The 87,175-nt window shown below is 61.3% G+C and carries 70 protein-coding genes, 1 tRNA gene, 1 rRNA gene and 6 pseudogenes; 36 read left to right on the top strand and 42 right to left on the bottom strand.

Annotated features, from left to right (window positions below; translation table 11 throughout):
• The 5 genes from rrf to EFR00_RS29630 form a co-directional block, all read left to right on the top strand.
• Positions 1-85: ribosomal RNA gene (rrf, locus tag EFR00_RS34330) — 5S ribosomal RNA — on the top strand; the annotation flags it as partial.
• 120 nt (positions 86-205) lie between these two features.
• Positions 206-282 (top strand) — tRNA-Met (locus EFR00_RS29645).
• Positions 283-652: 370 nt separating this feature from the next.
• Positions 653-1,654, top strand: coding sequence for an NADH-quinone oxidoreductase subunit NuoH (gene nuoH / locus EFR00_RS29640; RefSeq protein ID WP_077994905.1), 1,002 nt, complete (start codon positions 653-655; stop codon positions 1,652-1,654).
• Positions 1,655-1,664: 10 nt separating this feature from the next.
• Positions 1,665-2,231, top strand: coding sequence for an NADH-quinone oxidoreductase subunit I (locus tag EFR00_RS29635; RefSeq protein WP_077994904.1), 567 nt, complete (start codon positions 1,665-1,667; stop codon positions 2,229-2,231).
• Positions 2,232-2,276: 45 nt separating this feature from the next.
• The gene (locus EFR00_RS29630; protein WP_009987535.1) at positions 2,277-2,717 is read left to right on the top strand and encodes a CBS domain-containing protein; all 441 of its coding nucleotides are present in this window, start codon (positions 2,277-2,279) and stop codon (positions 2,715-2,717) included.
• Between the two features lie 176 nt (positions 2,718-2,893).
• Here EFR00_RS29630 and nuoG read toward each other — a convergent pair whose 3' ends face one another.
• From nuoG to EFR00_RS29555, 15 genes and pseudogenes are all read right to left on the bottom strand, one after another.
• Complete coding sequence (gene nuoG, locus EFR00_RS29625; RefSeq protein ID WP_077994903.1) at positions 2,894-5,473, bottom strand: NADH-quinone oxidoreductase subunit NuoG; 2,580 nt, start codon at positions 5,471-5,473, stop codon at positions 2,894-2,896.
• Between the two features lie 31 nt (positions 5,474-5,504).
• Entirely contained in the window at positions 5,505-6,770 is a 1,266-nt protein-coding gene (gene nuoF / locus EFR00_RS29620; protein WP_077994902.1) for an NADH-quinone oxidoreductase subunit NuoF, read from the bottom strand.
• A gap of 4 nt (positions 6,771-6,774) precedes the next feature.
• Entirely contained in the window at positions 6,775-7,287 is a 513-nt protein-coding gene (nuoE, locus tag EFR00_RS29615) for an NADH-quinone oxidoreductase subunit NuoE (protein WP_010056746.1), read from the bottom strand.
• Positions 7,288-7,305: 18 nt separating this feature from the next.
• Positions 7,306-8,520: an NADH dehydrogenase (quinone) subunit D gene (gene nuoD, locus EFR00_RS29610; protein WP_077994901.1), complete on the bottom strand. Its 1,215-nt coding sequence runs from the start codon at positions 8,518-8,520 to the stop codon at positions 7,306-7,308.
• A 29-nt stretch (positions 8,521-8,549) separates the two neighbouring features.
• Complete coding sequence (locus EFR00_RS29605) at positions 8,550-9,086, bottom strand: NADH-quinone oxidoreductase subunit C (RefSeq protein WP_009989232.1); 537 nt, start codon at positions 9,084-9,086, stop codon at positions 8,550-8,552.
• Positions 9,083-9,586, bottom strand: coding sequence for a NuoB/complex I 20 kDa subunit family protein (locus EFR00_RS29600; RefSeq protein WP_003582024.1), 504 nt, complete (start codon positions 9,584-9,586; stop codon positions 9,083-9,085). Before EFR00_RS29600 ends, EFR00_RS29605 begins: the two co-directional genes overlap by 4 nt.
• On the bottom strand, positions 9,574-9,939 hold the full coding sequence (locus EFR00_RS29595) for an NADH-quinone oxidoreductase subunit A (protein WP_038692760.1): 366 nt from the start codon (positions 9,937-9,939) through the stop codon (positions 9,574-9,576). Before EFR00_RS29595 ends, EFR00_RS29600 begins: the two co-directional genes overlap by 13 nt.
• 129 nt (positions 9,940-10,068) lie before the next feature.
• Entirely contained in the window at positions 10,069-11,508 is a 1,440-nt protein-coding gene (locus tag EFR00_RS29590; protein ID WP_077994900.1) for an NADH-quinone oxidoreductase subunit N, read from the bottom strand.
• The gene (locus tag EFR00_RS29585) at positions 11,505-12,980 is read right to left on the bottom strand and encodes an NADH-quinone oxidoreductase subunit M (RefSeq protein ID WP_077994899.1); all 1,476 of its coding nucleotides are present in this window, start codon (positions 12,978-12,980) and stop codon (positions 11,505-11,507) included. The genes EFR00_RS29590 and EFR00_RS29585 overlap by 4 nt, the downstream gene beginning before the upstream one ends.
• Positions 12,981-12,988: 8 nt before the next feature.
• Entirely contained in the window at positions 12,989-14,749 is a 1,761-nt protein-coding gene (locus EFR00_RS29580; RefSeq protein WP_077994898.1) for a Na(+)/H(+) antiporter subunit D, read from the bottom strand.
• Positions 14,742-14,996 carry a hypothetical protein gene (locus tag EFR00_RS29575; protein WP_077994897.1) on the bottom strand — a complete coding sequence of 85 codons (255 nt, stop codon included), beginning with the start codon at positions 14,994-14,996 and terminating at the stop codon, positions 14,742-14,744. The genes EFR00_RS29580 and EFR00_RS29575 overlap by 8 nt, the downstream gene beginning before the upstream one ends.
• Positions 14,993-16,456, bottom strand: a complete 1,464-nt coding sequence (locus EFR00_RS29570) for a monovalent cation/H+ antiporter subunit D family protein (RefSeq protein ID WP_077994896.1) — start codon at positions 16,454-16,456, stop codon at positions 14,993-14,995. Before EFR00_RS29570 ends, EFR00_RS29575 begins: the two co-directional genes overlap by 4 nt.
• Before the next feature lie 4 nt (positions 16,457-16,460).
• Positions 16,461-16,763 (bottom strand): NADH-quinone oxidoreductase subunit NuoK, encoded by a 303-nt coding sequence (gene nuoK / locus EFR00_RS29565; RefSeq protein WP_038690941.1) that lies wholly within the window; start codon positions 16,761-16,763, stop codon positions 16,461-16,463.
• Positions 16,763-17,263 (bottom strand): NADH-quinone oxidoreductase subunit J, encoded by a 501-nt coding sequence (locus EFR00_RS29560; RefSeq protein ID WP_009996280.1) that lies wholly within the window; start codon positions 17,261-17,263, stop codon positions 16,763-16,765. The genes nuoK and EFR00_RS29560 overlap by 1 nt, the downstream gene beginning before the upstream one ends.
• A gap of 129 nt (positions 17,264-17,392) precedes the next feature.
• Positions 17,393-17,536: pseudogene (locus EFR00_RS29555) on the bottom strand (sugar ABC transporter ATP-binding protein); the annotation flags it as partial.
• Here EFR00_RS29555 and EFR00_RS34325 point away from each other — a divergent pair.
• A pseudogene (locus tag EFR00_RS34325) lies at positions 17,503-17,685 on the top strand (hypothetical protein); the annotation flags it as partial. The pseudogenes EFR00_RS29555 and EFR00_RS34325 sit on opposite strands and share 34 nt — an antisense overlap.
• On the opposite strand, the pseudogene EFR00_RS29550 reads toward EFR00_RS34325, so the two are convergent.
• Both EFR00_RS29550 and EFR00_RS29545 read right to left on the bottom strand, forming a co-directional pair.
• Positions 17,628-17,934, bottom strand: a pseudogene (locus EFR00_RS29550) (nucleotidyl cyclase domain-containing protein); the annotation flags it as partial. The pseudogenes EFR00_RS34325 and EFR00_RS29550 overlap by 58 nt on opposite strands.
• Before the next feature lie 57 nt (positions 17,935-17,991).
• Positions 17,992-20,310: a membrane-bound PQQ-dependent dehydrogenase, glucose/quinate/shikimate family gene (locus tag EFR00_RS29545; protein ID WP_077994895.1), complete on the bottom strand. Its 2,319-nt coding sequence runs from the start codon at positions 20,308-20,310 to the stop codon at positions 17,992-17,994.
• Between the two features lie 253 nt (positions 20,311-20,563).
• On the opposite strand from EFR00_RS29545, the gene EFR00_RS29540 reads away from it, so the two are divergent.
• Positions 20,564-21,673, top strand: a complete 1,110-nt coding sequence (locus EFR00_RS29540) for an acyltransferase family protein (RefSeq protein WP_077994907.1) — start codon at positions 20,564-20,566, stop codon at positions 21,671-21,673.
• Between the two features lie 370 nt (positions 21,674-22,043).
• A complete protein-coding gene (locus EFR00_RS29535) occupies positions 22,044-22,343 on the top strand; it encodes a hypothetical protein (RefSeq protein ID WP_009996210.1) in 300 nt (99 codons plus the stop codon).
• Between the two features lie 31 nt (positions 22,344-22,374).
• On the opposite strand, the gene EFR00_RS29530 is transcribed toward EFR00_RS29535, so the two are convergent.
• Positions 22,375-23,025 (bottom strand): sugar transferase, encoded by a 651-nt coding sequence (locus tag EFR00_RS29530; RefSeq protein ID WP_009996208.1) that lies wholly within the window; start codon positions 23,023-23,025, stop codon positions 22,375-22,377.
• A gap of 337 nt (positions 23,026-23,362) precedes the next feature.
• On the opposite strand from EFR00_RS29530, the pseudogene EFR00_RS29525 reads away from it, so the two are divergent.
• Positions 23,363-24,127: pseudogene (locus EFR00_RS29525) on the top strand (Crp/Fnr family transcriptional regulator).
• Positions 24,128-24,225: 98 nt separating this feature from the next.
• Here the strand turns inward: EFR00_RS29525 and EFR00_RS29520 are convergent.
• Positions 24,226-25,248, bottom strand: coding sequence for a glycosyltransferase family 2 protein (locus EFR00_RS29520; RefSeq protein ID WP_077994894.1), 1,023 nt, complete (start codon positions 25,246-25,248; stop codon positions 24,226-24,228).
• Positions 25,249-25,378: 130 nt separating this feature from the next.
• Positions 25,379-26,290 carry a glycosyltransferase family 8 protein gene (locus tag EFR00_RS29515; protein ID WP_077994893.1) on the bottom strand — a complete coding sequence of 304 codons (912 nt, stop codon included), beginning with the start codon at positions 26,288-26,290 and terminating at the stop codon, positions 25,379-25,381.
• Positions 26,291-26,598: 308 nt separating this feature from the next.
• Between EFR00_RS29515 and EFR00_RS29505 the strand changes: the two genes are divergently transcribed.
• Entirely contained in the window at positions 26,599-26,895 is a 297-nt protein-coding gene (locus EFR00_RS29505) for a hypothetical protein (RefSeq protein ID WP_077994891.1), read from the top strand.
• 188 nt (positions 26,896-27,083) lie between these two features.
• Here the strand turns inward: EFR00_RS29505 and EFR00_RS29500 are convergent, their stop codons facing one another.
• From EFR00_RS29500 to EFR00_RS29480, 5 genes are all read right to left on the bottom strand, one after another.
• Positions 27,084-28,553 (bottom strand): hypothetical protein, encoded by a 1,470-nt coding sequence (locus tag EFR00_RS29500; protein WP_077994890.1) that lies wholly within the window; start codon positions 28,551-28,553, stop codon positions 27,084-27,086.
• 126 nt (positions 28,554-28,679) lie between these two features.
• On the bottom strand, positions 28,680-30,059 hold the full coding sequence (locus EFR00_RS29495; protein WP_077994889.1) for a polysaccharide biosynthesis/export family protein: 1,380 nt from the start codon (positions 30,057-30,059) through the stop codon (positions 28,680-28,682).
• Between the two features lie 4 nt (positions 30,060-30,063).
• Positions 30,064-31,026: a glycosyltransferase family 2 protein gene (locus EFR00_RS29490; protein ID WP_077994888.1), complete on the bottom strand. Its 963-nt coding sequence runs from the start codon at positions 31,024-31,026 to the stop codon at positions 30,064-30,066.
• Positions 31,023-32,789 (bottom strand): GumC family protein, encoded by a 1,767-nt coding sequence (locus EFR00_RS29485; protein WP_077994887.1) that lies wholly within the window; start codon positions 32,787-32,789, stop codon positions 31,023-31,025. Before EFR00_RS29485 ends, EFR00_RS29490 begins: the two co-directional genes overlap by 4 nt.
• A gap of 114 nt (positions 32,790-32,903) precedes the next feature.
• A complete protein-coding gene (locus tag EFR00_RS29480; RefSeq protein WP_009995030.1) occupies positions 32,904-33,605 on the bottom strand; it encodes a sugar transferase in 702 nt (233 codons plus the stop codon).
• Positions 33,606-34,072: 467 nt separating this feature from the next.
• Here EFR00_RS29480 and EFR00_RS29475 point away from each other — a divergent pair, with 467 nt between their 5' ends.
• The 5 genes from EFR00_RS29475 to EFR00_RS29455 all read left to right on the top strand — a co-directional run bounded on the left by EFR00_RS29475 (position 34,073) and on the right by EFR00_RS29455 (position 39,843).
• The gene (locus EFR00_RS29475; protein ID WP_406550258.1) at positions 34,073-34,816 is read left to right on the top strand and encodes a Crp/Fnr family transcriptional regulator; all 744 of its coding nucleotides are present in this window, start codon (positions 34,073-34,075) and stop codon (positions 34,814-34,816) included.
• Positions 34,816-36,162, top strand: coding sequence for a glycosyltransferase family 4 protein (locus tag EFR00_RS29470; RefSeq protein WP_077994886.1), 1,347 nt, complete (start codon positions 34,816-34,818; stop codon positions 36,160-36,162). The genes EFR00_RS29475 and EFR00_RS29470 overlap by 1 nt, the downstream gene beginning before the upstream one ends.
• The gene (locus EFR00_RS29465; RefSeq protein WP_077994885.1) at positions 36,159-37,403 is read left to right on the top strand and encodes a glycosyltransferase family 4 protein; all 1,245 of its coding nucleotides are present in this window, start codon (positions 36,159-36,161) and stop codon (positions 37,401-37,403) included. Before EFR00_RS29470 ends, EFR00_RS29465 begins: the two co-directional genes overlap by 4 nt.
• A 78-nt stretch (positions 37,404-37,481) precedes the next feature.
• The gene (locus tag EFR00_RS29460) at positions 37,482-38,963 is read left to right on the top strand and encodes a lipopolysaccharide biosynthesis protein (protein WP_077994884.1); all 1,482 of its coding nucleotides are present in this window, start codon (positions 37,482-37,484) and stop codon (positions 38,961-38,963) included.
• Positions 38,964-39,015: 52 nt separating this feature from the next.
• On the top strand, positions 39,016-39,843 hold the full coding sequence (locus tag EFR00_RS29455; protein WP_077994883.1) for a glycoside hydrolase family 16 protein: 828 nt from the start codon (positions 39,016-39,018) through the stop codon (positions 39,841-39,843).
• Positions 39,844-39,871: 28 nt separating this feature from the next.
• Here the strand turns inward: EFR00_RS29455 and EFR00_RS29450 are convergent, their stop codons facing one another.
• The 6 genes from EFR00_RS29450 to EFR00_RS29425 form a co-directional block, all read right to left on the bottom strand.
• Positions 39,872-40,951, bottom strand: coding sequence for an ABC transporter ATP-binding protein (locus EFR00_RS29450; protein ID WP_077994882.1), 1,080 nt, complete (start codon positions 40,949-40,951; stop codon positions 39,872-39,874).
• Entirely contained in the window at positions 40,948-41,877 is a 930-nt protein-coding gene (locus EFR00_RS29445) for a PfkB family carbohydrate kinase (protein WP_077994881.1), read from the bottom strand. The genes EFR00_RS29450 and EFR00_RS29445 overlap by 4 nt, the downstream gene beginning before the upstream one ends.
• Positions 41,878-42,900, bottom strand: a complete 1,023-nt coding sequence (locus tag EFR00_RS29440; RefSeq protein WP_183738581.1) for an SIS domain-containing protein — start codon at positions 42,898-42,900, stop codon at positions 41,878-41,880. It lies immediately after the preceding gene.
• Entirely contained in the window at positions 42,897-43,742 is an 846-nt protein-coding gene (locus tag EFR00_RS29435; RefSeq protein ID WP_038690932.1) for a carbohydrate ABC transporter permease, read from the bottom strand. Before EFR00_RS29435 ends, EFR00_RS29440 begins: the two co-directional genes overlap by 4 nt.
• Positions 43,742-44,626: a carbohydrate ABC transporter permease gene (locus EFR00_RS29430; protein WP_077994879.1), complete on the bottom strand. Its 885-nt coding sequence runs from the start codon at positions 44,624-44,626 to the stop codon at positions 43,742-43,744. The genes EFR00_RS29435 and EFR00_RS29430 overlap by 1 nt, the downstream gene beginning before the upstream one ends.
• A 73-nt stretch (positions 44,627-44,699) precedes the next feature.
• Positions 44,700-45,938, bottom strand: a complete 1,239-nt coding sequence (locus EFR00_RS29425; protein ID WP_077994878.1) for an extracellular solute-binding protein — start codon at positions 45,936-45,938, stop codon at positions 44,700-44,702.
• A gap of 228 nt (positions 45,939-46,166) precedes the next feature.
• Between EFR00_RS29425 and EFR00_RS29420 the strand changes: the two genes are divergently transcribed.
• The 5 genes from EFR00_RS29420 to EFR00_RS29400 all read left to right on the top strand — a co-directional run bounded on the left by EFR00_RS29420 (position 46,167) and on the right by EFR00_RS29400 (position 52,149).
• Complete coding sequence (locus EFR00_RS29420; protein ID WP_077994877.1) at positions 46,167-47,372, top strand: ROK family transcriptional regulator; 1,206 nt, start codon at positions 46,167-46,169, stop codon at positions 47,370-47,372.
• A 363-nt stretch (positions 47,373-47,735) separates the two neighbouring features.
• On the top strand, positions 47,736-49,091 hold the full coding sequence (locus tag EFR00_RS29415; RefSeq protein ID WP_038690926.1) for an extracellular solute-binding protein: 1,356 nt from the start codon (positions 47,736-47,738) through the stop codon (positions 49,089-49,091).
• 126 nt (positions 49,092-49,217) lie between these two features.
• Positions 49,218-50,102, top strand: coding sequence for a carbohydrate ABC transporter permease (locus EFR00_RS29410; protein WP_077994876.1), 885 nt, complete (start codon positions 49,218-49,220; stop codon positions 50,100-50,102).
• A gap of 10 nt (positions 50,103-50,112) precedes the next feature.
• Positions 50,113-51,027, top strand: coding sequence for an ABC transporter permease subunit (locus EFR00_RS29405; protein ID WP_077994875.1), 915 nt, complete (start codon positions 50,113-50,115; stop codon positions 51,025-51,027).
• Positions 51,028-51,039: 12 nt separating this feature from the next.
• Positions 51,040-52,149 (top strand): sn-glycerol-3-phosphate import ATP-binding protein UgpC, encoded by a 1,110-nt coding sequence (locus EFR00_RS29400; RefSeq protein WP_077994874.1) that lies wholly within the window; start codon positions 51,040-51,042, stop codon positions 52,147-52,149.
• Positions 52,150-52,170: 21 nt separating this feature from the next.
• Here EFR00_RS29400 and EFR00_RS29395 read toward each other — a convergent pair whose 3' ends face one another.
• Positions 52,171-52,644: a cupin domain-containing protein gene (locus EFR00_RS29395; RefSeq protein ID WP_009994847.1), complete on the bottom strand. Its 474-nt coding sequence runs from the start codon at positions 52,642-52,644 to the stop codon at positions 52,171-52,173.
• Positions 52,645-52,731: 87 nt separating this feature from the next.
• Here EFR00_RS29395 and EFR00_RS29390 point away from each other — a divergent pair, with 87 nt between their 5' ends.
• Entirely contained in the window at positions 52,732-53,268 is a 537-nt protein-coding gene (locus EFR00_RS29390) for a carboxymuconolactone decarboxylase family protein (protein ID WP_009994849.1), read from the top strand.
• On the opposite strand, the gene EFR00_RS29385 is transcribed toward EFR00_RS29390, so the two are convergent.
• Complete coding sequence (locus EFR00_RS29385) at positions 53,265-54,035, bottom strand: TIM barrel protein (protein WP_077994873.1); 771 nt, start codon at positions 54,033-54,035, stop codon at positions 53,265-53,267. The two genes, EFR00_RS29390 and EFR00_RS29385, sit on opposite strands and share 4 nt — an antisense overlap.
• Positions 54,036-54,163: 128 nt before the next feature.
• On the opposite strand from EFR00_RS29385, the pseudogene EFR00_RS29380 reads away from it, so the two are divergent.
• Positions 54,164-54,952: pseudogene (locus tag EFR00_RS29380) on the top strand (SDR family NAD(P)-dependent oxidoreductase).
• Between the two features lie 152 nt (positions 54,953-55,104).
• Positions 55,105-55,569, top strand: a complete 465-nt coding sequence (locus EFR00_RS29375; protein ID WP_009996604.1) for an RrF2 family transcriptional regulator — start codon at positions 55,105-55,107, stop codon at positions 55,567-55,569.
• Between the two features lie 55 nt (positions 55,570-55,624).
• Here EFR00_RS29375 and EFR00_RS29370 read toward each other — a convergent pair whose 3' ends face one another.
• The gene (locus EFR00_RS29370; RefSeq protein ID WP_077994872.1) at positions 55,625-56,749 is read right to left on the bottom strand and encodes a monooxygenase; all 1,125 of its coding nucleotides are present in this window, start codon (positions 56,747-56,749) and stop codon (positions 55,625-55,627) included.
• Between the two features lie 165 nt (positions 56,750-56,914).
• On the opposite strand from EFR00_RS29370, the gene EFR00_RS29365 reads away from it, so the two are divergent.
• Positions 56,915-57,691: a metallophosphoesterase family protein gene (locus tag EFR00_RS29365; protein ID WP_170961505.1), complete on the top strand. Its 777-nt coding sequence runs from the start codon at positions 56,915-56,917 to the stop codon at positions 57,689-57,691.
• 36 nt (positions 57,692-57,727) lie between these two features.
• Here the strand turns inward: EFR00_RS29365 and EFR00_RS29360 are convergent, their stop codons facing one another.
• The 3 genes from EFR00_RS29360 to EFR00_RS29350 all read right to left on the bottom strand — a co-directional run bounded on the left by EFR00_RS29360 (position 57,728) and on the right by EFR00_RS29350 (position 63,887).
• The gene (locus tag EFR00_RS29360) at positions 57,728-60,913 is read right to left on the bottom strand and encodes an efflux RND transporter permease subunit (protein ID WP_077994871.1); all 3,186 of its coding nucleotides are present in this window, start codon (positions 60,911-60,913) and stop codon (positions 57,728-57,730) included.
• Complete coding sequence (locus EFR00_RS29355) at positions 60,910-62,085, bottom strand: efflux RND transporter periplasmic adaptor subunit (RefSeq protein WP_077994870.1); 1,176 nt, start codon at positions 62,083-62,085, stop codon at positions 60,910-60,912. Before EFR00_RS29355 ends, EFR00_RS29360 begins: the two co-directional genes overlap by 4 nt.
• A 257-nt stretch (positions 62,086-62,342) precedes the next feature.
• Positions 62,343-63,887 carry a cation:proton antiporter gene (locus EFR00_RS29350; RefSeq protein ID WP_077994869.1) on the bottom strand — a complete coding sequence of 515 codons (1,545 nt, stop codon included), beginning with the start codon at positions 63,885-63,887 and terminating at the stop codon, positions 62,343-62,345.
• 235 nt (positions 63,888-64,122) lie between these two features.
• On the opposite strand from EFR00_RS29350, the gene EFR00_RS29345 reads away from it, so the two are divergent.
• The 3 genes from EFR00_RS29345 to EFR00_RS29335 are packed head-to-tail and all read left to right on the top strand — an operon-like array spanning position 64,123 to position 67,334.
• Complete coding sequence (locus EFR00_RS29345) at positions 64,123-64,587, top strand: MarR family winged helix-turn-helix transcriptional regulator (protein WP_077994868.1); 465 nt, start codon at positions 64,123-64,125, stop codon at positions 64,585-64,587.
• Entirely contained in the window at positions 64,580-65,800 is a 1,221-nt protein-coding gene (locus EFR00_RS29340; protein ID WP_077994867.1) for an HlyD family secretion protein, read from the top strand. The genes EFR00_RS29345 and EFR00_RS29340 overlap by 8 nt, the downstream gene beginning before the upstream one ends.
• A complete protein-coding gene (locus EFR00_RS29335) occupies positions 65,793-67,334 on the top strand; it encodes a DHA2 family efflux MFS transporter permease subunit (protein ID WP_077994866.1) in 1,542 nt (513 codons plus the stop codon). The genes EFR00_RS29340 and EFR00_RS29335 overlap by 8 nt, the downstream gene beginning before the upstream one ends.
• Here the strand turns inward: EFR00_RS29335 and EFR00_RS29330 are convergent, their stop codons facing one another.
• From EFR00_RS29330 to EFR00_RS29320, 3 genes and pseudogenes are all read right to left on the bottom strand, one after another.
• On the bottom strand, positions 67,335-67,952 hold the full coding sequence (locus EFR00_RS29330) for a DNA-3-methyladenine glycosylase (RefSeq protein WP_077994865.1): 618 nt from the start codon (positions 67,950-67,952) through the stop codon (positions 67,335-67,337). It lies immediately after the preceding gene.
• Between the two features lie 49 nt (positions 67,953-68,001).
• Positions 68,002-68,316, bottom strand: coding sequence for a hypothetical protein (locus EFR00_RS29325; RefSeq protein WP_009985783.1), 315 nt, complete (start codon positions 68,314-68,316; stop codon positions 68,002-68,004).
• A gap of 37 nt (positions 68,317-68,353) precedes the next feature.
• A pseudogene (locus EFR00_RS29320) lies at positions 68,354-69,262 on the bottom strand (LysR family transcriptional regulator).
• A gap of 118 nt (positions 69,263-69,380) precedes the next feature.
• Between EFR00_RS29320 and EFR00_RS29315 the strand changes: the two are divergent.
• Entirely contained in the window at positions 69,381-70,124 is a 744-nt protein-coding gene (locus EFR00_RS29315) for an SDR family oxidoreductase (protein WP_077994864.1), read from the top strand.
• Between the two features lie 230 nt (positions 70,125-70,354).
• Here EFR00_RS29315 and EFR00_RS29310 read toward each other — a convergent pair whose 3' ends face one another.
• On the bottom strand, positions 70,355-71,266 hold the full coding sequence (locus EFR00_RS29310; RefSeq protein WP_038690901.1) for a LysR family transcriptional regulator: 912 nt from the start codon (positions 71,264-71,266) through the stop codon (positions 70,355-70,357).
• 163 nt (positions 71,267-71,429) lie between these two features.
• On the opposite strand from EFR00_RS29310, the gene EFR00_RS29305 reads away from it, so the two are divergent.
• The 6 genes from EFR00_RS29305 (at position 71,430) to EFR00_RS29280 (ending at position 81,974) form a co-directional block, all read left to right on the top strand.
• Positions 71,430-72,245, top strand: a complete 816-nt coding sequence (locus tag EFR00_RS29305; RefSeq protein WP_077994863.1) for an alpha/beta hydrolase fold domain-containing protein — start codon at positions 71,430-71,432, stop codon at positions 72,243-72,245.
• A 46-nt stretch (positions 72,246-72,291) separates the two neighbouring features.
• Entirely contained in the window at positions 72,292-73,482 is a 1,191-nt protein-coding gene (locus EFR00_RS29300) for an efflux RND transporter periplasmic adaptor subunit (protein WP_038690899.1), read from the top strand.
• A gap of 115 nt (positions 73,483-73,597) precedes the next feature.
• Positions 73,598-76,798, top strand: coding sequence for an efflux RND transporter permease subunit (locus tag EFR00_RS29295; protein ID WP_077994862.1), 3,201 nt, complete (start codon positions 73,598-73,600; stop codon positions 76,796-76,798).
• Between the two features lie 288 nt (positions 76,799-77,086).
• A complete protein-coding gene (locus tag EFR00_RS29290) occupies positions 77,087-78,871 on the top strand; it encodes an IlvD/Edd family dehydratase (RefSeq protein WP_077994861.1) in 1,785 nt (594 codons plus the stop codon).
• Between the two features lie 159 nt (positions 78,872-79,030).
• Positions 79,031-80,821 (top strand): putative bifunctional diguanylate cyclase/phosphodiesterase, encoded by a 1,791-nt coding sequence (locus EFR00_RS29285; RefSeq protein ID WP_077994860.1) that lies wholly within the window; start codon positions 79,031-79,033, stop codon positions 80,819-80,821.
• A 304-nt stretch (positions 80,822-81,125) separates the two neighbouring features.
• Entirely contained in the window at positions 81,126-81,974 is an 849-nt protein-coding gene (locus EFR00_RS29280) for a GNAT family N-acetyltransferase (RefSeq protein ID WP_077994859.1), read from the top strand.
• Here EFR00_RS29280 and EFR00_RS29275 read toward each other — a convergent pair.
• On the bottom strand, positions 81,971-82,888 hold the full coding sequence (locus tag EFR00_RS29275) for a DMT family transporter (RefSeq protein ID WP_077994906.1): 918 nt from the start codon (positions 82,886-82,888) through the stop codon (positions 81,971-81,973). The two genes, EFR00_RS29280 and EFR00_RS29275, sit on opposite strands and share 4 nt — an antisense overlap.
• 192 nt (positions 82,889-83,080) lie before the next feature.
• On the opposite strand from EFR00_RS29275, the gene EFR00_RS29270 reads away from it, so the two are divergent.
• Positions 83,081-84,379, top strand: a complete 1,299-nt coding sequence (locus EFR00_RS29270; protein ID WP_064684793.1) for an adenylosuccinate synthase — start codon at positions 83,081-83,083, stop codon at positions 84,377-84,379.
• A 61-nt stretch (positions 84,380-84,440) separates the two neighbouring features.
• Positions 84,441-86,966, top strand: coding sequence for a hypothetical protein (locus EFR00_RS29265; protein WP_077994858.1), 2,526 nt, complete (start codon positions 84,441-84,443; stop codon positions 86,964-86,966).
• The last annotated feature ends 209 nt before the right edge of the window (positions 86,967-87,175 follow it).

Here is an 87,175-nt window from a genome sequence, read left to right as displayed (position 1 = left end):
GTTCCCTTTCCGAACACGGCCGTGAAACGCCCCTGCGCCCATGGTACTTCGTCTTAAGACGCGGGAGAGTAGGTCGCTGCCAGGTCTGCAAATCGCAACTATAATCTTCTCATCACATCCAACGGCCAACACGCCGTTAAAAGGCCGCTCATAAAGCGGCCTTTCGTGTTATAATACTGCAGCAAGTCAATCCGACTTGCGATGGCGCGGGGTGGAGCAGCCCGGTAGCTCGTCAGGCTCATAACCTGAAGGCCGCAGGTTCAAATCCTGCCCCCGCAACCAAATAAACAAAAGCCCGCCTCGTGCGGGCTTTTTGATTCCAAAACACATCTGAGAATCGTTGGGACGAAGACTTCATCTTCTCAAGGAAAGCCAGATAGATGCCGGCAATGGCCAGGTTTCAGATGGTTCACAAACAACCATCGTTCTATCCGCAAGTAGCGCAATACACACACGTGCGCATCGAACCAGTCGGCTCGAACCGTCCTGAACCCAGACACATCATCGCAGCGACCACATAACTGTAGTGGCATTGTAAGAGCTGCGTCGCCGTTATACTATGTAGCCTGACAAAGTGCTCAAGTGCTCAGCGTATAGCCGGAGCCAAAGTCCGGTTGCGCGTTTCAACCCGATGTATAAGTAGCCGCGGATCATGGAGCTTATCGTCGCCCTTGGCCTGATCGTTTTCAAGGTCGCGTTTCTGATTGCGATCTTGCTGCTGCTGCCCTTGCCGCTGACCTGGCTGGAACGCAAGATCGCAGGGCACATTCAGCAGCGGATGGGACCGATGCGCGTGGGGTGGCATGGGCTTCTGCAGCCGGTGGCGGACGGAATCAAGCTCTTGACCAAAGAGGACCACATCCCGGCCGAGGCCGATCGATTCCTGTTCAAACTGGCGCCAATACTGGCGCTCGCCCCTCCCTTTGTGGTGTTCGTCGCGATCCCCTTCGGCGAAAGCATCTCGGTCCTCGGCTCCGAGATCACGCTCTACGTCTCCAACATGAATGTGGCATTGCTCTTCGTCTTTGCGGTGATCGGGATCGAGGTCTATGGCGTCATCTTCGGTGGCTGGGCCGCTAACAGCAAATACGCGGTTCTCGGCAGCCTCAGGACCTGCGCGCAGATGATCAGCTACGAGATTCCGATGGGGTTCGCGGTGGTCGGGGTGGTCATGTTGGCGCAATCCATGAGCCTGCTCGACATCGTGCGGGCCCAAACCGATGTCTGGAACATCGTCTACCAGCCGGTCGGCTTCCTCGTGTTCTTCGTCGCCGGACTGGCCGAAGCGCAGCGTATTCCTTTCGATCTTTCGGAAGCGGAAGGCGATCTGGGCGCCGGCTTCCATACGGAATACAGCGGTATCCGCTTTGCGTTCTTCATGGTCAGCGAATATGCCATCGTGTTGCTGGTGTCGGTCCTGGTGGTGATCCTGTTTTTCGGCGGCTGGAACGGTATCCTAATCCCCTTGCCACCACTGCTCTGGTTTGTGGTCAAGGTGGCATTCTTCGTCTATGTGTTTATCTGGTTCCGCTTCACTTTCCCCCGCTACCGCTACGACCAACTGATGGCGATCGGATGGAAAGTCTTGCTTCCTCTGTCGATGGCGAACATAATTGTAACCGGTGTACTTTTAGGGGCCATGGCGGCTCCGTAGCGAGGCGGCGATGTCGCGCGCGCAGGACAAAGCTGGAAGATGGATCGGCTGGGCGTTCTTCGCCGATCTGGCGAACGGCTTGGCTCTGACCTTCGGCTACATGTTCTCCAAGCCGGTCACCATGCAATATCCGGACAAGGAAAAGTGGTTGCCCTATTCCCGCTATCGCGGGCATCACTTCCTGAAGCGTGATGAAGCAGGCGAGATCAAATGCGTGGCCTGCGAACTCTGCGCGCGGATCTGTCCCTGCGACTGTATCGAAGTCGTCCCCTACGAGGACGAGAAGGGCAACCGGCACCCGGCCAAATTCGAGATCGACACGGCTCGCTGCCTGTTCTGCGGGCTGTGCGAGGACGCCTGCCCAGCCGATGCAATCGCGCTCGGCCAGCAGTACGAATTTTCGAGTTTTTCCTCGCGTGACCTGGTGATCGGGCGCGACGACCTGCTCGCCAAGCCGGGCAAGGCGGCAACCGGCGGCGGCGTGGTTACCGCACGCCTGAACACAAAGAAGGACGTGCTCGTCGAGACGAAAGAGAAGCAGGGCTACAATTGGTGGCGGAATATCCGGCGAACGTGAACGCGCGCCATCCGTCAATCCGGAGCGCGCAGACAGGAGGCTCAGATGCTTGTCGGCGAAATCATGAAGAACAAGGGTGTCGGTGTCATCGCGGTTGCTCCCGATCAGACGATATTGGAAGTCTTGAGGCTGTTTCGCGACAGCAATATCGGCTTCGTCGTCGTCGGCCAATCGAACGACGAATACCTGGGTTCGCTATCGGAGCGGGATTGCTGCAATGCGGTGGCGGAATACGGGTCCGAGGCGGCGTTGATGCGCGTCGCGGATGTCATGAACCGCAGTGTGGCGACCTGTTCGACACGAGATTTGCTACCCGTCGTGATGGGGATCATGACCCAGCGGCGTACGCGTCATGTGCTGGTTCTGGATGGAGGCGACGTTGTCGGCGTGCTCAGTATCGGCGACGTGGTTAAACATAGGCTCGAGGAAGCGCAGCGCACAGAGCAGGAACTGCAGGATTACATCTGCGGAACCAGGTATCACTGATGCCGCCAGCTTGATGTGAGGAGGCTAAAGCGCGTCGCATCAAATTTGATCCATGCGACGCGCTTTAGCCCTTTGTTTTTTTGCATGTCGTTATCCCGGAACCGCTGCACACTTCCGGGCGACACGCATTGGGGCAGGGCAGCTTGCGGGCGGCGCGGCGCCCCGACCCCAAATCTTCAGACCCCACGCCAGATCCGGCTCGTGCGGTCGACCTCAAGCGTGGCCTGCACCTTCCGGACCTCCACCGGGCATGGGTATTCACCCCGCCGCATCAGGCCGTTGAGACGCAAGGCTCTATAGTTTTCCGGAACGAAGACGAGGCCCTTGGGAAACCGCCCGTCGACCTTGAGCTGGGCCGTCAGTTCGCCCTGGGCGGAACGCACAATGACCTGATCGCCATCCGAAAGGCCAAGCTGTGCGGTATCCTGCGCGCTCATCGCGACATAGGGATCATTGGCGACCGTGTTCAGGATGTCCGACCGTTCGGAAAGATAGCCGTTGTGGAACAGGCAGTCCCCGGTGATCAGCATGAGCCGGTCGGCTGCTGGCGGGACGGGCGGCGGCGCAAAGAACCTGGCCGCAGGTGCCGTCGGCACCGCCTTGGTGAATGCGCCGTCGGCGCCAAGTCCGTCCTGCGTCAATCCCTGGTAGGCGGGAACAAACCGCGCAATCTCGTCGAAAATTTCGCCTTGCGTCGACGGCCGCAGTGCCTGGTTGCGAAGCGCCGCGACGAAGTCGAAGATCGCCAGATTGCTCCGCGCCTCGAAGGCGGGTTCGCGGAATTTGCGGACCTTCTGGATTCGGCCCTCGTTGTTGGTGAACGTGCCGGTTTCCTCGCCGTAACCTGCCGCGGGTAGGACGACCTCGGCAAGGCCCGCCGTATCCGTGAGGAAGGCGTCCTGCACGATCAGGAGATCGGCGGCGCCAAGCGCCCGCGACACGAAATCCCTGTCGGGATAGGCAATCAGGGGGTCGGTTGCGACGATGTAGAGAGCGCCCATTCGCCCGCCGACGCAGAGCTCCAGAATGGCGTCGAGATCCGCGCCGGGTTCAGACGGGATTTCGGCGCCCCAGTTCCGCGCAAGAGTTGTGCGCGCTACCTCGTCGGTTACCGCCCGCAGCCCCGGCAGAGCCGCCGGCAGAACTCCCATGTCCCAGGCGCCCATCTGGTTGGCACGGTCGAAGAGGAACTGCATCGCCAGGTCCTTGCCGAGCAGGCGCAGAGCCTGCAGCAGATTATTGATCTGCTGCAGCGTCGCGCTCGCTTCGGGTGATCTCAGGAGGTCGACGCTGACAAGCACGGTGACGCTGCGGCCGTCCTTGAGCGCCGCGGCCAGACGATCGGGCCCGTCAATGCCGGTTTCCACCGCTGACTTGCCGATTGCCGCGCCGATGCCCGCAAGAACGGTGCCCGGCAAGGCCTCACCAACTGCCGCTACGAGACCGGTCACCACCGCCGCAAGGCACGCCGCTTCTCCGCCCGGCGGCACGCGAACCACCACCCTGGCATCGGCATCCAGACGGGATGGCCGCGCCGAGAGCATGAGCAATCCGGTCTGCCGCCGCCGCACGCCATCCCGCAGCAGGTATTCGGTGACCGGGTTCTCCTCGGTGACGTTGCCGCCGACCACGAGCACACAGTCGTTGCCGATCACTTCGTCCAGCGGTGCGCGGCTGTTGAAGGCTGCCATTAGCGGGCCGAGCGTATCGAAGGGCGTGGACCAGCGTGACGAACAATCAATGCTGTTGGTCTGGAATGCCGTCCGCATCAGCTTCTGAAACTGATAGAGTATCTCGTTGGGTAGGCGAGGCGAGGCCAGCCCGCCGGCAGCCTTGCCCTCGACGGCCGACAGCCGCTGGCGCAGATAGTCCCCCGCTTCGTCCCAGGAAACCGAAACCAGGGTACCATCACGACGGATCATCGGTCGCTTGATCCGGTCCCGGCTCTCGACGAAATCGAGGCCGAAGCGTCCCCGTACGCAGAGCACTTCGCGGTTAAGCCCCTCGTCCCACTTCGAACGCACCCGCATGAACTCGCCCTTGCGCGTGCCCACCGTCAACTGACAACCGGTGCCACAATGCGGGCAGACCGTGTCGGTCTCGACCAGATCCCAGGGCCGCGCCTTGTAGCGATAGGGAAAGCTCATCAGCGCGCCGACCGGGCAGACCTCGACGCAATTGCCGCACTGGTCGCAGCTTGCGAGACTACCCTCGAAGCCGGTGACGGCGGTATCCATGCCTTTTTCGACGGTACCCAGGGCGACCGCGCCGACGACCTCCTCACACATCCGGACACAGCGCTGGCACTGGATGCAGCGGTTGACGTTCATGATGATGACCGGGCTGAGACGGATGTCCTCGGAATGGAAGACACGTTTGGGATCGTGAAACTCGCTTTTGCGAGGCCCGTAGGCCATCACCATGTTCTGAAGCTCGCATTCGCCGCCCTTGTCGCAGATCGGACAGTCGAGGGGGTGGTTGGCGAGCAGCATATCGAGCATGGAAGCGCGCGTTTCCTCGATCAGAGCTGTCTTCGCCCGCACCACCATACCCTCGGTGACGGCGGTGGCGCAGGACGGCTGCAGCCGCCGCTGCCCCTCGATCTCCACCAGGCACATGCGGCAGGAGGCCAGCGGCGGCAGGCGCTTCAGATAGCAGAAGGTTGGGATATCGATGCCCAAACGCCGGGCGGCCTGTAGCACTGTCGAGCCAGCCTCAACTTCCAGCGTTCGTCCATCGATCGTAATGCTAACCATACTTCCTCGCAGTCCTGTCGCGGTGCAGGCTTCAGTGAAAGGGGCACCTGTGCTCCTCGATATGGGCGACGAACTCATCGCGGAAATGCGCGAGTGCCGCCCGCAATCCCATCGCTGCGCCGTCACCCAAGGCACAAAACGTATTGCCGAAAATGCCCTTGCAGAGCATCTCCAGCTGCTCCAGATCGCCGGCAGCACCTTCCCCGGTCTCAATCCGGCGCAATACTTTTACGGTCCAGTTCAATCCTTCCCGGCACGGCGTGCACTTGCCGCAGGACTCATGATGGAAAAATTCGATGATCCGGGTCGCGACCTTGACCATGCAGGTCGAGTCGTCGATCACGATAACGCCAGCCGAACCGAGCATCGAACCGGCGGCAGCCAGCGAGTCGAAATCCATCCTCACTTCCAGCCCGTGCTCCGGTATGACCGGCGCTGAGACCCCGCCCGGGATCACCGCCTTGATTCTGCGTCCCGGCAGCACGCCGCCGGCGTGGTTCTCGACCAGTTCGCGCAGCGGTATGCCCATCGGCAATTCATAGAGGCCGGGTTTGTGCACCTGCCCACTGAGGCAGTAGAGCTTCGGGCCGGGGCTCTTGTCCGGGCCGATGCCCCGAAACCAGTCCGCCCCCCGCATAACGATATGCGGCACGCAAGCGAGCGTCTCGACATTGTTGATCACTGTCGGGCTGGCGTAGAGCCCCGCCACGGCCGGAAATGGCGGCTTCAATCGCGGCTGCGCCCGTTTGCCCTCGAGCGACTCGAGCATCGCAGTCTCTTCGCCGCAGATATAGGCGCCGGCGCCGCAGTGGATGTGTACGGCGAAATTGAAATCCGAGCCCAGAATGCGTTTTCCGAGATAACCCTTTGCGTGGGCCTCGGCGATCGCCTGCTCCAACCGACGGATCGCCGTCACATATTCTCCGCGAATGTAGACATAAGCGGTTTCGGCCCCAATCGCGTATGCACTTACCGCCAACCCCTCGATCAGCTGATGCGGGTCGCGCTCCATGATGATCCGGTCCTTGAACGTGCCCGGCTCGCCCTCATCGGCGTTGCAGCACAGATATGTCGGCTTGCCGGTCCGCTTCGGTACGAAACCCCATTTCATGCCCGTTGGGAATCCGGCACCGCCGCGACCGCGCAGGTTGGACCGTTTGACGAGATCAATAACCTCGTCGGGCGTGTATTCGCGAAGTACCGTGGCCAGAGCCTGGTAGCCTCCGCCGGCCTCGAAGGTGGAGAGCAGATGGCCATCCCGAACATCGACATTCTTGAGGAGGATCGGTTCGAACATGAGGCTATTCTCCCGGCGGTGCTGCTGAGGCGAGATCGGCACCAGTCGCTTGCCCCGCCTCCGTTCGCAACCTGTCGAGAAGCGCGTCGATTCGCGCGATGTCGAGGTCGCCGTGATAGTCGTCGCCGACCTGCATCACTGGAGCCATCTCGCAGGCGCCGAGGCATTCGACGGTCGAAAGCGTGAACAGCAGGTCCGGGGTGGTCTCGCCCTTCTTGATCCCGAGGACCTCCTCCAGATGCCTCAGCAGGTCCTCGGATCTGCACAGCATGCAGGAGACGTTGTCGCAAAGCTGCAGGTGAAACATGCCCACCGGTTCGGTATGGAAGAGCGTGTAGAAGGTTGCCAGCTCGTAGACCCAGATCCGCTCGACCCCGAGAATGTTGGCGACCTCCTCCAGCACCGGACCAGGCAGATGGCCATGCTCCCGCTGCGCGATCCGAAGCGCGGGCATGATCGCCGAGCGCTGGTCGGGATACCGCGCCGCCGCCTCTTCGATCTTTTCGCGCATGGCCATCACGTTCCAAATCCTCTGCTACTTGTCCACCTCGGCCATCACGGGGTCGAGGCTGCCGAGCACGGCGATCATGTCCGCCAGATAGCGGGCGTTGGTGACCCCGAAGAGGGCCTGAAGATTGACGAACGAGGGTGCCCGCACCTTCATGCGGAACGGTTTTGGCGAGCCGTCACTGATGATGTAGAAGCCAAGCTCGCCCTTTGGCGCCTCGATTGCCGAATAGACCTCGCCCTTCGGCACCTTGAAGCCGTAGGCCGACAGGTCGAAATGCTGGATCAGCGCCTCCATCGAGCAGTGCACCCGATCCTTGTCCAGCGGGAAGGCGATTGTCGGCATATCGATCTGGAACCGCCCCTCAGGCATCTGGTCGATGCATTGTTCGATGATCCCTATGCTTTCGCGCATCTCGTCGACGCGGCATCGCCAGCGTGCATAGCAATCGCCCTCGTCACGGGTGATGACGTTGAAATCCAGCCGGTCGTAGATCTCGTAGGGCTCATCGCGCCGGATGTCCCAGTCGACACCGGACGCACGCAGGTTCGGGCCGCTGAGGCCGAGATCGACAGCATCCTCGGCGGAGATCACGCCGATCCCCTTCGTGCGATTGAGAAACACCCGGTTATCTTCGAGCAGTCGCTCATAGTCGCGGATCCGGTTCGGGAAGATGTCGCAAAACTCCCGGATCTTCGGGAAGAATTCGTCAGGCAGGTCCTCGCGCACTCCGCCGACCCGGCAGAACGAGGTGTGCATGCGCGCACCGGTGATCATTTCCAGGAGGTCCATGATCATTTCACGTTCGCGCATGACGTAAAGCAGCGCGGTCATGGCGCCGAGATCCATCGGCAAAGCGCCCGTGATCAGGAGGTGACCGGAGATCCGTGACAGCTCGGCCATCATCACGCGGATATATTGCGCCCGGATCGGTGCTTCTATGCCGAGGAGTTTCTCCACTGCCAGCGCGAACGCAAGGTTGTTCGAGGGCGGGCAGAGATAGTCGAGCCGGTCCGTCAGCGGGAAAATCTGGGTATAGGTGAAGCTCTCCGCCAGTTTTTCGGTGCCGCGATGGAGGTAGCCGATATGCGGATCGACGCGCTCGACGAATTCGCCGTCCAGTTCGAGGACGAGCCGAAGAACCCCATGGGTGCTGGGGTGCTGCGGACCGAGGTTGAGAAGCACTTCCCTGGTATTGAGCGCTTCGCCCTCAGGCCTGCTGAGTTCGGTGACTTCAGTCATCTCAACGGTCCGGCGTCGAACGGCCTCCCCTACGGAATGTCCCTGGTGGCAAGGTCGGGCTGCGTTGGCGGCGGACCTTCGGCACCGAAGGGGTTCAACTTGTCCCTAAAGCCCCTGAGGGGGAAATCCTTGCGCTGAGGAAAGCCCTCGAAGCCTTCCCACATATAGATCCGGCGCAGATCGGGATGTCCCGTGAACCGGATGCCATACATGTCCCAGGCCTCACGCTCATGCCAGTTGGCGGTGCGCCAGACTCCCGTGACCGAAGGCACTTCAGGGGGATCGCCAAGGCGGCACTTGATGCGGACCCGCCGCCTGTTGGGCAGCGAATAGAGATGGTAGACCGCCTCGAACCGCGGCATTTCGGGATAATGATCGACCCCGCAAACGTCCGAGAGGAAATTGAATTGCAGCGCCGGATGCTCTTTCAGGAACCGGCAGAACTCGACGATCCTCTCCGGCGGAACGGCAAAGGCCTCGATGCCGTGCGCAGTGCCGAGGTCCTCGATTGTTTCTCCGAAGCGCTCCATGATCGGAGCGCGATTGAGGGACGGCTCCGCACTCATGATGCTATAACCCGATCCAGAGGCGTGCCGGCGAGTGCCCGCGACCTCTTGATCTTTTCTTGAAGCAGAAGGAAGCCGTGCATCAGCGCCTCAGGCCGGGGCGGACAGCCAGGCACATGTACATCGACGGGCACGAAGGTTTCCGATCCCTGCACCACGGCGTAGGTGTTGTAGACCCCGCCCGAAATAGCGCAGGTGCCCATTGCGATCACCCAGCGTGGTTCCGGCATCTGGTCATAGAGCCGCCGCACGACGGGCGCGAATTTCCGTGTCACGGTGCCGGCGATGATCATGACGTCGGATTGTCTCGGCGAAGGGCGGAACACGACACCGAACCGGTCGAGATCGTAGCGGGCGCAACCGGCGGAGATCATCTCGATGGCGCAGCAGGCAATGCCGAAGGTCTCCGGCCACAGCGCCGATCTGCGGCTCCAACTGATGATGCTGTCAGCCGTGGTGAACAGCACGCTGTCGCGGATCGCGTTGTTTACGCCTCCCATTCCAGCGCTCCTTTCAGCCAGGCGTAGGCGAAGCCCACGAGAAGCAGCACCATGAAGACGATCATTTCGATATAGCCGACCAGCCCGATCTCTTTCAGGACGACAGCCCAGGGAAAGAGGAACATCGCTTCGACATCGAAAACGACCAGCAGGATCGCGAGAATAAAGAACGGTACCCTGAAGCGGCCCGCCGACGCCTCGCCCGCGGCGTCCATGCCGCATTCATAGGGCATGTTCTTGGCGGGATAAGGATTGGATGGGCGCAGCAGCGAGGAGACGAACAACGTCACCCCCGTCACCAGAACGACTCCGGCGACCATGAAAAGAACCGGCAAGAATTCCATTGCAGTCATGTCACTGCACCGGTCGCCCATCGACCTCATCCCGATCGGGTAAATCGGTCACGCCGCGGCGCGACTTGGGCAATCCTTCCTCTGCTTTCAAGTCTATTCCGTCGGTGTGATCATTGCAAATCCAATCGCTCACCCGCCAAATACCGAATCTTGGGCAAGCTTCAGAAACCACGACGGAAACAGGCCGATGCCGATCGTGCCGGCAGCGGTGACGGCGAGTGTCGCGCCGACCAGAGGCGTCAGTGCCGGGGCGAACGCCCTCTTAGGCTCGCGCATGTAGATCACCATCACGATGCGGATGTAGAAATAGGCGGCGACGGCGCTGAGCAGTACTGCGATAACCGCAAGCATGACGAAACCACGCTCGACAAGGGCGACCAGCACGTAAAACTTGGCGAAGAACCCGGCCGTCGGCGGAATGCCGGCCAGCGAGAAGAGATAGAGCAGCATCAGAAGCGCCAGCCCCGGATGCGACTTGGCGAAACCCGCATAGTCGTCGATGACCTCGCCCGAGAAATCGCCGTTCCGCATCATGATGACGGTGCCGAAAATGCCGAGATTCATGAACGCGTAGATCAGCAGATAGAGCATCACGCTGGCGATCCCATCGGCGCCGCCGGCGGCCACGCCGAAAATGGCGAAGCCGGCATGAGCGATGCTGGAATAGGCCAGGAGGCGCTTGAAATTATCCTGGACCAGCGCGACGAAACTGCCGAGCGCCATCGTCGCCACCGCAATGACGGCGACGATGATCCAGACGTCCGAGGCTGCGACCAGAGGGTTGAGGAACACCCGCAGGATAACCGCGAACCCTGCCGCTTTCGGGCCGACCGACATGAAGGCGGTGATCGTCGTCGGCGCGCCTTCGTAGACGTCCGGAACCCACATATGGAACGGCACCGCGCCGACCTTGAAGACCAGCCCCGCGACAATGAAGACGACCGCCAGCAGCAATCCGGGATCGAGCGGATCGCCGGTCACCGCTGCAGCCATCGCGTCCAGTTGCGTGGTGCCGGTCAGCCCGTAGACCAGCGAAACGCCGTAAAGGAAAATCCCGGTCGAGACCGCGCCAAGGATCACATATTTCAGCGCCGCTTCGTTCGATCGCCGCTCTCGCCGCAGGAAGCCGGTCAGCACATAGGTACAGAGCACCACCAGTTCGAGGCCCACATAGATCGACAGGAGATCGGTGGCCGACGCCATGATCATCATTCCCGAAAGCGCGAAGAGCAGCAGGACATAGTATTCGCTGCTGCCGATCCCTTCGACATCCGCATATTTTCGCGAGAGGAGGAATGTCAGAACCGTGGCCAAATAGAACACGAACTTGAAGAAGACCGCGAAGCGGTCGGCGACGAACATGCCCGTGTAGGCCGGCCGCACCTCGCCCGCCAGCATCAGTGTTGCCAAGGCGGCAAACAGCACGATGGCAACGGACGCCGAGACAAGGAAATATTCCTGTCTCTTTGGCACAAACTGTCCGAGGATCAGCAGGATACAGGCCCCTGTGATCACGATGATCTCGGGCAGGCTCGCAAGGACCGACTGGAGAAGCGCAGCGGCGGTCATTGGCCGCTCTCCTCACCGTGCACCTGCGCCAGCAGATGTTTCGCCGAGGCATCGATGATGTTGAGGAAAGGTTTTGGATAGAGCCCGACCCAGAGCACGAAGACGCTCAGCGACAGGATCGCAGCGAGCTCGCGGGCGTTTACGTCACGCATCTTGAACCGGGCGCTGACGCTCGCCGGACCAAGCGCGACTTTACCATACATGCCAAGCAGATAGGCCGCGCCCAGCAATGCGCCCAGAACGGCGGCCGCGCCGACGGCCGGGTTGGCTGCAAACCCGCCGGACAGCACGAGCAACTCGCCCACGAACGAATTCGTTCCCGGCAGCGCCATCGACGACAGGATGAACAAGGCAAGAAAGGCGGTATAGACCGGTGCTGCCTTCATCAGCCCGCCATAATCGGCGATGCTGCGGGTGTGGGTCCGCTCGTAGATCAGGCCGACGAACAGGAACAACGCGCCCGTTGTCACGCCATGATTGAACATTTGCAGGATACCGCCCTCGAGCCCGCGGAGGTTCAGCGCGAAAATCCCCATCGTCACGAAGCCCATGTGGCTGATGCTGGAATAGGCCACCAGCTTCTTGAGGTCGTCCTGCGCCAGCGCAAGCAACCCGCCATAGACGATCGCAAGTGCCGAAAGCGAAAGCATCAGGGTGGAATAATACACTGACGCCTCCGGCAGCATCGGCAGCGAGAATCGCAGGAAGCCGTAGGCGCCCATCTTCAGCAGTACTCCGGCGAGGATGATGCTGCCCGCTGTCGGCGCCTGCACATGGGCGTCCGGTAGCCAGGTGTGGACCGGGACCATCGGCACCTTGACCGCGAAGGCAACCAGGAAAGCGAAGAACAGCCACGACTGGACCCGGAACGGCAAATCCTGTGCTGTCAGAGCGAGAATGTCGAAGGTCTCGCCGCCGCTGAAATAGAGCACGATGACGCCGACCAGGAACAGGACGCTGCCTGCCAGCGTGTAAAGGAAGAACTTGAAAGCCGCATAGACCCGGCCGTCGCCGCCCCAGACGCCGATGATCAGGTACATCGGGATCAACATCGCTTCCCAGAAGACGTAAAACAAGAACAGGTCGAGTGCGCAGAAAACCCCCAGCATCAGCGCCTCCATGGCCAGCAGACTGACCATGAATTCCTTCACCTTGCGGTCGATCGCGACCCACGAGGCGAGCACGCAGGTCGAGCCCAGCAGCGCGGTCAAGAAAACGAAGAGCGCACTGATTCCGTCGATGCCAAGCGCATAGGTGATCCCGAGCGCAGGAACCCACGGGCGCGTCTCGGTAAACTGCATCGCGTGGGTCGTGGTGTCAAAACCGACCAACATAGCGATGCAGAGAGCAAGGTCGAGGACGGTGACACCCAGCGCCATCCACCGCACAGCAGCGTCGCTGCGCAGAAACATCAGAACCGCTGCCCCGGCGGCGGGTGTGAATATGATGAGGCTGAGTAGCGGTAACCCCATGGGACCCCCTACCGCCACGCCACGGCGAAGATGGCGGTGGCCGCGATCACACCGACGATCATCGCCAGCACGTAATGGGTCACGACGCCGGTCTGGAGTTGCCGGAGCCGCCCGCCGCCGCGCAGGATCGAGCGGGCAACGCCGTTCACGATGGCGTCTACCACGGTGAGATCGATCCGCAGTCCCGCCCGTGCCGCCCCATACAGCAGGGGTAGCGCCGCGGTTTCGGACACCCCGCTCACCGCCTTCTCGTAGCGCGCCAGCGGTCGTTCGGCGAACCACATGAAGACCCGTCCGCCCTTGCGATAGAACCAGTCGGTGTCGATGCTAATGGTGTTTTCCGGGTCGAGCGCCCGCAGGAACAAAACGAACCCGAAGGCAGCGAACATCAGCAAGCCGAGGCTCTCCGTGACATGGAGGCCAGTGTAAGGTTCGAAGTCGACCGGATAGGGCAGAAGCGCATAAAGCGGCTGCGGGAACACTCCGATCGCAATGCAAAGCACCGCCGCCATTCCCATGGCGGCCAGCATGTTGCGCGGCGGCTCCCGCGCCTCCAGTTTCCGGTCCGTGCCGAAAAACATGTAAAACGGCAGCTTCAAGCCCGTGTGCAGGAAGGTCCCCGACGATGCCATTGTCAGCGCCAGCACCACCAGCGCCCGATGATCCTGTCCGGCGGCGGCGATCACCATCGATTTGGTGACGAAGCCCGAGAAGAAGGGAAATGCCGAGATCGCGAAGGCGCCGACCATGTAGAGCGCCACCGTCAGCGGCATGGTCTTGTAGAGCCCGCCAAGCTCGGTCAGCTTGCGCCGGCCGGTGACGTAGATCACCGCCCCGGCACCCATGAACAGAAGCGCCTTGTATAGGATATGCGCAAAGGCATGGCTGGTGGCGCCGTTGACAGCCATCTCGGTCCCGATACCGACGCCCGCCACCATATAACCCACCTGGCTGACGATGTGATAGGCCAACAGGCGCCGGCAGTCGTTCTCCAGTACTGCATAGATGACGCCGTAAAGCGCCATCGCGATGCCGAGCCAAACGAGAAGCTCGGTTCCCGGAAACGCGCGCGCCAGCACATAAACGGCGGTCTTGGTGGTGAAGGCGCTCATGAATACCGCCCCGGTGACGGTTGCCTCAGGGTAAGCGTCGGTCAGCCAGGCGTTGAGCGGCGGCACGGCGGCGTTCAGAAGGAACCCGGCAAGGATCAAGTAGGCGCCGGCGCCCATCCCCCCGCCGATCGGGTCTAGGAGTAGCGAGCCTGTTGAAAGCCCGTAGAGAATGATGCCGCCAAGCAGGACGACGCCGCCGGTGATATGGACCATGAGATACCGGAACCCGGCGCTGATCGCTTGCCGGCCGCCCTGTGCGAAGACCAGATAGGCAGAGGCAAACGCCATGCCTTCCCAGAACAGGTACAGCGTCAGGTAGTCGCCGGCGAATACCACGCCGAGCGCGCTCCCGACGTAGACGAACGCAGCGACGTGCTGGCCGGGGCGAGGCAAGTGCAGCGCGTAGACCGTTCCAATCAGGGCCATGATGGTGAAAACCGTGGCGAAGACGCTGCTCAGCTTGTCGACCTTCGCGACTTGGATTTGCTGCCCGAGGAACGACGCCGCGCCGTAGTTGCCCGGCTGCATCGTAACCACGGCGAGGATCGCCAACGCCGGGATCAGCAGCAGATAAGCCTTGCGGATCGATCCTCTGAGGAATGGGATCGGCAGAGCGCCGAGAATGAAGAGCAGGGCCGGATGGATGAAGTCAGTCATAGTAATCCTCGCGCCGCATCAGCCCAGCCCGATGGCCGAGAAACTTGGAAACGAAGATGAGCAGCACGCAGGAGCCGAAGCCGTAGACGGCCGACCAGCCCGGCAGGCGGTCCCACAGGTATTCGGCGTGTTCGCGGGGAACGAGAAAGTCGGCGATCACGATAACAACGAGCGCCAGATAAAACAGCCGGCGCCGCTGATGCGCATATATTTCGGCACCAAAGAAATCGACCACGCGCTTGATCATCTGACCACTCCGTCCGCCAAGGTGAGGAAATAGCCGGGGAAGATGCCCATCAGCACCGACAGGATGGCGGTCGCGACCAGCGGGATGGTGACCATCGGAATTTCCCGAACCGTCGCGGGGCCCTCCTGTGCCTCAGTCCCGAAAAAGGCGAGATAGCTGATTGGCAGGAAATAGGCGGCGTTCAGGACCGAACTTATGAGGAGCACGATCAGGAAGGGGATTTCCCCCGCCTCCACCGAACCCCGTGCCAGATACCACTTGCTGACGAAGCCCGCGGTCAGCGGCATCCCGATCATGCTGAGCGAACCGATGAGGAACGCCCCCATCGTCCAGGGCAGCCTGCGGCCGATCCCAGCCATATCGCTGATGTTGCGCTTGCCAGACGCGCAATAGATTGAACCCGCGCAGAAAAACAGTGTGATCTTGGAGAACGCATGCGCCGCGATGTGAACGATCCCGCCGACCATCGCGACCGGCGACAACAGAACCGCGCCCAGCACGATGTAGGAGAGTTGGCTGACGGTCGAATAGGCGAGCCTCGCCTTCAGGTCGTCCCGCGTGAGGGCGTAGATCGATGCCGTGAGGATCGTGAATGAAACCAGATAGGCCGTGGCGATGCCGAGGCCCAGCTTCCCCACCAGCTCGACGCCGAAGACATGGAAGACCACGCGCAGCACGCAGAACACGCCCATCTTGACCACGGCCACCGCATGCAGGAGCGCGCTGACCGGTGTCGGAGCCACCATCGCGGCAGGCAGCCAGGCGTGCATCGGCATCACCGCGGCCTTGGCGAAGCCAAAGAGATAGCAGAAATAAACGACCGTCAGCAGCAGCGCCGAGGCATCAGCTCCCGCCAGCAGCCCGCCCCTCACAAAGTCGAGCGACCCCGCAATGTGGTAGGTCAGCGCCAGCGCGGCGAGCAGCACGCTTTTCGACGCGCCCATCAGATAGACGAGGTACTTGCGGCTGCCCGTCCATCCTTGCTCGTCCTCGTGGTGGTAGACGAGGGGATAGGTAACGAGACTGAGCACCTCGTAGAAGATCACCAGCGTAAACAGATTGGCGGCGAAGGCACCCCCGGCGGCGGCGGCCAGACTGCTGGCGAAGCAGGCGAAGAACCGGGTCTGCGCATGCTCGTTCAAGTGCCGCATGTAGCCGATGGAATAGATCGCGGCCACGATCCACAGCAGCGACGAGACGGTGGCAAACACCATGCCGAGCGCATCGACCCGGAAAGCGAAGTCAATCCCCGGCAGGATCTCGAACAGGCGCAAATCGATCGTCCCGCCAGCCAGCACGGTGGGTGCCATCGAGGCGACAATCGCGAACATGACGATTGCGGCCAAGGGCGAGACGATATCGCGGAGTTTCTCGCGGTTGTTCAGAAGGAGAATCGCAAGGGCCGCCATGCCTGCGACGGCAACGGCAAGCAGCGGCCGGATCGATATCACCGGGTCCAAACCGCTATCCTTTCATCATGGTCACGTCGTCGACCTTGAGGGTGGACTTGTTCCTCACGAGGGCGACCAGGATACCGAGGGCGACGGCAACCTCCGCCGCGGTGATTGCGATGACGAAGATCGCGAAGATCTGCCCGCGGAAATCGTCGTAGTAATGCCCGAAAGCGATGAAGTTGATGTTGACGGAGTTGAGCAAAAGCTCCAGCGACATGAGCACCACCAGAATGTTGCGCCTGATCAGTACGCCCGCTGCTCCGATCACGAACAGGACCACTCCAAGCACAATATACCACGAGAGCGGAACCATCAGTCCTGCTCCTTCCGCGCCAGCACGATGGCGCCGACCAGGGCCGCCAAAAGGATCACGGAGGCGATTTCAAACGGCAGGAGATAGTCGGCGAAAAGTGTCGTGCTGAGCTGCCTGATCTGATCGCCGCCGCGCATGGCGACAGGTTCGATGACCGAAAAGCGGTCGCTCCAGAGCACCAGCACCAGCATCTCGAGCCCAAGCACGACGACCAGCACCAGAGCCAACAGGTTGCCGCCCGGCAAGAACCGCTGCAACACCGCTTCGCGCACATCGATCATCATGATCACGAACAGGAACAGGACCATGATCGCGCCGACATAGACAAAGATCTGGATAACCGCGAGGAACGGCGCCTCGAGCAAGACGAAGATGGCCGAGATATTGAGGAAACACGCCATCAACGCCAATGCGCTGTGAACCGGATTCCGCGCCAGGACCACCGTCAGAGCGGTGACCACGGACACCGTAGCGAACAGAAGAAAGAACCCCTGATCCATCGACGCCGCCCCTCCGGCGCGAACTGTCACTCGGCGCGAGACGGCCGGCTATGAGATCGTGCCGCAACTTCAGATGCGTTCATAAATTGTGCCCTAGTATGAGCTTTTTCACAAGGTTATTGTCATCGGCGGAGCGATACCAGGCCAGCCTTCGCGGCCATTGACGGCGGCTTGGGCGAAGCGGGCCGGCAGGGGCAGGCTGGCATCGGAACCTGCAATCGCCAGCCGGCCATCGCGCACTGTCGCCTTCAGCAGGTTCATCGGCGGAGCGCCGCGCCGCCGGCGCCCTTCTCGCTACAGCGATTCTTGCTGGTCCCGCTGCCGCCGATAAGACCAAGATTGACTTCTGGTTCGGCAATTCCGGTGACATCGCAAAGGATCCCGACCCGGAACTCGATGCGATGCTCCGGAGGCACGCCGATATTGCGCTCGACCATCGCCGTCGGCACCTCGATCGCGCAGCGCACGGCGTCGACGGCGCTGCGAAACTCGATGAGGCTTCGATCGCCGGTGGGCTTGACGATACGGCCATTGTGCACGGCGATTGTCGGATCGACCAGGTCGCTGCGCAGGGTTCTCAGCCGCGCCAGGATGCGATCCTCGTCCGCACCGGCGAGACGGCTTTAGCCGACTACATCCGCGACCAGGATCGCCGCCAGTTTTCGCGTCACGCTCGTAGCCTCAGTTCCTCATCGGACCAAAATAGCACAGTGTGACCGGCAGCGGCGCTAATCTTCGTCTTTTAGAGAAAAGGCGAACACGTAATCGCCGTTGTCCTTGGAATATGGCGCTCCGCCAACCGAGATCACCACATATTGCTTGCCGGTTTTCGGCGAGACGTAGGTCATGGGCGTGGCGCTCGAGCCGACCGGTAGGGGATATTTCCAGAGCTCATCGCCGTTCTCGGCGTCGTAGGCGCGGATGTAATAATCCTGGAAGCCGGCAAAGAAGACGACGCCGCCGGCGGTCGCCGACGTGCCGGCATAACTCGGCAGGCCCATTGGCATCGGCAGATTGGTTTTGATCTTAAACGGCCCGAGCTGTTCGGCGGTCCCGGCCGGGACCTGCCATGCGATCTTGCGTGTGTTCAGATCCACGGCTGTGACGGTGCCGAAGGGCGGCTGCGTGCAGGGAACGCGGAGTCTCGAGGTCCACATTTCGGTGGCCATGCCGTAAGGCGTGCCGCGCTGCGGGGCGGAGGGGCCGTGAGCGGTCGTGGTTAGGGCAAAATCGACATACTCCCCGCGGGGAATGAGTGCGAAGAGGCTGGGCACGCGGATATCGTTCAGGAAGACCCGGTTGTTGGGCAGGTCGACCGACACGCTCCCCCAATTGAGGCCGCCAAGATTTCCCGGCTGCTGGATCGCATATTGCGGGCCGATCGGGGTGAAATCGCCGTCGTAGCGCATTTTTCGAAAGGCGATGCGGCATGCTAACTGATCGAACATCGTCAGTCCCCAAGCCGTCTGCTCCGTCACCCGTTCCGCACCGATCGTCGGCATGCCGACGGAATAGGGCTGCGTCGGAGACAGCTTCTCTTCCGGTGCGCCGCCTTCCTGCGGCACTGGTCTCTCCTGAACCTCGGCAAGGGGTACACCGCTCTGACGGTTGAGCAGGAAAAGCTGCCCGCGTTTGGTGGTCTGTAGGAGAGCCGGCACGGTGGCGCCATTGCCATCGGGCAGGTCGAGCAGAACCGGCTGGGCCGGCAGGTCATAGTCCCAGATATCGTGATGCACGGTCTGGAACTTCCATCTCTCCCGTCCCGTCGTGACATCGAGCGCCACCAAAGTGGCATTGTATTGATCGGCGAAAGCCGGGCGATTGACGCCGTAATAATCCGGGGTGGTATTGCCGAGCGGTGCATAGATGAGGCCGAGCTTGTCGTCGAATGCCGCAGTCGTCCACATGTTCGGCGTGGCCCGCGTATAGGTCTGGCCCTCCGGCGGGAGTTTGGTGATCTCGGGATTGCCGAGATCCCATGCCCATTCGAGTTCGCCGGTGACGACATTGAAGGCGCGGATGACGCCCGAGGGTTCTCCAACCTCCTGATTGTCGATGACCCAGCCTCCGACGACGATCAGATTACGGGCAATCAGCGGGGCCGATGTCTGGAAATAGTAACCTGACTTGACTTCACCCATGCCCTGGGAAAGCCGCACGGTGCCATTGTCTCCGAAGCCCTTGCAGAACGCGCCGGTCTTGCTGTCGATCTCCAGGAGGCGGGCATCGATCGTCGTCTGCACCAGACGCTCATTGCAAAGACCGTCGGCTGATTGGGCCTCCGATGGCATCTTGTAGTAACCGAGGCCGCGGCAGCGCTGCCAGTACGGCGCCGCCGCCTTCGGATCGAAGGTCCAGCGCGGTTTGCCCGTATCTGCGTCAAGCGCTGCGATCACGTCCGTCGGCGTGCAGGTGTAGATCGTGTCGCCGATCTGCAGCGGCGTGTTCTGGTCGGCGCCATCGCTTTTCCCGGTGCGATATGTCCAGGCAAGATCGAGCTTGGCAACATTGCCGCGGTTGATCTGATCGAATGGGGAGTAGCGATCCCCGGCCGTGCTGCGGCCATAGGATGTCCAGTCGGAGGGGGAGTTGTTGCCCTTGGCAGTCTTATAGGCGGGGATATCGGCGGAAGGGCGGATCAGCCCATGCGGCGTGAAAGCAAGGCTGAACCCCGCCGCGAGCAGGATCGCCGCAAGCAAAGTGCCGCCGTAAAAGAGCTTCCGGTTGGCGGTTGGCGACAGCGACGGCGCAAAGAGAAGTGCAAAGCCCGCCAGTGCGATGGGGGACATCAAACGCGCAAAGAGCGCCCAAAAATTGAAACCCGACTCCCATAGTGCCCAGGGAAGGGTGAGAGCTGCGACAAGCAGGACAATGAGGGCGCCAGACATCTGCCGGCGCCACAGCAGAAGCGCGGCAGCCAGATAGGCAACCCCGCCGATCGCGTAATAGGGCGAGCCACCGAGGCTGAGCAGCAGGGCGCCGCCTCCTATCAGGCCCAATCCGATAAAGGCGAGAACAATCAAAAACAGCCTGGCCAGAAATTTCATGGTTTCCTCATTTGAATTCGCTGCCCGATCGCCTGGTCCAACTCCAACCGTCGCATGGCGCCGCGGAAAGTGCAGGGCGATTGGGTTGTGGTCAGTTGCCTCGTCTTCGGGAGAGGGGCGCTCTCTCCTTCAATTTTTCCTAATGTAGCTCTGGTCACTGACACGCGGTCCCGACCCGGCAATCATGCCGCCGCTGCGCTGCGGCGACAGCTTGCCAATCCAAATCGAGTCAATACTTCTGAAAGGGCCACAGATGTTTCTCGGCGAAAAGCTTGATCTAGCGAAAGGGCGACCGACAGGATTCGATTATATGCGATTACTGTTAGCTTTTTCAGTACTTTGGATACATACGGCCCGCGTCACATACGGCGATGACCTGTTTCTCTGGGAGTCGCCTTTCCGTCCTGTCATCAAATCAGTGCTGCCGATGTTCTTCGTCTTGAGCGGATTCCTAGTGGCTGGCAGTCTTGAACGGTCGAAGACATTGATCTCCTTTCTCGGCAACCGATTTATCCGGATCTACCCTGCCCTTGCGGTGGAGGTATTGCTGGCAGCCTTTATACTCGGAGCGATCTATACAGAGTATGACCTAAGTGACTATTTCACCGATCCTCAGTTCTTTACTTATCTGCTGAATGTCACAGGCCACATCCACTTCAATCTCCCCGGTGTATTCCTGGATAATCCCGACGCCGCAATGGTCAATGGGCAGCTCTGGACGGTGCCCTTCGAGCTTGAGTGCTATGCCGCGATCGCCGCCCTGTTTCTGCTCGGCGTGGTCAGGCGGCGGGTGATCGCCCTTATCGCAACGCCGGCTTTGATCATCAGCTTCGGTATCGCAAGGTATTGGAAACATGAGAGCGATTGGGCAACCATGCCCACGACCGCGTCGGGCAATCTGCTCATCTGCGCGTTTCTCATGGGGGTGACCTTCTATCTCTACAAGGACAAGGTTCTCTGGGATGTGAGAATTTTCCTTGCTTCGGCCACAATCATATTATGGGCCTATTGGTTCACTTCCTTTGGAGATTTCATTGCCATTCCGGCAATCGGATATGTCACGGTCTTCCTCGGCCTGACCTCGCCCCGCAAGCTTGGCATTCTCAGTGGGGCCGACTATTCCTATGGCGTTTTTCTCTACGGCTATCCCATTCAACAGGCGTTCGTAGCGCTCGGATCTTGGGCGCATAACTGGTGGTTGAACGGCATTGTCTGTAGCATCCTTGCGACCTGCTTTGCCGCCTTCTCGTGGAGATTCATCGAAAAGCCGGCGTTGAAATTGAGGAAACAAGTTACTTGGCTTGAAAATTTCAGCCTCCAGCGCGGCGCAAAACGGCAATTGGCCGCCGCAGTCTCGAAATAGCCTTATCGATGCAGGACATCAGCAGGGCTCGCCATTCACCGGCGAGCCCTGTTTCGTTGAACCGTGGTCGATTGTCGGGGGAGGCTCATCACTCTGTCGTGGTAAGGAGGAGGCTTACTGCACATGATGACGTGCATTAATCTTGCTGCATGCCGCAAACATCTCTTGGTTTCGGACGATAGAGCGTCCCTGTCGGATGAATAGCCGAATATTCTGCGCTTGGTTCGGTCGGCTTACTGAGCGTGTTTTAGGAATATTTTAACAATAATAGATAAAATACTTTAATCGAACTTCGCTTCGACTTTGAGCTTTTGCCATGTCATTGAGGCAGCCGGCGGTTTAAAGGAGATGTGAAGAGAGGAGCGGGTTAATGCTGAAGAGCGCGCTTGTCGTGGTTGCCATCTCCATCGCTGCTGGAGCGACCATTCGCGCCTGGGCCTTTGCAACCTTTGCATTTCTGCTGGTCGTTGCCTTGGGTGCTGTGATCCTGCTGAAAGGTTCCTCCTTCTCGGATGCGATCGCCTACTGCCTCCAAGCGCTTGTCTTGATGGAAGTGAGCTATCTGGCGGGTCTATTCGCCTACTCGTTGTGGGAGCATATGCGAAAGCGCCGGAAAAGGAACTCTGTTGCCGAGCGCGATCCTATGACCGGCAAGCGCCCCCACGGATAATGCTACGAGTATGAGGGAAAACCGAACGACCCTACAGGTCCGTCTTGGGCAGTAAAGCGTGCCTGGAAAGCAGGGCCGCCATAGTCTTTGCCATTATCATGAAATCCAACGTGAGTGTCCAATTGCGCAGATACTCGACGTCGAGGAAAACTCTATTCTGATAACTGACGTGTTCGCTGATCTGCCAATGACCGGTCAGGCCAGGACGGACTGCGACGTAGGCATAGGCGTGTTCGCCGTAATGGGGCAGTTCCTCTTTGGCAATGGCGCGAGGCCCGACGAGGCTCATCTGCCCAAGCAGCACGTTGATCAGTTGCGGAAGCTTGTAGAGGCTCGATCGCGTCAGGATGTCACCGACGATAGCCGCATGCAGGCTGGGCGTTGCGTCTGATCGTGTCGTCCGAAACTTGAGGCAACCGAACTCTTTTCCCCTATAGCCGATAAGCCGATGGGATTTGAAAACGGCACCCCGATCGCTGAGCATTATAATGACTGCTCCCGACAGAAGGAGCGGCGACAGAAGAAATAAAAGAGATGCCGCAATGACAAAGTCTAACGCGCGCTTCAAAATTCTGCTGATTGTATGGGATTTTGACGAATTGAAGGGACGCCCTTCCTTCCGCACCCCGGTGCTACGCCGCCAAAGGTCAGCTGGGTTGATGCCCTGATTTTTTCCCGCCATCCGCGTCTCCGTTGGGCGAATCCCAGAAATACCATCCGAAGCTTGATTCAATACAAGTTTGACGTCTGTGACCGAGGTCATAATGGTGAATAAATTCTTTATTTCCCAAAGTTCTTCCTTTAAAGCTTTACGATACTGTTTGCTTTTTGGATATATAAACGAAATATTATTAATTAATGAAAGTGGACGATATTATTCTATAGATCCAATCTTTCGTTCAGTGATTGTCATAAATCGTATAAAAATCCGGTCTTAAAATAATCGATGAGTTAGAATTAAATTTGAATTATATTGTATATTTATGTGAGCATTAGTCACTAGTTGTATATAAATCAAGATGAATACTTTATATTATTATAATTTGACTATAAGAGATAGCGAGACTGGTGCATGCGCGGCGCGAATAGGCGAAGCGGTTACTTCAGGGCCTGCAGATATCATATACGGCGGCCGTGGTGATCTGGATCACGAGTTCCCGTTTTGCCGTTCGAGTGTTCGATAGTTTCGACGGGGTGAGGTGATTGGCTGCGCCGGGGACGCCATCGACATGTTCGCCTGCGTCCAGCGCGGAATGGTGAGCGCAAGCACGCCGCTTGCCGATGGACAGGAGTTCATCGTGGAGATGATCCCAAAAGGCGGCTTGATCGGCGAATTGAAGGTGTTGCGCAAGCAATCCCTCAGCCTGGAATATCGCGCCTCATCGGACTGCGAACTGCATTACTTCGATGGTCGTTTGCTGCGGGATTTGTGTGCGAACGATCCGCAATTTCAGGTGAAGCTCCTGTCGAAGGCGCTGGCGCGTGTTTCCGAACTCGAACTGCGGATCATTTGCAACGCTGGATCGAACCTGAGGCAGAGATTGGCCCGGACGCTGCTGCGCCTTTCTGCCGTGTACAAAGTGGATGCACAACATAGCGGCGATGAGCTGATCATCTCCCAACATGACCTGGCGGCGACGCTGCCGGCGTCGCGCGAAAAGGTCAATCAATGCCTGCGGCGTTTGCGCGAAAGCAAAGTGGTCGACGGCATGCAGGGCAAAGTCCGTATTCTCAATCGGAAGGCGCTGGAAGCCTACGCCGATGGTGTGGCGTCCATTGCTTGAGGGCGCCTCGACGAATGCGGCAGCGAAAGCCTCGACAAAACCCGCCTCGGCGGGGCTTGTGTTTGACGGCGGTTGAAGCGGCTTCCCGATAATAGTGGTTAGACGTCGCTTTCGGAGGCATTCTTCCAGTATTTCCATCCTTCACCCTGAATAAGCCCGTGATCGGAGAGATCCTTCCAGCTGCGGTAGGTGCCCGTATCGTCGTAGACGAAATCATCCTTGTCCTTGCTCGAGGAATATACCGCATATTCCTCCGTGTGCTGGGAGCGGTGCGCGGCATCGGCAACCTTGTGAACGAAGGTCGACAGGAATTTGAAATGCAGAAGGGCGCCGGATACGCCGAGCGCTCCGCGCATGTCGCCCAAATTCAGGGAGAGCGGCCAGACCTGGTGCGATGATTTGAGAAAAAGACGTTCACCTTCGATATAGACGAGAGGGATCTTGTTGAGCGCGGGACCATCCCAGAGCCGGTCATGGAAATAGACCCGGCCGCGGACGCCGCCCTTGATCCATATCGTCCAGTTGCGTTCGTCGAAATGCGCGACATAGCCGGACCGGTCGAAGAGATTGCAGACCTCGAGCGGATTGCGGCCGGGTTCGCATATGTTTTCGAGAACGGGATGCCGGCTGTACATGTCGATCATCACCGAGCGCAGCGAATGACCGCCGGTGGAATCGATATAGGCGGTCAGTTGATCGATCGGTCGTGTGTCGCAATGCGGATAAACCAGGAACTCATCGGCGTCGACATAGAGGACCCATTTCTGCTGGCAGTGCCGGTTGATGACTTCGTTGATCCAGTCGTTTCCAAATCTCGCCGCCTTGTAGGATCCGTGAGCAGAAAGAAGGGAGACATCGTCGAAGCCGGACAGCAATTCGGCTGTGCCGTCTGTCGAGCCGTTGTCGATGCAGATGAAGTGCTCGAAGCCGAGATCGCGATAATACTGGAGGAAAAATGCCAGCCGGTGCCCTTCGTCGCGCATGACGCAAATGACGACGTGACGCGCCTGCTTGAGCCCGTTGCGCAGCAGGTCGTAGCGAACCTGCCGAGCCTTGAGCGAGCGGCGCAGGCGGGCTTTTGCGTAATGCGAGATACTGGTGGCGGAAGCCCTATAACTCATATTCTGTCCTGACCATTATCCATCCTGCAATGAATAGATGAATAGTTGCGCGTCCGCCTGCAACCCAAGGGTCGACCGCGATGCCGAGATCAGTCCCGCGGCTATTCACCCCCAGGCGGACCTCAATGCATCACACGGCGTAATCGCCAACCAGCAGGCTCTGGACCCGCGGATTGGGTCCGTTCGCCTCGATTGCGTGTTTGATGCGCGCCCGCATCGACCGGTACTTATACAGGGCCTTACGATCGAAGCTTATCCCGCGATACAGCGAGTTATAAATCGGATGTGCTTTGCGCAAGTCGACATAGACTTGGCTTTCCCGATCGGTCCAGGGAAAGAAGGTGCCATGCCAAGGCTTCGGATGCGCCATATAATGGACGATCGACAGGGCGGACATGTTGACCAGATGAAGGAACTGTTTAGGAAAGTTCCAGCGGTTCGATACGAGGATGAGCGATGACCCGCAGACATAATTCAATGCGCCCTGATCATGTTTGCCCTCGCAGGCCTCGGGATTTCTAGCAAAAAGCTCAAGCGCCTCCTGCCCGATCCAGCCTTTGCGGTGGAATTTCAAGACCCCCGCGTTGAAATAGTGGCTGTTCTTTCCGGTGTCGAGGAAGTCATGGATCGCCGTGTAATCGCGCGCCGCAAAAAACCTGCCCTCGGGCACAACCGCATTTTCGAGCCCGCCGAGATCGCTGACTATCTGCGTGTCGCCATCGAGGTAGATGATCTGGGTATAGTTGGCAGGCAGGATCTCGCACAGGACCAGCTTGGCCATGGTGCTGACGCTGATACGTCCCTGGAAGTGCGATCCATCGAGCTTGCCGAGCGAGTCCTGCAGCGCTTCGGTCGCATCGATCAAGTCGACCCCGCTCGTAGCCAGTAGGGCTTTGAGTTCGTCGAAATTATCGAGATGTTCCGACATGAGGACACAGACATCGGTCGCGGGGCTCGCGAATTTGCGAGCCTGCAGCGCTGAGAGAATTGTCGGAAATGAATATTCGACATCCGTGACGTAGACGACGCACTGATTGTTCATGTCTTCACCTTTCCGATCGTTTTTAACAGCACAGAATCGCTGTCGCCCTCCAAGTCGAGGGAACAGTTGTTGATTGAGCGGAAGGGGCTGTCGTATGAAAGCCCGGTCCGGTATATATTGCCGCGACACAGCCTCGGTCGTTGGCTGGTCGGCGTCCGGCTGCTGGCGGTTTTCGTGTGTTTCATTGTTGAGATATTCACCATGAAGAATGCCCTGCCTGCGACGACGCTGCGTTTGGATATCTTCTCCCCCGGCACGACAATGGGGGCCGGGGCGCATGTCGGGCCGCAGCGAGAAAAGGTATTTGAATGCTGATTACCGCGCTCATCGCCGCCGTGATTTCGATAGCTGCCGGTGCTTGCATCCGCGCTTGGGCTTTCGCAATCTTCGCATTGCTTGTGGCAATCGGCTTCGGCGGCGTGGCCTTCGTGGATGAGTCCTCCAGTGTAGCGGCGATCGGATCCGGTATCGCGATCCTCGTGCTGATGGAGATTGGCTATCTGTCGGGCGTCTTCCTGTCGGGTGTCCTGCGGCGCAATGCCAGACTGCGGCAGAGCAATTCCCCCGACAGTGTCTCTGCCGCCAGCGAGCGTCAGCAGAGCTGATATTGGGACGGAAGCAGCGGCATATCCCTCCCTGGATCGTGGTTTGGGATCGCTTGCGAACGGCAGCCTGATTTCACCGGGAATCCCTGGAGGGTGCGGCGTCGCCGAGCGGCCCCGAACCTGTGTTCGCCCGTGTCCGGCTGCGCCAGGCCGCCATTCGGCGCAATCGCGAAAGTCCCGAGCGGGCGTCATGGCGTTAAAAACATCGGCGCTCTCAAAGGAGATGCCGATGCCTCTATAGGACGCCGGTTCGCAGGCGATGAGGGCGCCCGATGCCGCGGCACATAAGCTTCGGCCAGGCAGCCCGCGGCCAGCCCCGCCGAAGTGCTGAACAGTAAGCCGAGATCCGTGCCGCTTCCTGATATCGCTGCGGAGCCGATCTGTGCGATGGATGCCATTACGGCGGCGGTTCCGATCGCGTGGGTTTGCCGGTCGCCGGATTTGTGCCGGCCGGCTGCCCTCATCAGACTGTACACGAAGACGGCGAACAGCGCGGTGCCGGTCAATCCGACATTGGACAGCAACGCCGCGATGAAGCTGGAAGCTCGAACCGTGCCCAGTCCGGCGCCGAAAGTGGCGGTATCGACAAATGCGATCAATGCCAGGGTGTTCCAGGCGGTGCGCTCTTCGCCGGACTGCGATTGCAGTTTGTCCGATACGGTGGTGGTCAGGAGACCGGCGATGGAATTCCACGCATCGGGGACAAGGCTGAGCGCGGTGATGGCGCAGGGGATGAAAAACAGCGTGATCGCAAGGAAAGTCACGTGCGGGGTCGTGGCGGAACCGCCGATCAGTCGTTTCAGGCAGAACAACACGAACATGCAGACAAGAAAGACGCCCGCGACATAGGCGGTTGTCGAGGTGCAGAGCACGATGGTCGGGCCGATCAGAAGAGTTGCCAACCCAGTCATGCGGCTTTGGACGCGCTCCAGCCATAACATGAGTGTGAAGGCGAAATAGGCCAATGCAACGGCGCCATAAGCACTTGCTTCGGGAAAGGGGCCGACGATGCGCTTGAAACCGTGGATAGTCTCGGCCGTGTGCATCGTATAATTCGCATTCCTGATGATATCGAGCAGCTGGGCCTGGCCGATCTGGAACGTTGCGAGGTCGATCAGCGCGAAGGCAAAACACGCTATCGATGCGACGATCAGCTGCCGCGCGATGAACCGGCCATATCCCAACCGGGCAAGTCCGGCGACGACGGCGAAGCAGGCGAGGTCGCCGAGAAGATAGACGGACTGGCTGATATTGGATGAACCCGGAGCCAGTGGAGCCGCTACCGTCGACATCATCCCCGAGGGGTCTCTGGCGGAGGAGTAAACGAGGGTCGCGCCGGCAAAAATACGGGGCAGGAAGAAGGACGACACCACGGAGAACAGGATGTAGCAGGCAAACCAGAAGCCGGGGCCGGGATAGGCGATGCTGGCGAGCGTCGCTTGCATCTGAACCGGGCGCAGCAAGACCGTCATGACCAGAAAGAGCACCAGAAGATGGCTCGGCTGGATGCTGCTGCCGCCGAGCGCCGGCAACTGCAGAGCCGCTGCGGCACCGAGCAGCGTCGAAAGGCAAAGGGCGGTGACGGCAAAACGCGCGCCGTTCAGCATGCTGAGCGCGCCAAGCAGCAGAACCACGAAACCGATCGGATCTATCGACATGCTTCAGATCCCAAGCAGAAGAATGAGCGGCCGAGGCCTGGCATTTGCCGAAAAGTCGCATCCAGCTTTCGGCAGGATGTGCGAGGCGAAAGCCCGCCGGCTGTCGTCGATGATCACAATCGCCTCCTAATTCGATCCGGTCTGGGATATCCAGCCGGGAGCGGAGCGATTGTCTCGGGCCACATCGGATGACGGGACCGTCAAGCTCTGTTTCTGCGGTGCTGTCTGCGGCGATGAGGATGGCGCTTGAGGGGCCGTGTCCAGACCGACCTCGACGAGGTCATGCGGTAGCAATGCGGTTTGCTCGTCCGCCACGATGTCGTGGGAGGTTCCGTCATCATTGCGACGCACGATCCTGTAGTTCTTTTTTGCCCGGCCGAGCCCCGGCGCGTCCGTGTTGATCTGGGCGAGCTGAGCGTCGTAGCCGGCCTGTTCGCCGAGGAGCTGGGCTACCTGGATATCGATCGCCGCCCTGCCGATCGCGAGATTGACCTGGTTCAGCAGGTCTTGGTTTTCGCTGTTCTGCCTGTTGACGATGTTGATCTTGGAACGGTCGGCTTCGCTGAGGCCTTGGCGAGCCGTGGTCAGGGCGACTTCGAGATCGATCAAGGTGCCTTGCGCATCCGCCACCCAGCGGTCGACAGAGACCTGGCGGGAATTGCTGACGAGGCCTTTGCTCACCAGGCTGTTGACATTGTCCAGTTCCTTCTGGGCAAGGTCGATCTGCCGTTTTTGCGAACTGATCTTGGCCGTGAGCGATTCGACCTGTTGGCCATAGAGGCGGGTCAGGTCATTCGCCGCTTCGATCCGGCTGTCGATATCGACGCGCCGCAACCGCATTAGGTTCAATTCCTGTGCCTTCAACTTGTCGACGTCGGGCGTTCCCACCAGTTCGTCGGGGATCTCGAAACTCTGTTGGCCGGCGATCTCGGCGCGCAGCCGCGCCTGTCGCATCAGGAGATCGCGCCGGTTGATAACGGCCGTCCGGTAGGCGCCGGCAGCCTGGATCCGGTCGCGCTCGAAATAGGTGTTGTCCTCGCGTTCTCTGAGGAAGCCGCCGGCGATGCTGACGGCCTTCATCACCGTCATGTTGGGTTCAAACGGATAGCGGCCGGGGGTTTGCACGGTTCCGGTCACGAAAATCGGTGCGTGCTCGGCAATCTCCAGGGCGATATACGGCTTGCCCGGAAGTGCGGATTTTTCGGCCAGCGCGCTGGCAATGGCATCGGCAAGCTGCTCGGTCGTCTTTCCATTCGCCTGCAGGTGGCCAGCGATCGGGATCGACAGGTTGCCGGCATCGTCGATGGTATAGACGCCATCGAGGGCCTCCCAGCTGGCATAGCGGGAATCCGACGACCGCCATTCGACGACGCGCAGCCTGACCTTGTCTTCCGGCACGAGAGTGAATGTTTGCGCATGGGCGACGCTCCAGCCGGTCAGGCAGGCGAATGGCAGCAAGGCGAGTGTCGCGGAAACGAGTCGATGGAACAGGGATGCTAGCTGCATTGGTCTATCTCCGCTCCGTTGCGATCGACGGTGAAGGCATTTCGTGCGGCGAGGAAGTGCCGAATTCGAGAATGCGGGACGGAGAGGCACGACCGACGACAAGATCGGTCAGCGCCAGCAAATTGCCGTTCAAACGTCCCCACCGATCGATCAGCCGGTCCTTCAACAGGATGCCCGACATATTAGCCAGGATATTGCGGCCGATCTGCGCGATTGCACGGCCTTTCGACATCGTGCCCTTGCGGATCAGGTAGACAGGATTGGCGACCTGCGAATAGCCGAGCCTTCGGCCGGGCTGGCGTCCGGATCTGACGCCGAGATGCACGCCGCGGGCGCCTTCGACATAGACGGACCGGCCGTGGCGGGCGACGGACCTGCTGAAATCGACATCTTCGAGCCAGCCGTAAAGCGGCAACTGCTCGTCGAAGGTCAGGGCGTGCTCGACGACGGGCGCAAGGCGAACCGCCATGTTGCATCCATAGGCGTTATAGACATCCGCCACGTGCTCGGCGCCTTCGCCTGCCGTATAGAGAACCTCCAAGGCCTTCGCCATGCTGAGGCCCCCGTCGAGCACGCCGTCGGCCAGCACCTCGCCGGTGGCGATTGCCACGTCCGGCTTTGTTGCAAAGACGGCCGCCATGCGCGATAGGAAAGTCGCGGCGGGAATGAAGTCGTCATCGAGGAAGATCAGAACGTCCGTATCAGCCGCGGCGGCCTGGATGATCCTATTGCGCTGGGCGGTCAGGCCGCGGCTGCCGACGATGACGTCCACGTCGCGGCGGTCGGCAAGCCCGGCCGCATCCTCGATGACGGGCACGCAGACGATGAGCCGTTCCGCCTGGTCCGGCAGGCCGGTGAGATAATCGATGGTCTCCCGCAATATCGAAGGGCGACCCGCCGAGGCGATCCCCAAGGCAATTCGCAATGGACGGCCCTGTCCTGCTGTTCCTGTCGAAGGGGAGATCATGACTCTATTCTCTTCGGTGCATGGTTGATGACCGCGCCGAGGATCTCGGCGCCGACATTGCGCATGGTCTCGATAACGCGCACGGTATCGTCGATCGAAGTACGCCCATGCGAGGTGACGACGAGGACGCCATCCAGCTCCGGCGCGATCGCATTGGCGTCGGGGGAAGTCGAGAAGGCGGAAATATCGACGAATATGGCGTCGAATTCCTTTTTCAGGTCGGCGAAGCTCAACTGCGTGCGGCGGGAACTTAGACGAACGGCCGGCGTCACGGCTTCTACCTTCCCGAGTGGAAGGAATTTCAGGGTCGGGGTGAGGGGCAACGCCGCCGTCTGGATCAGTTCGCCATTGTCGAGAACATCGACGAGACCTTTGGAACTATGAGGCGCGATCAATTTGCTGAGCGAGGAATTCTGCGCTGCCGCATCGATGAGCAGCGTCTGCGCCCCTGACTTCGACGACAGCACCGCCAGTTGGCATGCAATGGTCGATGTCCCGCTGCCCGTATCGACGGCGACGATTCCGATGACGACGCGGCGTTTGCGCCGAAGGCCGACGACGGTTGCGCTCAATTCCGCCATGCCGGGAATAACTGGATAGGCGGCCGTATTCATGCTGCCCGCGTCGGCGGCGAGGACGCCGGCTGAGTGCCCATTCCGGTTCTGCTTCGATCTTGCCAGCACGGTGACGATGGGCACTCCGCCGGCATCCGCGATCTGCTGAGGACGGACGATCCGGCGGTCGCTGGCGTGCCTTACCATGGCGAGCGCCAGGCCGACGCCAAGGCCGACCGCCCCGGCAAAGGCAAAGATGAGCGTGCTGCGCGGCCTCGCCTTTGAAAGAGGTAGCGTGGCCCGTGAGACGATCGTGGCGTCGGATACGGGGTAGGTTATGCGCTGCTTGGCTTCGGTAAGCTGGGTCAGCGTGCTTTCATAAAGGGCGCGGCGGGCATCGGTCGCGCTCTGCAGCTCCGCAAGCTTGAACTGGTCGCGCGGGTTGCTGTTGAATGTGTTCAGGGCGCTGGAGGCATCGGCGAGCCCACGCTGTTGCTCCCTCACGAATTTCTCCAGCCAGTCGCTGTATTGGCGGGAGGAATCGGCCTTCATTGCGATATTCTTCTGGATATATTGCCTGGCGAGCGTATCAGCGATGGCGACGGCCTTCTGAGGGGTCGACGCTGCAGCTGATATCTCGATGATCGTGGAATTCCCGATCCGGCGTAAGGCCATCATGTTCTGTAGGGTGGCGATTGCCAGGTCGTGGAGCTGTTCCTGCTCCGTCCGCGGTCTGGATGGGGTATCACTCGCTCTCATGCCTGCCGCTTCCTGCCCCGTATCCATTTGAGCAGAAATTCTCAGAAGCCAGTCCTTCGACTTGTCCAGAAGCGAAGGTTTCCAATCGACAAAGTCGGGATCGCTATCAAGGTCGAGCGCTCTTACCGTTCCGTCGACGACATCGCTTGATCTGGCAATCTCCAGCTGCCCTTCGATGAATGCATCTTCCGCGAAGGCTCTTTGAGCTTCGGAGCTGTTCACCTGGGGGAAGATGACAAGTTGCGTGCTGGCAACATAAGTCGGCGCGGCGGTGAGAAGGTAGCTGCCGGCGATAACAAGGAAGGCAAAGGTCGTGGCCAGGATCCATAGCCAGCGCATTTTAAGAAAAAACAGCATGTCCCGCAGGGTCAGCGGCGAGTTCCCGCCAGCGGCTGCGGCGGCAGGCAGGGATATCGGGGAAACACCGCTGAAGATTGTGCTTGAGGTCATGTCGTCCTAATCCAAACTGGCGAGATTACGGAGTTACGAGATACTGGCAGCCTGGAGGGGACGAAGGGGGCGTGTCTTCCGACGGACATGTTCGGCAGCTTTCTCCTTCGATACTCAGTACGAGCCACGCTGCGAAAACAGAGCTGGGATCGTCTTGGCGATGATGATCAAGTCCCGGCCGAGCGACCAGTTATTGAGGTAGTGAACGTCGAGGGAAACCCGGTGTTCATAGCTGACATCGTTGCGCCCGCTGGTCTGCCAGTGACCGGTCAGTCCAGGACGGACGGCCATGTAGGCCCAGATGTGCTCGCCGTAGCGCGGCAATTCTTCGGCGGTGATCGGCCGCGGTCCGACCAGGCTCATTTCGCCACGCAGCACATTGAACAACTGGGGGAGCTCGTCGAGGCTCGACCGTCGCAGAATGTCGCCGACGGCGGTGATCCTCGGATCATCCTTCAGCTTGCGCGTCGCTTCCCATTCGCTGCGCGCAGCCGCGCTGTTTTGCAGCAATTCGGACAGCTGCGCGCTCGCATCGGTCTTCATCGTGCGAAACTTGAGGCATCCGAACGGCGCTCCGCCGAAGCCGATGCGCGTATGGGAATAGAAGACTGGGCCGCGGTCGGAGAATTTCACGATCATTGCGACGAGCAGCAGAAGCGGGGAAAGCAGGACCAGGGCGGTGATCGCCAACTGAAGGTCGAGTGCGCGCTTGACCGATCTGCCCGCTGTACGAGGCCGGGACGCATAGAGGTCGCCGTCTTTCGCAGACCGTTCGACACGCGACCATGCCTCGAAACTATGTGCATCCCATGCCATTGGGGGTCTCCAAAAACTTTCCGATTAACAACCGTTCGAAATTTGCTGCGCCGCACTCTTGTTGTCTGTTACCAAAGTCATAATCCTTAATAAATACTTTATGCTAGGAAACCGCAGAAGAGAGACCCGATCGTGGCGTCTGGCAAACTATTTTGATTCTAAATCAGGATATAAACTACCAAATCGTGGTTATGGCGCGTAGATACATCTATATTTGTGATATCGTCATTCGGATTAATGGTATTTTTTAATCATCAAGACTTGTCGATGAGCGTAAATTTCAATCAGATGCGCTTTATTTGATCTTCTCGAGGTTCTTAACGCGATATATTGATGTATTTTTGTTTTTTCGACTAATTGTAATCTCAATATGTACGTTGATTATTGGAGATGTAATTTGACTTGGATATTAAGGTAATATAAATGGTGCGGTGCAGCATTTTTGTCGTTATTCGAGTATTGGAGTTATGCGCATGGACGGGGTGACACACGCATCAGATCGCAGGGCCGGCATCGGTAAGCCGACGATATCGGCCAGCGGCGGCAGTCATCTCGGCAGCCGCATCGTGCTTGACGATGAATTTCTTTCCTGCCGGTCGAGCGTCCGGCGTTTCCGGCGCGGCGAGGTCATTGCCGGGGCCGGCGTCCTTATCGATATGTTCGCGCGCGTGCATTCCGGGGTGGTTAACGCAAGTACGATGCTGCCCGACGGCAGGGAATTCATTGTCGAGATCATTCCGAAATCAGGCCTGATCGGCGAGCTCGAGGTTCTGCGCAGGCAGACGGTAAGCCTCGAATACCGAGCCGGCTCCAACTGCGAGCTGCATTTCTTCGAAGGTCGCCTGTTGCGCGACAAATACGCCAGTGATGCCTCCTTCCGCGAAAAGGTTTTTTCCAGGGCGCTGGCGCGTATTTCGGAGCTTGAACTCCGGATCATTTCGAATGCGGCGTCGAGCCTGCAGTCGAGGCTAGCCAGCACACTGCTGAGGCTTTCGGCTGTTTATGGAAAAGACGTTGTAAACAGCGGGGACGAACTGATCATCTCCCAAAATGACCTGGCCGCGACGCTGCCGGCGTCGCGCGAGAAGGTCAATCAATCCCTTCGGCGCCTGCGGGAAGGCAAGATCATCGACGGGGGGCAGGGCAAGATCCGCATTCTCAACCGCAAGGCGCTTGAAGCCTGTGCCAACGGCGCGGTTTTGGTGAAGTAATGCGCCCGTCGCTTTCCGAGGGCCTTCGATCCACCGCAAGCATTGGCCGCCTTCCCGGCCCACGCACGGCAAAGATCGATCGCGTGGTCGTGATTGACGACTATTCGGTGGCCAAAGGCGGTGCGACAGCCCTGGCGGTACTGTCTGCCAAGCTTTTTCGCGGGCTCGACATCCCGGTGACCTATATCAGCGGGGATGATGCGGCCAATGCGGAGCTTGTCGCGCTCGGGATCTCGATGTTCGGGCTGAACAGCCGCGACCTGCTCAGCGCCGAGCGTGCGAAGGCATTCGTCACCGGCATTCACAACGGCGCTGCCGTCCGCATGGCGGCGAACTGGATTGCCGAAAAAGATACCGTCAACACCGTCTACCATGTGCATGGCTGGCACCAGATCCTGTCTCCCGCGATTTTCAAGGCACTGGCGCCGGTCGCCGGACGGTGCGTGGTTCACGCTCATGATTTCTTCACGGCCTGCCCCAATGGCGCCTTCTTCGACTATCAGTCGCAGGAAATCTGCCTACGACGCCCGCTTGGCGGAGGCTGCATTGCGACGGCTTGCGACAAGAGAAGTTATTCGCACAAATTGTGGCGGGTTGCCCGCGGCTCGAATATCCTTCGGCTGCTGAAGGGTCAGGCTGAATTCGGCCGGATCATCCTGCTGCATGAGAAGATGGCGAGTTTTCTGGTCGGCGCCGGCTATCGGCCAGAACGGCTGACGACGATCCGCAATCCCGTCGCTCCACTCTCCATCAACCGCATCGAAGCGGAAGCCAACGACGAGTTCGTGTTCATCGGACGGCTGGACGAGGAGAAAGGCGTTGAGGACGCCGTCGCCGCCACGCGCCGAGCCGGTGTCAGGCTCTGCGTGATCGGCGACGGGCCGCTGATGCCGCGGGTCGCAGCGTCGGGAGATCATGTCAGGGCAGTCGGCTGGCAGTCGCATGCGGAGATAGGGCCGATCATCCGCAAGGCGCGTGCGCTGTTGATGCCCTCGCGCTATCCCGAGCCGTTCGGTCTCGTCGCTATCGAAGCGGCAAGAAGCGGTCTGCCCGTCATCATGTCGCGGAGCGCCTTTCTCGCCGAAGAAATGGAAAGAGCCGGCATGGCACTTGCCTGCGACACCGCCGATGAAAGTGCCTTTGCCGATACTTTGACGCGGTTCAGTCAAATGCCCGCGCAAGAGGTCCGCGCCATGAGCGAGCTGGCCTTCCGGCTGTCGCCGGATCTCGCCACGACACACGAGGAATGGCGCGATGCGCTTCTTGCCGAATATTACAGCCTGATTTCGACGAATGCGGTTTCCGAGCCGGCAGACGGTGTGGCGATACAAGGAGTATTCAGTTGACCCTTAAAGCGGCGACCTCCCTTCCCGACGCGAGGCTGTTTTTGACCGATGCGCCTGTTATGGCGAAAAGACGCGTCACCGAGGCCGGAACCTCAAAAGAGAGCGGGCAACTTCGTGTCGCCATCGTACATTACTGGCTCGTTTCGATGCGCGGCGGCGAGAAGGTTCTGGAAGAGCTGTGCCGGATGTTCCCGCAGGCCGACATCTTCACCCTCGTCTGCAACCGGGATCGCATCAGCGATTTTCTGAAGACGCGCAACATTCGCACGTCCTTCCTGCAGAAGATCCCCGGCGCTCAGCGACACTACACCAAGATGCTGCCGCTGATGCCCTTTGCGCTTGAGCAGTTCGATCTGCAGGATTACGACCTTGTGCTGTCGAGCGAATCCGGCCCCGCCAAAGGCATCATCACACGCGCCGACGCCCTCCATGTCTGCTACTGCCATTCGCCGATGCGCTACATCTGGGATCAGTTCCATGTCTATCGCCATGGCCTGCCCTGGGTGGGACGTGCCCTGATGTCAATTACCGCGCCCGTGCTGCGCGCCTGGGACGTGACGACGTCCTCACGCGTCGATGTGTTCGTCGCCAACTCCGAATATGTCGCAAGCCGCATCCGACGGTTCTACGATCGGGACGCCGTCGTTATCCATCCGCCGGTTGCGACCGACGATTTTGCCGTGGGCAAGGGGAAAGGCGAATTCTACCTCTATGCGGGACAGCTAACCACCTACAAGCGGCCGGATATCGCCGTGCGCGCCTGCACCGAGGCCGGCCGGAAACTGGTGGTGATCGGCGAGGGCGAACAACTCCCTTACCTGAAGTCGATCGCCGGGCCGACCGTTCAGTTTCTCGGCCATCAGCCTTTCAACGTGCTGCGCGATCACCTGTCGCGATGCAGGGCCTTGTTGTTTCCGGGCACGGAGGATTTCGGCATCCTGCCGGTTGAAGCGATGGCATCAGGGCGGCCGGTTTTGGCCTTCGATGCGGGCGGCGCCCGGGAAACCGTATCCGCGCCGCAGGTCGGCTTTCGCTTCGCTGAGCAGACGACGGAAGCCCTTTTGGAAACGATGGCAGCATTCGAAGAGGTCGAGGACGATATCGATCCGCATGCAATCCGCGCGCATTCGCTGAAATTCTCCTCGGCCGTATTCCGCGATCGCCTGTCCGGTCTCATTGAGCAACAACTGTCCAGCCACAGAGACGGAGCAGCCGGCGTCTTCAGAAGACGGCCGGGTTGAGGGGGAAAGAACGCAGCAGCCCGCCTTGCAGCCCCGACCGCCGTCTCAACCCCTCGACGAGAAATAGATAAACCGATCATGTCAAGCGTATCTCAGAGGACGGCGACCGCGAGCATCTGGACGATCAGTGGAAAATTCCTCGCGCGGATGCTCGATTTCGTCAGCCTCCTTGTCCTGGCAAGGCTGCTGAGTCCTGCGGATTTCGGCCTGGTCGCCATCGCGACGTCGGTCCTGGTTATCGTCGAGGCAATCCTGGACCTGCCGTTGACCCAGGCGCTGATGCGTCAATCGTCGCCTTCGGACGAGATGTTCGCCACGGCCTTCACCCTCAGCCTGCTGAGAGGGCTGGCCATCAGCCTGCTGATGATGATCATCTCCTGGCCAATGGCGCTGGTCTACAACGATCCTCGGCTTTTCGCCCTTGTCGCCGTTCTCGCGATCGCGCCTGCGATGCGCAGCGTGGTCAGCCCGCGCATGGTTCTTTTCATGCAGCGGTTCGATTTCAAACGTGAGTTCGCGCTCGACCTCATCGCCAAGGGATCGACGTTGCTGTTCGGAGTGGGGGTAGCTGTGGCAACAGGCAGCTATTGGGGGCTGGCGATCGGAGCGGTCGCCGGCCCGACCGCGGCGATGATCACCTCCTATGTTCTTGCGCCGATGCGACCGACGTTCAGCCTTTCCGAATGGAAGCATTTTCAGGACATGATCAGCTGGAATACGGTGTCGCAGGTGTTGAGTTCGATCAACTGGCAACTGGACCGGCTGCTTCTGCCGCGTTTTACCGGCCTGTCGACGTTCGGCGCCTTCAGCGTCGCCGACAATATCGCCGGTATTCCGTATCAAACCTTCGTCGGACCGTTGCTGCGCCCGCTGATGGCGGCCTTCTCCACGGTCGAAGATCGCCGCAACCTGATCGCCGCCTATCTGAAGGCGACGAATGCGATCACCTTCGTCGCAGCACCCATTCTCATTGCACTTGCCCTTCTCGCCGAGCCGACCGTGCGCATCCTCGTCGGCGAGAAATGGGCATCGGCCGCGCCAATTCTGCAGTGGCTGTGCCTTGTCAGCCTGCTTGGTCTTCCGACAAACATGATGCCGCCATTGGCGATGGTCATGAACAATACCCGTTATGTCGCTCTCAGGATGTTTGTCGAGTTCGCCGTCAGGGTACCGGTCACCATTCTGGGCATCGGCTATTTTCAGGTGGCGGGGGCACTCGGCGCGCGGATCGTGGCAGTCCTCGTCGCCTATGGCGCATCGCTTGTCATCACACGGCGGCTGATCGGCGCAAGTTTTGCCACGCAACTGAATTCCTTTATCCGTCCGCTGGCCGCGAGCCTGCCGATGATCGCCTTCCTGCTCTGGGTGGGGCCGATGCTCGTCGCCATGCCTGTCGGCGTCACTCTTGTCGTCTGCGTCGCGCTTTGCGGCGGGGTGGCAGCGGGCATTTTCTGGGTTGGCGCGCTACTGCTGTGGCACATGGTCGGAAGGCCCGACGGCATTGAGGCCATCGTCGTTCAAAGGCTGATGCCGCGACGGAACGAGGTTCTCACCTCATGATCGGGGCAAATGCCCCCGACGATTTGGTTGAAGCGTTTTCAAGGGAATAACAATGCGTTACGGGATATCTGCCAAGTGGCTCGGTCTGCTCGTCGTACTCGGTCTAGGCGCGCTGCCCGGCCAGCCCAGCGTGGCCCAGGAACCGCTCAATATTGATGCATACCAGCTGACATTCGACGAGAGTTTCGACAGCCTCGACGTTTCGCCCTGGGGAGAGAAAAGCTCCCGCTGGATCGCTCATACGCCCTGGAACGGCGATTTCGGTGATGCCCGTTTCACTGATCCGGCTCCCGGCTTTCCGTTTACCACCGATCAGGGAATTCTGAAGATCGAAGCACGCAAGGAGGCCGATGGCACCTGGCGTTCAGGCTTGCTGTCGTCAGTGAACCCGAAGGGCGAAGGTTTCTCGCAGCAGTTCGGCTATTTCGAAGCACGGATGAAGCTGCCGCCGGGCAAGGGCGTCTGGCCGGCCTTCTGGCTCATCGGGCTCGACCGGTCGAAATACACAGCCGAGATCGACGTGCTGGAATATTACGGCCGCGCGCCTTACGAATTCAGCATGGGTTTTCATATCTGGCGTCAGAGCCAAGGCGGCCAGAACTCGACCGGCGGCTATTGGAAAACGGTCGAGGACGGAATTCTAAACAGCGAGTATCATACCTACGGCGTCGATATCCAAGCCGACAGGACGACCTTCTATTTGGATCGGCAATACCTTTGGAGCTTCGAAACCCCGAAGGAGTTCCACATGCCGTTCTATCCGCTGGTCAATCTGGCGCTCGGCTCGGGATGGCCGATCGATGAAACGCCGAATCCTTCCATTCTGCTCGTCGACTATATCCATGTTTACAAGCGAAAGCCCGCCGACGCGGCGAATTGAACGAGGAGCTCAGGGTGCCATGGTCGGCCTATTGCTCCTTGAGGCAGCTGAGACCGGTTTCCAGGTCGAAGAGATGCATCGCCTCCTCGTCGAAGAAGAGGGTGAGCGTTTCGTCGTCGCGGATCGGCGTGCGCGGCGGTAGGCAAGCCATCAGCCGCTGATTTCCGGCAAGGGCGGTGACGACGAGTTCTGGGCCGGTCAGCTCGGCGACCTCCAGGGTTGCCTTGAGCGACGGGCCGGCTCCGTCCGTGCGAAGGACCTCGGGGCGGATGCCGAGGACGAGTTCGCGGCCATTGACGGCGGCTTGGGCGAAGCGGGTCGGTAGGGGCAGGCTGGCATCAGAACCTGCAATCGCCAGCCGGCCATCGCGCACTGTCGCCTTCAGCAGGTTCATCGGCGGAGCGCCGACGAAGGTGGCAACATAGAGTGTTGCCGGATGGTTGTAGATTTCCTCAGGCGTGCCCAGCTGCTCGATACGGCCGTCGCGCATGACGGCGATGCGGCTTGCAAGGGTCATCGCCTCGATTTGATCATGGGTTACATAGACGACCGTGGTCTTCAGCATCTGATGCAGCCGCTTGATCTCAGTGCGCATCTCCATGCGCAGCTTGGCGTCGAGATTGGAGAGCGGCTCGTCGAAGAGAAACACTTCCGGCTTACGCACCAGCGCCCGGCCGATCGCGACGCGCTGGCGCTGGCCGCCGGAGAGCTGGCTCGGTTTGCGGTCGAGAAGGTTTTCGATCTGCAGGAGTTTCGCGGCATCGCGCACGGCCTTGTCGCGCTCGGGCGCCGGCACCTTGCGCATTTCCAGGCCGAAGCCGATGTTCCGGTGCACCGTCAGATTGGGATAGAGCGCATAGGATTGAAACACCATGGCGATGTCGCGGTCTTTCGGGTGCACGCCAAGCACCGAGCGCCCGCCGATCCTGACATCGCCGCTCGTCGCCTCGGCAAGGCCGGCAATGATGTTAAGCAGCGTGGACTTGCCGCAGCCGGAGGAGCCGAGCAGCACGAGGAACTCGCCGCTTTCCAGCGAGATGTCGATGCCCTTCAGCGTCTCCACCTCGCCATAGGTCTTGCGGATGTTTTGGATGTCGAGCGCGCTCATGACATGGGCTCCTGAGGAGACGATGGCTCGCCATAGCTGCGGGGAAGGGTGGAAATGGCGCGCGAGGCGACCTGTGTCCCAGCCGCCAGGCAGGAGGCCAGCGGCTTGCCATCTGCCAATGCCGCCAGGAAGCCGGCGTTGAAGACATCGCCGGCGCCGATCGTATCGACGACCTTGACGAGGGGCGCGGCCGCAGACGCCGGCAGACCATCCGCCCCGATGGCGATGGCGCCGTCCGGGCCGCGCTTGACGACGACGATCGCGCCCTCCGGCATATGCGACCTGGCCTCACGGGCGGCTTCGACCGGATCGGCGATGCCGGCAAGCGTCGTCGTCTCGACCTCATTCAGCAGTGCAATGCCGCTGCGCGAAAGCCAGGCGCGGGCGGCCGCGCAATTTTCTTCGGTCCAGCCGTCGAGCGGCCAGCCGGTATCGAGTGCGACGGTGATGTCGTGGCCTTCGGCCCAGTCGAAGAAGGCGTCATATTCGCTCGCCAGGTCGTCGGTTAGAAAGCCGCCGCAGAGAAGCGCGTAACCGCCGCGCAGCCTTTCGCCGTCGATGACCGCGAAGACGTCGGCGAGGCTGAAGCGCGGCAGATGGCCGGTCGTCGTGAAGAAGGTGCGCTCGCCGTCCGGATGGGTGATGCCGACGGAAAGCGTCGTTCTCTCGGGGCGCACCGGCCACTTCTCGGAACGCCGGCCGAAGGCCTCGGCAAGCCAGCGGCCGAACTGGTCGCTGCCAATATTGGCGGCGATCTCGAATTCGATGCCGAGCGCCTGCCAGGCGAGTGCGGTGTTGCCAGCGGAGCCGCCGACGCGGAGCTCGTCATGATCGACGATGATTTCCGTGCCGGCCTTCGGCCAGGGGGTGGCCGGTCCGAGGATGAGATCGACATTGACGTTGCCGATGACTGCAAGCGGCCGCATTCATTCACTCCGGGTAATCTTGGTGGACCGGACCGGCGTTCCGGCATTCTCCACGCGGGTTTCGGCAAAAGCGATCATCAGCCGCTGGGCGACAGGCAGCATGGCGAAGATCGCGGCAAGGCCTGTCGCCGGGGCAAAACCGATCGTCACCGCCCCTGTGACCGGGGCTTCGTTCGAGGCGTCGAACAGGATGACGGGCGCGCCGGTCTCAACGGCGGACACCGCCATGGCGGTGACGAGGCCGGCCGTCTCGTCGAGGCCGCGGAACAGCACGACGCCGATCTCCGGTCCCAGCATCTCCATCGGGCCATGGCGCAGCTGGCCGCCTTCGAGGGAAAAACAGGGCCATCGCGAAAGCTCGGTCAACCCGAGGGCCAATGCCTCGGCGACACCCTGCAGGCGGCGGCCCGAGGTAACGACGGTCACGACGTTTTCGAGGGCGGAAAGGGCCGCTGAGATGTCATGGTTTTCGGGCGCCTGGAGGACGGCAAATGCGGCCGCCGGATCTTCGCCGAGGGCAGCAAGAATCGCCAGATGCAGGGCGAAGGTCACGGTCAGGCTGCGGGTGGCGGCAAAGGCAAGCTCGGTGCCGCCGCTGCCGACCAGCGATGGGGCGGTTCTGGCAAGGAAGGAGCTGGCTTCGAGCGTCAGGCCGAAGGTTTCCTCCGTGCCGCCGGTCTCGTCGAACCAGCGCAGGACCTCGGCGCTTTCGCCGGATTGTGAGGTGACAAAGATCGTCCTGCCGGCGATCGGCAGCGGCTGGCCGAGCTGTTCGGAAAGCGGCAGGGCGACGGCATCGATGCCGAGCGCACGGTAGAGCGGCTCGACGGCGCGGTTGACCGCATGCGAGCCGCCCATGCCGATCAAAAGCAGCCGGCCGGTCTTCTTCAGCGAGGCGGCGGCTCTTGCCGCCATCGGTGCCGCGGCTTCATAAGAGGCGATGGCATCGGCGTGCTGGCGCGCCATTTCGCGGTCGATCGCCGCAAGTCCGGCGGGCCGGTTTGTTTCTGTTGTCATGTTCACCCCTTGACGCCGCCGCTGGTGAGCCCTGAAATCAGGGCGCGTTGCATGACGAGACCGATCAGCACCGGGGGCAGGGCGGCGAGCACGCCTGCCGTGGCGATCAGTCCGTAATCGGAAACGCGCCCGCCCGCGAGATCGGCAATGGCGACCGTCAGTGTTTTGGCGCGCTGGTCGGAGGTGAAGAGCAGCGCATAGAAGAATTCATCCCAAGCCAGCAGGAAGGCAAAGAGGCTCGACGTCGCGACCACGGGGGCAGCGAGCGGCAGCGTGATGATCCTCAGCGTCTGGAACAGGCCGGCGCCGTCGATCATCGCGGCGGATTCGATCTCGCGCGGGATGGAATCGAAGCCCGATTTCATCAGCCAGGTGGTGAAGGGCGCCAGGATGGTGAGATAAACGAGGGCGAGGCCGAAGACGTTGTTCAGCATGCCGAGATGGGAGAGACCCATATAGAGCGGTACGGCGAGCGCCACCGGCGGCAGCATGTAGGTGGCGATCACCATCGACAGCGACCAGCCGACCGAAGGCGTGCGCGACACCGCCCAGCCGGCCGGAATGGCGAGCGCGATGGCGGCGATGGTCGCCATGCCGGCCACCTCGATGCTGTTGCGCAGCGACGACGTGAAAGCGGCGCCGGCGCTGTTTTCCAATGTCGACAGCAGGAGCTGGTATCGCGAGAAATCCGCCGTCTGCGGCCACCAGCGCAGCGGCTTTGCCGCAAGGTCGGCGGCCGGCGAGATGCTCATGATGAAGAGCCAGAGGATCGGCGCCAGGATGACGGCGGCAAGCAGCAGCGCGCAAAGATGAATGAAAGCGGAAAAGAGGGGGCTTTGACGTTCCATCAGGCGGCACTCCCCGCGGTCCTGCGCACCAGGGCGGCGTAGCCGACGGCGAGCAGCGTCACCAGAAGTGTGACGATCAAGGCCAGCGACGCGCCCGAACCTGCCCGCTGGAAGGAGAAGGCTTCCTGGTAGACGAGGATTGACAGCGTGCGGGTGCTGTTGGCCGGGCCGCCGCGGGTCATTACCCAGATGATGTCGAATACCTTGAAGGCTTCGATCGTGCGCAGCACAAGCGCCACCATCAGCGGGCCGGCGAGATAGGGCAGGATGACGAAGCGGAAACGGCCAAGCGCGCCGGCGCCGTCGACGAGCGAGGCCGCGGTGATATCGCGCGGCACGGCCTGGAGTGCGGCAAGCGCGATCAGCGCCACCAGCGGAAAATTCTTCCAGCAGTCGGCGACGATGAGGGAGGCGAGCGCCGTGCCGGGCTCGCCGAGCCAGGAGCGATAGGCATCGAGCAGGCCGAGCTGCGTCAGCGCAGCGTTGAGCGCACCGTATTCCGGATTGTAGATCAGCCGCCAGAGCGTGGCGTTGACCACCGTCGGCAGCGCCCAGGGCAGGATCATCAGGGCGCGCAGCGCGGTGCGGCCGCGGAACTGCTGGTTCAGCAGGAGTGCTGCAAGCACGCCGATCACCATTTCGGCGGCGACCGAGACGATCGCGAACCATGCGGTCGTGACCAAGGTGCGCTGGAAATTCGAGCCGGAGAGCATCTTCACGTAATTATCGATGCCGACGAAATTGCCCCCGGTGCCGACGAGCTTGGCATCGGTGAAGGAGAGGCCGACGGTATCGACCAGTGGCCAGCCGATGACTGAGATCATGACCACGAGAAGCGGCAGCATCAAAAGCCACGCGCGGGTTGTCAGCCATGTGCTTGACATCGAGGCGACCCTTCTTCATTCACAGGTTTGGGAGGCGGGCGGCGACAGGCGCCGCCCGGAGTTCATGCCGGGCTCAGAGGCCGCTGTTTTCCGCGGCCGACTTCAGCGCGTCCTCGGGCGTGGACTGGCCGAGCAGTGATTCCTGGATTGCCTGCTGCAACGCCGTCGAAAGCTCCTGATATTTCGGCGTCGTCGGGCGCGGATACATGGCGGCGAGGCCGACCTTCGCGGCCGAGATCAGTTCTTCCTGGCCCTTGGTAACGGCCGGGTCCGCGTAGGAGGAGGCCCAGATCGGCAGGCTGAGCTTGGCGTAAGCGTTCTGTGTCGCCTGCGAGGTCATGAAGGTGATGTATTTCCAGGCCTCGTCGGGATGCTGGCTGGCGGAGGTGATGCCGAGGCCCATCGAGCCGTTGACGGCCGAAGCCTCGCTCTTGCCGGCGACGCCCGGCGCCGGCACGACGCCGACCTTGCCCGCGACCTTGCTGTCCTTCGGATCGTTGGCCATGTTGTACATGTAGGTCCAGTTGAGCGCGAAGGCGGCATCGCCGTTCTGGAAGACCTTGCGGACGTCCTCTTCCAGGAACTCCTTGGAGTTCGGATTGGTCAGGCCTGACGTATAGCTGGCCACCATATATTTCAGGGCATCAAGGCCGCCACCGCTCTGGAAGGCAGGTTTGCCGTCCTTCAGAAAATCGCCGCCATAGGCGCTGACCAGCGTGGTGTAGTCGCAGATTGCCGCTTCGGCCTGCGACCAGCTCCAGGCGATCGGGGTGGCAAGCAGGCCCTTGTCCTTGATCGCCTTTGCCTGCTCGGCCAGTTCGTCCCAGGTCTTCGGCGGCGCCTTGATGCCGGCCTTCTCCAGGATTTCCTTGTTGTAGAACAGATATTTGGTGTCGAGGATCCAGGGCATGCCGTAATATTTGCCGTCATACTGCACGGTGGTCCAGGCGCCCGGCAGCACGCCCTTCTTCATCTCGTCGGTGATGCGGGAGGAGACGTCCACCAGCACCTTGTTGGTGGCGTATTCGGCCGGCCAGATGACGTCGAAAAGGACGACGTCGTAACCGCCACCGGAACCTTGCGCCAGCACGGTCTTGTCGTGCAACCCCTCATAGGGAACGAATTCGAGATTGACCTTGATGTCGGGGTTCGCCTTGGCGAAAGCGTCGGTCATGGCGCGCACATCGGCCTCGCTGTAAGCGGCCTGCGCCATGAACAGCGCGTTCAGCGTCGTCTCGGCGAAAGCATGCGGGGCAAGGGATGCGCCGATCAAGGCCGCACCCAAAAGCGTCTTGTTCAAGGATTTCAGCATTGCAGCCTCCAGTTTTTGACATTTACGCATGGCCGAGGGCGGTTTTTCCGCCATCGGTTTCGAGAAGGCACGCGTGACATAAAACCGTGCCGGTCCGTTATCTCGGAGCGTCGTTGGAGGCCCTGTGCGGGCTCCTGCGTTCCCTGGGACTCTTCGGCCCCTTATTAAGTCAAATGTCTTGACTTATTACTTCGCCAACATTCTATTGGAGTCAAGAGGCAATTGCACATGAATGACGTCAGGCCGATCCGGGCCAAGAGCGGCACCAATCACGAAGGCACCAGCGCGCATAACAGGCGTGTGATGATCGATGCCTTGAGGATCAACGGTGCGCTCTCGCGCGCCGATCTGGCGCGGGCGACGCGGCTGACCAAGCAGACAGTGTCCAATATCATCGAGGAGCTGGAGCGCGACGGTCTCGTCAGTTCGCAGGAGGCGGTGCGGAAGGGCAGAGGCCAGCCCTCGACGCCTTATCGGCTTGTTCCCGAGGGCGCCTTCGCGATCGGCCTGCAGATCGACCGGCATGTGACGCGGGCGGTTGCCGTCGATCTCGTCGGCAATGTTCTCGTGCGCGATGAGGCCGGCCTCCCGGCCGGAGGCCCGTCGGAAGGGACGAAGGTCATCCTCGATCTCGTTGCCGGCGTGCGTGCAGAACTTGCCGGGATCGTCCAGCAATCGGAAAAGCGGCTGGTCGGCCTCGGCGCCGCCATGCCCGGACCCTTCGGCGTCGCCGGCAGCGGCGACGATCCCTGGATGATGGAGGCCTGGCAGAAGTTTCCGCTGCTGGAAACGCTGACCGCCGGCACCGGGCTCGATGTCGGCCTGCAGAACGATGCGGCGGCGGCCGCGACTGCCGAGCGTATGGTGGGGGCCGCCCATGGTCTCGACCATGCCGTTTGCCTGTTCGTCGGCTACGGCATCGGCGCCGGCCTCATTCTGAACGGCGAACTCTATCGCGGCGCCAACGGCAATGCCGGCGAGATCGGCATGGCGCTGCTCTTTGCCGACGGCAAATCAACGCCGCTTGAACATCGCGCTTCGCTCGCCTCGCTCTACCAGTACCTGTCGATCGATCCCGCCGATCCCGATCTGCATGCGCACATCAACGACCTCGCCTCGAGGGGCGATCCAGGCATCGATACCTGGATCGAAGCGGCGGCGGCGGACCTGCGCTGGAGCATCCATCTCGTCGAAACGGTCTTCGATCCGCAGACGGTGATCCTCTGCGGCAGCGCCCCCGAAGCGCTGGTGAACCGGTTGATTGCCGCCATCGGCCCGCTGCTGCCCTCGATCGCCGAACGGCGCGGCCGGACGCTGCCGCGCCTGCAGCCCGGCATGGCCGATCCATGGTCAGTGGCGCTCGGTGCTGCCGCCGGACCGATCAGCCGCGCATTCGACCCCCATTTTGCAGCAATTTTGAAGGATTCCCTCTAATTTAGGGGCTGAAACTGGGCGTTGCACAGCAGTGCAACGGCAAAACGAGGACGTTTTTTGCAAGTTTCGATATGACGGAGCAATGAATAGGTGAGCTATTCCAAAATATTAGTAAATATTAAATACTCTTTGAAATTGTACTCTCCAGAATATAGATGCGTGCATCTGTAAATATATTTGCAGACCGCTCGGCGCTGATCTAAATATTTCCCCTGAGAGTTGTGAACAACAACCGTGTGACGATTTTGTGACGACTGGATTTCGTTCATTTCATGTCATGTAATATTCATTGGCCGCGGCAATTTGAACCAGCTAATAGGGCGTGCGCTGAAAGTGCGCGTCCCTTTTACGTTCGAGGTTCTCATGCAAGCCAAGCTTCTCGGCGCCGTTGGCGCCCTTCTCGCTACAGCGTTTCTTGCTGGCCCCGCTGCCGCCGCCGAAAAGACCAAGATTGACTTCTGGTTCGGTAATTCCGGTGACATCGCAAAGCGTGTCCAGGAACAGTGCGATCGCTTCAACCAGTCGCAGGCCGATTACGAAGTCGTCTGCACCAGCCAGGGCAGCTACGACGCCTCCCTGCAGAACACCATTGCCGCCTTCCGCGCCGGCAAGCAGCCGACCATCGCTCAGGTTTCCGACGCCGGCACGCTCGACATCATGCTCTCCGGCGCCTACTACCCGGCAAACAAGCTGATGGCCGACATGGGCTACACCGTCGACTGGAACGATTACTTCTCGGGTATCGCAGGCTACTACGCCACGTCGAAGGGCGAGATGTATTCCTTCCCCTTCAACTCCTCGACCGCTTTGCTCTACTGGAACAAGGACGCCTTCGCCAAGATCGGCAAGGATCATGCTCCGGCGACCTGGAAGGAAGCCGGTGAGGACTTCAAGGCTCTGAAGGACGCCGGCTATGCATGCCCGCTCGCCTTCGACATCTCCAGCAACGAAGTCTGGCAGTACGTCGAGCAGTTCGAAGCCGTCAACGGTGAGCCGATCGCCACGAAGAAGAATGGCTTCGAAGGCCTCGACGCCGAGCTGGTCTTCAACAAGAACCCGCTTCTCGTCAGCTACATCAAGGATCTCAAGTCCTGGTACGACAACAAGCTCGCCGTCATCAAGAACAAGGCCGTCGGCCAGACCTTCGTTGAAGCCTTCGCCGCCGGCGACTGCCAGGTCATCCTGACCTCGGTCGGCGACCACGGGAATATCGGCCGCACCGCCAAGCAGGGCATGAACTGGGGCGTTGCCATGCTCCCGACCTATGGTGACGCAACCCGTCACAGCTCATATGTCGGCGGCGCTTCGCTCTGGGTTCTGAAGGGCCATTCGGACGCCGAGTACAAGGCAGCCGCTGCCTTCTTCAACTTCATCGCGAAGCCCGAAGAAGCTCTGACCTGGTCGACCGTTACCGGCTACATCCCGGTTCGCAACTCCGGCTTCGAATATCTGAAGAAGCAGGGCTTCTACGATAAGGCGCCTTACGCCGGCCGTGAACTCGCCATCCAGAGCCTGACCGCTTCCCCGGCTGGCGACGCAGCCGCCAAGGGCATCCGTCTCGGCGGCCTGCTGCAGGTCCGCACCGAGATCGCCAACGGCCTGCAGGCGATCTTCGTCAACAATGCCGACGTCCAGGCCTCGCTCGACTCTGCTGCCGAACGCGGCAACCAGCTCCTGCGCCGCTTCCAGCAGACCTACAAGAACGTTCAGCTCCCCTGATCGCCGAATTGAGCCGCACCCGGCCCGCCTTGTGCGTGCCGGGTGCGTCTTTGTAAGTTCTCCCAACCAGTCGCGGATGCGCTGCCGCCCGCGCCTGAAGTCAAACCAGGGCGAAAACGACCACCCATGGAAAAGCGCGTCACTTTCTCCTCGACGACGATCGGCCTTCTCTTCGCATTCCCGATGCTGCTGCTGATCTTCGTCTTCTTCTACTGGCCAAGCGCGCAGGCGCTTTATTGGGCGTTCACGCTCGAGCAGCCATGGGGCGGCGGCAATGCCTGGGTCGGCTTCGACAATTTCAAACTGCTGCTCAGCGATCCGATCTATTGGGAATCGATCACCCGCAGCATGGTTTTCGGCTTCAGCTCGACGATTATTGCCATGGGGCTAGCGCTCATCCTGGCGCTTTTGACGGATCGTGAACTGCGCGGCCACAAGATCTACCGGTCGGTTTTCATCTGGCCCTACGCGATCGCCGCGCCCGCTCTCGGGCTGGCCTTCCGCTTCATCCTGGCGCCGGAGGCCGGCCTTCTCTCGGTCATCAACCATGTCTGGCCCGGCCTCTGGAATCCCGCGCTCGACGGCAAGGACGCGATGATCGCCGTCATCGTCGCCTTCTCCTGGAAATATATCGGCTATAATTTCATCTTCTTCCTCTCGGCTCTGCAGGGTATTCCGCGCTCGCTAATCGAAGCGGCCGCCATGGATGGGTCCGGGCCGCTGCGCCGCATGTGGGACCTCCAGCTGCCGCTGCTGACGCCGACATTGTTCTTCCTGCTCGTCATCAACATCACCGAGAGCTTCCAGGATTCCTTCGGCATCGTCGATGTGATGACGCAGGGCGGCCCGGCCCGGGCGACGGAGCTCATGGTCTACAAGATCTATTTCGACGGCTTCCGGGGCCTGGATTATTCGGGCGCTGCGGCGCAATCGATCATCCTGATGCTGCTCGTCGTCATGCTCACCATCTTCCAGTTCCGCTTCATCGAGCGGCGCGTGCACTACAAGTGAGGTCGCGGACATGATCGAACGCACGCCGATATTCAACTTCATCTGCTATACGCTTTTGGCGCTTGGCATGGTCATCGCGCTACTGCCTTTCGCCATCGTCATCATCGCCTCGACGCTGGATCTGGAGACAGTCAACCGCGTGCCGCTGCCGCTGACGCCGGGCTCGCATTTCTGGGAAAACGCCCGGGAAGCCTGGGTGCGCGCCGATCTCGGCACCAAGCTGCTGCACAGCATCATCTTCGCGACGTCGGTCGCTGCCGGCAAGGTTATCCTTTCCGCCATGGCAGGCTTCTCGATCGTCTATTTCCGCTTCCGCGGCCGCTATGTGATTTTCTGGATCATCTTCATCACGCTGATGCTGCCGCTGGAAGTGCGCATCGTGCCGACCTATTCGATCGCGGCCAATGCGCTGCAGCCATTCCAGACGATCCTCGATGTCACCGGCATCAGCTGGCTCGTGGCCCAGATTACCGGCATCCAGATCAAGCTCGAATGGGGTCTGCTGAATTCCTACCCCGGCCTGGTTCTGCCGCTGGTCGCAACCGCGACCGGGACGTTCCTTTACCGGCAGTTCTATCTGACGGTTCCGGATGAACTTGCCGAGGCCTCGAAGATGGATGGGTCGGGCCCGGTTCGGTTCTTCTGGGACATTCTGGTGCCGCTGTCGCGGCCGAACATGATCGCGCTGTTCACCATCATGTTCGTCTGGGCATGGAACCAGTATCTCTGGCCGCTGCTGATCACTACCGATCCGAATTTCGGCATTGCGGTGACGCAGCTCAAGACCCTGATCCCGTCCGAATTCGGCCTGCCCGATTGGAACGTCGCGATGGCCGGTACCCTGATCATCATGTCGCCGCCGCTGGTGCTCGTCATCCTGATGCAGCGCTGGTTCGTGCGCGGCCTTATCTCCACCGAGAAGTGAAGGAACAGACCTGTGGCACCGATCTCAATCCGTGATGTGAAGAAGAGCTACGGCAAGCATCCCGTGGTTCACGGCGTCGACCTGGAGATTAAATCCGGTGAATTCGTTGTCATCCTCGGCCCGTCGGGCTGCGGCAAGTCTACGCTCTTGCGCATGATCGCCGGTCTCGAGGAAATCAGCGGCGGCGAAATCGCCATTGACCGCCGCGTTGTCAACCAGCTGGAGCCGCGCGAGCGCGGCTGCGCGATGGTGTTCCAGAACTATGCGCTCTATCCGCATATGACCGTTGCCGAGAATATCGGTTATGCGCTGAAGGTGGCCGGCGTCGCGAAGGCTGAGCGTCAGCGACGCATTACCGAGGTCGCCAAGGCGCTCAGCCTCGAACCTTTCCTCGACCGCCGCCCGGCCGCTCTTTCCGGCGGCCAGCGCCAGCGCGTCGCCATGGGCCGCGCGATGATCCGCGAGCCGAAAGTGTTCCTCTTCGACGAGCCGCTGTCCAACCTCGACGCCAAGCTGCGCATCGCCATGCGCGCCGAAATCCGTCGGCTCCACCGCCGCCTCGGCGCCACCTCGATCTTCGTCACCCATGACCAGACGGAGGCGATGACGCTGGCCGACCGGCTGGTGGTGATGAATGGCGGCAGGGTCGAGCAGGTCGGCACGCCGGAAGAGGTCTATCATCATCCGGTCTCGCGCTTCGTCGCAGGATTCGTCGGCACGCCGGCGATGAACCTGCTCGAAGGCACGATCAACGATGAAGGTGTCTTCGTCTATGACCAGAGCCGCAAGATTGCGCTGCCGCGCGAACGCGCCGCGCCGCTGAAAGGCAAACGCGTCGTGCTCGGCATGCGCGCAGAGGCCGCCCTGCTGGTGGCGCCGGATGCACCCGGCGCCTTGATCGCGACGGCCGATTTCATCGAAGAGCTCGGCGCGAGCCGCGTCGTGCATGCCGATTTCGACGGACTGACTTTTGCCGTGGCGCTGACGGATGCCGTGAGCGTGAAATCGGGCGATCCGATCGGCATCGCGATTGATCACAATGCGATCCACCTCTATGCCGCCGATACCGGCCGGATCATCGAGACCCCTGCCATGAGCAGTGCCGGCCCCGTCCACGCCTGACGAATTCATCGACGGTCGGCGTCAGCGATGGATCGGATCGATCCAGGGAACGTCTTCCGGTTTTTCCACAGGCTCGATATCGAGATTGACGACGACGGGCTCCTGGCCTGAGCGGACGAGCACGCATTCCAGCGTCTCGTCTCGGCTGGCGTTGATCTCCTGATGGGGCACGTAGGGCGGGACATAGATGAAATCGCCGGGGCCCGCCTCGGCGGTAAATTCCAGATGCTCGCCCCAGCGCATGCGGGCCTTGCCCTTGACGACATAGATGATGCTTTCGAGATCGCCGTGGTGGTGGGCGCCGGTCTTGGCATTGGCATGGATCGTCACCGTGCCGGCCCAGATCTTCTCGGCGCCGGCGCGCGCATTGTTGATCGCCGTTGCGCGGTTCATGCCCGGCGTCTGCGCCGTGTTAGGATCGAGCGAATTGCCGGGAATGACCTTGACGCCATGTTCCCGCCAGTCGATGTGAGAATGCTCGTGGTCGCCGCTCATGCCTTGCCTCCGCCTTCGATATAAACAATCTAGGTGGGCGCCGCCCGGCGGCCAAGCGGATTTATCTTCTAGGAAAGCGTTCACTTGATGAGCCACCTCCCGCAGATCGATTACGACACCGCTTCGCCAGAGGTTCGCGCGGCGCATGATGAAGAAATAAGGATGCGCGGGCGCATGACCAACATGAAGCGGACGCTCCTGCATTCGCCGGTCGCCCATCGCATCTATGCCGAGTGGTTCACGCTGCGGGCCGAACTCGATCCTGTGATCAGCGACCGGGAAATCTGGATCTTCTCCCATGCGATCTCGAAAGCGGCGAGTTCGACGATCGCCATCACCTTCTTTCGCCGGGCGCTGATCAACAAGGGTTTCGACCCCAATGCGCTGGAGCTTTCGGAAACGGAAGCACTGCTCGAGGCATTCGGCAGGGCGATCGTCGTCGATTCCAACGCCGTTCCGGCCGAGCTCTGGACGAGACTGAAAGAGCGCTACGAGACCAAGGTGCTCATCGATCTCGTCGCCTTCGCCGGCATAATGCTGGCGACAGCCATCTTCAACAATGTCGTCGGCGTCGATTTCGATCCGGAGCTTGAACCCTTTGCCGAAGACGCGGACTCGGTCTAGCCGCCAAGCGATGCGATCGCGGCCTCGACCGCTTCGGCGCCGGGCCTGCTCGGCCGGTATTCGAGGCCGACGGCGCCATCATAGCCGTTGGCGAAGATCCAGTTGAGGCGGTGGGCGAGGTCGATGCCGCCGGAACCCGGTTCGTTGCGGCCGGGATGATCGGCGACATGGACGTGGAAGACGCGGTCGAGGCGGCCGTCGAGCACCTCTTCGGTGCGTTCGTCCATCACGGCGGAATGGTAGATGTCGTAGACGATGCCGATCTCGGGACGGCTGACATCGGAGACGATATCGAGGCCTTCGCGGGTGGAATCGAGGAAATAGCCTATATGGTCGATGCGGATGTTGAGCGGCTCGACGCCGAGGCGCACGCCGCTGCCCTTGAGGATATCGGCGCCGGCCTTCAGCGTTTCGGTGAGCGCCCGGCGCTGTTCTTCGCGGCTGACGCCCGGAAGATCGTCGCCTGCCTGAGCGATCAGCACCGGCGCGCCGAGGCGTCTCGAAACGGCGACGGATTCGGCAAGGCCTTTCAGCCAGGACTGCCGGTTGGCCGCATCGGTCAGCGCGATCATCGGTTCGGCGACAAGGCTGGTGAGGGCAAGGCCGGTTTCATCAAGCGCCGCCTCAATCGCATCCAGGTCCTTGTCGCTCCAGCGCCAGAATTCGACCGCCGTCAGGCCGCCGGCACGTGCGCGGCGGATGCGATCGGCAAAGCTGCCGTCTCCTTCGGCAAACAGCCATTCTATGCAGGCTGAATAACGTCGCATGAAAACTCCTCCTAGGTGGGAGCTCAGGCTGCGACAGATCGGAGTCTGTCGCAAGGCTTGACGCCCGGATTCATTGGCGGAACACTCGCCATATCGGACGGGGCTCGCCGGCGCTTGTGGAGGAAGATATGGATCTGGGATTGAAGGGAAAGATCGCCGTGATAACAGGCGCGTCGGTCGGCATCGGGCTGGCGATCGCCGAAGGGCTGGCGGCCGAGGGCTCCAACCTCGTGCTCGCCGCGCGCGGCGGTGAGCGGTTGGAGGCGGAGGCTGCCCGTATCGCCGGAAAATACGGTGTCAGCGCCACCGCGGTTGCCGCCGACGTTGCGACGGTTGCGGGAACGGAGGCGATCATTGCTGCGGCCGCAGAGAAGGGCGGCGCCGATATCCTCATCAACAATGCCGGCACCGGATCGAACGAGACGGTGATGGAGGCGCCTGACGAGAAGTGGCAGGCTTATTGGGATCTGCATGTGATGGCTGCCGTGCGGCTTGCACGCGGGATCGCGCCGCAGATGAAGAGGCGCGGCGGCGGTGTCATCCTGCACAATGCCTCGATCTGCGCCGTCCAGCCGCTCTGGTACGAGCCGATCTACAATGTCAGTAAATCAGCGCTGATGATGTTTTCGAAGACGCTCTCGACCGAGCTCATCCCGGACAATATCCGCGTCAACTGCGTCAATGCCGGCCTGATCCTGACGCCGGACTGGATCAAGACCGCCAAGCAGCTGACCGCCGAAAGCGGCGGCAACTGGTAAGGCTACCTGCAGAGCGTCGCCAATGAGCATGCCGCCTCCAAACGTTTCGGCACGCCGGAGGAACTGGCGAATGTCTTCGTCTTCCTCAGTTCGGAACGAGCAAGCTACTGCATCGGATCGACCTATTTCGTTGACGGCGGCATGTTGAAAACGATCTGACGGATCATCAGGCCGAAGATTGGCGGCGCCTTCTGTGGACGTTGCCGAGATAAGCTATAAATAATAGCTATTTTGTTGTATCTTCACGCTTTCGACGCTATTTGCCTGCTATTGGCGGGGTGAATACTGCGTTTTCGACAGGGCAAAGACAAATGCTGACGAAAAAGGGAAAATATGGCCTGAAGGCGCTGGTCGATCTGGCGCGGCTGCCGCCGGGCGAGACCGCCTTCATCAATGACGTTGCCGCCCGCAACAATATCCCGAAGAAATTCCTCGATACGATCCTCTTGGAACTGCGCAATGTCGGCATTCTGCGTTCGAAAAAGGGGCCCGGCGGCGGTTATTCCCTCTCGCGGCCGGCCTCCGAAATCCGCATCGGCCATGTCATCCGCACGCTCGACGGGCCCTTGGCGCCGATCCGCTGCGCCAGCCGTACGGCCTATGAGGCCTGCGACGACTGCGCCGATCCGGAAACCTGTCAGGTGCGGCGTTCGATGACCGATGTTCGGGACGCGATCGCCGCCATTCTCGACAATATGACCCTCGAACAATTCGTTGCGGCGGGCGGACAGGTCGAGGGCGCGACGGAGGAATTACCGATCTCTGCCGCCAGCTGAGATCTCTTCCCTTTCATATCGTCCCCGCACAACGGCGGCGCTCTGCTGCAATCGTTCAGGTTTCGATCTTCTGCGACACATATTCGCCTGCGCTACGCAGCAATCGGTCCAGCGGCAGCGACAAGCCGTGAATGCGGGCGTTGCGCCAATGGCGATCGAGATTGAGCCCGATGGCGGCCGATGCCTGGCCTGCGAGTTCGAACAGCGCGTTGGCGGTGCTGAGCGCCGCTTCGCCGGCTATGATCGCGGCCGCCGAAGCGGAAAAATGCGCATCCGCCATCGCCGCCTCCACGGGATTGACCTGGGCAAAGTCGAGTTTTCGGCCAGCCCGTTCCAAGGCCGCCGCCGTCGCTTCGATGCTGACGGCGTGTTTGCCGATGTGAGCGAGGACGGCGGCGTGATCGCCGACCGCTGTCATCAGGTCGGCCCAGGCGGCGCGCGCGATACCGAGGCTTACCCCGGCCTTGAGCAAAAGGCCAAGCGAGACGCCGGTCGAATATCGAAACGAAGGCGCCGGCGCGATGGCATCGGCATTAACATGGAGTGCGCCGGCGATCGCCGTTGCCGACCCATTGGTACGCTGGCCGAAGCCGTCCCAATCATCGATCACCTGCAGGTCGTCGTCGCTACGGGTGAGGTACAGCGTCACCGGGCGGTTGGGCGCAAGTGTGTGCGCAGCGACAATCCAGTCGGCATAGAGAATTCCGGCCGCCTGCCGAGTGCGGCCGCTCAGGCGATAGCCAAGGCCTTCGCCGACCAGTTCGGATCCGTCAACGAACGTGGCCGCCGCGAAGCGGTCGCCGAGCAGCACACGGGCAAAGAGTGATGCCTTCAGATCTTCGGCGGTCTGAACGCGGAGTGTTTCCAGCGTGGAAAAATGATTTTCTAGGGTCTCGCCGATCGAGGCATCGGCCTCTGCAACGATCGCAACGATTTCTGCCAGCAGGGCGTTCGGCACGTCGAGCCCTTCATGGTCGGGCGGAACAGTGATTGCGGTCAGTCCTGATATCGACAGGGCGTCGAGCTCGGCAAACGGCAGAATGCGGTTGATATCCCGTTCGCTCGACTCGCGCCGGAATGCGGCGGCGAGGTCACGGGCCGTGGATATTGCCGCCTCCTCGCTTTCGATGCGCTGCGCTGGCGGTCTCAGGCGGTGATGAAACTGCGATACGGTTCCCATCGATCACTCTTTCCTCTGAGGGATAACAGGAGTGAGGGATTTCGCTCCGGATGATAAGAACGGTTTTTCTAGAAAAAACCGACGCTTCGAATTTTCTCACCAACTTGATCGCCTCGCCCTCCACGCTACTTATGGTTAACCGGGCTTCCTTGATTGAGAAACATGATGAGCGACTCTCTTGCTCGCCGCAGCGAGGTTTCGAAAATGGCACGCCAGCCGAGACCGCGTCTGACGCTGGATATTGCCGATATCCCAACCTATGCCATTGGCGACATTCACGGCCGGCGCGATCTGCTCGTCAAGGCAGAACAGGCAATCTTAAGCGATGCGGCACGGCTGCCGGGGCGCAAGCTGATCGTGACGCTCGGCGACTATATCGACCGCGGCCCGGAATCGGCACAGGTCATCGCTCACCTCATGGAGCCGGCGCCGGAGGGTTTCGATCGGATCTGCCTTGCAGGCAACCACGAGATCGCAATGCTCGACTATATCGACGGCTGGCTTTCCTATGACGACTGGATGCGGATCGGGGCGGCGCACTCGCTGAAATCCTATGGGCTCGATCCGGAGCATCTGCCGCTGGTCTTCCCCTCCGGCGCACAGCTCGACGCCTTCCTCCGTCATTCGCTGCCGCACACGCATATCGATTTCATGCGGGCTATGCCGATCATGCTGGACACGCCGAGCGTATTGTTCGTCCATGCCGGCATTGATCCGGCGCAGCCGCTCGAGGCGCAGACCGACGAGGATCTGGTCCTCATCCGCCACCGTTTTCTCGACAGCAGGATCCCGCTGCCGAAGCTCGTCGTCCACGGTCATACGCCGAATGACGAGCCGGAGATTCGCGCGAGACGGCTCAATCTCGACACACGCGCCTTTCGCAGCGGCAGGCTGACCGTTGCCCGCCTGTGGCAGGGCCAAGTGCATCTGTTTTCCACCTGACATCACGCCACCGGGAAGGCTCCGCCATCACGCCGATCAGACCGTCTCCCTTTCGGTCGGAACGGCCTCGACTGGCCTTTCGACCGAACGGTTGCGACGCCGGCCGCGCAGCACGACGTAGAAAACCGGCGTCAGGAACAGACCGAAGATCGTCACGCCCAGCATGCCCGAGAAGACCGCGGTGCCGAGCGATTGACGCATTTCGGCGCCGGGGCCGGTGGCGATGACAAGCGGCAGAACACCGAAGATGAAGGCGAATGCCGTCATCAGGATCGGGCGCAAGCGGAGATGGCTAGCCTCGATGGCCGCCTCTACCGGCGACTTGCCTTCCTCTTCCGCTTGTCTCGCGAACTCGACGATCAGAATGGCGTTCTTGGCCGCAAGGCCGATCAGAACGATCAGGCCGATCTGCGTCAGGACATTGTTGTCCATACCTCGGAGCGAAACCCCGATCAGCGCCGCCAGCACCGCGAGCGGTACGATGAGGATGATCGCGAGCGGCAGGACCCAGCTTTCATATTGCGCCGCCAGCGCCAGGAAGACGAAGATCACCGACAGGGCGAAGATGTAGATGGCGGTGTTGCCGGTATGGGTTTCCTGATAGGCGAGTTCCGTCCATTCGAACGTCGTTCCCTGCGGCAGGATTTGCGCCGCCAGCGCTTCCATCTTCTTGATGGCGTCGCCCGTCGATGTGCCTGGCGTCGGATTACCCTGAAGCGGCACCGAGACATACATATTGTAGCGTTGGACGAGCGCCGGGCCGCTGGCGTCCTGAATATCCATCAAGGTTCCAAGCGGGACCAGCGCGCCGGTCGCCGATCGAACCTTCAGGGCGAGGATATCTTCCCTATCCATGCGGTACTGCCGGTCGGCCTGGGCGCGCACCTGGTAGACACGGCCGAACGCATTGAAATCGTTGACATAAGCGACGCCTAGGTTGATCGAAAGCGCATTGAAGATATTGGGGATCGGCACATTGAGGAAGCGCGCCTTGTCGCGGTCGATCGCCAGGAAATATTGCGGACTTGCATCGGAAAATGTCGTAAAGACGCCGGTCAGCCCCTCCGTCGTCGCCGCCGCACCCATCATCTGGCGGGCGAGGGCGAGCACCCGCGTCATATCCGCGTTTTCAAGATCGGAAATCTGCATCTTGAAGCCGCCGGAATTGCCGACACCGCGCACGGACGGCGGCGGTATGGCGATGATGAAGGCTTCCTGGATGCTTTGCAGCTTGCCGAAAAGCTCGCCGATGATCTTGTTGGCGTTGTCTCCGCCTTCTTCGCGTTCGGCAAAGGATTTGAACGGGACGAAGACGACGCCGGCATTCGAGGCGTTGGTGAACGTCGCCCCGCTGAAGCCGGCAAATTGCACGGCATTGCCGACACCCGGCACGGTACGGGCGATATCACCCACCTGCTTGACGACGGCGTCGGTACGCGCGAGCGAGGCGCCGTCAGGAAGCTGTATGACGATGATCGCGTAACCTTGGTCCATGGTCGGGATGAAGCCCGAGGGAACGCGCGTGCCCATGTACCAGGTTGCTCCCAGCAGGCAAACGAAGGCGACCATTGCGGCGCTCAAGCCGACCCAACTGCTGACCAGATGCCGAACGGTCCAGGAATAGCCGGAACTCATCCGGTCAAATCCGCGATTGAAGCCATTTGCAAGGCTGCGGCCCAGGCGTGTGGCCACGTTGACGCGCCTGGTCTCGTGGTCATGGGGCTTGAGCAATATGGCTGCCAGGGCGGGCGAAAGCGTCAGCGAGTTCAAGGCTGATATCGCGGTCGTGACGGCGATGGTGACCGCGAACTGCCGGTAGAACTGTCCGGAGATGCCTGGAATGAAGGCTGTCGGCACGAAGACGGCGATCAACACCAGCGAGATGGCGACGACCGCGGTTCCGACCTCGTCCATCGTGACATGGGAAGCTTGTTTCGGCGTCATGCCGCGGGCGAGATTGCGCTCGACGTTTTCCACCACGACGATCGCGTCGTCGACGACGATGCCGATTGCCAACACCAGGCCGAACAAGGTGAGCATGTTGAGTGAGAAGCCGAACGCCAGCAGGACGGCGAAGGTGCCGATCAGCGAGACCGGGATGGCAATGATCGGAATGATCGCGGTGCGCCAGGATTGCAGGAAGACGAGAACGACGATCGCCACCAGGATCGCCGCCTCGGCGATGGTTCGATAAACTTCGGAGATCGAATCCGAGATGAATTCGGTGGTGTCGTAGACGATGCGATATTCCAGGCCCTGCGGGAAATTCTGCGACAGGTCCTTCATGATCGCCTGGACCTGATGAGCGGTGTCGAGGGCATTGGTCCCCGGTCGGGCGAAGATGCCGAGTGCGACCGCAGGGTCGTTATTGAGATAGCTGTTGGTGACGTAGTCCTGTGCGCCGAGCTCGATGCGCGCTACGTCCTGCAATTGCACGAGCCGGCCGCTCTCCGTCGATTTCACAATGACATAGCGGAACTCGCGCACGTCGGAGAAACGTCCGTCCGTCCGCACCGTGTATTCAAACGCGTTCTTGCCGGTGACCGGCGGCGCGCCGATCTTGCCGCCCGACACCTGGACGTTCTGGTCTCTGAGGGCGGCGACGACGTCATCGGATGTCATGCCGTAGGCAGACAGCTTTTCCGGGTCCAGCCAGATTCGCATCGAATACTGGCGCTCGCCGAAAAGCTGCACGTCGCCGACGCCATCGAGGCGAACGAGAACGTCGCGGATGCGGTTGCGGGCGTAGTTCGAGACGTAAAGCTGGTCATAACGATGGGTCGGCGACAACAGGTGTACGACCATCATCAGATCCGGCGAACTCTTGTCGGTTGTCACGCCAAGCCGCTGGACTTCCTCGGGAAGACGGGGCAGGGCGATGGAGACGCGGTTCTGGACAAGCACCTGGACCTTGTCGAGATCCGTGCCGAGCTTGAAGGTGATCGTCAGCGACATGGCGCCGTCGGCGCTGGAGTAAGAAGACATGTAGAGCATGTCTTCGACGCCGTTGATCTGCTGTTCGAGCGGTGTCGAAACCGTATCGGCGATCGTCTGCGGATCGGCGCCCGGATAGGAGGTGCGCACGACGATGGTCGGCGGCGCGATCTCCGGATATTGCGATACCGGCAGCTGTGTATAGGCGATGCCGCCGACGACGAGAAGAACGATGGAAATCACGGCCGCAAAGATCGGCCGGTCCACGAAAAAATGAGCGAATCTCATTGTCCGCTCTCCGCGCCAGCGGTTTCGGGCGCCGTGTCCTGCCGCTCCTTCGGCAGTTCGGTCATCTGAGGCGTGATCTTCGAGCCGGGACGGGCGCGGATGACTCCGTTGACGATGATCATCTCGGTGCCGTCGAGACCCTCGCGTATCACACGGTAGCCGTAGAGCCGCGGTCCAGGCCTCACGGGTTTGCTCGAAACCGTACCGTCGTCGGCGACGACATAGACGACGCGCTCGTTCTGATCCGAGCCGATTGCCTCGTCGGGGACAAGAACGGCCTGGTAGGTGTTGGAGGCTTCCACCTGTATGCGGCCGAAGAGGCCGGGCTGCAGGACAAGATCAGGGTTGGGGAAACGGGCCCGCAGGCGAATCGTGCCACTCTGGTTGTCGACCCGGTTTTCGGCGAAATCGAGCTTTCCCTTGAACGGTTTGGCATTGGGATCCGATATCGTGACGGACACATCCAGTCCGCCGCCGCCCTGCTGGAGATCCTTGCCCAGTTTGCGGGCCGTGTCGGCAAAATTCAGCAGGCGGCGCTCATCGACGTCGAAATAGAAATCGATCGGGTCGAGAGAAACGATCGTCGTCAGCACGGTCTGGTCGGTCTGCACGAGATTGCCGGCCGAAATCAGCCGGCGGTCGATGCGGCCGCTCAGCGGCGCCTTGATTTCCGTATATTCCATGTCGAGCGACGCACGGTCGGCTGCGGCCTGGGCGCCGCGGACATTGGCCTCGGCCGAATCGAATTCGCGGCGGCGATCGTCCAGCGTCTGGGCCGACTGACTGCCGCTCGAGGCAAGCGACTGCGCACGCTTGTACTGCGCATCGGCAAAGACCAGGGTGGATTGGGAGGCCTCAAGCGTCGCCTTTGCCTGGTTGAGCGCCGTTATGAACGGTCTCTGGTCGATGACGAAGAGCAAGTCGCCCTGCTTGACCAGCGCGCCGTCCTGGAAATGGATTTCCTGCAGGTAACCGCCGACGCGCGAGCGAACGGAGACTTCGTCGACCGGTTGGAAGCGGCCGATGAACTCGTCGCTGTCGACAACGTCGCGAACGACCGGCTTGGCAACGGTGACGGGTGGGGCCGGTGGGGCGTTTTGGGCAAGCGCCGCTAGCGGCATGAGCACGGCCATGCTGCCAAACAGCATCATCTGTCGAAGCGCGAAAGTCATGCCGGTCCTCCAATCTCGGCGGCCGTTTATTGCCGCCAAACCTAAGATGAAGTGATGCTGTTCATGTCTTGCTGCTTGAACGGGGGCGTACGCCCCCGGAATTCTCCGGCGTTTGATCCCCTCGCAAGGAAGGCCGGCAGGCAATGCAGATGAGAAAAATCGTAACCCTTTGGAAGCGGACTATAAGCGGCAGGGGCGAAAAATTGCAAATGCCAATTGGCTGCGTTTTTGAATCCATAAAAGCTTCATAGGCAGTGTCAGCTCTCGACGATCTCGTCCCTGCCGGGCGGCAGCGCGCCGAGTTCGGCCCAGTCAAGCTCCTGTTCAAGCATGTGAAAGACATCGTCGTCGATCTCGCCGGCGCGGCGCATCGCCGCAAGCTTGGCGCGTTTTGCGACGATTACGTTGCGGCGCTGTTTGTCGAGCTTGCTGACCTCGCGTGGATGTTTCCCATCCGCGGCGATCTTGCGCTCCGAGGTGTAGACGTCACGCAGGATGCGGGTGGATTCGTCCTCGCCGCCAGCAAGCTCGGCAAGTGCTGCATCAATCAACGCCACGCGGGCTCTGGCGAGATCGCGGTCAAGAGACGTATCCGGTTCGAAATTAAGGAAACGGATCAGCGATCCGAGCGTCAGACCCTGAACAATCAGGGTGCCGAGGACGACGGCGAGCGCGCTGAGCAGGATGATGTCGCGATCGGGAAAATCGATAGGCAGGGCGAGGGCGGTCGCCAGTGTGACGAGGCCGCGCATGCCGCACCAGCCGGCAAGCAGGCTGGTCGCGAACGTCGGGGCCGCCTGTTTCGCGCGTCCGCGCGCCGCGAGAAAATTGATCGCCCGGTTATAGAAGAGCACCCAGGCCAGGCGCACCGCGATGACGGTGGCAAAGACTGCGGCAGCGAAGGTGATCGCGAAATTCAGGCGGCCGGGATCAAGATCAAGCACGATCTGCCGGGCCTGCAGGCCCATCAGCAGAAAGGCGAGCACATTGAGCAGAAAGACGGCAGCCTCCCAGACGGAGTAGGAGTGGATGCGGTGGCGGGCCGTCTGCCGTTCCGGCATGTAGCGGGCGATCACCATCGCGTATACGACGATCGCCAGAATCGCCGACAGGTGCAGCCGCTCGGCGATGATCCAGGTGCCGAAGGTGGCGACGAACTCCAGCAGAGTGCCGCCGAGAGTGCCGGCGAGCTTCAACCCGACGACCATGTAGAGCCGGCCGAGGAGATAACCTAGGATGAGGCCGCCCGGCACGGCCAGAGCCAGTTCCGCCAGAGCGCCGGTGAAGAAGGTCGGGCTTGCGGCAGCGGTGACGGCGGCGCTGAAGATCAGGAGTGCCACGGCATCGTTGAGAAGGCTCTCGCCCTTCAGGACGACATAGGTCTGGCGCGGCAGCGCGAAGCGGTCGAGCATGGCGGTCGCGGCGGCCGCATCCGGCGGCGCGACGATAGCGCCGAGCGCGACAGCCGCGGCAATCGGCAGCCCGGCCATCGTCACCCCGACGACGGCGACGGCGGCAGCTGTCAGCACCACGGCGATGGCGGCGAGCGAGAGGAGCGGCATCCAGTTGCGGCGCAATGTCCGCGGCGGCAGATCGTAGGCGGCGTCGAAAAGCACGGGCGCGACCAGCAGCGCCAGTGCAAGGTCGGGATCGATTGCAATCTCGGGTGCCCAGGGCACGGCGGCGACGATGACGCCGGCGAGCGAGAGCATTGTGGGATAGGGGATCCGGAATCTCCTGGAGAATTGCAGGAAGACGATCGCCACAAGGAGCAGCGTCAGCATGCTTTCGAAGAACGCCATCGAGCCCTCCTGCGCACCTCATGGAGGCGAAGTTCTTCAGGAACTAGGGCCGAAACTGCCCTGCGGCCACCGTACGTGCGCTGCAACCGGCAAAGAAGGTATGGTTTGCCCCCCGCGGCTGCGGCATTTCGACCGCGGCCCTGAATCTGTCGACGCTGCTCTTGTGCAGTGCACTCGCCCGGAATATAAATACCCATATCATAAGTATGCTTATAAATAGCCGGCAAAGGTACCAATGAACACCACGCCCACTCTCGGTTTCCTTCTCCACGACGTCGCACGGCTGCTGCGCAAGCGGTTCGAGCAACGCGCGAAGTGCCTCGGGCTGACGCGTTCGCAGTGGCAGACACTTGCCTATCTCTCGAACAATGAAGGTATCCATCAGAGCGGCCTTGCCGAAATCCTCGAAGTCGAGCCGATCACTTTGGTGCGCATCCTCGACAAGCTTGCCGAACGCGGGCTGATCGAGCGCCGCCAGCATCCGACCGACCGGCGCATCTGGCTGCTCTACATGCGCGAGGAGGCGCATCCGTTGCTCGCCGAAATGCGCGAACTCGGCGATGTAACCCGAGCCGAGGCGCTGGAAGGCGTTTCCGCCGAGCAACGCGAGCAGCTCTACGAGATACTATCCGTTATGAAGACGAACCTGGTGCAGGCTTGCCGAACACCGGTTGAAGAGAATGAGATGAACGATGGCTGATCAATCCAACCTCCGCGTCGTCGCCGACGCCAATGCCAAGACATCTGAAGAAAACCAAGTCAAACAGCAGGAAACGGTAGCCGAAGCGCCTTCATCCAGTTCAGCGCCGGCTGCCGCCGTGGCTGCGCCTGGCGGCAACAAGGTCCGCCGCCGGCGCAGTCTCACGCGGCCCGTCCTGTTCGCGCTGCTGCCGGCGGCGCTCGTCGCCGCGGGTTATTATTACGTCAATGGCGGCCAGGTGATGTCGACCGACAACGCCTATATCCAGGCCGATATGGTCGGCGTCACCACCGATGTCTCGGGCATCGTCAACGAGATCAACGTGCGCGAGAACGAGGCGGTCAAGGCGGGGCAGGTGCTCTTCAGCCTGAGGACCGATTCCTTCAAGATCGCGCTCGACGGCGCCAAGGCGCAGCTCGGCGTGCAGCGCAACCAGATCATGAACCTCAAGGCCAGCTATCAGCAGTCGCTGGCCGAGATCACCCAGGCGCAGGCCGACCTGCCTTATTATCAGGAGCAGTTCGACCGGCAGCAAAACCTCGTCAACAACGGCAGCGCGACGCAATCGGCCTATGACGAGGCCAAGCACAATCTCGAGGCCGCGCAACAGAAGGTGACCGTCGCCAAGGCGGAGGCCGCAACGACGCTTGCCCAGCTCGGCGGATCGGCCGACCAGCCGATCGAGGAGAACCCGCTCTACCTGCAGGCCAAGTCGAATGTCGACAATGCCCAGCGCGAGCTTGACCACAGCGTCGTCAAGGCGCCGTTCGACGGCATCGTCACCAATGTCAACGCCTTGCAGGTCGGCTCCTACCTGCAGGCTTCGCAGCAGGGCTTCTCGCTTGTCGCCACCGACCATCTGTGGATCGCCGCCAGCCCGAAGGAAACCGAGCTGACCTATGTCAAACCCGGCCAGACGGCGGAGATCTACGTCGACACCTATCCCGGCGTGACGTGGAAGGGCAAGGTGGAGAGCATCAGCCCGGCCTCCGGCTCCAGCTTCGCGCTGTTGCCGGCCCAGAACACCACCGGCAACTGGGTGAAGGTCGTCCAGCGCATTCCGATGCGCGTCAGCATCGAGGATACGCAAGGCAAGCCGCCGCTTCGCGTCGGCATGAGCACGGTCGTCGATGTCGAAACCGGCCATGCCCGCGGCCTGCCCGACTTCGTCAACAAGCTTCTGGGCCGGCCTCAGGGCGGGGATGATGAGTAGCTCTCCCGCGTCTTCGGCGACCCCTGTTGCCAATCGCGGTGCGATCACCGCCTGCGTCATCCTCGCCGTCATCATGCAGGCGCTGGATACGACGATTGCCAATGTGGCGCTGCCCTATATTCAGGGCAGCGTGTCGGCGTCGGCCGACCAGATCAATTGGGTGCTGACGTCCTATATCGTCGCGGCGGCAATCATGACGCCGCCCTCCGGTTTCCTTGCCGCCAAGTTCGGCCGCAAGCGCGTGCTGCTCGTCGCCATATCCGGCTTCGTCGGCGCCTCGGTGCTCTGCGGCCTGGCGCAATCGCTGAACCAGATCGTCGCCTTTCGCCTGCTGCAGGGCCTGTTCGGCGCATCGCTGGTGCCGCTTTCCCAGGGCATCCTGCTCGACATCTACACGGTCGAGGAGCGCGGTTCGGCCATGGCGCTCTTTGGCGTCTCGGTCATGGTCGGGCCGGTGCTGGGGCCTGTCATTGGCGGCTGGCTGACCGACAATATCAGCTGGCGCTGGGTGTTCTACATCAACGTGCCGATCGGCGCGCTGGCCTTTGCCGGAATCGTCGTCTTCGTTTCGGAAACGAAGAGGGATGCGCTCGCCAAGCTCGACTGGTTCGGCTTCGGGATGATGAGCCTGTTCATTGCCTCGCTGCAGCTCTTCCTCGACCGCGGTGAGCAGCTCGACTGGTTCTCCTCAGGCGAGATCATGCTCGAAGCGATTATCTGCGCTTCGGCCTTCTATCTGCTTCTGGTGCACACGCTGACGGCGGAGAAATCCTTCGTCAATCCGAAGCTGTTTCTCGACCAGAATTTTTCGATCAGCATGATCTTCATCTTCGTGATCGGCATCACCTATCTCGCCTCGCTGGCGCTGATGACACCTTATTTGCAGACGCTGATGGGCTATCCCGTCATTACCGCCGGCATCGTCATGGGGCCGCGCGGGCTCGGCACCATGCTCTGCATGTTCATCGTCGGGCGGCTGATCGGCAGGGTCGATACACGCTGGCTGCTGGTGCTCGGCCTCGGCCTGACCGCCTGGGCGATGTACGACATGACCGGCTGGACGCCCGACGTCTCGCAATGGACGATCATCTCGGTCGGCTTTATCCAGGGCGCCGGTCTCGGTTTTCTCTTCGTGCCGCTGACGACGATCGCTTTCGCCACGCTGCCCGCCCATATGCGCGGCGACGGCACCGGCCTCTACAATCTGTCGCGCAATATCGGCTCGTCTGTGGGCATCTCGATCGTCTCGGCGCTGATCGTCGAGAATACGCAGAGCAATCATGAATCGATCGCTGCCTATGTGACGCCGTTCAACCACGCCTTCAACGCGGTGGCGGCACAGGGGCTCAGTCCCGTGACGGCAGCCGGACGCGCCTCGCTCAACGAGATCATCACGCTGCAATCGACGATCATCGCCTATATGGACGATTTCAAGCTGTTGATGCTGATGTCGCTCGCGGTCATTCCGCTCGTGCTGCTGCTGCGTAAGCCGAAGGCCGCGCCCGCCGTCGACCACAGTGCCGTGATGGAATAGTCAGCGAAACGGTTTGCTGAGATAACGCGATCCCTGGATGCCGAAGCGCCATGGCACGTCGGCATTTTTGGTGATACCGATGCGCTTTCCGGAAACGATCGGCACCGGCGCGGAGGGCGTCAGTGCATAGGGTGGGCGGTCGAGCAGCCTGTCGTTGATCTGAATGTCGATGCCGAGCGCCAAGCAGAGCTTGCCGGGGCCGCTGCAGAGCGCCGTCAGCATATCGGTGCCGCGCCGCTCCATCATCAAAGGAATTCCCGTTTCCGGCTCGAGCGCCCGGATCAGCACGGCCGAACCCGGACGGCAGACGAAGTTCAGGCACCAATACATGCCGTAAATGCGGTAGATGTAGGCATTGCCGGGGCGGCCATACATGGCGCCGTTGCGCTTGGTCGGCCCGCGAAAACTGTGCGAGGCCTCGTCATCGGGGAAATAGGCTTCCGTCTCGGTGATGCGGCCGCCTACGCCGTCGACTGAGAGATGGCAGCCGAGCAGATCCCGGGCAACGGCGATTGCGTCGCGCTCGAAAAACACCCTGAGACTTTCGCCGGCAAGCGCGCCGGCGCCGATCGCGCCGCTTGTCATTCCACCATCGGTCATGGCCGAGGCAGATACCATTCGGCGCGCTTGGCGTCACCCCCAAAGGGCTTGACGTGGCAAGCGGGTGTTACCGGCCGGCGTTCGGATCGCGCATCGGGATCGATGTGACGGTGACCGAAACCGGGTCGCTTGCCGGAAAAGAATCCTCGAGGCCTTCCTCCAGTTCCTCTTCGAGCACGTTGGCATCCTTGCTGCGCGGGCCGTCGCCATGGACGGGTTCAATCGCTGTCGCAACCAGGGCCTTGGCGCGCGAAACGGCATTTTCCGAGGTCAGCTCGGGCGTGCTGCGCAGCGTCACGGCAATGCTGTCTTCGCCCTCGCCACCGAATTCGACGACGAAGCCGTCTTCCGTCTGGTAGACAGTGATGTCGCTGAGTGCCATGGCTCCCCCAAAAGCGCCTACATTAGCAAGGCGTGTTTTAGTTATGCCCGCTTTCCGAATTTTGTCGAGCGAAGACCTTCACCAGCCACTCGATGAAGACGCGCACGCGCGGTGAAAGCTGGCGGTTGCGGGGATAGAGCAGGGATACCGGCGTCGGGGTCAGCGGAAAATCCTCGAGCACACGAACCAGCCTTCCCTCAGTGAGATCTCTTTCAGCGTGATAGCGCGGGATCTGGATCAGGCCGAGGCCCATCCTTGCCGCGGAAACATAGCTTTCGGCGGCGTTGACGGCGACGATCGCGGGAATGGTGACGTTGCGCACTGCGCCGTCGACGATGAATTCGAGCGGCAGCAGAGTGCCGGTGCTGCTGGAGCGGAAGCCGACCATGCGGTGGCCGGTCAGCCGGTCCGGATGCTGCGGCAGGCCATGTGCGGCGATATAGGCCGGAGAGGCGAGGGTGATCTCGTCGAGCATGGCGAAGCGCCGGGCGACCATATCGCTATCCCCGGGCGTACCGACGCGCAGCACGCAATCGATGCCTTCGCGCACCAGATCGACCAGCCGATCGCCCTCGCTCATCTAGAACTCGATCTCCGGATAGGTCTCGAGAAAGGAAGGCAGGCTCGGCAGCACGAAATGCCGAGCCAGCGTGCCGTGCACATCGACGCGCAGCAGTCCCTTCGGTCTGGCGCCGGCAAAAGCGCCTTCGGCATCCTCGATGTCGGCGAGGATCGACAGGCAGCGTTGGTAATAGGCCTCGCCGTCGAGCGTCGGGCTGACATGGCGCGTGGTGCGCTGGAGCAGGCGCACTCCGAGGCGGGCCTCGAGCTGCTTGACCGCATCGGTTACGGTCGAGCGCGGAAGGCCGGTGTCTTCCGCGGCAAGGGTGAAGCTGCGGCGCTCAACGACGCGGCAGAACACACGCATGGCATCGAACCTGTCCATCTGTTTGTTCGCCTTTCACGGATAATGATGCCGAAGAATGCACGATTATCCGCACTGGCAAAAGGCGCATCTTCTTTCCGTCGAAAACCCGCTGCGGCGCAGATGAAGGAGAAGAACAATGACTTCCAACCAAAGCAGCAAGGTCGCACTGGTTACCGGCGCTTCGCGCGGTATCGGCGCGGCGGTCGCCAAGCGCCTCGCCAGAGACGGTTTCACTGTCGTCCTCAACTATTCCGGCAATGCCGTGCCGGCCGAAGAACTGGCCCGGGAGATCGAGCTGGCCGGCGGCGAGGCGCTGACCGCGAAAGCCGATGTCAGCGATGCGGACGCCGTGCGCCGCATGTTCGATGCCGCGGAAACTGCTTTCGGTGGCATCGACGTGCTCGTCAACAATGCCGGCATCATGATGCTCTCGTCGCTCGCCGAGGCTGACGATGAGAACTTCGACCGGCAGATCGATGTCAACCTCAAGGGCACCTTCAACACGCTGAGGGAAGCGGCCAAGCGTTTGCGCGACGGCGGCCGGGTCATCAATTTCTCGACTTCGGTCGTCGGGCTGAAGCTTGAAACCTACGGCGTCTACGCCGCGACCAAGGCGGCCGTCGAAACGCTAACGGCGATCATGGCCAAGGAAATGCGCGGCCGCAATATTACCGTCAATGCGATTGCGCCCGGTCCTGTCGCCACCGATCTTTTTCTCGACGGCAAATCGGAAGAACTCGTCGTCCGCATGGCGAAGATGAACCCGCTGGAGCGCCTCGCCACGCCCGAGGACATCGCCTCGTCAGTCGCCTTCCTCGCCGGCCCGGACGGCGGCTGGATCAATGGCCAGACGCTGCGCGCCAATGGCGGCATGGTCTGACCAGGCCGACCTCATCGCGATTATGTGAACGGCGCTTGTGAGTTTTTCCTCTTACAATTTTATGGAGAGTGCTTATAACGGATTTATCGCGAGAGAGTGGAGTTCCCTGACGCTCTCTTACGAACCTCCAGAGCCTGCCGCGCCGCTCTGCGGCGCGACAGGCCCGATGTTCAAAATATTGCGGCCCGTCGAAGGTTCCCCTGCCTTCCGGGCCGTATCTGTTTTGCCGCTCAATAGTCGTTCAGCCTGGCCTCGACCAGAAGCTTCACCAGCCAGTCGACGAAGACGCGGACCTTGTTGCTGAGGTGACGGTTCGGCGGATAGACGACATAGAGCGGGATCGGATCGCGGCGCCATTCCGGCAGCACGCGGACGAGTTCGCCCCGCCGCATCGGTTCGCGCACCATGAAGGTCGGCACCTGCGCGACGCCAAGCCCCGTCAGTGCCGCGGTCAGATAGGTGCGGCTGTCGTTGACGGAGGCGATGTAGCGCGGGTTGGTCTCGATCGTCTCGTTGTCCCTGCGAAATTCGAAGGGCAGCGTCCGGTTGTTCTGAGCGCGGAAATAATTGACCGAGTAGTGTGCGGCCTCCAGATCTTCAGGGCGTTCGGGCATGCCGAATTTCTGGATGTAACTTGGCGAAGCGCAGGTGATGAGCTCCATCTCCGAGACGCGCCGGGCGATCAGCGACTGGTCGGTGGGCGTGCCGGCCCGCAGCGCGCAATCGACATTTTCGACCAGATAATCCACCGTGCGGTCGCTGACGCCGAGGTCCAGACGGATATCGGGATAGCGCTGATAAAAGTCGCACAGCGCCGGGACGACGATCGCATCAGCAAAGGCGCCGCTCATCTCGACGCGCAGCCGCCCGCTCGGCAGGCTCTGCGAATTGGAGAGGCTGCCGTCGAGTTCCTCCAGTTCGGAGATAAGCTGCGCGGCGCGTTCGTAATAAAGCGCGCCGTCCGTGGTCACCATCACCCGGCGCGTGGTACGGTTCAGAAGCTTGGTGCGCAGATGCGCCTCCAGGCCCTGGATAAGATTGGTCACCGTCGCCTTGGGCATGGCGAGCATGTCGGCGGCGCGGGTGAAATTGCCCGTCTCCACCACGCGGATGAAGACACGCATTGCCGAAAGCTGATCCATCGGTTTCAAGTCCGCAGTTTGCGTTGCACCATTATTCGAGAATTGGAACAGTGTAATCGCGATATCACTTCTTATTCCCTGTTCTGAATAACAATATCTTTTTTGTACAAAATGCAAGCGACAGCGTTGTCGGTCAGTGGCGATGCGTACAAAGGCCGGAACCATGACGGTGGAATGGAAAGATATGATGCTGGACAAGGTGGCCATCGGCCCCGTTTCCGCACGCATCTACCAGGGCGCCGATTACGGCAAAGGGCCGCCGATCGTGCTTTACCTGCATGGCGGCGCGTTTCTAGATCGGGAGACAAATGTCGACCGGCCGGTGGCGATCAGCCTCGCCAAATCAGGCGCCATCGTCGCCGCCGTCGATTACAGCAGCCTGTCCGGCAACCTGTTTCCGCAAGTGTTGGAAGTTTCCTTTTCCGTTTTTACCTATCTCGCCAACAAGCGCGCTGCCGGTCTTGGCGACCGCAAGTCGCTGTTATTCGTTGCCGGTGAGGAGGCAGGCGGCAATGTCGCCGCCGGTGTGGCGCTGAAAGCGCGCGACCAGCTGCCCGACGCGCTCGACGGCCAGGTGCTGATTTCGCCATTGCTTGATCCCTTCATGGGCACCTCCTCTATCCGCAAAGCGGAAGCCATCGGCATGCGGCAACGCTGGACTGAGGGCTGGAGCCATTACTTAAGCGGCGGCGGTTGCCACCCTTACGCGGCACCTTGCCTCTGTTCGCGTCTTTCAGGCGTCGCCCCTGCGCTGATCTTCACCGCCGAGGACGATCCTCTGCACGACGAAACAATTGGTTACGGTGCCCGCCTGAAGAAGGCCGGCGTCGGTGTGCGCCAGCATGTCCTTCCCGCCGGGACGGGCTGGCCCTCGATTTATGGTGGGAAATCCGGGGAAGCGCCCGATTGGCAGGAACACGTCAGCCGCCACTTCGGAAGTTTCCTTCAGGACGTAGGCGTCCAACCGCAATTGCATTGAAGAAGATCTGATATTTGAGCGGCTTGGGGCCGTAAGGAGAGTACTGATGACGTCCAGAAGCAAGCGCTGGGCCCTGGTGGGCGCCGGCATGGGTCTTATTGCGTCGGTTTCCGGCGCTGCATTGTTTTTCGAACTGCCGATGAGCACGACCGCCACGGCCGCTTCCGCGCCGGCGCAGCCTCCCGCCGTGCCGGTGACGGTTGCCGTCGTCGCGGCGCGCGACGTAACGGCATGGGAAAATTTCTCCGGCCGCCTCGAAGCCGTCGACCGTGTCCAGGTTCGTTCCCGCGTCGCCGGCGCCATCCTGTCGGTGGCCTTCCGTGAAGGTGCGCTGGTCAAGCAGGGCGACCTGCTGTTCACCATCGACCCGGCTCCTTACCAGGCGAGCGTGGCGCAGGCGCAGGGCCAGGTCGCTTCGGCTGAAGCCAAGGTCAGCCTGGCGCAGACCGAGCTCGATCGCGGCCGCAGGCTTTCCGACAACCGCACCATCTCCCAAAGCGATCTCGATCAGCGTCAAAGCGCGCTGGCCGAGGCGCAGGCGGGGCTGCGTTCGGCGCAGGCCGCTCTGCAGTCGGCTCAGCTCGATCTCGATTACACTGAGGTGCGGGCGCCGGTTTCGGGCCGCATCGGCAAGATCGAGGTGACCACGGGCAACCTGGTTGCGGCCGGCTCGGCTTCGCCTGAACTGACGACGCTGGTTTCGGTCGATCCGATCTATGCGAGCTTCAATGCCAGCGAGGAAATGGTGACGCGCGCCCTTGCCCAGCTGCCGCAGACGGACGGCGCCCTGCCGCCGGTCGAACAGATCCCGGTCGAAATCGGCACGCTCGCGGATGATGGCACCCCGATCAAGGGCAAGCTGCAACTGATCGACAATGAGGTCGATGCATCAAGCGGCACGATCAGCGTGCGCGCCGTCTTCGACAATCCGGGCGGGCGTCTGATCCCCGGCCAGTTCGTGCGGGTGCGCATGGGCCAGCCGAAGGCTGAGAACAAGATCGTCATCAGCGACCGTGCTGTCGGCACCGACCAGGACAAGAAGTTCGTCTTCATCGTCGACGGCGAGAACAAGGTCGCCTACCGGCAGGTCCAGCTCGGCACGCTGTCTGACGGTCAGCGGGTGGTCGAAAGCGGCCTGAGCGCCGGCGAGAAGATCGTCGTCAACGGTCTGCAGCGCATTCGTCCTGGCGCCGTCGTCATTCCGCAGATGGAAGAGAAGGTCGCGACCGCTCAGTAATTTGCGCCTTTCCCTGTGGGGGAAGGTCAATAGCCGAATTGATTTCACCCGCCGGCGGCTCCCAGCCGCCGGAGAGGGACTTCGCATCCATGTTCACCCCGGAGAGGGCTTTGATATGAACATCTCCAGATTCTTTGTCGACCGCCCGGTTTTTGCCGGCGTCCTTTCGGTCCTCATCGTGGTCGCCGGTCTGATCGGCCTGAGGGCGCTGCCGATTTCCGAATATCCCAACGTCGTGCCGCCGTCGGTCGTCGTGCGCGCCACCTATCCCGGCGCCAATCCGAGCGTCATTGCCGAAACGGTGGCGACACCGCTCGAAGAGCAGATCAATGGCGTCGAGGACATGCTCTACATGTCGAGCCAGGCGACGTCGGACGGCGTGCTCAACGTGACCGTCACCTTCAAGCTCGGCACCGATCCCGACAAGGCGCAGCAGCTCGTACAGAACCGCGTTTCGCAAGCCGAGCCGCGCCTGCCGGCGGAAGTCCGCGCGCTGGGCATCACCACGGTCAAGAGCTCGCCCGACTTCATCATGGTCGTCAACCTCGTCTCCGACGGAAACAGTCACGACATCACCTATCTGCGCAACTACGCGACCCTCAACGTCAAGGACCGGCTCGCCCGCATTCCGGGCGTCGGCCAGGTGCAGGTTTTCGGGGCCGGCGACTATTCGATGCGCGTCTGGATCGATCCGCAGAAGGCCGCCGAGCATGATCTCGCCGCCAGCGATATCAGCAACGCCATCAGCTCGCAGAACGTCCAGGCCGCCGCCGGCATCATCGGCGCGTCGCCCAGCCAGCCGGGCGTCGATCTTCAGCTCAACGTCAATGCTCAGGGCCGTCTGCGCACGCCCGAAGAGTTCGGCAACATCATCGTGAAGACGGGCGCCAACGGCGAGATCACCCGCCTTCGCGATATCGCCCGCATCGAGCTCGGCGCCGCCGACTATACGCTGCGCTCGCTGCTCGACGGCAAGCCGGCTGTTGCCGTCGCCGTTCTTCAGGCGCCCGGTTCGAACGCGATCGAGATCGCCGACAATGTGCGCGCGACCATGGACCAGCTGCAGCTGGCCATGCCTGACGGCGTCAAATACGAGATCGTCTACGATACGACGAAATTCGTGCGCGCCTCGATCGAGAAGGTCATCGATACGCTGCTCGAAGCTGTCGCGCTCGTCGTCCTTGTCGTCATCCTGTTCCTGCAGACATGGCGCGCCTCGATCATTCCGCTGATCGCGGTTCCGGTCTCGATCATCGGCACCTTCGCGGTCATGTATGTCTTCGGCTTCTCGATCAACGCGCTTAGTCTGTTTGGTCTGGTGCTGGCGATCGGCATCGTCGTCGACGACGCGATCGTCGTGGTCGAAAACGTCGAACGCAATATCGAGCATGGGCTGTCGCCGCGGGCGGCCACCTACAAGGCGATGAAGGAGGTCTCCGGCCCGATAGTGGCGATCGCGCTGGTCCTTGTCGCGGTCTTCGTGCCGCTCGCCTTCATCTCCGGCCTGTCGGGTCAGTTCTATCGCCAGTTCGCGCTGACGATCGCGATCTCGACCGTCATCTCCGCCTTCAACTCGCTCACCCTTTCTCCGGCGCTCGCAGCCCTTCTCTTGAAGGGTCACCATGCGCCGAAGGATTGGCTGACGCGGTTCATGGACGCCATTTTCGGCTGGTTCTTCCGCGGCTTCAACCGTGTCTTCGGCGCCGGTTCGAATGCCTACGGCAAGGGTGTGGGCGGGCTGGTGTCGCGCAAGAGCATCGTCATGGTGGTCTATCTGGCGCTGGTCGGCGCGACCTACAGCATGTTCACCACTGTCCCGGGCGGCTTCGTGCCGTCGCAGGACAAGCAGTATCTGATCGGCTTTGCCCAGCTGCCGGATGCCGCCAGCCTCGACCGCACCGAAGATGTGATCAAACGGATGACCGACATTGCTCTCGCCCAGCCGGGCGTTGCCAATGCGATCGCCTTTCCGGGCCTGTCGATCAACGGCTTCACCAATTCTTCGAATGCCGGCATCGTCTTCGTGACGCTGAAGGACTTCGAGGAGCGCAAGACGCCCGATCTCTCGGGCGGCGCCATCGCCATGACGCTGAACCAAAAGTTCGGCGCCATCCAGGACGCCTTCATCGCCATGTTCCCGCCGCCGCCGGTCAACGGTCTCGGCACGACGGGCGGTTTCAAGCTGCAGATCGAGGATCGCGCCGGTCTCGGCAACCAGGCGCTCGACGAGGCGACCAAGGCGGTGCTTGCCAAGGCCTATCAGACGCCCGAACTTGCCGGGCTGTTCTCCAGCTTCCAGATCAACGTGCCGCAGCTCTATGCCGATCTCGACCGCGCCAAGGCCGAGCAGCTCGGAGTTTCCGTCACCGACGTCTTCCAGACGCTGCAGATCTATCTCGGTTCGCTCTATGTGAACGACTTCAACGCCTTCGGCCGCACCTACAGCGTCCGTGTGCAGGCCGATGCGAAATTCCGCGCCCAGCCGGAAGATATCGGCCAGTTGAAGGTCCGTTCGGCATCGGGTGAGATGATCCCGCTTTCTGCCCTGTTGAAGGTCGAGCCAAGCACCGGTCCGGAACGCGCCAACCGTTACAACGGCTTCCTTGCCGCCGATATCAACGGCGGTCCGGCGCCGGGCTTCTCCTCCGGCCAGGCCCAGGCGGCAATCGAGAAGATCCTTCGCGAGACCCTGCCTGCCGGCATCGACTTCGAATGGACGGATTTGACCTATCAGCAGATCCTGGCCGGCAATTCGAGCGTGGTGGTCTTCCCGCTGGCGCTGCTGCTCGTCTTCCTGATGCTCGCCGCCCAGTATGAAAGCTTGACGCTGCCGCTTGCGATCATCATGATCGTGCCGATGGGCGTGCTGGCGGCCTTGACGGGCGTCTGGCTCACCGGTGGAGACAACAACATCTTCACTCAGATCGGCCTAGTCGTCCTTGTCGGCCTCTCGGCGAAGAACGCGATCCTCATCGTCGAATTCGCCCGCGAACTGGAGTTCGAAGGCAGAACGCCGCGCGAGGCAGCGGTCGAGGCCAGCCGTCTGCGCCTTCGCCCGATCCTCATGACCTCCATGGCCTTCATCATGGGCGTCGTGCCGCTCGTCGTCTCCACAGGCGCCGGTGCGGAAATGCGTGCAGCCATGGGTGTCGCGGTCTTCTCCGGCATGATCGGCGTGACGTTGTTCGGCATCTTCATGACGCCTGTCTTCTACGTGCTGTTGCGCCGGATGACGGGCAACCGTCCGCTCGTCCAGCACAAGCCGGACGAGCACAAGGAGGAAGAGGCCGAAGTCATCCGGCTCGCTGCCGAATAACGCAATTCAACCTTCCTTTGTCGAGTAAATCGGGCGGGAACTTCGGTTCTCGCCCGTATCGTTTTTCGGCCATCCGACAAAAATGCTTTACGTGCATCAAAACGGTTGCAACCATGGCCGAGGAGACTATCAAAGACGGATAGCAGCTGGGAGGAGCGGCGCGGCCTTACCTCCGCCATCTGGATACGCAACGCCGAAGGCCGGAGCGCTTGCGGAAGATGGTGGTACGGGCGGAAGGCCCCCGCTTCTCGACTTCGAAGAGAAGTGTGGCCGATCGGGAGGATGGTAATGACGGACAGCCAAACGAAGACACGCCGCCTGCGTTCGCAGGATTGGTTCGACAATCCCGATCATATCGATATGGCAGCGCTCTACCTCGAGCGTTTCATGAATTACGGCATCACGCCGGAAGAGCTACGCTCCGGCAAGCCGGTCATCGGGATTGCCCAGAGCGGCAGCGATCTTACGCCCTGCAATCGCGTGCATATCGAACTCGCCAAGCGCGTGCGCGACGGCATTCGAGATGCCGGCGGCATTCCGATCGAATTTCCGACACATCCGATCTTCGAGAACTGCAAGCGCCCGACGGCCGGACTCGACCGCAATCTCGCCTATCTCGGTCTCGTCGAAATCCTCTACGGCTACCCGCTCGATGGTGTGGTGCTGACCACCGGCTGCGACAAGACCACGCCTTCGGCGATCATGGCTGCGTCGACGGTCGATATTCCGGCGATCGTGCTCTCCGGCGGGCCGATGCTCGACGGCTGGCACGAGGGGGAACTGGCGGGCTCCGGCACGGTGATCTGGCGGATGCGGCGGAAATATGCGGCAGGCGAAATCGACCGGGAGGAGTTTCTGCAGGCGGCGCTCGATTCGGCTCCTTCCGTCGGCCACTGCAACACGATGGGCACCGCTTCGACGATGAATGCGCTGGCCGAAGCGCTCGGCCTGTCGCTGACCGGGTGCGGCGCCATTCCGGCTGCTTATCGCGAGCGCGGCCAGATGGCCTACCGCACCGGGCGGCGGGCCGTCGAGATCGTGTTCGAGGACCTGAAGCCGTCGGATATCCTGACGCGGGCGGCGTTCCTCAATGCCATCCGTACCAATTCGGCGATCGGCGGCTCGACCAATGCACAGCCGCATCTGGCGGCCATGGCCAAGCATGCCGGTGTTGAACTTTATCCCGACGACTGGCAGGTGCATGGCTTCGATATCCCGCTGCTGGCCAATGTCCAACCGGCCGGCGCCTATCTCGGCGAGCGATATCACCGCGCCGGCGGCACCCCGGCGATCATGTGGGAGCTGCTGCAGGCCGGAAAACTCGACGGCGACTGTCGCACGGTGACGGGTAGGACGATGGCCGAGAACCTGAAGGGGCGGGAGGCCAGCGACCGCGAGGTCATCCGGCGGTTCGACGACCCGCTGAAGGAGCGCGCCGGTTTCCTCGTTCTCAAGGGCAATCTCTTCGACTTCGCCATCATGAAGATGAGTGTGGTTTCAGAGGATTTCCGTCGGCGCTATCTCCAGGAGCCCGGGCGAGAAGGCGTCTTTGAGGGTAAGGCGGTCGTCTTCGACGGCTCGGAAGATTATCACCGTCGCATCAACGATCCCGCCCTCGGCATCGACGAGAATACGATCTTGGTGATCCGCGGCGCCGGGCCGCTCGGCTGGCCGGGGTCGGCCGAGGTTGTGAACATGCAGCCGCCGGATCATCTTCTGAAGCGCGGCATCCGTAGCCTGCCGACGATCGGCGACGGCCGTCAGTCGGGCACGGCGGACAGCCCCTCGATCCTCAACGCTTCGCCGGAGAGCGCTGCCGGCGGCGGCCTGGCCTGGCTTCGCAGCGGCGACACGATCTGCATCGACTTCAACCACGGGCGCTGCGACATGCTGGTGGATGGCGCCGAGATCGAACGGCGCAAGGGCGAGGGCATTCCACCGGTGCCGGCGGATGCGACGCCGTGGCAGCAAATCTACCGCCGTTCCGTCACGCAGCTGGTCGATGGCGCTGTTCTGGAAGGGGCAGCGGACTTCCGCCAGATCGCGAAAAGACCACCGAGGCATAATCACTGATCCCGAAGCTGCGGCAGATCGCAAGTCCGTTGATCCAAAAGGGGAAAGCCGTAACGAAGATTTCACCTCGTCATTTGTTCGGTCCATAGGGCAAGGCTTCCTTAATGCCGGCCGAAGACCATATTGCAATGACGCAAGTCTTCTAAGGCCGAGGCCGTGTTGCCAGAAAATGAAGCCACACGATCCGAACAAGAGTTTCAGGATCTTCTGCGCCGGCTCGAACTCGCTCTCGACGCATCCCGGATCGGTGTCTGGGAGCATAGCATCGCAAAGGACGGGATCTTATGGGACGCACAGATGCACCGGCTCTACGAGACCGGCGAGACATGTCGGCAAGTGCCGGTATGGTTCTGGGCGAACGCGATCCATCCCGACGATCGAGAGCGGGCCGAACGTGATTTCGAGCAGGCCATCGCTGCGCGCGGCGCCTATGACTCGCAATTCCGAATCGTGCTGCCGAGCGGCGAAATCCGGCATCTTCGCTCGCGAGCGCATTTTTATGTGGATGCGGAGGGGGCGCCCTCCTTCATCGGCGCCGAGTGGGATGTGACAGCCGACGTACAGCTCAACGCCGAGCTTGCACGGCAGAAGATGATGGCCGAGGCGAGAGCGCTGGCGCTCGAGGAAAGCAATGCGCGTATCGAGCATGTCGCCGATCACGATTATCTCACCGGCTTGCCGAACCGGCGCCTTCTCGACAAGCGGCTGGCGGAGCTGCCGGCCGACAGGAGCGTCGCGACGCTTGGCGTGCTGCATCTCGATATCGATCAATTCAAGCAGATCAACGACAGCCACGGCCATGCGGCCGGCGACGCCGTGCTCAAGGCCGCAGCCCTTCGCCTCGCCGCCGCAATACCCGCAAACGGCATGGTTGCCCGCGTTGGCGGCGACGACTTCGTCGTCGTGCTGGTCAATTTCACCGATCTCGCCGAGCTGAAACTGATCACCGAAGATGTTCAGCGGCGGCTGCGGAAAAAGATCCGCTACGGCCAGGAGATGCTGCAATCCGGGGCTTCGATCGGCGTATCGTGGAGCGCCGATCGGCGGGTGCGCAACCTGCTGGCCGAATCCGACGTGGCGCTTTACCACGCCAAGCAGCTCGGGCGAAACCGCATCGAATTCTTCACGCGGCAACTGCAGGAGGATCTGCGATCCAAGCGTCGCTTGGTCGAAGAGCTGAAGCTCGGGCTGGAGCGCGGCGAGATCATTCCTTATTATCAGGTGCAACTCTCTGCCAGAACACGGCAGGTTATCGGCTTCGAGGCGTTGGCGCGCTGGAAACATCCGGACAAGGGCGTGCTCGCCCCGGGCGTATTTCTGAAGATCGCCGACGAGCACGGGCTTGCGGCTGAGATCGATGCGGCGATCTTGAAACGTGTTCTCGAGGACCGGCAGTTCTGGCAGTTACGCGGCCTTGCGGTTCCGCGCATTGCCGTCAACATTTCGGCGTCGCGCCTTGCCGACCCGGCGCTGCTCCGCAAGCTAAAAACACTCGACATTCCGCCCGGCGCAATCGTCTTCGAGCTGGTCGAGACGATTTTCCTCGACGACAGTGAAGAGACGCTGCTCGATCATGTCGATGATATCAAACGGCTGGGCATCGACATCGAAATCGACGATTTCGGATCGGGCCACGCCTCGCTTATCGGTCTCGTCAAGCTGCGGCCGAAGCGACTGAAGATCGACCGGCAACTCGTTGCCGAGGTCGTCAGCTCGCAGGAGCAGCGGCGGGTGATCGGTTCGATCGTCGAAATCGCCAAGGCGCTCGATGTCGAGGTGATCGCCGAGGGCATTGAAACCGAGTCGCATGCCACCGTGCTGGCGCAGCTTGGCTGCGACGGTTTGCAGGGTTATGCTTTTGGTTACCCGGCGCCGGCGGCCGAGACAGAACGGCTGTTCTCGCCGCTCACGAGTGGAGCCGAAAAGCAGAAGGCAGCGATAGGCGGCTGATATCCAGCCGAACCGCTCCTCGTCTTCAAGACGAGGTGAACGAGCAGATTTCGGCGCGGGATTTTATTCGCGCCGGCAGGAAGATAATCAGGCGCCAAGTAATTTTCTTGAGCTTGCAACGGCATTGTTTCATGGTAATGCGGAAACGAAGCTTACTGCATTGCATCGGAAATGATTATACGCAGCGTCAAGACCATCGGCGCTGTTCCTCCATCATTCGCAAGCGCGAACGGGAAGCCGTGATCTGACAATTGCTTTGCTGTTGGCGGGATGGACTTGCGGGACATCAATCTGGGAAGATCGCATGAATTCGGAATTTGCCGTTCGTTCGATGCGGCCCGGCGAATTGGAGCTCGTGCTCGAATGGGCGCGTCAGGAGGGATGGAATCCCGGCCTCGACGATTCGCTTGCATTCCTCGAGGCTGATCCGTCCGGGTTTTTCGTCGGCTCCATCGGCGAAGTCCCTGTCGGCTCGATCTCGGTCGTCAAATACGGCGACAGCTTTGCCTTTCTCGGCCTCTACATCGTCCACCCCGATTTCCGTGGCAAGGGTTACGGCAAAGCGATCTGGCAAACGGGGATCGCTACGGCGGAGGGCCGGACGATCGGTCTCGACGGCGTCGCCGCGCAGCAGCAGAACTACCGCAGGGCCGGCTTCGAACCCGCTTATCTCACCATTCGATATGGCGGCGTCGCCAGCGCCCTGCCGGCCTCGACGCTCGTTGCGCAGCCGGTGCTGGATTCGCGCCTGGAAGGGCTGCTGCGTTATGATTCGGCGATCTTCCCGCAGCCGCGGGAAACCTTCCTTGCCGCCTGGTGTACCGGCCGCAAGGGACGGCGTACCGCCGTCGTACGGAAGAGCCATAAAATCCGTGGCTACGGCACGATCCGCCGCTGCTATGAGGGCTACAAGATCGGCCCGCTCTTTGCCAATGATGCCGATAGCGCCGCGGCGCTGCTTGCCGAACTGGTCCCGGAGGCGAAAGGGGCAACAGTCTTCATCGATATTCCCGCAGAAAACCGCGAGGCGATCGCCCTTGCTGAAGGCATGGGCCTTCAGCCGGTGTTCGAGACCATGCGCATGTATCGCGGGCCGGCCCCCGCCACCCCGCTGAAACACGTCTTCGGCGTGACGACCCTGGAGCTTGGCTAATCCACCGGTGAGGCGGGCGCCGTTGGAGCCGAAGCTTTCGGACGGCCTTTTTCGGCGATGGCGATACCGCCGAGCGTCAAGGCCAGCGCGACCATATGGAAGGACTGCAGCGTCTCGCCGACCAAGGCGACCGAGAGCAGGGTTCCGAATACCGGCACGAGATTGATGAACAGGCTGGCCCGGTTGGCGCCGATCGCCTCGACGCCCTTGATGTAAAGAATCTGCGCCAGCAGCGAGGGGAAGATCGCCGTGTAGAGAGTGATGCCCCAGCCGGCCTGATCGGGCCATTGCGCCGCGCCCCGGCCTGCCTCCCAGAGGAGCAGCGGCAGCGATGTCAGCATGGCGGCAACGGCCGGGAAGGCCATCAGCGTTCGCCAGTCGACCGGCGGTTTCCAGCGCAGGAAGATCGTGTAGAGCGAATAGGCGACGATGGCGATCAGCATCAACCCGTCGCCCCGGTTGAGCTGCAGCTGCAGCAGCGTGGCGAGGTCGCCATGCGCTGCTGTCAGAGCCACGCCCACCAAAGTCATTGCGAAGCCGAAGCATTGCGCCAACGAAATGCCCGTGCGGAAGAAAACGAAATTCAGCAGGAAGATCAGCATGGGAATGCCGGCCTGCTCGATGGCGACATTGATTGCCGTCGTATACTGTACCGCCGAGTAAAGCATGGCATTGAAGAGGGTGTAGCCGATGGCGCCGTAGCAAAGCAGCAGCGGCAGGTTTTTCCTGGCGACCGGCCAGTCCTTCTTGAGTTGCGGCACCGAGATCAGGGCGATCATCGCAACGGCAAGGAACCAGCGCAGGAAGGTCAGCATCATCGGGCTGACATGGCCGACCGCGAGCTTGCCGGCGACGGAGTTGCCGCCCCAGCAGAGGGTGGCGATGACGAGGCAAATATAGGCCGTGGCTTGCAAGAGCGTTCTTTCTCGTCTTTTGGTGATCAACAAGCGGCGTTTTCCCAGGGGAAATAGCCTGCCGACTGCTGTTTTGTCACGTAAAAAGCCCAATCGCCTGTGACAACAGGGTCGCTTTCCCAAAAACAAAGCTTTATAGATGCGCGGGTTTGAGCAGGTGCGCGGTTCCGCGCCGGTAACAGGAAGAGTTAGATGACGAACGTAGTCGTGGTCGGTTCGCAATGGGGTGACGAAGGCAAAGGCAAGATTGTCGATTGGCTTTCGGAACGCGCGGATATCGTCGTGCGCTATCAGGGCGGCCACAATGCCGGCCATACGCTCGTCATCGACGGCACGAGCTACAAGCTCTCGCTGCTGCCGTCCGGCGTCGTGCGTCCGGGCAAGATGGCGGTGATCGGCAACGGCGTCGTCGTCGACCCGCACGCGCTGATCGCCGAGATTGGTCGGCTGGAGGCCCAGGGTGTGAGCGTGACGCCTGACAATCTGCGCATCGCCGACAATGCGACGCTCATCCTGTCGCTGCACCGCGAACTCGACGCGATGCGCGAAGATGCGGCCTCCAACAGCGGCACCAAGATCGGAACGACGCGCCGCGGCATTGGCCCGGCCTATGAAGACAAAGTCGGCCGCCGCGCCATCCGTGTCATGGATCTTGCCGATCTCGACAGCCTTTCCGGCAAGGTCGACCGAATCCTCACACATCACAACGCACTTCGCCGCGGCCTCGGAGTTGCCGAAGTGAGCCACGAGGCGATCATGGAGGAGCTCACCTCCATCGCCGACCGTGTGCTGCCGTTCCGCGACACCGTCTGGCTTTTCCTCGACAAGGAGCGTCGCAAGGGCGCCCGCATCCTCTTCGAAGGCGCACAGGGCAGCCTGCTCGACATCGATCACGGCACCTATCCTTTTGTGACCTCCTCGAACACGGTGGCCGGCCAGGCCGCGGCCGGTTCCGGCATGGGACCGGGATCGCTGGGCTATATCCTCGGCATCACCAAGGCCTACACGACACGTGTCGGCGAAGGCCCGTTCCCAACCGAGCTCACTGATGAAATCGGCCAGTTCCTCGGCGAGAAGGGGCATGAGTTCGGTACCGTGACAGGGCGCAAGCGCCGCTGCGGCTGGTTCGACGCCGCGCTGGTTCGCCAGTCGGTCGCCACCAACGGCATCACCGGCATTGCGCTCACCAAGCTCGATGTGCTCGACGGCCTCGAGGAACTGAAGATCTGCGTCGGCTATATGCTCGACGGCGAACAGATTGATCATCTTCCCGCAAGCCAGGGAGCGCAAGCTAGGGTCGAACCGATCTATATCACGCTCGAGGGGTGGAAGGAATCGACCGTCGGCGCCCGCAGTTGGGCGGATCTTCCGGCGCAGGCGATCAAGTATGTTCGCCAAGTCGAAGAGCTGATCGGGGCACCTGTCGCGCTCCTGTCCACCAGCCCGGAGCGGGACGACACGATACTTGTGACCGATCCGTTTGAGGATTAAGGTCACCGGTCACTGCGGAGGCTAGGTTCGGGAGAATACCGGACTTCTTGAGAAAGTACTGATGGCGGATTTTATTGCAGTCATTCGGCGGGCCGTCGACGGCCTGGCCGAAAATACCCCCGAGATGCGGGTAAAGGTCTACGAACGTGCTCGCGGCGCAGTGCAGCGGCAGCTCGAGAACATGAAGCCGCGTCCGCCGGAAGCCATGCTGCAACGCCAGCTCGAAAAGCTCGAGGCCGCCATCCGCGAAGTGGAGGGTGAACACTCCGAGGCGCTGTCGGTCGGTGAGGCGAGTGAGGCCGTCGCCGCGCCGGAGCCCGTCGAGGAACACGCGGCTCACGGTGAAAGCGAACCGGCGCCTGTGTCTCAGCCGGCCGTCGACGAGCCGGTTGATGCAGTCGAGGCAGAGCCGCCGGCAGAAGAGGTCGTCGAGCAAACCGAGCCCGTTGAAGCCGGTGCACACGAGCAAGCTCCGGAAGAGGGCGTGGCCGAGGAGCCGCAGCCTGCGGAAGCAGAGCTTGTAGAACCCGAGCCCGCTGCACCCGAATCCGTGCCAACAGCAGTCTCCGCCGAGACGGATGCGCCCGTCCAGTCATACTGGCATCCCTCCCATGAGGAGGAGGCGCCGGCCGAGGAATGGCGTGCCGGTGAGGCGCGTGATGTCGCTGCCGAGGAAGTGGCGTCTGAACATGACGGCTTCGAACCGCAGCCTGCCGGACATGGCTATGCGGAGGCTGGTGACGATCGCGCCGACGAGCAGAACGCGGCGGATGCCGACGAGGTTGCGGCCGAACCGGCTACGCTGGAAAGCCACGAACCAAATGGCGAGGCCGCTTACGAGCCCATCGAATCTTTCCAGCCGGCCACGCGCGGCATTGAGCACGCGTCCAACCGGTTGGTCGAGCCGGTCGCCGATTTCAATCGTGCGCAGGAATTCGTGGAGCACAGCCGCGAGGAGCCGCTGCAGGCGGATGCGGCTGCGCATTTCGACCCGGTCTGGAGAGAGCCGGCTGCCGAAACACCGGCTCCAGCGCCGAAGGATGCCGAGACCGAATGGGCCGAAGAGGAACTCCGGCAATATTCGGAAACGGCTCCTGTCGCCGCCGACACTTCGGCGCGCGCCTTCGAAGAGGTGATATCAAGCCTCGAAAAGATAGCGCCCGCGGCCGTCATGCCGGCTGCAAAGGAAAGCTTCTCCTGGGAAACGGCCGCCTTCGACGATCTGCCGCCGATCGAAGTCGGCAGCAACAAGAAGACGCCGGTTGCCTCGCATTTCGACGATGTCGATATCTTTGCCGAAGTGCACGATGGCAAGGCCGCGCCGGCTGCCGGCGCGCCGAACGAGGCATGGCGCGAAGCCAAGGCACTACGCGGTTATGACCGGCGCGGCTCGGTCGCCGCCGACGATGACGATGCCAATCCAGCAATGGATATCGATCAGATCGTCGCCGCCAAGTTGCAGGGCAAGAATTTCCGCATGGAGCCGAAGCGGCGTCGCTTCGGCATCGGCACGGTGATCACCCTCATCTTCGCGCTTATTCTGATCGGCGGCGGCGCCTATGCCGGCTGGATGAACAGAGAGGCGCTGGTGGCGATGGTCGATGGGCTTGTCAGCTCGGCGCCTTCGCAGTCCACGAGGAACGAGGCGGCAATGACGCCGGCGGGCTCCGAAACGCCGGCTCAGCCGAGCACGCCGACGCCAGGCCAGCCAGCCGCGCCGGAAGCGCAGAACGCGCCAGCGCCAGCGGCACCGGCACAGCCGAACCAGCAAGTGGCGTCATTGAACAATGACGGCGCTGCGGCCAATTCCAAATTCACCCAGCGACTGCTTTCCGATGGAACCGAAGTCGACAGCGGCCCGGCGGCCGTGCCGGGAACGCCGACCGCCGAGGGGAAATCGGTGGCCGAGCAGAATGTCGCGGCTGCGGATGCGCCGGCTGCCAGCGCGCAAGGTGATGCCGTCCGGCCGGGAACGCTGACGCCGAACGGTCCTGCGGCATCGCCGCAGCAGGCCGCCCCGGTTGGGTCGTCGGAAAAGATGTTCCTTTACGAGGAGCGCATCGGCCAGAGTTCGCCGACGGCGATCGAGGGAACGGTCGTCTGGAGCGTGCAGCACGAGGCCGGCCAGGGTGGAAGGCAGGAAGCGACGGTGCAGGGCAACGTCACGGTTCCCGAGCGCAATCTCTCGGCCCTCGTCACGTTCAAGCGCAACTCCGATCCGTCGCTGCCGGCAAGCCATCTCGTCGAGATCGTCTTCTCGGTGCCGCCGAACTTCGAGGGCGGCAGCATCGAAAGCGTCCAGCGCATCTCGATGAAACGCACGGAACAGGATCGCGGCGACGCGCTGATTGCGGTTCCGGCCAAGATCACCGACGATTTCCACATGATCGCGCTCAACGATTATCCCGATGCGCGCAAGGCCAATCTCGACCTGATGTCGACCCGCAACTGGATCGATATCCCGATCACCTACCGCAACGGCCGCCGCGCGCTGCTGACGATGGAGAAGGGCGGCACGGGAACGGATGCCTTCAATACCGCCATCAAGGAATGGACCGCGCTCGGGGATGTCTCGACTAGCCAGTGAGGCAGCTGCCACTGGCCGTGGCAGCGTCTCGTCCTTGTTGAAAGCATCATCTTCGGAAATAAAGAAAACGGCTTGGCTCCCTCTCTTCTCCCCAGCGGGGACTGTTGCAAAATGCTGAGAATATGATTCCGTTGTTTTTGAACGGAGATGATTTGGATGGCGGTGAAGCAGACGGGTCAATTCAGCTTTGTTGATGCGTTGTTGCCGCA

Source organism: Rhizobium sophoriradicis (assembly GCF_003939025.1).
GTDB classification, from domain to species: domain Bacteria; phylum Pseudomonadota; class Alphaproteobacteria; order Rhizobiales; family Rhizobiaceae; genus Rhizobium; species Rhizobium sophoriradicis.
The sequence above is the reverse complement of the archived record's forward strand: the minus strand, read 5'-3'. Positions and strand labels throughout refer to the sequence as shown.

Bases quoted from the DNA above. Each gene is read 5' to 3' on its own strand.
- nuoH (WP_077994905.1), top strand. From the start codon at position 653: ATGGAGCTTATCGTCGCCCTTGGCCTGATCGTTTTCAAGGTCGCGTTT.
- EFR00_RS29635 (WP_077994904.1), top strand. From the start codon at position 1,665: ATGTCGCGCGCGCAGGACAAAGCTGGAAGATGGATCGGCTGGGCGTTC.
- EFR00_RS29630 (WP_009987535.1), top strand. From the start codon at position 2,277: ATGCTTGTCGGCGAAATCATGAAGAACAAGGGTGTCGGTGTCATCGCG.
- nuoG (WP_077994903.1), bottom strand. From the start codon at position 5,473: ATGGTTAGCATTACGATCGATGGACGAACGCTGGAAGTTGAGGCTGGC.
- nuoF (WP_077994902.1), bottom strand. From the start codon at position 6,770: ATGTTCGAACCGATCCTCCTCAAGAATGTCGATGTTCGGGATGGCCAT.
- nuoE (WP_010056746.1), bottom strand. From the start codon at position 7,287: ATGGCCATGCGCGAAAAGATCGAAGAGGCGGCGGCGCGGTATCCCGAC.
- nuoD (WP_077994901.1), bottom strand. From the start codon at position 8,520: ATGACTGAAGTCACCGAACTCAGCAGGCCTGAGGGCGAAGCGCTCAAT.
- EFR00_RS29605 (WP_009989232.1), bottom strand. From the start codon at position 9,086: ATGAGTGCGGAGCCGTCCCTCAATCGCGCTCCGATCATGGAGCGCTTC.
- EFR00_RS29600 (WP_003582024.1), bottom strand. From the start codon at position 9,586: ATGGGAGGCGTAAACAACGCGATCCGCGACAGCGTGCTGTTCACCACG.
- EFR00_RS29595 (WP_038692760.1), bottom strand. From the start codon at position 9,939: ATGACTGCAATGGAATTCTTGCCGGTTCTTTTCATGGTCGCCGGAGTC.
- EFR00_RS29590 (WP_077994900.1), bottom strand. From the start codon at position 11,508: ATGACCGCCGCTGCGCTTCTCCAGTCGGTCCTTGCGAGCCTGCCCGAG.
- EFR00_RS29585 (WP_077994899.1), bottom strand. From the start codon at position 12,980: ATGGGGTTACCGCTACTCAGCCTCATCATATTCACACCCGCCGCCGGG.
- EFR00_RS29580 (WP_077994898.1), bottom strand. From the start codon at position 14,749: ATGACTGACTTCATCCATCCGGCCCTGCTCTTCATTCTCGGCGCTCTG.
- EFR00_RS29575 (WP_077994897.1), bottom strand. From the start codon at position 14,996: ATGATCAAGCGCGTGGTCGATTTCTTTGGTGCCGAAATATATGCGCAT.
- nuoK (WP_038690941.1), bottom strand. From the start codon at position 16,763: ATGGTTCCGCTCTCGTGGTATATTGTGCTTGGAGTGGTCCTGTTCGTG.
- EFR00_RS29560 (WP_009996280.1), bottom strand. From the start codon at position 17,263: ATGGATCAGGGGTTCTTTCTTCTGTTCGCTACGGTGTCCGTGGTCACC.
- EFR00_RS29545 (WP_077994895.1), bottom strand. From the start codon at position 20,310: ATGAAATTTCTGGCCAGGCTGTTTTTGATTGTTCTCGCCTTTATCGGA.
- EFR00_RS29540 (WP_077994907.1), top strand. From the start codon at position 20,564: ATGTTTCTCGGCGAAAAGCTTGATCTAGCGAAAGGGCGACCGACAGGA.
- EFR00_RS29535 (WP_009996210.1), top strand. From the start codon at position 22,044: ATGCTGAAGAGCGCGCTTGTCGTGGTTGCCATCTCCATCGCTGCTGGA.
- EFR00_RS29530 (WP_009996208.1), bottom strand. From the start codon at position 23,025: ATGGCGGGAAAAAATCAGGGCATCAACCCAGCTGACCTTTGGCGGCGT.
- EFR00_RS29520 (WP_077994894.1), bottom strand. From the start codon at position 25,248: ATGAGTTATAGGGCTTCCGCCACCAGTATCTCGCATTACGCAAAAGCC.
- EFR00_RS29515 (WP_077994893.1), bottom strand. From the start codon at position 26,290: ATGAACAATCAGTGCGTCGTCTACGTCACGGATGTCGAATATTCATTT.
- EFR00_RS29505 (WP_077994891.1), top strand. From the start codon at position 26,599: ATGCTGATTACCGCGCTCATCGCCGCCGTGATTTCGATAGCTGCCGGT.
- EFR00_RS29500 (WP_077994890.1), bottom strand. From the start codon at position 28,553: ATGTCGATAGATCCGATCGGTTTCGTGGTTCTGCTGCTTGGCGCGCTC.
- EFR00_RS29495 (WP_077994889.1), bottom strand. From the start codon at position 30,059: ATGCAGCTAGCATCCCTGTTCCATCGACTCGTTTCCGCGACACTCGCC.
- EFR00_RS29490 (WP_077994888.1), bottom strand. From the start codon at position 31,026: ATGATCTCCCCTTCGACAGGAACAGCAGGACAGGGCCGTCCATTGCGA.
- EFR00_RS29485 (WP_077994887.1), bottom strand. From the start codon at position 32,789: ATGACCTCAAGCACAATCTTCAGCGGTGTTTCCCCGATATCCCTGCCT.
- EFR00_RS29480 (WP_009995030.1), bottom strand. From the start codon at position 33,605: ATGGCATGGGATGCACATAGTTTCGAGGCATGGTCGCGTGTCGAACGG.
- EFR00_RS29475 (WP_406550258.1), top strand. From the start codon at position 34,073: ATGCGCATGGACGGGGTGACACACGCATCAGATCGCAGGGCCGGCATC.
- EFR00_RS29470 (WP_077994886.1), top strand. From the start codon at position 34,816: ATGCGCCCGTCGCTTTCCGAGGGCCTTCGATCCACCGCAAGCATTGGC.
- EFR00_RS29460 (WP_077994884.1), top strand. From the start codon at position 37,482: ATGTCAAGCGTATCTCAGAGGACGGCGACCGCGAGCATCTGGACGATC.
- EFR00_RS29455 (WP_077994883.1), top strand. From the start codon at position 39,016: ATGCGTTACGGGATATCTGCCAAGTGGCTCGGTCTGCTCGTCGTACTC.
- EFR00_RS29450 (WP_077994882.1), bottom strand. From the start codon at position 40,951: ATGAGCGCGCTCGACATCCAAAACATCCGCAAGACCTATGGCGAGGTG.
- EFR00_RS29445 (WP_077994881.1), bottom strand. From the start codon at position 41,877: ATGCGGCCGCTTGCAGTCATCGGCAACGTCAATGTCGATCTCATCCTC.
- EFR00_RS29435 (WP_038690932.1), bottom strand. From the start codon at position 43,742: ATGGAACGTCAAAGCCCCCTCTTTTCCGCTTTCATTCATCTTTGCGCG.
- EFR00_RS29430 (WP_077994879.1), bottom strand. From the start codon at position 44,626: ATGTCAAGCACATGGCTGACAACCCGCGCGTGGCTTTTGATGCTGCCG.
- EFR00_RS29425 (WP_077994878.1), bottom strand. From the start codon at position 45,938: ATGCTGAAATCCTTGAACAAGACGCTTTTGGGTGCGGCCTTGATCGGC.
- EFR00_RS29420 (WP_077994877.1), top strand. From the start codon at position 46,167: ATGAATGACGTCAGGCCGATCCGGGCCAAGAGCGGCACCAATCACGAA.
- EFR00_RS29415 (WP_038690926.1), top strand. From the start codon at position 47,736: ATGCAAGCCAAGCTTCTCGGCGCCGTTGGCGCCCTTCTCGCTACAGCG.
- EFR00_RS29410 (WP_077994876.1), top strand. From the start codon at position 49,218: ATGGAAAAGCGCGTCACTTTCTCCTCGACGACGATCGGCCTTCTCTTC.
- EFR00_RS29405 (WP_077994875.1), top strand. From the start codon at position 50,113: ATGATCGAACGCACGCCGATATTCAACTTCATCTGCTATACGCTTTTG.
- EFR00_RS29395 (WP_009994847.1), bottom strand. From the start codon at position 52,644: ATGAGCGGCGACCACGAGCATTCTCACATCGACTGGCGGGAACATGGC.
- EFR00_RS29390 (WP_009994849.1), top strand. From the start codon at position 52,732: ATGAGCCACCTCCCGCAGATCGATTACGACACCGCTTCGCCAGAGGTT.
- EFR00_RS29385 (WP_077994873.1), bottom strand. From the start codon at position 54,035: ATGCGACGTTATTCAGCCTGCATAGAATGGCTGTTTGCCGAAGGAGAC.
- EFR00_RS29375 (WP_009996604.1), top strand. From the start codon at position 55,105: ATGCTGACGAAAAAGGGAAAATATGGCCTGAAGGCGCTGGTCGATCTG.
- EFR00_RS29370 (WP_077994872.1), bottom strand. From the start codon at position 56,749: ATGGGAACCGTATCGCAGTTTCATCACCGCCTGAGACCGCCAGCGCAG.
- EFR00_RS29365 (WP_170961505.1), top strand. From the start codon at position 56,915: ATGAGCGACTCTCTTGCTCGCCGCAGCGAGGTTTCGAAAATGGCACGC.
- EFR00_RS29360 (WP_077994871.1), bottom strand. From the start codon at position 60,913: ATGAGATTCGCTCATTTTTTCGTGGACCGGCCGATCTTTGCGGCCGTG.
- EFR00_RS29355 (WP_077994870.1), bottom strand. From the start codon at position 62,085: ATGACTTTCGCGCTTCGACAGATGATGCTGTTTGGCAGCATGGCCGTG.
- EFR00_RS29350 (WP_077994869.1), bottom strand. From the start codon at position 63,887: ATGGCGTTCTTCGAAAGCATGCTGACGCTGCTCCTTGTGGCGATCGTC.
- EFR00_RS29345 (WP_077994868.1), top strand. From the start codon at position 64,123: ATGAACACCACGCCCACTCTCGGTTTCCTTCTCCACGACGTCGCACGG.
- EFR00_RS29340 (WP_077994867.1), top strand. From the start codon at position 64,580: ATGGCTGATCAATCCAACCTCCGCGTCGTCGCCGACGCCAATGCCAAG.
- EFR00_RS29335 (WP_077994866.1), top strand. From the start codon at position 65,793: ATGAGTAGCTCTCCCGCGTCTTCGGCGACCCCTGTTGCCAATCGCGGT.
- EFR00_RS29330 (WP_077994865.1), bottom strand. From the start codon at position 67,952: ATGGTATCTGCCTCGGCCATGACCGATGGTGGAATGACAAGCGGCGCG.
- EFR00_RS29325 (WP_009985783.1), bottom strand. From the start codon at position 68,316: ATGGCACTCAGCGACATCACTGTCTACCAGACGGAAGACGGCTTCGTC.
- EFR00_RS29315 (WP_077994864.1), top strand. From the start codon at position 69,381: ATGACTTCCAACCAAAGCAGCAAGGTCGCACTGGTTACCGGCGCTTCG.
- EFR00_RS29310 (WP_038690901.1), bottom strand. From the start codon at position 71,266: ATGGATCAGCTTTCGGCAATGCGTGTCTTCATCCGCGTGGTGGAGACG.
- EFR00_RS29305 (WP_077994863.1), top strand. From the start codon at position 71,430: ATGACGGTGGAATGGAAAGATATGATGCTGGACAAGGTGGCCATCGGC.
- EFR00_RS29300 (WP_038690899.1), top strand. From the start codon at position 72,292: ATGACGTCCAGAAGCAAGCGCTGGGCCCTGGTGGGCGCCGGCATGGGT.
- EFR00_RS29295 (WP_077994862.1), top strand. From the start codon at position 73,598: ATGAACATCTCCAGATTCTTTGTCGACCGCCCGGTTTTTGCCGGCGTC.
- EFR00_RS29290 (WP_077994861.1), top strand. From the start codon at position 77,087: ATGACGGACAGCCAAACGAAGACACGCCGCCTGCGTTCGCAGGATTGG.
- EFR00_RS29280 (WP_077994859.1), top strand. From the start codon at position 81,126: ATGAATTCGGAATTTGCCGTTCGTTCGATGCGGCCCGGCGAATTGGAG.
- EFR00_RS29270 (WP_064684793.1), top strand. From the start codon at position 83,081: ATGACGAACGTAGTCGTGGTCGGTTCGCAATGGGGTGACGAAGGCAAA.
- EFR00_RS29265 (WP_077994858.1), top strand. From the start codon at position 84,441: ATGGCGGATTTTATTGCAGTCATTCGGCGGGCCGTCGACGGCCTGGCC.